At 64.7% G+C, this 115,343-nt stretch carries 94 protein-coding genes, 1 tRNA gene and 1 riboswitch (2 of these 96 only partly in view); of the genes, 57 read left to right on the forward strand and 38 right to left on the reverse strand.

The genetic code is table 11. From position 1 onward, the window contains the following. The 4 genes from fabD to fabG form a co-directional block, all read left to right on the forward strand. Positions 1–96, forward strand: partial view of an ACP S-malonyltransferase gene (gene fabD, locus AC0KVN_RS06045; RefSeq protein ID WP_026109186.1) — the 3' end only. The gene continues 840 nt to the left of window position 1, outside the view; the window shows 96 of its 936 coding nt (coding positions 841–936); its start codon lies off the left edge, out of view; it ends in the stop codon at positions 94–96. Further along, complete coding sequence (locus tag AC0KVN_RS06050; RefSeq protein ID WP_279728546.1) at positions 93–899, forward strand: crotonase/enoyl-CoA hydratase family protein; 807 nt, start codon at positions 93–95, stop codon at positions 897–899. Before fabD ends, AC0KVN_RS06050 begins: the two co-directional genes overlap by 4 nt. Before the next feature lie 64 nt (positions 900–963). Then, entirely contained in the window at positions 964–1,386 is a 423-nt protein-coding gene (locus tag AC0KVN_RS06055; protein WP_159366536.1) for a GxxExxY protein, read from the forward strand. Between the two features lie 10 nt (positions 1,387–1,396). Then, on the forward strand, positions 1,397–2,194 hold the full coding sequence (gene fabG / locus AC0KVN_RS06060; protein WP_161732318.1) for a 3-oxoacyl-[acyl-carrier-protein] reductase: 798 nt from the start codon (positions 1,397–1,399) through the stop codon (positions 2,192–2,194). 12 nt (positions 2,195–2,206) lie between these two features. On the opposite strand, the gene AC0KVN_RS06065 is transcribed toward fabG, so the two are convergent. Beyond that, positions 2,207–3,430 (reverse strand): glycosyltransferase family 87 protein, encoded by a 1,224-nt coding sequence (locus AC0KVN_RS06065; RefSeq protein ID WP_435566326.1) that lies wholly within the window; start codon positions 3,428–3,430, stop codon positions 2,207–2,209. Positions 3,431–3,637: 207 nt separating this feature from the next. On the opposite strand from AC0KVN_RS06065, the gene AC0KVN_RS06070 reads away from it, so the two are divergent. The 4 genes from AC0KVN_RS06070 to AC0KVN_RS06085 all read left to right on the forward strand — a co-directional run bounded on the left by AC0KVN_RS06070 (position 3,638) and on the right by AC0KVN_RS06085 (position 7,524). Beyond that, positions 3,638–3,871: an acyl carrier protein gene (locus AC0KVN_RS06070; RefSeq protein ID WP_004212096.1), complete on the forward strand. Its 234-nt coding sequence runs from the start codon at positions 3,638–3,640 to the stop codon at positions 3,869–3,871. A 177-nt stretch (positions 3,872–4,048) separates the two neighbouring features. Beyond that, the gene (fabF, locus tag AC0KVN_RS06075; RefSeq protein WP_004212097.1) at positions 4,049–5,308 is read left to right on the forward strand and encodes a beta-ketoacyl-ACP synthase II; all 1,260 of its coding nucleotides are present in this window, start codon (positions 4,049–4,051) and stop codon (positions 5,306–5,308) included. A gap of 109 nt (positions 5,309–5,417) precedes the next feature. Next, positions 5,418–6,389, forward strand: coding sequence for an endolytic transglycosylase MltG (gene mltG / locus AC0KVN_RS06080; protein WP_048937054.1), 972 nt, complete (start codon positions 5,418–5,420; stop codon positions 6,387–6,389). 60 nt (positions 6,390–6,449) lie between these two features. Further along, a riboswitch (SAM-I-IV-variant riboswitch) is annotated at positions 6,450–6,558 on the forward strand. A 39-nt stretch (positions 6,559–6,597) separates the two neighbouring features. After that, on the forward strand, positions 6,598–7,524 hold the full coding sequence (locus tag AC0KVN_RS06085) for a homoserine O-succinyltransferase (RefSeq protein ID WP_435566327.1): 927 nt from the start codon (positions 6,598–6,600) through the stop codon (positions 7,522–7,524). A 10-nt stretch (positions 7,525–7,534) separates the two neighbouring features. Here the strand turns inward: AC0KVN_RS06085 and AC0KVN_RS06090 are convergent, their stop codons facing one another. Then, positions 7,535–7,954, reverse strand: a complete 420-nt coding sequence (locus tag AC0KVN_RS06090) for a sugar transporter (protein WP_435566617.1) — start codon at positions 7,952–7,954, stop codon at positions 7,535–7,537. 107 nt (positions 7,955–8,061) lie between these two features. Here AC0KVN_RS06090 and AC0KVN_RS06095 point away from each other — a divergent pair, with 107 nt between their 5' ends. Then, a complete protein-coding gene (locus tag AC0KVN_RS06095; protein WP_069336290.1) occupies positions 8,062–8,565 on the forward strand; it encodes a 2'-5' RNA ligase family protein in 504 nt (167 codons plus the stop codon). A gap of 527 nt (positions 8,566–9,092) precedes the next feature. Here the strand turns inward: AC0KVN_RS06095 and AC0KVN_RS06100 are convergent. From AC0KVN_RS06100 to AC0KVN_RS06125, 6 genes are all read right to left on the reverse strand, one after another. Then, entirely contained in the window at positions 9,093–10,319 is a 1,227-nt protein-coding gene (locus AC0KVN_RS06100) for an NAD(P)/FAD-dependent oxidoreductase (protein WP_435566618.1), read from the reverse strand. Between the two features lie 123 nt (positions 10,320–10,442). Continuing rightward, a complete protein-coding gene (locus AC0KVN_RS06105; RefSeq protein WP_004212110.1) occupies positions 10,443–11,480 on the reverse strand; it encodes a rod shape-determining protein in 1,038 nt (345 codons plus the stop codon). Positions 11,481–11,624: 144 nt separating this feature from the next. Beyond that, entirely contained in the window at positions 11,625–12,668 is a 1,044-nt protein-coding gene (locus AC0KVN_RS06110; RefSeq protein WP_435566328.1) for a choice-of-anchor A family protein, read from the reverse strand. A gap of 221 nt (positions 12,669–12,889) precedes the next feature. Next, positions 12,890–13,279: a DUF4440 domain-containing protein gene (locus tag AC0KVN_RS06115; RefSeq protein ID WP_435566329.1), complete on the reverse strand. Its 390-nt coding sequence runs from the start codon at positions 13,277–13,279 to the stop codon at positions 12,890–12,892. Between the two features lie 142 nt (positions 13,280–13,421). Beyond that, positions 13,422–15,821, reverse strand: a complete 2,400-nt coding sequence (locus tag AC0KVN_RS06120; protein WP_435566330.1) for a TonB-dependent receptor — start codon at positions 15,819–15,821, stop codon at positions 13,422–13,424. A 231-nt stretch (positions 15,822–16,052) separates the two neighbouring features. After that, positions 16,053–16,775, reverse strand: coding sequence for a GntR family transcriptional regulator (locus AC0KVN_RS06125; protein WP_435566331.1), 723 nt, complete (start codon positions 16,773–16,775; stop codon positions 16,053–16,055). Positions 16,776–16,932: 157 nt separating this feature from the next. Here AC0KVN_RS06125 and AC0KVN_RS06130 point away from each other — a divergent pair, with 157 nt between their 5' ends. From AC0KVN_RS06130 to AC0KVN_RS06165, 8 genes are all read left to right on the forward strand, one after another. Beyond that, complete coding sequence (locus AC0KVN_RS06130; RefSeq protein WP_435566332.1) at positions 16,933–18,420, forward strand: aldehyde dehydrogenase family protein; 1,488 nt, start codon at positions 16,933–16,935, stop codon at positions 18,418–18,420. Next, positions 18,417–19,226, forward strand: a complete 810-nt coding sequence (locus AC0KVN_RS06135) for a carboxymuconolactone decarboxylase family protein (RefSeq protein WP_435566333.1) — start codon at positions 18,417–18,419, stop codon at positions 19,224–19,226. Before AC0KVN_RS06130 ends, AC0KVN_RS06135 begins: the two co-directional genes overlap by 4 nt. Further along, positions 19,223–19,978, forward strand: a complete 756-nt coding sequence (locus AC0KVN_RS06140) for an SDR family NAD(P)-dependent oxidoreductase (protein ID WP_483656007.1) — start codon at positions 19,223–19,225, stop codon at positions 19,976–19,978. The genes AC0KVN_RS06135 and AC0KVN_RS06140 overlap by 4 nt, the downstream gene beginning before the upstream one ends. Beyond that, positions 19,975–20,784 carry an NAD(P)-dependent oxidoreductase gene (locus AC0KVN_RS06145; protein ID WP_435566335.1) on the forward strand — a complete coding sequence of 270 codons (810 nt, stop codon included), beginning with the start codon at positions 19,975–19,977 and terminating at the stop codon, positions 20,782–20,784. Before AC0KVN_RS06140 ends, AC0KVN_RS06145 begins: the two co-directional genes overlap by 4 nt. 20 nt (positions 20,785–20,804) lie before the next feature. Continuing rightward, the gene (locus tag AC0KVN_RS06150) at positions 20,805–21,590 is read left to right on the forward strand and encodes an SDR family oxidoreductase (RefSeq protein ID WP_435566336.1); all 786 of its coding nucleotides are present in this window, start codon (positions 20,805–20,807) and stop codon (positions 21,588–21,590) included. Between the two features lie 238 nt (positions 21,591–21,828). Beyond that, positions 21,829–24,114 carry a TonB-dependent receptor gene (locus AC0KVN_RS06155; RefSeq protein WP_435566337.1) on the forward strand — a complete coding sequence of 762 codons (2,286 nt, stop codon included), beginning with the start codon at positions 21,829–21,831 and terminating at the stop codon, positions 24,112–24,114. Between the two features lie 83 nt (positions 24,115–24,197). Beyond that, positions 24,198–25,862, forward strand: a complete 1,665-nt coding sequence (locus AC0KVN_RS06160; RefSeq protein WP_435566338.1) for an amidohydrolase family protein — start codon at positions 24,198–24,200, stop codon at positions 25,860–25,862. 39 nt (positions 25,863–25,901) lie between these two features. Beyond that, entirely contained in the window at positions 25,902–27,593 is a 1,692-nt protein-coding gene (locus AC0KVN_RS06165; RefSeq protein ID WP_435566339.1) for an amidohydrolase family protein, read from the forward strand. 42 nt (positions 27,594–27,635) lie between these two features. Here the strand turns inward: AC0KVN_RS06165 and AC0KVN_RS06170 are convergent, their stop codons facing one another. Continuing rightward, complete coding sequence (locus AC0KVN_RS06170) at positions 27,636–28,094, reverse strand: Lrp/AsnC ligand binding domain-containing protein (protein ID WP_097382752.1); 459 nt, start codon at positions 28,092–28,094, stop codon at positions 27,636–27,638. Positions 28,095–28,398: 304 nt separating this feature from the next. On the opposite strand from AC0KVN_RS06170, the gene AC0KVN_RS06175 reads away from it, so the two are divergent. Together AC0KVN_RS06175 and AC0KVN_RS06180 are read left to right on the forward strand one after the other, a co-directional pair. Beyond that, positions 28,399–30,813, forward strand: coding sequence for a membrane-bound PQQ-dependent dehydrogenase, glucose/quinate/shikimate family (locus AC0KVN_RS06175; RefSeq protein ID WP_483656045.1), 2,415 nt, complete (start codon positions 28,399–28,401; stop codon positions 30,811–30,813). Positions 30,814–30,905: 92 nt separating this feature from the next. Beyond that, positions 30,906–32,204, forward strand: coding sequence for a carbohydrate porin (locus AC0KVN_RS06180; protein WP_435566340.1), 1,299 nt, complete (start codon positions 30,906–30,908; stop codon positions 32,202–32,204). A gap of 26 nt (positions 32,205–32,230) precedes the next feature. Here AC0KVN_RS06180 and AC0KVN_RS06185 read toward each other — a convergent pair whose 3' ends face one another. Then, positions 32,231–32,851, reverse strand: a complete 621-nt coding sequence (locus tag AC0KVN_RS06185) for a TetR/AcrR family transcriptional regulator (protein WP_161732344.1) — start codon at positions 32,849–32,851, stop codon at positions 32,231–32,233. A gap of 86 nt (positions 32,852–32,937) precedes the next feature. Here AC0KVN_RS06185 and AC0KVN_RS06190 point away from each other — a divergent pair, with 86 nt between their 5' ends. The 3 genes from AC0KVN_RS06190 to ligD all read left to right on the forward strand — a co-directional run bounded on the left by AC0KVN_RS06190 (position 32,938) and on the right by ligD (position 38,051). After that, entirely contained in the window at positions 32,938–34,263 is a 1,326-nt protein-coding gene (locus AC0KVN_RS06190; protein ID WP_435566341.1) for an NAD(P)/FAD-dependent oxidoreductase, read from the forward strand. Between the two features lie 392 nt (positions 34,264–34,655). Continuing rightward, the gene (ku, locus tag AC0KVN_RS06195) at positions 34,656–35,534 is read left to right on the forward strand and encodes a non-homologous end joining protein Ku (protein WP_483656008.1); all 879 of its coding nucleotides are present in this window, start codon (positions 34,656–34,658) and stop codon (positions 35,532–35,534) included. A gap of 3 nt (positions 35,535–35,537) precedes the next feature. Then, complete coding sequence (gene ligD / locus AC0KVN_RS06200) at positions 35,538–38,051, forward strand: DNA ligase D (RefSeq protein WP_483656009.1); 2,514 nt, start codon at positions 35,538–35,540, stop codon at positions 38,049–38,051. Positions 38,052–38,123: 72 nt separating this feature from the next. Here ligD and poxB read toward each other — a convergent pair whose 3' ends face one another. The 5 genes from poxB to AC0KVN_RS06225 all read right to left on the reverse strand — a co-directional run bounded on the left by poxB (position 38,124) and on the right by AC0KVN_RS06225 (position 46,823). Next, positions 38,124–39,869 carry a ubiquinone-dependent pyruvate dehydrogenase gene (gene poxB / locus AC0KVN_RS06205; protein WP_483656010.1) on the reverse strand — a complete coding sequence of 582 codons (1,746 nt, stop codon included), beginning with the start codon at positions 39,867–39,869 and terminating at the stop codon, positions 38,124–38,126. A 252-nt stretch (positions 39,870–40,121) separates the two neighbouring features. After that, complete coding sequence (locus AC0KVN_RS06210; RefSeq protein WP_483656011.1) at positions 40,122–40,964, reverse strand: formate/nitrite transporter family protein; 843 nt, start codon at positions 40,962–40,964, stop codon at positions 40,122–40,124. 49 nt (positions 40,965–41,013) lie between these two features. After that, the gene (locus AC0KVN_RS06215) at positions 41,014–41,454 is read right to left on the reverse strand and encodes a hypothetical protein (protein WP_483656012.1); all 441 of its coding nucleotides are present in this window, start codon (positions 41,452–41,454) and stop codon (positions 41,014–41,016) included. Next, positions 41,451–43,697 carry an acyl-CoA dehydrogenase gene (locus tag AC0KVN_RS06220; protein WP_483656013.1) on the reverse strand — a complete coding sequence of 749 codons (2,247 nt, stop codon included), beginning with the start codon at positions 43,695–43,697 and terminating at the stop codon, positions 41,451–41,453. The genes AC0KVN_RS06215 and AC0KVN_RS06220 overlap by 4 nt, the downstream gene beginning before the upstream one ends. Before the next feature lie 174 nt (positions 43,698–43,871). Next, positions 43,872–46,823, reverse strand: coding sequence for a PAS domain-containing protein (locus AC0KVN_RS06225; RefSeq protein WP_483656014.1), 2,952 nt, complete (start codon positions 46,821–46,823; stop codon positions 43,872–43,874). 817 nt (positions 46,824–47,640) lie between these two features. On the opposite strand from AC0KVN_RS06225, the gene AC0KVN_RS06230 reads away from it, so the two are divergent. The 3 genes from AC0KVN_RS06230 to AC0KVN_RS06240 are packed head-to-tail and all read left to right on the forward strand — an operon-like array spanning position 47,641 to position 50,974. Then, complete coding sequence (locus tag AC0KVN_RS06230) at positions 47,641–48,993, forward strand: LLM class flavin-dependent oxidoreductase (RefSeq protein WP_483656046.1); 1,353 nt, start codon at positions 47,641–47,643, stop codon at positions 48,991–48,993. Next, on the forward strand, positions 48,990–50,585 hold the full coding sequence (locus AC0KVN_RS06235) for an FAD-binding protein (protein WP_483656015.1): 1,596 nt from the start codon (positions 48,990–48,992) through the stop codon (positions 50,583–50,585). Before AC0KVN_RS06230 ends, AC0KVN_RS06235 begins: the two co-directional genes overlap by 4 nt. Next, complete coding sequence (locus tag AC0KVN_RS06240; RefSeq protein WP_483656016.1) at positions 50,582–50,974, forward strand: 4Fe-4S binding protein; 393 nt, start codon at positions 50,582–50,584, stop codon at positions 50,972–50,974. Before AC0KVN_RS06235 ends, AC0KVN_RS06240 begins: the two co-directional genes overlap by 4 nt. Here AC0KVN_RS06240 and AC0KVN_RS06245 read toward each other — a convergent pair. From AC0KVN_RS06245 to AC0KVN_RS06285, 9 genes are all read right to left on the reverse strand, one after another. Further along, positions 50,971–51,696 (reverse strand): SDR family oxidoreductase, encoded by a 726-nt coding sequence (locus tag AC0KVN_RS06245; RefSeq protein ID WP_483656017.1) that lies wholly within the window; start codon positions 51,694–51,696, stop codon positions 50,971–50,973. The two genes, AC0KVN_RS06240 and AC0KVN_RS06245, sit on opposite strands and share 4 nt — an antisense overlap. Then, positions 51,696–52,376, reverse strand: a complete 681-nt coding sequence (locus AC0KVN_RS06250; protein WP_483656018.1) for a DOPA 4,5-dioxygenase family protein — start codon at positions 52,374–52,376, stop codon at positions 51,696–51,698. The genes AC0KVN_RS06245 and AC0KVN_RS06250 overlap by 1 nt, the downstream gene beginning before the upstream one ends. A 41-nt stretch (positions 52,377–52,417) precedes the next feature. Next, positions 52,418–53,782 carry an LLM class flavin-dependent oxidoreductase gene (locus AC0KVN_RS06255; protein ID WP_483656019.1) on the reverse strand — a complete coding sequence of 455 codons (1,365 nt, stop codon included), beginning with the start codon at positions 53,780–53,782 and terminating at the stop codon, positions 52,418–52,420. A gap of 13 nt (positions 53,783–53,795) precedes the next feature. After that, positions 53,796–56,300: a TonB-dependent receptor plug domain-containing protein gene (locus AC0KVN_RS06260; RefSeq protein ID WP_483656020.1), complete on the reverse strand. Its 2,505-nt coding sequence runs from the start codon at positions 56,298–56,300 to the stop codon at positions 53,796–53,798. Between the two features lie 41 nt (positions 56,301–56,341). Then, positions 56,342–57,304 (reverse strand): ABC transporter substrate-binding protein, encoded by a 963-nt coding sequence (locus AC0KVN_RS06265; RefSeq protein ID WP_483656021.1) that lies wholly within the window; start codon positions 57,302–57,304, stop codon positions 56,342–56,344. Continuing rightward, the gene (locus AC0KVN_RS06270; RefSeq protein ID WP_483656022.1) at positions 57,304–58,149 is read right to left on the reverse strand and encodes a class II aldolase/adducin family protein; all 846 of its coding nucleotides are present in this window, start codon (positions 58,147–58,149) and stop codon (positions 57,304–57,306) included. The genes AC0KVN_RS06265 and AC0KVN_RS06270 overlap by 1 nt, the downstream gene beginning before the upstream one ends. Before the next feature lie 174 nt (positions 58,150–58,323). After that, positions 58,324–61,020 carry an exo-rhamnogalacturonan lyase family protein gene (locus AC0KVN_RS06275; protein ID WP_483656023.1) on the reverse strand — a complete coding sequence of 899 codons (2,697 nt, stop codon included), beginning with the start codon at positions 61,018–61,020 and terminating at the stop codon, positions 58,324–58,326. A gap of 14 nt (positions 61,021–61,034) precedes the next feature. Beyond that, positions 61,035–61,730 carry a DUF6250 domain-containing protein gene (locus tag AC0KVN_RS06280; RefSeq protein ID WP_483656024.1) on the reverse strand — a complete coding sequence of 232 codons (696 nt, stop codon included), beginning with the start codon at positions 61,728–61,730 and terminating at the stop codon, positions 61,035–61,037. Further along, positions 61,727–64,510: a TonB-dependent receptor gene (locus AC0KVN_RS06285; protein ID WP_483656025.1), complete on the reverse strand. Its 2,784-nt coding sequence runs from the start codon at positions 64,508–64,510 to the stop codon at positions 61,727–61,729. Before AC0KVN_RS06285 ends, AC0KVN_RS06280 begins: the two co-directional genes overlap by 4 nt. A 497-nt stretch (positions 64,511–65,007) precedes the next feature. Here AC0KVN_RS06285 and AC0KVN_RS06290 point away from each other — a divergent pair, with 497 nt between their 5' ends. The 3 genes from AC0KVN_RS06290 to AC0KVN_RS06300 are packed head-to-tail and all read left to right on the forward strand — an operon-like array spanning position 65,008 to position 68,211. Beyond that, positions 65,008–67,113 (forward strand): TonB-dependent siderophore receptor, encoded by a 2,106-nt coding sequence (locus AC0KVN_RS06290; protein ID WP_483656026.1) that lies wholly within the window; start codon positions 65,008–65,010, stop codon positions 67,111–67,113. 2 nt (positions 67,114–67,115) lie between these two features. Next, entirely contained in the window at positions 67,116–67,397 is a 282-nt protein-coding gene (locus AC0KVN_RS06295) for a PepSY domain-containing protein (protein WP_483656027.1), read from the forward strand. Continuing rightward, positions 67,375–68,211, forward strand: coding sequence for a PepSY-associated TM helix domain-containing protein (locus tag AC0KVN_RS06300; protein ID WP_483656047.1), 837 nt, complete (start codon positions 67,375–67,377; stop codon positions 68,209–68,211). The genes AC0KVN_RS06295 and AC0KVN_RS06300 overlap by 23 nt, the downstream gene beginning before the upstream one ends. Before the next feature lie 353 nt (positions 68,212–68,564). Here the strand turns inward: AC0KVN_RS06300 and AC0KVN_RS06305 are convergent, their stop codons facing one another. After that, positions 68,565–68,771 (reverse strand): hypothetical protein, encoded by a 207-nt coding sequence (locus tag AC0KVN_RS06305; protein ID WP_483656048.1) that lies wholly within the window; start codon positions 68,769–68,771, stop codon positions 68,565–68,567. Positions 68,772–69,096: 325 nt separating this feature from the next. Next, a tRNA-Met gene (locus AC0KVN_RS06310) sits at positions 69,097–69,173 on the reverse strand. A 296-nt stretch (positions 69,174–69,469) separates the two neighbouring features. Between AC0KVN_RS06310 and AC0KVN_RS06315 the strand changes: the two genes are divergently transcribed. From AC0KVN_RS06315 to AC0KVN_RS06330, 4 genes are all read left to right on the forward strand, one after another. Next, positions 69,470–70,879, forward strand: coding sequence for a circularly permuted type 2 ATP-grasp protein (locus AC0KVN_RS06315; protein WP_004212139.1), 1,410 nt, complete (start codon positions 69,470–69,472; stop codon positions 70,877–70,879). 91 nt (positions 70,880–70,970) lie between these two features. Further along, a complete protein-coding gene (locus AC0KVN_RS06320; protein ID WP_004212140.1) occupies positions 70,971–71,903 on the forward strand; it encodes an alpha-E domain-containing protein in 933 nt (310 codons plus the stop codon). A gap of 20 nt (positions 71,904–71,923) precedes the next feature. Continuing rightward, a complete protein-coding gene (locus AC0KVN_RS06325) occupies positions 71,924–72,790 on the forward strand; it encodes a transglutaminase family protein (RefSeq protein WP_435566415.1) in 867 nt (288 codons plus the stop codon). A gap of 27 nt (positions 72,791–72,817) precedes the next feature. Next, positions 72,818–73,555 (forward strand): proteasome-type protease, encoded by a 738-nt coding sequence (locus AC0KVN_RS06330; RefSeq protein ID WP_004212142.1) that lies wholly within the window; start codon positions 72,818–72,820, stop codon positions 73,553–73,555. 15 nt (positions 73,556–73,570) lie between these two features. Here AC0KVN_RS06330 and AC0KVN_RS06335 read toward each other — a convergent pair whose 3' ends face one another. After that, on the reverse strand, positions 73,571–74,287 hold the full coding sequence (locus AC0KVN_RS06335) for an alpha/beta hydrolase (protein ID WP_313229175.1): 717 nt from the start codon (positions 74,285–74,287) through the stop codon (positions 73,571–73,573). A 201-nt stretch (positions 74,288–74,488) separates the two neighbouring features. Here AC0KVN_RS06335 and trxB point away from each other — a divergent pair, with 201 nt between their 5' ends. Further along, positions 74,489–75,451, forward strand: coding sequence for a thioredoxin-disulfide reductase (trxB, locus tag AC0KVN_RS06340; protein WP_026108917.1), 963 nt, complete (start codon positions 74,489–74,491; stop codon positions 75,449–75,451). 57 nt (positions 75,452–75,508) lie between these two features. Here the strand turns inward: trxB and AC0KVN_RS06345 are convergent, their stop codons facing one another. Both AC0KVN_RS06345 and AC0KVN_RS06350 read right to left on the reverse strand, forming a co-directional pair. Next, on the reverse strand, positions 75,509–75,796 hold the full coding sequence (locus AC0KVN_RS06345) for an acyl carrier protein (RefSeq protein ID WP_435566416.1): 288 nt from the start codon (positions 75,794–75,796) through the stop codon (positions 75,509–75,511). Positions 75,797–75,823: 27 nt separating this feature from the next. Continuing rightward, on the reverse strand, positions 75,824–76,828 hold the full coding sequence (locus AC0KVN_RS06350; protein WP_483656028.1) for a GNAT family N-acetyltransferase: 1,005 nt from the start codon (positions 76,826–76,828) through the stop codon (positions 75,824–75,826). Positions 76,829–76,876: 48 nt separating this feature from the next. Between AC0KVN_RS06350 and AC0KVN_RS06355 the strand changes: the two genes are divergently transcribed. The 20 genes from AC0KVN_RS06355 (at position 76,877) to AC0KVN_RS06450 (ending at position 101,834) form a co-directional block, all read left to right on the forward strand. Then, a complete protein-coding gene (locus AC0KVN_RS06355) occupies positions 76,877–78,424 on the forward strand; it encodes an acyl-CoA ligase (AMP-forming), exosortase A system-associated (protein ID WP_435566417.1) in 1,548 nt (515 codons plus the stop codon). Continuing rightward, on the forward strand, positions 78,421–79,653 hold the full coding sequence (locus AC0KVN_RS06360) for a pyridoxal-dependent decarboxylase, exosortase A system-associated (RefSeq protein WP_435566418.1): 1,233 nt from the start codon (positions 78,421–78,423) through the stop codon (positions 79,651–79,653). The genes AC0KVN_RS06355 and AC0KVN_RS06360 overlap by 4 nt, the downstream gene beginning before the upstream one ends. Positions 79,654–79,783: 130 nt before the next feature. Continuing rightward, the gene (locus AC0KVN_RS06365) at positions 79,784–80,428 is read left to right on the forward strand and encodes an XrtA/PEP-CTERM system exopolysaccharide export protein (protein ID WP_004212151.1); all 645 of its coding nucleotides are present in this window, start codon (positions 79,784–79,786) and stop codon (positions 80,426–80,428) included. 2 nt (positions 80,429–80,430) lie between these two features. Then, complete coding sequence (locus tag AC0KVN_RS06370; RefSeq protein ID WP_004212152.1) at positions 80,431–81,951, forward strand: XrtA system polysaccharide chain length determinant; 1,521 nt, start codon at positions 80,431–80,433, stop codon at positions 81,949–81,951. Between the two features lie 14 nt (positions 81,952–81,965). Further along, positions 81,966–82,910, forward strand: a complete 945-nt coding sequence (locus tag AC0KVN_RS06375; protein WP_097382818.1) for an AAA family ATPase — start codon at positions 81,966–81,968, stop codon at positions 82,908–82,910. Next, positions 82,907–84,511, forward strand: coding sequence for a TonB-dependent receptor (locus tag AC0KVN_RS06380; RefSeq protein ID WP_159366513.1), 1,605 nt, complete (start codon positions 82,907–82,909; stop codon positions 84,509–84,511). The genes AC0KVN_RS06375 and AC0KVN_RS06380 overlap by 4 nt, the downstream gene beginning before the upstream one ends. A gap of 58 nt (positions 84,512–84,569) precedes the next feature. Next, positions 84,570–85,790, forward strand: a complete 1,221-nt coding sequence (locus AC0KVN_RS06385; protein ID WP_435566419.1) for an XrtA/PEP-CTERM system-associated ATPase — start codon at positions 84,570–84,572, stop codon at positions 85,788–85,790. A 32-nt stretch (positions 85,791–85,822) separates the two neighbouring features. Then, the gene (locus tag AC0KVN_RS06390) at positions 85,823–86,671 is read left to right on the forward strand and encodes an XrtA system polysaccharide deacetylase (protein ID WP_313333344.1); all 849 of its coding nucleotides are present in this window, start codon (positions 85,823–85,825) and stop codon (positions 86,669–86,671) included. After that, positions 86,668–87,738, forward strand: coding sequence for a FemAB family XrtA/PEP-CTERM system-associated protein (locus tag AC0KVN_RS06395; RefSeq protein WP_435566420.1), 1,071 nt, complete (start codon positions 86,668–86,670; stop codon positions 87,736–87,738). Before AC0KVN_RS06390 ends, AC0KVN_RS06395 begins: the two co-directional genes overlap by 4 nt. 60 nt (positions 87,739–87,798) lie before the next feature. After that, entirely contained in the window at positions 87,799–88,872 is a 1,074-nt protein-coding gene (locus tag AC0KVN_RS06400; protein WP_159366509.1) for a FemAB family XrtA/PEP-CTERM system-associated protein, read from the forward strand. Further along, entirely contained in the window at positions 88,869–90,098 is a 1,230-nt protein-coding gene (locus AC0KVN_RS06405; protein WP_435566421.1) for a TIGR03087 family PEP-CTERM/XrtA system glycosyltransferase, read from the forward strand. Before AC0KVN_RS06400 ends, AC0KVN_RS06405 begins: the two co-directional genes overlap by 4 nt. Continuing rightward, positions 90,095–91,630, forward strand: a complete 1,536-nt coding sequence (gene xrtA / locus AC0KVN_RS06410) for an exosortase A (RefSeq protein WP_435566422.1) — start codon at positions 90,095–90,097, stop codon at positions 91,628–91,630. Before AC0KVN_RS06405 ends, xrtA begins: the two co-directional genes overlap by 4 nt. 10 nt (positions 91,631–91,640) lie before the next feature. After that, positions 91,641–93,536 carry an XrtA/PEP-CTERM system amidotransferase gene (locus AC0KVN_RS06415; RefSeq protein WP_435566423.1) on the forward strand — a complete coding sequence of 632 codons (1,896 nt, stop codon included), beginning with the start codon at positions 91,641–91,643 and terminating at the stop codon, positions 93,534–93,536. A 43-nt stretch (positions 93,537–93,579) separates the two neighbouring features. Next, entirely contained in the window at positions 93,580–94,950 is a 1,371-nt protein-coding gene (locus AC0KVN_RS06420) for a sugar transferase (protein WP_435566424.1), read from the forward strand. Positions 94,951–94,952: 2 nt separating this feature from the next. Further along, on the forward strand, positions 94,953–96,086 hold the full coding sequence (locus tag AC0KVN_RS06425; protein ID WP_435566425.1) for a glycosyltransferase family 2 protein: 1,134 nt from the start codon (positions 94,953–94,955) through the stop codon (positions 96,084–96,086). Between the two features lie 76 nt (positions 96,087–96,162). After that, entirely contained in the window at positions 96,163–96,915 is a 753-nt protein-coding gene (locus AC0KVN_RS06430; RefSeq protein WP_125987169.1) for a class I SAM-dependent methyltransferase, read from the forward strand. A gap of 14 nt (positions 96,916–96,929) precedes the next feature. Further along, complete coding sequence (locus tag AC0KVN_RS06435) at positions 96,930–98,213, forward strand: MATE family efflux transporter (protein WP_435566621.1); 1,284 nt, start codon at positions 96,930–96,932, stop codon at positions 98,211–98,213. Continuing rightward, positions 98,210–99,349 (forward strand): glycosyltransferase family 4 protein, encoded by a 1,140-nt coding sequence (locus tag AC0KVN_RS06440; RefSeq protein ID WP_435566427.1) that lies wholly within the window; start codon positions 98,210–98,212, stop codon positions 99,347–99,349. Before AC0KVN_RS06435 ends, AC0KVN_RS06440 begins: the two co-directional genes overlap by 4 nt. Further along, entirely contained in the window at positions 99,346–100,092 is a 747-nt protein-coding gene (locus AC0KVN_RS06445; protein ID WP_483656029.1) for an FkbM family methyltransferase, read from the forward strand. The genes AC0KVN_RS06440 and AC0KVN_RS06445 overlap by 4 nt, the downstream gene beginning before the upstream one ends. After that, a complete protein-coding gene (locus AC0KVN_RS06450) occupies positions 100,092–101,834 on the forward strand; it encodes an MFS transporter (protein WP_435566429.1) in 1,743 nt (580 codons plus the stop codon). Before AC0KVN_RS06445 ends, AC0KVN_RS06450 begins: the two co-directional genes overlap by 1 nt. 9 nt (positions 101,835–101,843) lie before the next feature. Here the strand turns inward: AC0KVN_RS06450 and AC0KVN_RS06455 are convergent, their stop codons facing one another. Both AC0KVN_RS06455 and AC0KVN_RS06460 read right to left on the reverse strand, forming a co-directional pair. Continuing rightward, positions 101,844–103,532 (reverse strand): amidohydrolase, encoded by a 1,689-nt coding sequence (locus AC0KVN_RS06455; protein WP_435566622.1) that lies wholly within the window; start codon positions 103,530–103,532, stop codon positions 101,844–101,846. Positions 103,533–103,540: 8 nt separating this feature from the next. Beyond that, entirely contained in the window at positions 103,541–104,410 is an 870-nt protein-coding gene (locus AC0KVN_RS06460) for an NAD(P)-dependent oxidoreductase (protein WP_010339958.1), read from the reverse strand. Positions 104,411–104,507: 97 nt separating this feature from the next. Between AC0KVN_RS06460 and AC0KVN_RS06465 the strand changes: the two genes are divergently transcribed. From AC0KVN_RS06465 to AC0KVN_RS06475, 3 genes are all read left to right on the forward strand, one after another. Continuing rightward, entirely contained in the window at positions 104,508–105,755 is a 1,248-nt protein-coding gene (locus AC0KVN_RS06465) for a threonine ammonia-lyase (RefSeq protein WP_004212176.1), read from the forward strand. Positions 105,756–105,878: 123 nt separating this feature from the next. Next, entirely contained in the window at positions 105,879–106,697 is an 819-nt protein-coding gene (locus AC0KVN_RS06470) for an arginyltransferase (protein WP_004212177.1), read from the forward strand. A gap of 121 nt (positions 106,698–106,818) precedes the next feature. Then, positions 106,819–109,365, forward strand: a complete 2,547-nt coding sequence (locus tag AC0KVN_RS06475) for a sensor domain-containing protein (RefSeq protein ID WP_435566430.1) — start codon at positions 106,819–106,821, stop codon at positions 109,363–109,365. Here the strand turns inward: AC0KVN_RS06475 and AC0KVN_RS06480 are convergent. The 6 genes from AC0KVN_RS06480 to AC0KVN_RS06505 all read right to left on the reverse strand — a co-directional run bounded on the left by AC0KVN_RS06480 (position 109,346) and on the right by AC0KVN_RS06505 (position 113,719). Beyond that, complete coding sequence (locus tag AC0KVN_RS06480; RefSeq protein ID WP_099230728.1) at positions 109,346–109,723, reverse strand: VOC family protein; 378 nt, start codon at positions 109,721–109,723, stop codon at positions 109,346–109,348. The two genes, AC0KVN_RS06475 and AC0KVN_RS06480, sit on opposite strands and share 20 nt — an antisense overlap. 66 nt (positions 109,724–109,789) lie before the next feature. Further along, positions 109,790–110,635, reverse strand: a complete 846-nt coding sequence (locus tag AC0KVN_RS06485) for an RcnB family protein (protein ID WP_435566431.1) — start codon at positions 110,633–110,635, stop codon at positions 109,790–109,792. A 130-nt stretch (positions 110,636–110,765) separates the two neighbouring features. Beyond that, the gene (locus tag AC0KVN_RS06490) at positions 110,766–111,251 is read right to left on the reverse strand and encodes a GAF domain-containing protein (protein WP_435566432.1); all 486 of its coding nucleotides are present in this window, start codon (positions 111,249–111,251) and stop codon (positions 110,766–110,768) included. A gap of 40 nt (positions 111,252–111,291) precedes the next feature. Then, on the reverse strand, positions 111,292–112,509 hold the full coding sequence (locus AC0KVN_RS06495) for a glycosyltransferase family 87 protein (protein WP_435566433.1): 1,218 nt from the start codon (positions 112,507–112,509) through the stop codon (positions 111,292–111,294). Positions 112,510–112,596: 87 nt separating this feature from the next. Continuing rightward, positions 112,597–113,022 carry an alternative ribosome rescue aminoacyl-tRNA hydrolase ArfB gene (arfB, locus tag AC0KVN_RS06500; protein WP_048936954.1) on the reverse strand — a complete coding sequence of 142 codons (426 nt, stop codon included), beginning with the start codon at positions 113,020–113,022 and terminating at the stop codon, positions 112,597–112,599. 16 nt (positions 113,023–113,038) lie between these two features. Beyond that, positions 113,039–113,719, reverse strand: coding sequence for an RluA family pseudouridine synthase (locus AC0KVN_RS06505; protein ID WP_161732396.1), 681 nt, complete (start codon positions 113,717–113,719; stop codon positions 113,039–113,041). 86 nt (positions 113,720–113,805) lie between these two features. Here AC0KVN_RS06505 and AC0KVN_RS06510 point away from each other — a divergent pair, with 86 nt between their 5' ends. Beyond that, positions 113,806–114,765, forward strand: coding sequence for an acyltransferase family protein (locus AC0KVN_RS06510; RefSeq protein WP_483656030.1), 960 nt, complete (start codon positions 113,806–113,808; stop codon positions 114,763–114,765). Here the strand turns inward: AC0KVN_RS06510 and AC0KVN_RS06515 are convergent. After that, on the reverse strand, positions 114,762–115,343 hold the 3' portion of the coding sequence (locus AC0KVN_RS06515; protein ID WP_435566435.1) for a TetR/AcrR family transcriptional regulator. 105 nt of this gene lie beyond the right edge of the window; 582 of the gene's 687 nt are visible here — the last part of the coding sequence; its start codon lies off the right edge, out of view — the gene reads right to left on this strand; the stop codon is at positions 114,762–114,764. The genes AC0KVN_RS06510 and AC0KVN_RS06515 overlap by 4 nt on opposite strands.

Genomic DNA, 115,343 nt, shown 5'->3' on the forward strand with positions numbered 1-115,343 from the left:
GTGCTTGGCCCGATGGTCAAGCGCATCGCGCCCGACGCCACCGTGCGCAGCGTGGTGACGATGGACGATATCGAGGCGGTGCTGGGCGCGCTGTGAGCGAGAGCCCGGTCCTTAGCCACCGCGACGGGGCCGTCCTGACGGTCACGCTGAACCTGCCCGACCGGCGCAACCCCATCTCCGATCCGGCGATGGTGGATGCGCTGTGCGACGTGTTCGAGGCGGCGGACCGGGACGCGAGCATCCATGTCGCGATCCTGACCGGGGCGGGCAGTGCCTTCTCCTCGGGCGGCGATCTCAACGCGATGCGGCCCGATGCCGGCGGGCTGCGCGCCAGCCTGCCGGCGCAGACGCGGCGCAATTATCGCGCGGGCATCCAGCGCCTGCCTCTGCTGTTCCAGGCGATCGAGCTGCCGGTGATCGCGGCGGTCAATGGCCCTGCGATCGGCGCGGGGCTGGACCTGGCCTGCATGTGCGACCTGCGCATCGCGGGGCAAGGCGCGCGCTTTGCCGAAAGCTTCGTGAAGCTTGGCCTCGTCTCCGGCGATGGCGGGGCCTGGCTATTGCCGCGCATCATAGGCTTTTCCAAGGCGTCGCAACTCTCGCTGACCGGCGAGACGATCGACGCGGGCGAGGCACTGCGGATCGGGCTGGTCGGCGATGTCGTGCCCAACGCGGACCTTATGACGGTGGCGCGGGCGCAGGCTGATGCGATCGCCGCCAATCCGCCGCATGCGACGCGGATGACCAAACGGTTGCTGCGTGCGGCGCAGACGGCCGAACTTTCGCAAATTTTGGAAATGGCGGGCGCCATGCAGGCGCTGGCCCACGCGACCGCGGATCATGACGAGGCGATCACCGCCTTCTTCGACCGCCGGCCGCCACACTTCAAGGGAGACTGAAAGCCTGTCATAGGCTGGTGACTGGACAATTGTTCGCGCGGAGACGCGGAGACGCGGAGGGCTTTTGGTCGATATAGATCATGTCAGTGGCGACGTTTTGAACCTGGCCCTCCGCATGCACCGCGAGTTGGGGCCGGGGCTTCTTGAAAGCGTCTACGAGATGATCCTCGCCGCCAAGCTGGTCGAGATCGGCTATGCGGTCGAACGGCAGAAGTCCGTCGATATCGATTATGAAGGGCTGCATTTTGCCGCTGCATTCCGTATCGACCTGCTGGTTGCCGACTGTCTTCTGGTCGAGATCAAATCCACCGAGCGGTTGAATCCCGCCCATGCCAAGCAATTGCTGACCTATCTTCGCCTGACCAACCAGCCCGTAGGGCTGCTCATCAATTTCGGCGGCGCCACGCTCAAGGAAGGGGTGAAGCGCATAGTCAACGACTATGCCCCCTCCGCGTCTCCGCGCCTCCGCGTGAACCGAATGGAATAAGGAGACTGACATGTTCGATCTGACGGGAATGACCGCGCTGGTGACTGGCGCTTCGGGGGGCATCGGTTTTGAAATTGCGCGCGCTCTTATGCGGCAGGGCGCAAAAGTCGCACTTTCTGGCACTAGTGAAGAAAAGCTCTCTGCTGCGCGGGAACGGATGCAGGTGTTGCGCGATGGTGAGGCGGTCCGCTTTTCTGTTGAAGGGTTCGATGGAGGCTCGATCGAACATCCGATTCTGCCTTGCAACTTGTCCGACCCGGCCGCCGTCGACGCGCTGGTGCCGCAGGCGGTGGAAGCGCTGGGCGGCAAGATCGACATCCTGGTCAACAATGCCGGCATCACCCGCGACAACCTGATCCTGCGCATGAAGGACGAGGAATGGTCGCAGGTTATCGCGGTCAATCTGGAAGCCGCCTTCCGCCTGTGCCGCGCCGCCGCCAAGCCGATGATGAAGGCGCGCTTTGGCCGCATCATCTCGATCACCTCGGTCGTGGGCGTCACCGGCAATCCGGGCCAGTCCAACTATTGCGCGTCGAAGGCCGGCATCATCGGCATGTCCAAGTCGCTGGGCCAGGAACTGGCGAGCCGCGGCATCACCGTGAACTGCGTGGCGCCCGGCTTCATCCGGTCGGCCATGACCGATGCGCTGAACGATGCCCAGAAGGGCACGATCCTGGCCAAGATCCCGGCTGGCGACCTGGGCGATGGCGACGATATCGGCGCGGCAGTCGCCTATCTGGCGAGCAAGGAAGCTGGCTATGTCAACGGCCAGACCCTGCACGTCAACGGCGGCATGGCGATGATCTGATCGATCGCCCGGTCAGGCGATCTTCGTCCGGCCGGGCAGGCTATAAGCGAGCGCGCCGTCCAGCAGGATGGCGCGTCGCATCGCCAGCGCCAGCACCGCGATCGCGGCGATCAGGTTGACCGGCACATGGGTCCATTCCGACACGGCCCGGCCGAACAAAGGCGCTATCCAGGCATAGGCCAGCCAGCTTCGTTCCCAAGGCAGCGCGCCGCGCTTGCCCATGTCGGCGGCGACGAAGGCGATCGCCATCCCCAGCAGCACATAGTCATAATCGAGCACATAGGGTGTGCAGAGCAGGGCGGCGCTGAGCGCGGCGGCGCCCCGCACTTCCATCGTCCCACGGCGGGCGACCAGCGCAGCGATACCGATGGCGATGGCCGTCACCAGGCCCTGCACCACATAGGCGGCCGGAATGCTGCCGCCCCATTGGCGAATGGCGGCAAAGGGGCTCTGGATCTTTTCCCAGCCGGTGGCGCCATTTTCGATGATGATATGCTGTGTCAGCGGCAGAGAATCGATGAAGGCCTGCCACACCGGCCAGCCCCAGATCAGCAATGTCAGCAGGCACAGGCCGGCCGAGGTCAGGCCGGCGGCCAGGAAGGCGCGGGCATTGCCGCGTGCGATGATCAGCACCGGGATCAGCACCGCAAATTGCGGTTTGTAGACGAGCGCGCCCAGCAGCATGCCGGCGATCCAAGGGCGTCGGTCGAGCAGGGCCATGCCGCCGCCCAGCAGTGCGGCGGTCATGAACGCATTCTGGCCATGGCCCAGGCACACCATCACCACAGGTGCGCCGAGTGCGATGAGCAGCGCGTCGCGCTGACCCGGCAGGACATGATGAACGACCATCAATGCGCCGGCCAGCGTCAGTCCCTGCCACAGGATCAGGGCGGGGACGTAGGGGATTTGCGCCAGCAACGTGGCCAGGATCAGGAAGGGCGGGGGATAGTGCCAGCCATAGAAAGGGATGGCGGGATCATGATGGATCGCCTTCTGCACTTCATGATGGGCGGGCCAGTTCCATGCCTGGGCGGCCTGGCCATGGTCGGCCATCCAGCCTGCGGTCCAGACGTTGGAAAAGTCGGTGCCAAGCGGCCGACCAAGCGAATCTACCGTGCCATGGGCCGTCGCGAACAGGTAGGCGAGGCCGATCAGCGTTGCTGCCAGCATCAGCCAGGCGGTCATTCGGACCCGTTCGGGGGTGATGAACTGGTCGGGGCACAGGCGGCTTATCATGGCTATTTGCTGGCACAAGCGGCTGAAATTTTGGTAAACAACCCTTTGTTTCCGGGTTTTTTCCGGCTTTTTATTGCCGAAACGCTCCTGTCACTCCATCTAGGGGCTTGGCGGGCTTCCCTCTTGCCTCTATCGGGGCTTGGCACTAGGGCAATGCCTTAACGGTTATTCAGAACCACCAACGATACCCAGTAAGAAGGACCACTCATGAGTGAGACCGCGGATCGCGTAAAGAAAATCGTCGTCGAGCATCTGGGCGTCGAAGCCGAGAAGGTGACCGAGGACGCCAGCTTCATCGACGATCTGGGCGCAGACAGCCTGGACATCGTTGAACTGGTGATGGCGTTCGAAGAAGAATTCGGCGTCGAAATCCCGGACGATGCGGCTGAGAAGATCGCCACCGTCAAGGACGCGATCGACTATATCGACAGCAAGGCCTAAGGGCTTCGCGGCCTGCCCCAGTGGCGGGCCGCCCTCCTTGCACAAGGATTGGCTCCTCCTGTCCGGTGATCCCGGAGCTTGGGGAGCCTTTTCGTATCTGGCCTGCCGTTCACAAGTGCGTGTGGAACGCCTAGATGAGCGGCACGGAACCAAAAATTGGAATTTCGGAGCAAGCATATGCGTCGCGTCGTCGTAACCGGCCTTGGCATGGTAAGCCCGCTTGGCGGGGATGTCGAAACCACCTGGAAGAACATCATCGCGTCGAAATCCGGCGCGGCGACGATCACCCGCTTCGATGCCACCGATTACAAGTGCCGCATCGCCTGCGAAGTGAAGCCGGCGGATCATGAATATGGCTATGACGCCTCGCTGGACGTCGACCACAAGATCCAGCGCCAGGTTGATCCGTTCATCGTCTACGGCATTTCCGCCGCCAGCCAGGCGCTGCGCGACGCGGGCCTGGACAATATGTCGGAAGAAGAGCGCCTGCGCGCCGGCTGCTCGATCGGTTCGGGCATCGGTGGCCTGCCGGGCATCGAAAGCGAATCGCTGGTGCTGGCCAACAAGGGCCCCAACCGCGTTTCGCCGCACTTCGTCCATGGCCGCCTGATCAACCTGATCTCGGGCCAGGTCTCGATCAAGTACGGCCTGATGGGTCCGAACCATGCCGTCGTCACCGCCTGCTCGACCGGCGCCCACTCGATCGGCGACGCTGCGCGCATGATCGCGATGGACGATGCTGACGTGATGCTGGCGGGTGGCGCGGAAAGCGCGATCTGCCCGATCGGCATCGCCGGCTTCGCCCAGGCGCGTGCGCTCTCGACCGGCTTCAACGACACGCCGGAAAAGGCGTCGCGTCCCTATGACGTCAACCGTGACGGCTTCGTCATGGGCGAAGGCGCGGGCGTGGTCGTGCTGGAAGAATATGAGCGGGCCAAGGCGCGCGGCGCGAAAATCTATGCCGAAGTCATCGGCTATGGCCTGACCGGCGACGCCTATCATGTCACCGCGCCGCACCCGGAAGGCAATGGCGGTTTCCGTTCGATGCAGATGGCGCTCAAGCGCTCGGGCCTCAGCCTGGAAGATATCGACTATGTGAACGCGCATGGCACCTCGACCCCGCTGGGCGACGAACTGGAACTGGGCGCGGTCAAGCGTCTGTTCGGCGATCATCTGGGCAGCATGTCGATGTCGTCGACCAAGTCGGCGATCGGCCACCTGCTGGGCGGCGCGGGCGCGGTGGAGAGCATCTTCTGCATCCTCGCCATGCGCGACCAGATCGTGCCGCCGACGCTCAACCTCGACGAGCCGAGCGAAAGCTGCAAGGGCGTGGACCTGGTCCCGCACGTCGCCAAGGAACGCAAGGTGCGCGCGGTGCTGAACAACTCGTTCGGCTTCGGCGGCACCAACGCCTCGCTCATCATGAAGGCGATCTGATACGCCTGATCCTCCCCTGCAAAGGGGAGGATCATGTAAGCCATAGCCGGTTGGGCATTATTTGGGTCGGGCAGTTGGGATGATGGCAAGACGATCCGGCGCAAATCCGGTGCGGCGACTGGGCTGCATCATCCTTCTGATCGGCCTGGCCGTTGTCGCCTTTGTCGGTTTCCGCTTCGTCCATGGCTGGACCGAGACGGGGCCGGCCACCCAGAATATCAGCATCGTCGTGCCGGAGGGATCGACCCTGTCCGATGCCGCGGTGCTGCTGAAATCGGCTGGCGCAGTGCGTTCGGCCGATGCCTTCCTGACCCGCGCGAAGGTCTTTGGCGGCGCCAAGCCGATCAAGGCCGGCGAGTTCGTGGTGCCCAAGGGCGCCAGCAACCGCGAGATATTGTCGATCCTGCAGGGCGGCAAGACGCTGACCCGGCTGGTCACCATTCCCGAAGGCATGCCGTCGATCCTGGTGCAGGAACGGCTGATGGCCAATGACGAGCTGACCGGCGATGTCGCGGTGCCGCAGGAGGGCAGCGTGCTGCCCGACAGCTATGCCTTCGACAAGGGCGAGCCGCGCGCCGCCGTGCTGAAGCGGATGCAGGCGGCGATGGACAAGGCGCTGGCGAAGCTCTGGGCCGAACGCGCGCCCAATACGATCGCCAAGTCGCCCCAGGAGGCGATCATCCTCGCCTCGATCGTCGAGAAGGAGACCGCGATCGCCAAGGAGCGGCCGATGGTCGCGGGCGTCTACAGCAACCGTCTGCGCAAGAACATGATGCTGCAGGCCGATCCGACGATTATCTATCCGATCACCAGGGGCAAGCCGCTCGGCCGCCGGATCAAGAAGTCCGAGATCGCCGACGTCAACGACTACAACACCTATGCGATGACCGGCCTGCCCAAGGGGCCGATCGCCAATCCGGGCCGGCTGTCGATCCTGGCGGTGCTGCACCCGGCGGAGACGAATGCGCTCTATTTCGTCGCGGACGGGAAGGGCGGCCATATCTTTGCCGACACCTATCAGCAGCATAATGAGAATGTGCGGAAGTGGTTCGAGATCCGCCGCGCGCGGGGCGAGCTGTAAAGCCCGGCTTGGCCGATATATAGCCGGGCTTGCCACATGGTCCGGCGCGCGCTAGAGATAGTCCAGCATCAAGAGTTGGGGCGACGCCCAACGCCAACCTGCCGTTCCGGGCAAGGTGGCACTCCCGATCCGGGAGGATGTGGCCGATCCGGCAACAAAGCGGACCTCAGCCACCGATCGTCGCCCCGCCAGGAAGGACTGACGAGACGTGCCGATCAAGATTGCCGATGACCTGCCCGCCCGCCGCACGCTGGAAGCCGAGGGCGTCGCCGTGATGGGCGAGGCCGACGCGGTGCGGCAGGATATCCGCCCGCTGCGGATCGCGCTGCTGAACCTGATGCCCAACAAGATCGATACCGAGACGCAGCTTGCGCGGCTGCTTGGCGCCTCGCCGTTGCAGGTGGAACTGACGCTGGTGCGGATCAGCGACCATGTGTCGCGCAACACCTCCGCCGATCATATGCAGTCCTTCTACCGCGCCTGGACCGATGTGCGCGACGAGCGCTTCGACGGCTTCCTGATCACCGGCGCGCCGGTCGAGCATCTGCCGTTCGAGGAGGTGCGCTACTGGCAGGAACTGCGCGCGATCTTCGACTGGACCCAGACCCATGTGCATCGTTCGCTCAGCATCTGCTGGGCGGCGCAGGCCGCCCTTTATCATTTCCACGGGGTTCCGAAACACGCGCTGGAGCGCAAGGCGTTCGGCGTGTTCCGCCATCGCAACCATGCCCCGGCCTCGCCCTATCTGCGGGGCTTTTCGGACGATTTCTCGATCCCCGTGTCGCGCTGGTCGGAAGTGCGGCGGGAATCGCTGCCGCTCGATCGCGGGCTGCAACTGCTGGCCGACAGCGCGGAGACCGGGCCTTGCCTGGTGCATGATCCACGCCATGGCTTCCTGCACATGTTCAACCATGTCGAATATGACACGCGCACCCTGGGCGACGAATATGCGCGCGACGGCGGCCGCCAGATGCCGGCCCATTATTTCCCCGACGACGACCCGACCCGCCCGCCGGAAAATCGCTGGCGCAGCCATGCCCATCTGCTGTTCGGCAACTGGATCAACGACCTCTACCAGACCGCGCCGTTCGACGTGGACATGATCGGCCAGGAGATATTGCAGAGCGCGGCCTGATCGGCGCCGATCAGCGCAGCAGACCCTTGGCCGCCTGACTGCGGGCGTAGAGCCACTGGCCGATGCCGATCAGGACGATGACGGCCGGGAAGATCACCGCGCCCGCGCCCTTCACCGCCAGCAGGTCGGTGCCGAGGAACGTGTGTCCGAACTGGACGATCACCGCGAGCAGCGACAGCAGGAACAGCGGCACCGCGACGCGGCGGCGCAGCAGCAGGGCGATCGCGCCCAGCGTGCCGGCGCCCACCGCCACCGCATAGACGACCCAGGCCCAGCCGGGCATCTGGGCGAAGGCGCGGGCGGTGTCGGGATCGGTTCTGGCGAGTTCGCTGAGGTCGGCGCCATATTGCATGACGAAGGCAGCGACCCCCATCAGGTTCCATAACAGCAGGATGACGGCGATGATGACGAAGGATGCCGGTGCGCGCATGATGCTTCCCCTCCTGATCCACGCCTGCTTGCCGGGCGCGGCATCTGTCATCATATAGCCTGTCCCGGCCGGGCGAAAGTCCGCCATCGCGTTGCAGGGAGGCGGTTCTGGCTGATCCGATCATCGTCACCGCGCTGCTGGGCGCTGCCGATTTCGCCTGGGCGGATGGCTTGCGCCGCGCCCATTTTCCGCCCGAACGCAATCAGGTGCCAGCGCATGTCACCCTGTTCCATCATCTGCCGCCTTCGCTGCTGCCGGAACTCAGGACGCGGATGAAACAGATATGCGCCGGCCCGGCGCCACGGGCGCGGCTGGGCGATGTGTTGCTGCTGGGGCAGGGGGTCGCCTATCGCATCGACAGTCCCGATCTGGCGGCGTTGCGGGACGAATTGGCGGACGCCTTCACAGGCCTGCTGACGCCGCAGGACCAAGCCGGCTTTCGCCCGCATCTGACTGTGCAGAACAAGGTGGAGCCCAGGGTCGCGCGGGCGCTGGCCGACCGATTGCGCGCCGATTTCCATCCCCGCCCGATCGCAATCGCGGGCCTGGCCGCCTGGCACTATCGCGGCGGACCATGGGAACTGGCAAGCGAGACCCGGTTTCGGGGGTAGGGGATTTGGGTGGGAACAAGACATTCCTCCCCGGCACGGAGAGGGGGACCGCTCGCGTAGCGAGTGGTGGAGGGACACAGGCCGGATAGCGCAGCGCTAAGTGGCACCTGCCCCTCCGTCAGCGCTTCGCGCTGCCACCTCCCCGTTCCGGGGAGGAATGTCCACTTCTGGTCGTCAGCCGTCAAAAACCGATATCGTCATTGCTTCGCTACGCTTGCAATGGCGGGGTTCGCTCGCTTCCCGGCCGTCTTTCCTACTCGGCATTTTTCTGGTCCACCCTGTGGGATGGAATTGGCCGCTCCCATTGCCCCGATATCGACCTTGCTGCAGCGTCCTGCCGCAATAAGCCCGTCGCGTCCTGGTCGCCTGATCGTCGCTTCGCTGGCGCGTCGGTGTCGCTTCACAGGCGCGCGATTGTCGCGTCGCCGTCGCTTTCCGATGACCCTATGCCGGGAAAATGGCGCAAAACGGGGCGACGACACTGTGAACTTCGTAGGAAAATCCGATTGTCGCGTCGTCGCGACCGATCAGGCCAGGCCCACTTCCTTGAGCGGGATGCCGGCATCGGCCAGTTGCGCAGGATCGAGATGGGCGCCGGACAGCACATGGGCGCGGCCCTGGACATAGTCCTTGACCGCATTGACGCAGTCGAGCGCGATCAGCTTGCCGCCCTTCAGATAGATGACCGAGAAGCTGCGGGTGGCGGGATCGCCGCGCAGCACCGTCTGGTCGAAGCCGGTCGAGAGGCCCACGGTCTGGAGCTTGAGATCATATTGGTTCGACCAGAACCAGGGCACGGCGTCATAGGCCTCTTCCTTGCCGAGGATATGGGCCACGGCGGTCTTGGCCTGGTCATTGGCGTTCTGGACGGATTCGAGGCGCATCTGCGCGCCGCCGGCAAAACGGTTGGCGTGGGATGCGCAATCGCCCACGGCATAGATGTCGGGCAGCGAGGTGCGGCAATATTCGTCGACATCGACGCCATTGCCGCCGGCCGCGCCGGCCGCGATCAGCGGGCCGGTTTCGGGCACGATGCCGATGCCCACGATCACCATGTCGGTCTCGATCCGCTCGCCATCCTGCATCAGCACCGCAGTGGCCCGGCCATCCTCGACCGCGATACAGTCCATCTTCGCGCCGGTACGCAGATCAACGCCATGGGCGCGATGCTCCGCCTCGTAGAAGCGCGAGAGATCCTCGCCCGCGACGCGGGCTAGCACCCGGTCGAGCGCTTCGAGCAGGACGACGGTCTTGCCGAACTTCGAGAGCACGGCGGCCGCCTCCAGCCCGATATAGCCGCCGCCGATGATGGTGACATGGTTCACGCTGTCGATCTTCGCCATCATCGCGTCGACATCGTCGCGGCGACGCACGGCATGGACATTGGCGGCTTCGGCGCCGCTGCAGGTGAGCATCCGGGGGCTGCCGCCGGTACACCAGATCAGCTTGTCATAGCCGATTTCCGCGTCGCCGACGGTGACGAACTTGCCGACCGGATCGACGCTCTTGACCCGGCGCCCCAGCAACATGTCGATCTTGCGCTCGTCCCAGAAGGCGGCGGGGCGGATCAGGATACGGTCGAAGCTCTTGTCGCCGGCGAAATATTCCTTGGACAAAGGCGGGCGCTCATAGGGCGGATCCTTCTCGTCGCCGATCATGCCGACCGAGCCTTCGAAACCGTGTTGCCGCAGCGAGATCGCCGCCTGCGCGCCGGCATGGCCGGCTCCCACGATCAGAACGTCATAATAGCTCATCCGCCCGCTCATCCTCTTTTATCCGGGGCTTTGCTTGGCGGCATTTGGCGATGCTGGCAAGCGCGGATGTGGCGGGGCGGGCAACCGACGCCCGCCAACCATCGTCGGGGCGCTGCGTACCGATCAGGACATGGTCAGCACGCCTTCATAGGCGCGATCTTCCAGTGCCTTGCCGGCACCCATGGCGACGCACATCAAAGGCGTGTCGGCGATCCGCACGGGCAGGCCGGTGGCTTCCGACAGCGCCTCGTCCAGCCGGCGCAGCAGCGCGCCGCCGCCGGTCAGGGTGATGCCCTCGTCAATGATGTCGGACGACAGTTCCGGCGCGGTCTGTTCCAGCGCGGTCATCACCGCCATCACGATCTGGCCGACCGGTTCGGACAGGGCGTCGCAGATTTCCGCTTCGCTGATGGTCATTTCGGCCGGGCGACCATTCACCAGGTCGCGGCCCTTGACGATGATCCGCTCGCCCTCGCCATCGGGCGGGGTGGCGCAGCCGATCGCGCATTTGACCCGTTCGGCGGTGGCTTCGCCGATCATCAGATTATGGACGCGGCGGATGTGCGAGGCGATGGCGTCATCCAGCTTGTCGCCGCCGACGCGGGCCGAATTGCTGTAGGCGATGCCGTTGAGCGACAGCACGGCCACTTCGGTCGTGCCGCCGCCGATATCGACCACCATCGCGCCGCGCGGTTCGGTGACGGGCAGGCCGGCGCCGATCGCCGCGGCCATCGGCTCCTCGATCAACTGCACCCGCGCCGCGCCGGCGTTGGAGGCGGCATCGCGCAGCGCGCGCCGTTCGACCATGGTGGAGCCGGTCGGCACGCAGATCACCACATCATAGCGGCGGCCGAAACGTCCGCCGTCCTGCGCCTTCTCGACGAAATGCTTGATCATCTGTTCGGCGACATCGATGTCGGCGATCACGCCGTCGCGCAGCGGGCGGATCGCCTGGATATTGGCCGGGGTCTTGCCCATCATCAGCTTGGCTTCATTGCCCACCACCTTGACCTTGCGGATGCCACGAATGGTCTCGATCGCGATAACGGACGGTTCGTTCAGCACGATGCCCCGGTCGCGGGCGTGGATGACGGTATTCACGGTGCCAAGATCGATCGCCATGTCGCAGGCGGTCGAGGAGAAGAAGCGGGGCATTTTCATGGGAAAGCGGCGATCTGCAAAGATTGTGAAACAATGGCTCCCTGTGCCGTCGCCCGGCGGCGATCAGAAGGGCGCTGCGCCAGTCCGTCCGTTTCCCGCGTCTGGCCGAGGCTGAAGGGACGGAAAAGCACGGTAAAGGGCGGTTCAGGCGGTCTTGCGGATCAGTCGGCGACCCAGCAGCACGCCGGCAATGCCGAGCAGGAACAGGGGCCAGCCCGGCGCTTCGGGCACCGGCGTGCCGCCCGAGCTGCTGCCGGTCGGCGGATCGATCGGCGGCGTATAGGTTCCGGTATAGGTGCCCAGATGCATCTCGCCATTCTGGGTCAGGTTGCCGAACACGGCCGATCCCTGGATATAGTTGGCGGTGGTCGCATCGGCCCAGGGGGCCAGCAGCGATCCGCCCCAGCTATTGGTGAGGTCGAGCGACTGGGCGTCGCCGAAATTCCAGATGACATGTTCGCCCAGATTGGCGGTGCCGCCCAGGAAATTGTCGTTGAGGCTGACCGTGCTGCCGCTGACATTGACGATCGCGGTGTCGGCGCCGTTCAGGTTGAAGGCGATTTCGCCCACCTTGTCGAGATCGGCGGCGCTGATCGAGAAGACGGCCAGGCCGTTGGCGTCGGGGCTGGCGTTGAAGGTGGCGCGGTTGCCGCTGATGACCATGTCGCTGTTGGCGGCCAGGCCCGACAGGTTGGTCGACAATTGCTTCATGCTGCCGGCCAGCACCGTGCCCTGCGTCGCCAGGCTGGATGCGAAGCCGGGGTCCGATGTGGCCAGGCCGGACTGGACGCTATTCTGGTTGATATTGGTGTTGCTGATGGTGCCGCCGACCTTCACCGTCTGGGCCGCGCCATTGAGGTTGAAGCCGCTTTCGACATTGCCGCCGACCAGCGCGCCCGACCCGTTGTTCAAATTCTTGATGCCGCCGGTGACATTGCCGACCACGGTGAGGCCCGCCTGTCCGGTCGTGGACGTGGCGGGGGTGCTGATCTGGTAGCTGGAGGATGTGCCGGTGAGGTCGCCGCCAACGAAGGTGCGGCCCTCGACTTCGGAGGAGGAACTGAGGTCGCCCAGCACGATCAGATTCCATTCGCGCAGCGCGTCGGTGCCGGTGACGGGTGAGGCGTAAGCGGGGGCGGTGGCCAGCAGTGCCAGCGACGCCGAAACCATGAAACCGGTCTTTTTCATAATGGATAACGCCAAGTCTTCGCATGTCGTCACAATGGATCGCGTGACGCGTGGCGAAGTCCCCCCTTCCGCTCTCTGGATTGTCGGCCCCGACTCCGACGCCGGAGCGCCAAGGACAGGGTGGGGGCGCCATAGTCCTGTCGGGCCGGAGCAGCAATATTTTATTAACTATTGCACGAAGAGGGTGGCGGCTCGTCTTGGCGAGGGAAGACGCGGACTTTTCAGGCCAGGGTCAGGTAAAGTTCCGCCTCGATCAGCCACTCGCTGCCAAGCTGCCGCCATTTGGCGGTGTAGGCGCCCGCGGCGATGAGGATGCCGGACGATGCGGCAACGCCCTGCCACTGGCCATGTTCGAAAGCGATCGGTTCGACGGGCGAGACGAGGATCGTGTCGGGCGTGCGGGTGTAGATGCTGCGATCGGGTGCGGCAAATTCGCGCTTCCAGGCCATCAGCTGCTCCTTGCGCCCGGCGATGACGCCGCTGTCGGTGCCCGTCACCATCACGACATCCTGTGCCAGGATCGGGCCGATGGCGGCCAGGTCGGCATCGGCGAGCGCCCGGTTGAAGCTGGCGCGGCGCAGGCGGATGGCAAGATCGGCGGTGGCGGTCATGGCGCTTCCCTTAGCAGGCAGCGCTGCCATCGCCATGCCCGTCCAGCAAAAAAAGAACGCCCGCAGCGGGCTGCGGGCGTTCCGTTCGCCAGACCGGGCCATGTCGAGGAGGGCATGGCCGGCCCGGCGGGGAGAGAGGTTGTTAGAGCTTGTAGCCCAGGGTCAGCACCCAGGAGCGGCCTTCGCCCGGATTGGCCCAGCCATTGTTGCGGATGCTGGTATAATATTTTTCGTTGGTGAAGTTCTGGACGTTGAGCTGCGCCGTTAGCTTCTCGTCGAAGGTGTAGGACAGCATCGCGCGGTGAACGAGATAATCGTCCGAGTGATAGATCGGGACGATCGTCGTGCTGCCGGCCACCAGCGGCGTGACCAGGGCACGATTGTTGAGCGCGAAGCTGCCCTGGTAGGTCAGGCCATAGCCCAGTTGCAGCCCGAAGGGCAGGGTATAGGTGGTGAACAGGCTGCCCGAATGCTTGGGCGTATTGGTCATGTCCTGACCCTTCTGCACATCGGGGATCAGAACATTGTTGCCGCACGGGTTGGACGTAGCCGATCCGATCCCGGATGCAGTGCCCGTCCACGGGCTCGCAAGGCATGCATTGGACACGCTCTGGATGACCTTGCTTTCGAGATAGGTGTAGTTTGCGAAGATCGTCCAGGCTTCGGTGATGTTGCCGCTGGCGCCCAGGGTGACACCGTTCACGCGGTTGCGGCCATCATTGACGGGCAGCGTGCCGACAAACGGATCATTGCTGGTGACGCGATAATTTTTGCGCTCGTTGCGGAACAGGGCGGCGGTCAACTGAAGGCCGCCATCGAACAGGTCGATCTTGCCGCCGATCTCGTAATTGACTGCTTGTTCCGGATTGGCGTCGCAGGCGTCGTTGGAGCCATTGGTTCCGGTGATGATCAGGCCGCAGCCCGATCGCACCGTGGTGGCCGTCGGCGTCTTGCTGTTGGAATAGGCGACATAGAGGCTGGCATTGTCGGCCGGCTTGTAGACCAGGCCGATGCGGTAGGAGAAGAGATCGTCGCTCGCATTCTGCTGCGGGCCGGTGGTGTAGGCGCCCCCGGTGGCGGGGGTCGCGATCGTGTCGGAGCGGAAGCGGGCGCGGTTATGCTCCCAGCGGACGCCGCCATTCAGTTCGAGCCCATCGACGATCTTGGCCGCAGCAAAGGCATAGGTCGCGATGTTGAACAGGTCGCCCATCTGGTGGCCGGACCGGATCTTGTTGACCGGGCCGGTATAGATGCCGTTCGGATCGCTGATGCTGATCGGATCGAGCGTGGGGTTCGGCGTGGCGCCGTTGGCGTTGCGCAGGACGTTGCCATTGTCCAGCGTGTAATCTTCCTGCAGCATCGAGGTGCCGATGACCAGCGTATGGCCGCCCGGAATGTTGAAGGTCAGGTCGAGCTGATTGTAGAGCGTCTGGTTGACCGAGTCCCGGAAGCCGCCACGCGGGCCGCTGGGATAATACATGCCCGGCACCTGGCCGGCGGCGCAGGCCGCACCGGTCGGCAGTGTGCCGTTGGCGAGGCAATAGGCGCCCTGTGGCGGGTTGACGACCAGATTTTGCTCGACGCGCTGCCAGCGCGACAGGTTGCGGACCGACAGCAGGTCGCTGAAACGATGATCGAAGATCGCCGTCGCCTGGTCGATCGTCTGGTCCTGCTTGTCGAGATTCTTGTAGCCATAATAGCCGCTATAGGGGACGCCGGGCAGCGGCCCATCATAGATCGCATTCTTGTAATAGGGCACGCCGTAGAGCGGCGTATTCTCGTCTTCCTGATGGGTATAGAGCAGGGTCAGCGAGGTCGGCCCGTCCACGCCCAGCTTGACCGAGGGGGCCACGCCCCAGCGCTTGTAGCTGTCGACATCGCGCCGGGCGACGTCATTTTCATGATACATGGCGTTGAGGCGCACGGCGATTTGCTCGTTGACGCGGACATTGCTGTCGATGGTCGCGCGATAATAATCGGACGTGCCGATGCCGCCCTGCACCAGCGTTTCGCTGTCGGCCTTGGGGCGCTTGGTCACGAGGTTGATGTTGCCGCCGATCGCGCCCGAACCGCCATAGACGGAATTGGCGCCGTTGGTGACCTCGATCTGCTCCAGGTTGAACGGGTCGGTGCGGCTATATTGGGCGCTGTCGCGCACGCCATCGATGCTGATGTCGGTGTTGGCGCTCTGGCCACGCAGGTTGATGCTGTCGCCATAGCCGCCGCCGCCTTCGCCCGCGCCGAAGGTGATGCCCGGAACGGTGGACAGCACGTCGCGCAAGGTAAGGAGGTTCTGCTTCTGGATGGTCTGGTTGCCGATCACCGTGATGGTCTGCGGCGTGTCGAGCAGGGGGCGAACATATTTGGGCGATTCGGGCTTGTCCACCTTGATGGAATTGTCGTCGATCGCCGTGTCGGTGACCGTGACGCCACCCAGTGCCTGGCCCTGGCCATTATCCTGCGCATGCGCGCCGGATGCGAAGGCCATTGCGCCGACGCAGCTCAGTGCGAGGAAGGATGGAGTGTTTCCATATTTCGCCATTGTTTCAGAACCCCTTTCGATTGTTGCAGGGGCTGCTATTGCGACCTATTCGCATTGTCAATGCTATTGCGAGTGGATATCTGTTCGACGATGCTTTTTTGCTAAATGATGTAAAAGTCGCACAGTCGGCAAAGTGGCTAAATGACCGATGCATCGATCATGACGGTGCCATCAGCGGCGCGTGCCTGTGGCGGCACCCGAACGCATCGCTTTGTGGTGTGCGATGCTGCTTCACACGCGGTCGAATGCGCACAAGGCGGCCAAAACCTGCCGATTTTGGCGGTCGGCCTCGAAATGGGCGAGGGCAGGGTCGCGATCGGCGATCGCGTCGATGATGCGCAGACGACCGTGGCGCCATATGCTAAGGTCGAACATGTCGGCCCTGGCGCCCTCGCGCTCCACATCGCGCGCGCTCCCCAGCGCAACACGGGTCAACAGCTCGAACAGGGGCTGGCTGACCATTTTGAACAATATGTCCTGCAGCCGGCCTTCCAACTGGCCGAGCCCGTCCATGCTATCGCATGCATCGATCTGACTGCGCAGATCGAGTAATTCCCTGTGAAGGGCCTGGTCGTCGCATCGCGCGGCAGCGGCGCAGAGCCGGTTGAACAGCAGCGAGGTGATGTCGAGTATCTCGCGCCAGGAACCCGGTTCGCCGCACAGATAGGCTCCCAGCATCCGTTCCAGATCGGCCATTTGCGGTCGCCGGCCATAATAGCCGCCGCCTGGCCCGCGCCGGACCTCCAGCAAGCCCTCATGCTCCAGGATGCGTGCTGCCTGCTGGACCGTGACGATGCCGACCTCCAACTCGCGGGCAAGGGTTTGCAGCGAACCGATCTGCTCGCCGGCCGGTGCAGCGAGGATGCGCCGGCGCAGGGTGTCGGCGGTATGGCGGACGATCTGCCGCTTGCCGATCGCAGGTTCGGTCAGGTCATTTTGCTGGATGAGGCTCATATGAATTAATGTGCATGTTGATTGAAATTTCGCAAGGGCGATACCGAGTTTCATCGCCTTGATGATCTAATAATATACATATTAATGTCGATCCCAAGAGTCGCCGCCCGGTTTTGGAGCGGTGCCGCTGCGCTTACCGCGCCGGAAGGAGAGAGCCATGGCGTTCAGGGATCCCGTGATCGACGCATTGCCGCGTCACCCCATCATCATTGGCGGACAGCGCGAAGTGCCGACAGGTCCGGCGCGCCACGCCCATGTCTATCCCGGCACCGGCAAGGTGACGCAGGAACTGGCTCTGGCGGACGCCGAGGATGTCGACCGGGCCACAGCCGCCGCGCGCAGGGCTTGCCCGGCATGGCGTGCTATGCCCGGCGACAAGAGGCGCGACCTGATGTTCCGCATCGCCGCGCTGCTGGAGGCCAAGTCGGCGGATTTCGCGCCGAGCCTGATCGCCGAAAATGGATCGGTGGCGATGGTGGCGCCCTATATGGGTTATGATGCCGCCCAGAAGTTCCGCTATTTCGGTGGCTGGTGCGACAAGCTGCACGGGCGCACCATCCCGATGTGGGGCGCGCCGGCCCATGATTATGTCAGCTATGATCCCTATGGCGTGATCGGCATCATCGTGCCGTGGAACGGGCCGCTGTTCGCCGCGACCATGGTGCTGGCGCCGGTGCTGGCAGCGGGCAATTGCGTGGTCATCAAGGCACCGGAACTCGCGCCCTACAGCGTCATGCAACTGGTCGAACTGCTGCATGAGGCGGGCCTGCCCGATGGCGTCGTCAATCTGGTCACGGGCGGCGCCGATGTCGGCGCGGCGATGGTCAGCCATCCCGGCATCGACAAGATCGAATTCATCGGATCGGGCGCAACCGCGCGCCAGGTGCTGGCCAATGCGGCCCAGTCGCTCAAGCCGGTGGGCCTGGAACTGGGCGGCAAGTCGGCCGTGGTCGTGTTCGATGATGCCGACCTGATGCTCGCCGCGAAGAAGGGGCTGACCGGGGCGATTTCCTCCAACGGGCAAGGGTGCATCAATGGCACGCGGCTGCTGGTCCAGCGCGGCGTTTATGACCGCTATCTCGACCTGATCGGGGCGATGGCGGGCCATGTGCAATCAGGCGACCCGTTCGATCCCGCGACGGTGCTGGGGCCGGTGATCAGCCAGAATGCGCTCGACCGGATCAGCGGCATGGTGGCGCGCGGCGTCGCCGATGGCGGCCGCATCATCGCGGGTGGGCAGCGGCTGGACGGCGATTTTGCCGATGGCTTCTTCCTGCCGGTGACGATCCTGGCGGACGTGCCGGACCAGTGCGAGATCGCCCGGAATGAGGTGTTCGGCCCTGTCCTGGTCGTGACCCCGTTTGAGGATGAGGAAGAGGCGATCGCGCTCGCCAACGGCACCAACTATGGTCTGGGGGCCTATGTCCACACGCAGAATTTGCGCTGCGCCCATCATATGGCGCGCGAGCTGCAGGCGGGCATGATCCATGTGAACGGTTCGGGTGAGGCGATGCAGCCCAATTGCCCGTTCGGCGGCTTCAAGCAGAGCGGGCATGGCCGGCTCGGCGGGGTCGAGGGGCTGCATGAGTTCCTCCAGCCCAAGAATGTCTGGATGAGCATGGCCGCGCCGGAGCACGGGCAATGAGCCTGTGTGATCCCGCAGCGCGCAGCGCACTCGGCAGCCACCTGCAGGCCGAACTGACCGGGCGGGATGATCCCGCGCCGCAATCGCCGGTGGCGGACAGCTGGCGCGATTTCATCTATGCCGAAATCTGGTCTCGTCCGGGGCTGGATCGGCGTGCGCGCTTCCTGATCGCGCTGGCTTCGGCGGCCGGCGCCGATGCGCCCGCCGATCGGCTGGACGGCTATGTCCGTGGCGCACTGACGACCGGCGCGCTGGCCCAGGCCGAATTGCGCGAGGCGGCGCTGCACGTCGCAGTCTATTCCGGCTGGGACAAGGGCGGGGCGATCGACGCCGCGATTGATCGGGTCGAAGCGGAGCAGGAGCTGGCGCAGGTTCTTCTGGCGCCGATCCGGGCCGAACCCTGGGATGCGCAGCAGCGCATGGAGCAGGGCTTTGCCGAATTTCGTGCGGTGATGACCTTTGACGGCCCGCGCGTCGGTAATGGCCTGCCCTATCTACAGGATGGCATATTGAACTTCGTGTTCGGCGAAATGTGGTGCCGGCCGGGCCTCGACCAGCGGTCGCGCCGCTTCCTCACGCTGGTGGGCGTCGCGGATTCCGCTGCCACCGTGCCGATCGCCAGCCATTTCCATGCCGCCATGGCGAGCGGCAACTGCACCGCCGCCGAACTCAACGAATTCGTCCTCCAATATGCGGTCCATGCCGGCTGGCCCAAGGCGTCGGTGATCCAGGGCGTGGTGCTGGAAATGGCGGGGAAGGTCGCCAAGGGCCTGGCCTGGAACGAGACAGAGGGGGGCAAGCAATGAGCATCGTGATCGACATGACTGGCAAGGTGGCGCTGGTGACCGGGGCTGCTTCGGGCCTTGGCTGCGCGACGGCGGTGAAACTGGCACAGGCCGGCGCCAGGCTGTGGCTGGTAGACGTCAATGCGGAAGGGTTGGCCGAAACGCTGGGCCTGCTTCCTGAGGGTGAGCATCAGACGGCGGTTGTCGATCTGGCCGATCCTGACGCTTGCCGTGCCACCGTCGATGCGGCTGTCGCCCATTGCAGCCAGCTCGATGCGCTTTGCAATGTCGCTGGCCTCATCTATCTCGCCAATTCGCCCGACATGCCCCGGCTGCTTTGGGACAAGACGCTGGCGGTCAACCTTACCGCGCCCTTCCTGCTGTCACAGGCGGCAATCCCGCATCTGCTGAAGGTCAATGGCGCGATCGTGAATGTCGTCTCTTCGGCCGCGTTCATCGGCGAGGCCTATGCCGCCGCCTATTGCGCGTCGAAAGCCGGCCTTCTCAACCTCACCAAGGCCATGGCGATGGAGTATCAGAAGCAGCCGATCCGCATCAACGCCGTTGCGCCCGGTGGCATGATGACCAATATCGCCACCAATTTCCGGGCGCCCGCAGGTTGCGACTTCGAATTGCTCAAGCGTTTTTCCGGGATGCGCGGCACGGTCGAGGTCGATGATGTCGCCGACATGGTCGCGCTGCTCGCCTCGCCGGCCGGGCGTGGCTTCCACGGCAATTGCATCTCGATCGATGCCGGGATCACCGCAGGATGAGCGGGATGGAACGGATCGGCTTCATCGGCCTGGGTAGCCAGGGTGGTCCCATGGCTGAACGGATCGCTGCCGCTGGCTATCCGCTCATGCTCTGGGCCCGCCGCCCGGATGCGCTGGCGCCCTTTCTCGAAAAGGGCGCCACAGCAGCGCCGGACATCGCGACATTGGGGGCGTCCTGCGATCATGTCGGCATCTGTGTGGTCGATGACGCCGGCGTGGCCGATATCGTCGAGCAATTATTGCCCGCGATGCGACCGCGCAGCCGGATCGTCATTCATTCGACCATATTGCCCGAACATTGCGTGGCGCTGGCCGAACGGTGCGCGCAACGCGCCATCGATTTCCTGGATGCGCCGGTCAGTGGTGGCGGACCGGCTGCGACGGCAGGCGCATTGACCGTAATGTGCGGTGGAGCGGTCGATGTTTTCGAGGCCGCCCGGCCGGTGCTGGAAAGCTTTGGTGGCCTGATCGTGCGGATGGGCGAAGTCGGTGCCGGGCAGCGCGCCAAGATCGTCAACAATGCGCTGATGGCGGCCAATATGGGGCTGGCCCATGCCGCGATGGAGGCGGGCAGGGCGCTGGACCTGGATGGGGCAGCCCTGTGCGGCCTTATCAAGGCGAGCAGCGGCCGCAGCTTCGGTTTCGAGGTTTATGCCCGCCTGCCGACGCCCGGCGCCTTTGCCCATGGCGCGCCGCTGCTGCGCAAGGATGTCGGGCTGCTGATGACCAGCCTGCCCGATGATGCCGGTGCCGAAGCCCTGTCCCGCGCCGCGATGCCCTTCCTATCCGCCGCCTGCGGCGACTGACCTTTTCAGGAGATCCAATCATGTCCTTCACCCTCGACCAGTTCCGCCTCGACGGCAAAGTCGCGATCGTCACTGGTGCCGGCGGGCGCGGCAACTCCATCGGCCGGGCCTATGCGCTGGGGCTGGCGACGGCCGGTGCCGCAGTCGTCGTCGCTGACCTCAATGCGGAAGGCGCCCAGGCGGTGGCCGACGAGATTGTGGCCGTTGGTGGACGGGCCATCGCCGTCAAGGTCGATGTGGCTGATGAGGCATCTACGCTGGCCATGGCGACGGCGGCGAGTGATGCCTTTGGTGGTGTCGACATCCTCATCAACAATGCCGCGCTGATGGTCGACATCAGTTACGACAATATTGAGGCCGTCAGCCTCGACGCCTGGAACCGCGCCTTTGCTGTCAATCTCAATGGTGCGCTGCTCTGTGCCCGCGCCGTCATCCCTTCGATGCGGGCGCGCGGTGGCGGCCGGATCATCAACCAGACGTCGGGCGGTGCCTTTCCGGCGACGGGCCTCTACGGCATTTCCAAGCTGGCGCTGGTGGGGCTGACGACCACGCTCGCCAAGCAACTGGGCAAGGACAATATCACCAGCAATGCGATCGCGCCGGGCAATGTCACATCGGACGCCGGCAAGATGCTGGTGCCCGACGATTCTCCGTTCATTCAGTTCCTGCAGATGAGTTGCGCCCTGCGCCCGCGCGGCGAGCCGGATGAACTGGTCGGCACGGCGCTGCTGCTCTGCTCGGACGCGGGGCGCTGGATTACAGGCCAGACGATCCATGTCGATGGCGGATGGGTGTTGCGCCCTTGAGCGGGCGCGGGGCGTCATGGCACAAATCGCGATCAGGCCAGATGCCCGTTGCCGGATCGGCGTCCGCGATTCCCGTTCGCAAGATCATCGGCATTTTACCGTAATCACCGAATAATCTGCGGATTATTTCCAAAATCGTCAAATGTTACGAAACACATTCGGCTGCCCCCTTGATACCGTTTCCTCCAGAAAAGAACAGAAATGTGGCGAGGAAAACAAATAAAAACAGGGGGTTTTTATGTTGTCATCTCACAAGGGCCGCCTTCTCAAGCTGTTGCAGGCCGGCAGTGCATTATCCTGCATGGTCGCCATGGCTGGCGGCGTTGCACAGGCCCAGGAACAGGATCAGGGCGAAATCGTCGTTACCGCGCTCAAGCGCAACACCCGCGTTCAGGACACGCCGATCGCCATTACCGCAGTCACCGGCGCCAGCCTGGAAGCAGCCGGCACCAGCAGCTTTACCGAACTGACCCGCGATACGCCGAGCCTGCGCATCGTCGATGGCGGCCCCGGCAACCGCCGCGTCATCCTGCGCGGCGTCACGGCAGCCGGTGAACCGACGGTCGGCGTCTATTATGACGAAGCGCCGGTATCCGGCTCGGTCGGCACCACCAGCGACGCCGCCGGCGCCACGCCCGATTTCCGCATCTTCGACGTGGAGCGCGCCGAAGTGCTGCGCGGCCCCCAGGGCACGCTCTACGGTTCCGGTTCGATGGGCGGCACGCTGCGCATCATCTTCAACAAGCCCAAGACCGACAAGATCGAGGCGGCCTTTGCCAGCACCATGTCGGCGGTCGAGGGCGGATCGATGGGCGCCTCCTTCGACGGGATGCTGAACGTCCCGCTGATCGAGGACAAGCTGGCCATCCGCATCGTCGGCAACGCCACTCAGGTCGCGGGCTATGTCGACAACAGCTATTATGGCTACAAGAATATCAACGATCCCTACACCTATGGCGGCCGCATCATGCTGCGCTTCACGCCGACCGAGGCGCTGACGCTGGACCTGAGCGCCAATTACGAGAAGGCGGCCGGTGAATCGCCGCGCTGGTATGCCGAAACCGGCAAGCGCTGGACCACCGACGCGCGATCGGAATCGGGCAATTACGACACCAACCGCATCTATAATGCGACGCTCAACTATGATTTCGGCCCGGTCGCGCTGACCGCTATCACCACTTACACCGACCGCGACCGCATCGTCGTCGGCGATGTCAGCGATACGTTCAATGGTCGCGACACCGCCGCCCGCTGCCAGACCTATCGCGGCAATGGTGCGGCCTGCTCCGCCGATGTGCTGGCCGATTATCTGTCGGACACCCGCGCCCTGCTGTCGTCCAGCCTGTATCAGCCACAATCGGTCAAGAACTGGCTCAACGAAATCCGCCTGAGTTCGACCGGGGATGGCCCGCTCAACTGGACCGTCGGCCTGTTCAGCGAAGATCGCAAGACGGTGGTGCGCTCGACCCTGCTCAAGGCCGACCCGGACACCGGCTTCCTCTACGATCCCGATGATATCGCCAATCTCGCCTATGATCGCACCATCAACGACAAGCTGAAGCAGAAGGCGGTCTTCGCCGAAATCTCCTACAAGCTGTTCGACAAGCTGACGCTGACCGCTGGCGCGCGCTATTATGATTATAAGAAGACGGTCGGCGGCCGGATCGACATGGGCCAGGAACATTATGCCTCGGTCGTGACGCCCTATACCGAAGCCAAGTCGTCCGAGGACGGCGTGCTTACCAAGTTCAACATCTCCTATCAGGCGACCCCCGATGTGATGATCTATGCGCAGGCGGCGCAGGGCTTCCGGCCCGGCGGCGTCAACCAGGTGATCGGCCTGTCGGCGGCGCTGGCTGCCTACACATCGGACAGCCTGTGGAATTATGAGCTGGGCTTCAAGAGCAAGATCCTGCCGCGCACCTATCTCAACATGGCGACCTACCAGATCGACTGGAGCAACATGCAGGTGTCGGCCCGCACGGCGGGCACCGGCTCGGTCTTCGGCCTCATCTCCAACGTCGGCGCGGCCCGCATTCGCGGCGTCGAGGCGGAATTCTCCACCGAGATTGCCGGCATCAGCTTCAGCGCCAACGGTTCCTACACCGATGCCAAGCTGACCGAGGACCAGGTCAGCACCATCGTCGTGGCATCGGGCCGCAAGGGCGACCGGATCGCCAATGTGCCGAAATGGAATTTCGGCGGATCGGCCGAATATAAGCATATGCTGACCGATGCCATGGATGCCGTCATCCGCACCGATGTCACCTATAATGGCAGTTCCTACAGCACGATTAGCCCGACCGACACCTATCGGCGCCGGCTGGACGATTATACGCTGACAAACCTGCGCCTGGGCGTGCAGGCCAGCGACAACAACTGGGTCGCCCATTTCTTCGTGAACAATCTGTTCAATGAACTGGCGGTGGTCAGTTCCAGCTCCAGCAGCAACACTGGCGGCAAGACGGTGGTGTTTACCGCGCCGCCGCGCACCTACGGCATCAACCTCACCAAGAAGTTCTGATCGCCTGGCACGGGGGCGGCCTGTCGGTCGCCTCCCTTTTCGGGGGCCTTATGGCGGCCGCATGATCGACACAGGGGGATGATATGTTCAAGCGACACATGTGTTTCGCCGGCCTTTCACTGCTCGCGCTGGCTGCCGGAGGGGCGATCGCCCAGCCTGCCAAGGCGCCCGTGGAAGCGGTCAAGCCCCGCGCCGGCGCCAATCCCGCACCGGCGCGCGCTGCCGGCGAAGGCGCCGGTCCGTTCCGCAAGATGGTGATCCGCGGCGTCACCCTGATCGACGGCAGCGGCGCGCCGCCGCGCGGGCCGGTCGACATCGTGATCGAAAATGACGTCATCGCTGACATCCTGCCGGCCGGAACGCCCGGCCTGCCATTCAAGCAGGGACGCGCACCGACCGACGCCGATTATGAAATGGACGCGACCGGCATGTTCGCGACGCCCGGCTTCATCGACATGCATGTCCATGGCTCGACCGACGACAAGGCGCCGGACCTGTCCTATTCCTACAAGCTGTGGCTCGCCCATGGCGTCACCACGGTGCGCGGCGTCGACCTTGCCCCCATGGAAGTGTCCCTGAGCGAACGGGCACGCTCCGCCCGTAACGAGATCGTCGCGCCGCGCATCTTCGCCTATCAGCGGCCGGGTCAGGGCAAGGGCTGGACCGGCGGTCGCACCAATACGCCCGAAAAGGCCCGCGCCTGGGTGCAATGGGCGGCCAAGCAAGGGATCGACGGCATCAAGCTGCTGGATGATCCGGACCAGCCGCCCGAAGTGATGGCAGCCATCATGGACGAGGCGAAGAAGCTGAAACTGGGCACCACGGCGCACCTGTCCCAGATCGGCGTGGGGCGCATGAATGCCGAACAGGCCGGCGATGCGGGCCTTGGCACCGTCACCCATTTCTACGGCCATTTCGAATCCCTGCTGAAGAATGGCCCGGTCCAGAACTGGCCGGTCGACTATAATTATGCCGACGAGCAGGACCGGTTCGGCAATGTCGCCAATCTGGCGGAGGAAAGCGTCGAGCCGGGATCGGACCGCTGGTGGGCCTATCTGGAGCATCAGAAGGCCAATCATGTCACCTTCGATCCCACCATGACCATCTATGCCGCCGGCCGCGATCTGATGCTGGCGCGCAATGCCGACTGGCACGACAAATATACCATGCCGCAGCTGTGGAATTTCTACATGTCCTCACGCGAGAATCACGGCTCCTATTTCTATGACTGGACCACCGCGATCGAGGTGAAGTGGCGGAATTTCTATCACAAATATATGCGGCTTATTAACGACTACAAGAATATCGGCGGACGCGTGACCACCGGCTCGGACTCCGGCTTCATCTTCAAGCCCTATGGCTTTGGCTATATCCAGGAACTGGAGTTGCTGCAGGAAGCGGGCTTCAATCCGTCACAGGTGATCCAGTCGGCGACGCTGAACGGCGCGCTGACGCTCTATGATCCCAGGGGCGAAGTGCCGCCGATCGGCACGGTTCGCGTCGGCAAGCTGGCGGACCTCGTCATCCTCAAGGAAAATCCGCTGCAGAATTTCAAGACGCTCTACGGCACCGGCACGCTGCGCCTCAACGAGCAGACCCAGCGGCTCGAACGGGTGGGCGGCGTCAGCTACACGGTCAAGGACGGCATCGTCTATGACGCGAAGAAATTGCTGGCGGATGTCGCGGACATGGTCGTTGCCGAAAAGCGGCGCATGGGCATGCCGGAACAGGGGCTGCCCCATCCCTGACGGGGCGGGGCATCATAATTCAACAGGGACGGGAAAAGAATGAAGAACAAGATGCTGATCCGGTCGGGCCTTGCTGCGCTCGCCCTCATGACGGTCGCCAGCGCCTCTCATGCGCATGATCCGGACGAATGGTATGTCGGCGGCGCCGCCGGTATCGTCAACGGCAAGAAGCCGACCTTCGTGCCCGCGCCGGCGCGTGGCAGCGCTGACAATGTCGGCCCCTTCCGCAAACTCGTGATCCGTGGCGCGACCCTGATCGACGGCACCGGCGCGCCGCCGCGCGGCCCCTATGACATCGTGGTGGAAGGCAACAAGATCACCGCCATCACCCAGGCCGGCTGGCCCGGCCTGCCGCAGGCAAAGGGGCGTGCGCCGACCGACGCCGATTATGAGATCGACGCGACCGGCATGTATGTGATGCCCGGCTTCAACGACATGCATGTCCACACCCCCGCCAGCGACAAGGCGCCGGATATGAGCTATGCCTACAAGCTGTGGCTGGCCCATGGCGTGACCACGGTGCGCGGCGTGCCGCTGGCTGATCCGGTCGTCGCCAGTTCGGAAAAGAACCGCTCTGCCGCCAACGAGATCGCGGCGCCGCGCATCTTCAATTATCAGACGCTAGGGGCCGGCTGGGACGGTGGGCCGATCGACAGCCCGGACAAGGCGCGCGCCTGGGTCAAATGGGCTGCCGCGCACAATATCGACGGCATCAAATTCTTCAACCGGCCCGAGGAAACGCCACAGATCATCGCCGCCGCCATTGACGAGGCGCACAAGAACAGGATGGGCACCACGGCCCATCTGTCACAGACCGGCGTCGCCAATTTCAACGCCTATGACGCGGCCGAGGCGGGACTGGATACCGTCACCCATTATTATGGCCATTTCGAATCCCTGCTGAAGGATGGGACGATCCAGCGCTTTCCGTCCGACTATGACTATAATAATGAACAGCATCGCTTCGGCGAGGTGGCGGAAATCTGGAACCAGACGGTCGAGCCGGAATCCGAACGCTGGTGGGATTATCTGAAGCATCAGAAGGAGAAGCATGTCACCTTCGATCCGACGATGAACATCTATGCCGCATCCCGCGACCTCATGCGGGCGCGCAATGCCGACTGGCAAAATCTCTACACCACGCCGCAGCTCTGGGCCTATTTCCAGTCGACCCGCGACAATCACGGTTCCTATTTCTACGACTGGGGCACCGAGAACGAGTTTGCGTGGAAGAAATTCTACAACAACTATTTCAAGCTGGTGAACGACTATAAGAATATCGGAGGCCGGGTGACGGTCGGCACCGATTCCGGCTTCATCTACAAGGTCTATGGCTTCGCCTATATCGAGGAGTTGGAACTGCTGCGCGAAGCCGGCTTCTCGCCGCTGGAGATCATGCGCTCGGCCACCATGTGGGGTTCGCAGACCCTCTATGAGCCCAAGGGCATGGCGCCGCCGACCGGCGTGCTGCGCGTCGGCATGCTGGCCGACATGGTCATCACCAGGGAAAACCCGCTGGCCAATCTCAAGACCCTCTATGGCACCGGCCATTCGCGCCTGAACCCGGAAACCAACAAGCAGGAAATGGTCGGCGGCGTCAGCTACACGATCAAGGACGGCATCGTCTATGATGCCAAGAAGCTGCTGGCCGAAGTGGCCGAGATGGTGAAGGCAGAAAAGGCCCGCACCAGCCAGGCCGGCGCCGGCCCGGCCAATCCCAACGCCATGTAATGGATCGAAAGCGGCGCTCTGGGAAAGGGCGCCGCTTTCAAGTCATAGCGGCAGCGCCGTCGTCGACTTGACCTCTTCCAGCACCGCATAGGTCCGCGTCTCGCGCACACCCGGCATGTCGACCAGTTCCTCGGCCAGGAATTTCCGATAGGCCGCCATGTCCTTCATCCGGACCTTGATCAGATAGTCGAAGCCGCCGGCCACCATATGGCATTCCAATATGTCCCGCTGCCGCCGTGTCGCTTCGGCAAACTGGCGGAAGATGTCGCCGGTGGTGCGGTTGAGCAGCACTTCGATGAAGATCAGCAGCGGCCGCTGGTTGAGGTGCGGGTCGAGCAGCGCGACATAGGAAGAGATATAGCCATTGTCGCGCAGCTTGCGCGTCCGGTCGAAACAGGCCGATGGCGAGAGATTGCAATGCTTGGCCAGATCCTGGTTGGTTATGCGACCATCCACCTGAAGCTTGTTCAATATCTTCCGGTCAGTTTCGTCCAGGTTCATCGAAACCCCCAAAACGCTAGCAGTTGGCCAAACCTCAACGATATCTGTGCAAGTCGCGGAAAATGCTGGGCTGCGATCCCATGGGCTCATGCCGGGGATAACGTATCGCTGTGGGAAACCCTCAGCGGCATCGCACGTCCCTCGCGGGATTAGCGCCCAACTTGCCAGCGAGGCAGGAGTGTACTAAATGGTACACAATGTCGCAGCCGTCAGGGCTGGGCGACTCGATCGGCCTGTGGACCCGTGGGCACCGCTCTCCGACGACCATAAGAGATGAAGGAGGTGCCGCGTGTCAGGCACGAAAATGCACGGCCAGCCGCTCGTTCGCGGTTGGCTGCTTCTGTTGGGGGCGGTGATCCTTGCCGCTGGCCTCTTTTTCGCCATTGGCGGCGGCAAGCTCGTCAGCCTGGGCGGCAGTCCCTATTTCCTGATCGCCGGCATCGCGCTGGTTTTCGCGGGCGGCCTCATCGCCCTGCGCAAGACCGGTGGCGGCCTGCTCTTTGGCGCGACCTTCCTGCTGACTATCCTCTGGGCACTGTGGGAAGTGGGCTTCAGCTTCTGGCCGCTCATTTCCCGCCTGCTGGCGATGGGTGTCGGCGCGACCGTCGTTGCGCTCTCCTATCCGCTGCTGCGGCGCGGCGACGGTTCGTCGCCTGCCTGGCGGCCTGCATTGCTGATGGCAACGCTGGTCGGCCTCGGCTCGGCCGCCGGTGCGGCCGGCATGTTCATGGTCCATCCGACCGTGCCCTTTGCCGGGCAGATGGCTTCGCTGGTGCCGGTCGATCCGGCGCGCGAGCAGAAGGACTGGACCGCCTATGGCAACACGCCAGGCGGCAGCCGCTTCGTCGCGCTCGACCAGATCACCCGCGACAATGTGAACCAGCTCAAGGTCGCCTGGACCTATCGCACCGGCGACGTCGCGCAGAGCGATGGCAATGGCGCGGAGGACCAGAATACCCCGCTGCAGGTCGGCGACACGCTGTTCATCTGCACCCCACATAACAATGTCATCGCCCTCGACGCCGATACCGGGCGCGAGAAGTGGAAGACGCTGATCAATGCCAAGGCATCGGTCTGGATGCGCTGCCGGGGCCTCGCCTATTTCGACGCCCATGCGCCGATCCAGCAGCCCAGCCTGCCCGGCGCAACGCCGGTGACGGCAGCGACCGTGCCGGCCGGCGCCGCCTGCCAGCGCCGCATCCTGATGAACACCATCAATGCCGAACTGATTGCGCTAGATGCCGACACCGGCAAGTTCTGCGCCGATTTCGGCACCAATGGCCGGGTCGACCTGAAGGCCGGCCTCGGCAATGCGCCCGATCCCCAATATCAGCTGACCTCCGCGCCGACGCTGGCGGGCACGACGGTTGTGGTCGGTGGCCGCGTCGCCGACAATGTGCAGGTCGACATGCCCGGCGGCGTGATGCGCGGCTTCGATGTCATCACGGGCAAGCTGCGCTGGGCCTTCGATCCGGGCAATCCGGCCATCACCGGCACCCCGCCGGCGGGCAAGAGCTACACCCGCTCGACCCCCAATGTCTGGGCCGCCATGTCCTATGATCCGGCGTCGAACACCGTGTTCATGCCGGTGGGCAGTGCCTCGGTCGATCTCTATGGCGTCACCCGCAGCGCGCTCGATCATACATATGGCGCGTCGATGCTGGCGCTCGATGCCACCACCGGCCGTGAGAAATGGCATTTCCAGACCGTCCATAACGACCTTTGGGACTTCGACCTGCCGATGCAGCCGAGCTTCGTCGACTTCCCCATCGATGCCGCCCGCAAGGTGCCTGCGCTCGTCTTTGGCACCAAGGCAGGGCAGGTCTATGTGCTCGATCGCGCCACCGGCAAGCCGCTCACCGACGTGAAGGAAGTGCCGGTCAAGCCGGCGAACATTCCGGGCGAGCCTTATTCGCTGACCCAGCCCAAGTCGCTCGGCATGCCGCAGATCGGCGTCGGCCCGCTGACCGAGGCGGACATGTGGGGCGCCACTCCGTTCGACCAGCTGCTCTGCCGTATCGCCTTCAAGGGTATGCGCTATGAAGGGCTCTACACCGCGCCGGGCACCGACAAGTCGCTGAGCTTCCCCGGATCGCTGGGTGGCATGAACTGGGGCGGCATCTCGACCGATCCGACCAGCGGCACCATCTTCGTCAACGACATGCGCCTTGGCCTGTGGGTCCAGATGTTCCCGCAGACCGCGGCGCAAAAGGGGCAGTCGGGCAGCGCCGGCGAGGCGGTCAATACCGGCATGGGCAGCGTTCCGCTCAAGGGCACGCCCTATTCTGTGGTGAAGGACCGCTTCCTGTCGGCGCTGGGCATCCCCTGTCAGGCGCCGCCCTATGGCACGCTGACCGCGATCGACCTCAAGAGCCGCGCCATCAAGTGGCAGGTGCCGGTGGGCACGGTGCGCGACACCGGGCCGATGGGCATCCGCATGGGCTTGCCGATCCCGATCGGCATGCCGACGCTGGGTGGCACGCTGGCGACGCAGGGCGGCCTGGTCTTCATCGCCGGCACGCAGGACTTCTACCTGCGCGCCTTCAACGCGGCGACCGGGGCGGAAGTGTGGAAGGCCCGCCTGCCGGTCGGCAGCCAGGGCGGCCCGATGAGCTACAAGTCGCCCAAAAGCGGCAAGCAATATGTGGTCGTGACGGCGGGCGGCGCGCGCCAGTCGCCTGATCGGGGCGATTATGTGATCGCCTACACGCTGCGCTGAACCATGGGCGGGGCGGCCCGGCGCCGCTCCGCCTGTCTGTCGTCATCATTCATGTCACCGCGCGTTGATGTGCCGCGCGGAAGGGAGGGGCTTTGGCTCAACATCTTCACCTCCATGCCCGCCTGACCCTGGCGACGTTGCTGACCCTGCTGCCGGTTGCGGGCGCCCATGCGCAGGAGGTCGCGCCGGAAAAGCCGGTGACGGCCCCGCGCGAGACGCTGACCGGCGACTGGGGCGGGCTGCGCACGCGGCTGAAGCAGGCGGGCGTCACCGTGCGCGCGGACTATGTCGGCGAAGCCTTTGCCGCGGTCGATGGCGGCCAGCGGCAGGGCAGCGCCTATACCCAGCAATTACGCGCCAGCCTCGATTTCGACATGGACCGGATCGTCGGCCTCTCCGGGGGCATCGTGCATGTCACCATCAACGACCGGCGCGGCGTCGGCCTCTCTTCCGACATCGTCGGCAATCGCCTGCCGATCCAGGAGGCGGCCGGCGGCAATTATACTCGCCTGTCGGAGCTCAGCTACGAACAGAATATCGACAATGGCCGGCTCAATCTGCGCCTGGGCTATTTTGCCATGGGCAATGATCTGGGCGGGATGATCCTGGGCTGCAATTTCGTCAATGCGGCCTTCTGTGCCCATCCGCTGTCGGAATCGGGCAATAGCGGCTGGTATAATTATCCCAATGCCCGCTGGGGCGCGGCGGTGCGTTATCGCATCCGGCCGGATCTAGCGCTGCGCACCGGCGTCTATCAGGTCAATCCCCGCCTCAACGATCCCGACAATGCCTTCCGCCCCTTTGCCGGCGGCACGACCGGCGTGCTGCTGCCGCTGGAGCTGGAATATGATCCCGGCATCGCGCCGGGCAGTCATGTGTTGCCGGGCCATTACAAGATTGGCGCCTATTATGACACGTCACGCGCCGCCCGGCGTGGCGAGCAGGGCATGTTGCGTGGCCGATACGGCGTCTATGCGCTGGCCGACCAGATGATCCTGCGCGAAGGGACGGGCAATCGCGGCCTTTCCGTCTTCGCCCAGTTCACCGCCAATCCGGAGGCGTCGGCCCAGATCACCCACTGGTATGCCGCCGGCCTGGTCAAGACGGGCACTTTTGCCGGCCGGGACGCCGACAGCATCTCGATCGGCATCGTCCATGCGCAGGTCAATCCACGCCTGCGCCGTGCCGAGGCCGATGCGCAGGATATTCCCGGCGGCTATGCCGCGCTGCCGGTGGGCGAGACCGCGATCGAGATGAGCTATGGCATCCAGTTGCGGCGCTGGCTCAGCATCCGGCCGGACGTGCAATATATTCTCGATCCCGGCGCCTTTTCCTACCGCCGCACCAATGATGCGCTGGCGCTGGGCGGCCAGGTCAAGATGCAGTTCTGATCCGTCCCATGGTCTCGGCCCAGCCTTCAGGCGTCTGCCCGGCAATAGCGCAGCACATTGTCGATCACCTGCGCGCGCCGCCGCTCGGCTGCCGCTTCGCTGGTCATGTCGACGCCGAAGATCGCGTGGAAACTGTGGCGGTTGGACACGAAGTAGAAGGCGAGGGCGCTGATCGTCATATGCAGGTCGACGGCGTCCAGCCCGGCGCGGAAGCTGCCATCGGCAATGCCGCGATCGATCAGTGCCTGGGTCTTGGGCAGGACGATCTCATTATGCCCTTGCGAAATCTCGCCGACATGCGGGCCGCCCCGGATATTCTCGTCCATCACCAGCCGCACCAGTTCGGGATGGTTGAAATGATAGTCGAAGGTGAGGGCGGTCAGCCGCTCCAGCGCAGCGAGCGGCGGCAGGTCGCCCAGTTCGGCCTCCAGTTCGGCCGATCTGATGCCGCGATAGGCTTCGGTCAGGACCGCGCGATAGAGCCCGTCCTTGCTGCCGAAATGATAATAGATCATCCGCTTGGACGTCGCGGTCGCCGCCGCGATCTCGTCCACCCGCGCGCCGGCATAGCCTTTCTCCGCGAAATGCTGGGTAGCGATCGCGACGATGTCGCGCCGGTTGCGTTCGGTGAAATTCTGCTTGTCCACGCCTCGCTTTGCGACGCTGGGCGGCCTATTGCAATGCACAACCGGCGCGCCGGATCGCGATCCGCCGGTCTGCCGATCGAGGAGGAATGCGCTTGATCCCCGACAAGAAGACCCAGATCGTCATCGTCGGCGGCGGTGCCGCCGGCCTCGAACTCGCGCGCAAGCTCGGCGCCCGCTACGGCCGCAAGCGGCATGACATCATCCTGATCGATCGCAACCGCACCCATATCTGGAAACCGCTGTTGCACGAGGTCGCCACCGGATCGCTCGACGCCAGCCTGGACGAGGTCGGCTATCGCAGCCACTGCCATCGCTGGGGCTATCGCTATCTCTATGGCACGTTGCAGGGCATCGACCGGACCGCGCGGCGGGTCCATATCGCGCCGGTGTTCGACCCCAAGGGGCGCGAGGTGGTGAGCGCCCATTCGGTGCGTTACGACTATCTGGTGCTGGCCTATGGATCGGTCACCAATGATTTCGGGACGCCGGGCGTCGCCGACAATTGCCTGTTCCTCGATAGCCGCGCCCAGGCCGACAGCTTTCGCGACCAGTTGCTCGACCATTGCCTGCGCGTGTCGCGCGCCATGTCGGCCGATCCCGCATCGGATGCGCGGGTGCGGATCGCGATCGTCGGCGGCGGCGCGACCGGGGTCGAACTGGCGGCCGAACTCTATAACGCCGCCGATGCGCTGGGCTATTATGGGCTGGAGGTGTTCGATCGCCAGCGGCTCGACGTCACCCTGCTGGAGGCCGGGCCGCGTATCCTGCCGGCCTTGCCGGACCGGCTGGCCGACGCCGCGCGCGAGGAACTGGAGGTGCTGGGCGTCAAGGTCCGTGCCGGCGTCGCCGTCACCGCCTCCACGCCGCAGGGAATGGAGACAAAGGATGGCGGCTTCGTCCCCGCCGATCTTCAGGTCTGGGCTGCCGGGGTCAAGGCGGCGGCGATCCGCGATGGCCTGGATGGGCTGGAACTGTCCCGCGCCGGCCAGGTGATCGTGCGCCCGACGCTACAGAGCCAGGCCGACGACCGCGTCTTCGCGATGGGCGATTGCGCCTCCTACACGCCACAGGGCGCCGATCGGCCGATCCCGCCGCGCGCGCAGGCCGCGCATCAGATGGCCGACACGGTGTTCGCCAATCTCGGCCGGCTGATGGCCGATCGCCCGCTCAAGAGCTTCGTCTACAAGGATCATGGCTCGCTGGTGTCGCTCAGCCGCTATTCGACGGTCGGATCGCTGATGGGCAAGCTGGTCGGCGGGCGCATGGCGGTGGAAGGGCGGCTTGCCCGCTTCGTCTATATGTCGCTCTATCGCATGCATCTGCTCGCCGTTCACGGCAATATACGCGGTCCCGCGCTGATCCTGGTCAGTCATATCAACCGCTTCGTGCGCCCCCGCCTCAAGCTGCATTGAGGCGTCGGGCGGCTGCGGCGGCAAGCGACAGGGCATCGCCACAGAATTGCTGCGATCAAGTTGAGACGGGCGGCTGCCTGCGGCCTGGTCTCTCGCCTGAATGCGCCCCTAAGGGCTATTTTCGATGTCTTTGAAATGGTAGCGGAGGAGGGACTTGAACCCCGGACACGCGGATTATTATCTAGTGCTCTCAGAGATGTGAGCATGATACGTGGGTGTGCCTAAGTGTCAACGGCACAAGAAAATTGATCTGCAGTGTTAGAATGCTTCCCGGTTGGCGAGTTCACCGGCCAGTCATCAAGCGCGAAGACCGCGCAAGATGCGATCCCTCTTACATGCTCAGTGCCGGAACCATCTTTCTCGCCGCACGCTCTCGTGTCCGGAGGTCGAATATGCCCGCACGCGCTTTTTGGCAGGGCCAGATCAAGCTGGCACTGGTTTCCATTCCGGTCGAAATCTACCCCGCCACCAAATCCGGCGCTGCGGTCAGCTTCCGTCAGATCCATGAGCCCACGGGCAAGCCCATTCATTATGACAAGGTCGTCACGGGCGTCGGCCCGGTCGATCCTGAGGAGATACTCAAGGGCTTCGAGATATCGAAGGGCAATTATGTCCTGCTGGAGCAGGATGAGATCGAGGCGGTGAAGATCGAGAGTCGCAAGACGCTCGACCTCGTCCAGTTCGTGGAGGCCGATGCGATCGACGTCCTCTATTATGAGAAGCCCTATTTCGTGGTGCCCGCCGATGATCTGGCCGAGGAGGCCTATGCCGTGCTGCGCGACGCGCTGCGCCAGACCAGGAAGGTCGGGCTTGGCCAACTGTCCGTGCGCGGCCGCGAACAGCTTGTCTCGCTCAAGCCCTGCGGGCGCGGAATGGTGCTGGAAGTGCTGCGCTACGCCGACGAGGTGACGAAGGCGCAAACCTACTTCCGTGGCCTGCCCGATGACACCGCCGACGAGGACATGCTGGACCTGGCCGTCAGCATCATCGACAAACGCACGGCCCCCTTCAAGCCGGAGGAGTTTCACGACCGCTATGTCGATGCGCTCCATCGCCTGATCGACAAGAAGAAGAAGGCGAAGGGCAAGCGCATCATCGAGGAGGTCGATGACGAGCCTACGGGCCGCAAGGCGGGCAATGTCATCGACCTGATGGCCGCGCTCAAGAAATCGGCGGGTGAAGCCGGGCGCAAGGCACCGGCAAGGGGCAAGGCACCGGCAAAGGGCAAGGCACCAGCGAAGAAGGCCGCTCCCCGGCGCAAGAGCGCCTGATCCGTGGCGCCAGCCGATCCCCTTGCTCCCTATAATGCCAAGCGCGACTTCAGCCGGACGCGCGAACCCAGGGGCAAGGTCGCCAAGACCGGCGGCAGAAGCTTCGTCGTGCAGAAGCATGCGGCAACGCGCCTGCACTGGGATTTTCGGCTGGAGATCGACGGCGTCCTCAAAAGCTGGGCTGTCACCAGGGGGCCAAGCCTCGATCCGGCCGACAAGCGTCTGGCCGTGCGGACCGAGGATCATCCACTCGACTATGGCGCGTTCGAAGGGAACATCCCCAAGGGCGAATATGGCGGCGGCTCGGTCATGCTCTGGGACCGCGGTACCTGGGAACCGATCCCCGGCAAGCGTGCCGACGACCTGAAGGATGGTCATCTCCACTTCATCCTGCATGGCGAGCGGATGAAAGGGGAATGGCTGCTTGTGCGGATGAAGGGGCGCCCGGGCGAGAAGCGCGAGAACTGGCTGCTCCGCAAGGTAGAGGATAGCCATGCCAGCGACAGCGAAGATCTGGTCGGTCATGCACTGACCAGCGTGCTGACCGACCGCTCAATGGCCCAGATCCAGGCGGACAGCGGCGGCACGCAATCGCTCAAGGGCGCAAGGGGCAAGGCCTTCGCCGACAAGATGCAGGCCGCCAGCTCCCATAACGCCAGGATCAGGACCCGAGCGAAAAGCGGCAAGGGGGAGGGGGCATCGATCCCGCGCTTCGTCAAACCACAGTTCGCCACCCTTGTGGACGATGTGCCCACCGGCAACGACTGGCTGCACGAGATCAAATATGATGGCTATCGCGCCATGATTGCGGTCAAGGGCGGGGCGGTGAAGCTGTTCACCCGCAATGGCCTCGACTGGACCGACAAGTTCGGGCCGCTGGTGGAAGCGATCGCCGCGCTCGATCTGCCGCCTGCCTTGATCGACGGAGAGATCGTGGCCTTTGGCGAGGACGGCAATCCCAGCTTCTCGGCCCTCCAGTCCGTGCTGAAACGCGGCCATGGCGCGCAGCGGCTGGACACGCCCTTCCATCTTTTCGCCTTCGACCTGCTCTTTCTCGACGGCATCGATCTCAGGCCATTGACGACCATCGAACGCAAGGAGCGGCTGGAAGCCTTGCTGGCGGATGGGGCGCCCCCCATCCATGTCGCCGACCATCTGATCGGATCGGGTGAGGCGCTGTTGCAGTCGATGTGCGATGCTCGGCAGGAGGGCATCATCGCCAAGCGGTCGAGCGCGCCCTATCGCAGTGGTCGAACGCGCAGTTGGGTGAAGGTGAAATGCACCCGGCGACAGGAGTTTATCGTCATCGGCTGGACGAAGAGCAAGGCCAAGGGGCGCGCCTTCTCATCCTTGCTCCTCGCCCAGAATGAGGGACGCAAGCTCATCTACAAAGGCAAGGTCGGCACCGGGTTCGACGCGACCAGCATGGCGGATCTGGCCAAGGCGATGGCCTTGCTTGCCACCGACGCTGCACCAGCGCAGGTGCCCCAGGCGGAGGCGCGTGGTGCGCAGTGGATCAAACCCATATTGGTGGCCGAAGTCGCCTTTGCCGAATTTACTGACGAGGCGCGCGTGCGCCATGGCAGTTTCCTGGGCCTGCGCACTGACAAGCCGGCGAGGTCGGTGAAGCCGGAGAAGGTCGCGCCAGCGCCCCTCTCGGCCAGCCATATCAAGATCAGCAACTCTAATCGCGTCCTGTTTCCCGACAGTGGCCAGACCAAGGGCGACCTGGCTGATTATTATGCCAGCATTGCGCCCCTGATGCTGCCCTTCGCTGCAAACCGTCCGATCAGCCTCGTCCGTTGTCCGCAGGGACGGGCAAAGAAATGCTTCTTCCAGAAGCATGATAGTGGCGCTTTTGGCGAGCATGTCCGCCAGTTACCGATCCGGGAGAAGGGGGGCGGGGTGGAGGACTATATCTATGTCGAAGATAGCGATGGTCTGCTCACCTGCGTGCAGATGGGGACCATAGAATTTCATGGCTGGGCGTCACGTGCGGATGCGGTGGAAAAGCCGGACCGGATGATATTCGATCTGGACCCGGACGAGGGCATGGACTTCGCGAGGGTCCGGCAGGCGGCTTATGACATCCGCGATCATCTTGGCGACATCGGCCTCGTCTCCTTTGCCATGCTCTCTGGCGGCAAGGGCGTGCATGTCGTGGTGCCGCTGACCCCCGGCCATGATTGGGACACGCACAAGGATTTTGCCGCCCGCTTTGCCCAGGCGCTTAGCACGGCTGAGCCCGACCGCTTCGTCGCGACCATGAGCAAGGCGAAACGCAAGAACCGCATCTTCATCGACTGGCTACGCAACCAGCGCGGCAGCACGGCGATTCTGCCCTATTCTGCGCGCGCGCGGCCGGGTGCCGCGGTCGCAGTCCCGATCGACTGGGGCGAGCTTGCCGACATGAAGGACGCGCATCCCTTTGACATCGACGATGCTGTTATCCTCTTGAAGAGGGCGAAAGGCTTGAAGGGGTGGGGGTTCGCGGCACAGGGCCTCCCGGAAATATGACGGCGGTGGCTGCGAATGGCCAGCGGCGCCGCCTTCTGCCTTGGCGGCGTCGCCCAAATCTTCGCGCGCTACTCAGAATAGTTTTCGCAGCAGCCCGGCATTGGTCTTGCCAAGTTCGATGATGGCATCGCCGCGCCCGCTCATGATCGCCTTGGCCATATAGAGGGTGAAGCCCTTCATCTGTTCAAGCGTGACCTTGGGCGGGAGTGACAGTTCGGTTCGCGCGGTCACGGCATCCAGCAAGGCCGGGCCGGGATGGGACAAGACGTCCCGCATCGCGCTGTCCAGATCGCCGGGATCGCTCACCCTTACGCCATGGATGCCGATGCTGCGGGCCATGGCGGCAAAATCCGGATTGTCGAGCGCGACACCTGTCTCGACGAGACCGGCCGCCTTCATTTCCATCTCGACAAAGCCCAGGGTGCCGTTGTTGAAAAGGATGATCTTCACTGGAAGGTCGAGCTGCCGCAGGGTCAGTAACTCGCCCATCAGCATCGCCAGGCCGCCATCGCCCGACAAGGTGACGATCTGCCGATCGGGATAGGTAACTTGCGCGCCGATGGCCTGCGGCAGCGCATTGGCCATCGATCCATGGTTGAAGGAGCCAAGCAGCCGGCGACGGCCATTCATCTTGAGATAACGAGCCGCCCAGACCGTCGGCGTACCGACGTCGCAGGCAAAGACCGCGTCGTCGCTTGCCTGTTCGCTCAGAACCCGCGCGACATGCTGGGGATGCAGGATCCCGCCCGGCTTGCCATCGGCAAGCTCGTCCAGTCCCTCGCGCGCCCTGGCATAATTGTCCCTGGCTGAAGCAAGGAAGGCGGTGTCGCGATCGCCTTTCAGCAAGGGCAGAAGGGCTTCGATCGTCGCACCGACATCCCCCACCAGCCCCAGATCGATCGGTGTCCTGCGTCCCAGATTTTCAGGGCGCATGTCGATCTGCGCGACCTTCGCCTTCGTCGGATAGAATTGACGATAGGGAAAATCGGTGCCGAGCATCAGCAGGAGATCGCAGGCCATCATCGCTTCATAGCCCGACGAGAAGCCGATCAGGCCGGTCATGCCCACATCATAGGGATTGGCATGTTCGACCCATTCCTTGCCGCCCAGCGCGTGAACGATCGGGGCCTGGAGCGCGCCGGCAATTTGCAGCAATTGGGTATGGGCATCCCTGCAGCCTCGCCCGGCAAGGATCGTGACGCGCCCAGCCTCGTTGAGCAGGGTTGCCAGTTTCTCGATCTCGCGGGGCGCCGCGTGGATCAGGGGCCTGGCGGGCAGGAGCGCCTCGATTGATCGCGCGAGTTTTCCCTCGGCGGCCTGCAGCGCCACGTCGCCCGGAATCGATACGACCGCAACGCCACGATGCCCAACCGCAGCACGTATAGCTGTCTCGAGCGTCCGCGGCATCTGGTCAGGATCGGAAATGGTCTCGCAATAGACGCTGCAATCCCTGAATAGGGCTTCGGGCCTGGTTTCCTGAAAATAGTTGGAGCCTATCTCGGCACTGGGGATCTGGGCCGCGATGGCAAGGACGGGAACACGGGTGCGATGGCAATCATAGAGGCCGTTGATCAGATGCATGTTTCCTGGGCCACAGGACCCCGCGCAAACGGCCAGTTCGCCGGTCAGTTGCGCCTCCGCACCGGCAGCAAATGCGCCTGCCTCCTCGTTGCGAACATGGATCCAGTCGATCTTGCCCTGGCGCCGCAGGCTTTCGGTGATGCCATTGAGGCTATCGCCCACCACGCCATAAATGCGTTTTACCCCAGCCAGATGGAGCGTCTGGGTGAAGAGGTCGGAAACAGTCATTCTGGACATTGGCGAGCTCCGGGCAAGGTATCAGGATTTCGGGGCCTCTCCTGGCACGGACCGTTGCATTGGATGCCCCCGCCTCGCACCCGCGCCGTCCTTCCAACACATGAACCAGGCGATCGTTGCGTGGCTCGACGGGCGATGCGGCCATCATGTCGATCCAGGCTTCGAACGGGTGTCATTCCGCCCGCGGCAGGCGCCATCCGACCTTTTCTGCAGCACACCAACCGCCTTGGCGGCCATGCCGGCGTCGCGCGCTCATTCGGTCAGGTCGCTTCGCATCTGCCCATGGGCCAGGACCGCGAACAGGCCGCTACCACCGATGATGTTGCCGAGGAGCGCAGGCAGAGAGAAGCCGAACCAGGCCTGCTGGAAACTGACCTCGCCGCTCAGCCAGAGGAAGCTGATCTGGGACGAGCCGGTGACGACATGCGAAAAGCCGCCAAGGCCGATGACATAGGTCAGAAGGAAGATTACCCAAAATTCGCTGCCCCTGGCATTGGGCAGGGCCCAGGCAATCGCGGCCATGATGAAGCCCGCCGGAATGCCGAGCATCAGGGTTTTCGACCAGTCCTGCCATTCGAGCTTGGCGAGAATATCCAGCGCCACGATGCGCTGTTCATGCGTGATGATGACCTCACCGGCCATCAGCGCGCTCACGAGCGTGACGCCGACAAGGTTCCCCGCCAGCACGCAGCCCCACAGGCGCGCGAGCCGGCCCAGATTGCCAAGGCTCGGACGGGTCGCGACCGGCAGCACCGCTGTGACCGTGCTCTCGGTAAAGAGCTGCAGCCGCCCCATGATCACGATCAGATATCCGACCGGATAGCCTAGCAGATAGATGAGGGTCGCCCAGTCTGTGTCGGGCAGCCTTGCCCGCAGGAACAGTTCGCACATGAGCGACAGGGTGATCGCGAGGCCGGCGGCCAGGCCAGAAAGCAAGAGCGCGAGGATCGGTCGATCCAACTCCTCCTCGCCCTGGAGCCGCACGACCTCATGGACGACCTTTGCCGAACCCGTGCTACGCTCCTCGACATGCGCGGCCTCTTCTGCGTCAAGATCGGGGTGCGGGCTATCCTTGGCTTCATGCATCTGGACCATTCCCCTATCTGCCGAGATGACGCCTGCCCTGGTCGCCGCTTTCCTGTCCTTACTGTCCGGCACTGCGCAGGGCCCCCAGGATGAGCGCACGGTAGCTATGCTCCCTGACGCCATGGGGCGCATCCAGCCCCATGCGCTCGAGCGCGGCGAATTCCGCTTCGTCGGGCTGACCACCGCGCAGGCCGCGGGCAACCAGAGCGGCCAGCTGGGCGGGCCTTGCCGCATGGTCTGCCAGATATTGCATCACCCGCAGCAACTGCAGCTCGATCCGCGTAAAGTCCGTGCCGAACGGGAAGGGCGGAAATGTCGCGGTGGGCAGGACCGCGTCGATCCGCTCGGGCAGATTATCCCTGTGCACTTCGGGAATGTCCCAGTCGATCTCTATCTTGCCCCCGAACCGTGCCTTCAGATCGACAGGCGTGAAGGGAGCGCCGCGCGCTTTCGGAAAAGGCGTGCGGGTGCCATCGACAATATCGACCGCCCGGCTCATTCGGCGGCCTGCGCCAGATCCGATGCAGCGGGATTGCGCCGCAGATCCTCGGGCGCGAAATCATCCACGGCGATGACGTCCGCGACCGCGCGATCGGCTTCTTCAAGCTGCGCCAGTTCTGCGCTCGACAGCAGGCCGCGCTCGCGCGCCTTGGCCCAATCCTTGATCCGTGCCTTGCGCAGCCGGTCGTGGATCGGCTGGGTATCAACCATCAGGCGGAAGGCTTCGGTCAGGCGGCCGACAGGTTCTTCCGGGCCGCCGATGAAGACATTGTCGATCAGCCGTTCGCGCGCTGGGCAGGGTTCCAGGATGATCTGCGCGCACTGGCGGATGGTCCGGTCCGTCGGGCCATGACGACGGCGGCCGAACGGCAGGATGAACAGGCGCAGCATCCAGCCTACGGGCCGCGCGGGAAAATTCTCGATGATCTCGACGAATCTTTGTTCGATCGTGGCAAAGCCGCTGTCCATGCACCAGGCGAGCAGGGGAAGGTCATCATCCTGTCGCCCTTCATCCTCCCAGCGTTTGAGCGCACCTGAAAGAAGATAGAGTTCCGACAGTATGTCGCCCAGCCGGGCGGACAGGAGTTCGCGCCGCTTGAGCTCACCGCCCAGGGTCAGGAAGGCAATGTCGGATATGAACGCAAAGGCCGCGGCATAGCGGCTCATCTGGCGATAATAGCGGGTCGCGCGCCCGGCCTTGGGTACCGGTGCAAACAGGCCGCCGGTCCAGTTGCGCGCGAAGGCGCGGATCGCGGTCTTGAGCGCGTGGCCGACATGCTTCCACAGCACATCGTCGAACTGCGCCAGCGCCCGCCCGCGATTGGCATCTGCGACCGCGCGGATCTCCTTGAGCAGATAGGGATGGGAGCGGATTGCGCCCTGGCCGAACACCATCAGGCTGCGGGTGAGGATATTGGCGCCCTCGACCGTGATCCCGACCGGGATCGCGCGATACTGGTTGCCGAGATAATTATTGGGTCCGTCGATCACGCCCTTGCCGCCATGCACATCCATCGCGTCGTTGATGACGGTCCGCATGCGCTCGGTCGCATGCAGCTTGAGGATCGAGGAAATGACGGCGGGGTGGTTCCCCTGATCGAGCCCAGCGCAGGTGAGGCGGCGCGCGCCATCGAGTAGATAGGCATTGGCCGCGATCCGCGCCAGACGCTCCTGTATCCCCTCGAACTTGCCGATCGGCAGGTTGAACTGGGAGCGGACCCGCGCATAGGCGCCGGTCGTATGGGCCGCAAAGGCGCCGGCTGCTGCAGACAGGGAAGGCAGGGAAATGCCCCGGCCGGCCGCCAGCGCGCTCATCAGCATTTTCCAGCCCTGGCCGACGCGATCGGGGCCGCCAATGATGTTATCGAGCGGGATGAACACGTCATGGCCCTCATTGGGGCCGTTCTGGAAACTCTGCATCGAGGGGATATGCCTGCGCCCGATCGACACGCCGGGCAGGTCGGTGGGGACCAGCGCGACCGTGATCCCGATCTCTTCATGCCCGCCCAGCAGATGGTCGGGATCGCGCAGCTTGAAGGCGAGGCCCAGCAAGGTCGCAACCGGACCCAGGGTGATATAGCGCTTGCGCCAGTTGAGGCGCATGCCCACCACCTCCTCGCCATCCCACTGGCCTTTGCAGATGACGCCTTCGTCGACCATTGCGGCGGCATCGGAGCCGGCTTCCGGGCTGGTCAGGCCGAAAGCGGGAATTTCACGTCCGTCCGCCAGCCGCGGCAGCCAGTAGCGCTGCTGCTCCTTTGTCCCGAAGCGCAGGATGAGTTCGCCCGGCCCCAGGCTGTTGGGAACCATGGCGGTGACGGCCGCGGACACGGATCGGGTCGCGATCTTGCGGACAATCTCGCTATGGGCGAAATTGGAAAAGCCAAGGCCGCCATGTTCCTCGGGAATGATGATCCCGAAGAATTTTTCCTGCTTGAGATAGTCCCATGCTTCCTGCGACAGGTCGTGCGTTTCCCAGGTCATGCGCCAGTCGTCGATCATGCCGCACAGCTGTTCGACCGGCCCATTCATGAATGCCTGCTCCGCATCGGTTAGCCGGGCGGGCGGCACGGCAAGGAGCTGATCCCAGTCCGGATTACCGGTAAAAAGAGCGGCGTCCCACCAGCTGTTGCCAGCCTCGATCGCTTCGCTCTCCGTAGCGGAAAGGGCGGGCAAGGCTGCCTCGACGAGGGAGAAGATCGGGCGGGTCAGGATTTCACGGCGGGCATTGGCAAGCATCATCTCTGTCCTTTTTGCTTGCCCCATGAACGCGGAAGACCCCGCACATGATCCGTCGTCTGTGGAAGTCGTTGCTGGATGCTGGCCGCAAAATGGCAGTCGCCAGCCGGAGGCCGGCTAGCGCTGTTGGTGATGCTATCGACAGGTGCGTTGGCTGATTGGTCGTGGCCTGAAGGATCAGGGGAGCATGTCGCCAATTCTCTTGGCCAGCGCGTCCATTGCGAAGGGTTTGGTCACCAGCGCCATGTTCGGCGCCAATTGTCCGTTACCGATGACGGCATTTTCAGCATAGCCGGTAATGAACAGGATCTTGAGATCGGGCAGGAGGCTGAGCGCGGCATCGGCCACCTGGCGACCGTTCATGCCACCAGGTAGCCCGACATCCGTGATAAGCAGATCGAAGGCCGCACCATTTTGCAGCAGCCGCATGGCGCCTGGACCATCCATTGCCTCCTGCACATCATAGCCCAGTTCCTGCGCAATCTCGACGACGAGGAGGCGTACCGTGGGTTCATCATCGACCACCAGGATACTGCCCCGTTTCGTCGCCTTGTCGGCGGCCATCGCGGGCAGGAGAGGGGGAGGGGATGCGTCGTCAATCCCTTCGTCCTCCATGAAATGGCGGGGCAGATAGATGCACATGGTCGTGCCCGTGCCGATCTCGCTATAGATCCGGACGTGCCCGCCGGACTGGCGGGCAAAACCATAGATCATGGACAGGCCAAGGCCGGTGCCTTCGCCCAGGGGCTTGGTCGTGAAGAAGGGATCGAAGGCGCGGGAAATCACCTCGGGCGTCATGCCCGTGCCGGTGTCGGTCACGCAGATCGAGACATATTGGCCCGGTTCCAGATCGCGCTCGCGCGCGGCCGTGTCGTCCAGCCACTTGTTTGCAGTCTCGATCGTGATGCGTCCCCCGTCCGGCATCGCGTCGCGCGCATTGATGCAGAGGTTGAGCAGCGCATTTTCAAGCTGGTTGGGATCGACCAGGGTCGTCCAGATACCGGCCTTGCCGACAGTCTCGACCTCGATCTGTGGTCCCACCGTGCGCCGGATCAGCTCTTCCAGATCGAAGATCAGGCGGTTGGAATTGACCGGTTTGGGATCAAGCGTCTGCCGGCGGGAGAAGGCGAGCAGGCGGTGGGTGAGCGCCGCGGCGCGGCGGACGGCGCCCTGGGCTGCGACGGAATATTTGTCGATCTCGCCGACCCGGCCCTGCGCTATGCGTATCTGCATCATTTCCAGGGCGCCGGAAATGCCCGTCAGCAGATTGTTGAAATCATGGGCAAGGCCACCTGTCAGCTGGCCGACCGCTTCCATCTTCTGCGATTGGCGCAGGGCCTCTTCAGCCCTGTCGCGCTCGGCCGTCTTGGTCTCGACCTCCTCGGCAAGCCTGTGGCGATCCTCCTCGAGCTGCCGCTCGATCGCCTTGCGGGCGGACATGTCCTGCATCGCGCCGACCATGCGCAACGGTTCCCCGGCAGGACCGCGTAGGACATAGCCGCGATCGAGGACATCGGCATAGCCGCCGTCGCCGCGGGCGAAGCGATATTCGTCGGTCCAGTCGGTGCCTTCGCCATCGATCACCGCATGGATGCTGTCGTTGATCCGCTGTCGGTCATCCGGGTGGATATGGTCCAGCCACCATTCGCCGGTCGGTTCGACATTTTCGAGCCTGTGGCCATAGGCATGTTCAAGGGCGATGTTCCAGGTCACATGATCGTCACGGAAATTCCAGTCCCACACCGCATCATTGGTGGCCCGACCGGCGAGGCGCAGCCGCTCCTCCACTTCCCGCAAACTGGCCTGCGCCTGACGGTCGGCGGTGACGTCCTGCACGGTACCGATAAGGCGGATCGGGGCCTGGCCCTCGAACATCGCCAGGCCCTGGGCATGGATGTGCCGCTCGACGCCATCCTCGATCCCGATCGTGCGATACTCGGTGTCGAAAATGCCGGTGCCGGCCGGATCGAGCGCGGCGCGCACCGCTGCATCGGCCCCTTCCCGATCATCGGGGTGCAGGCCGGCCAGAAAGGCGGTTTCATAGCTGACGGGTGCGCCGGGATGCAGGCCGAAGAGGGCGCGACAGCGATCGTCCCATTCAAGCTGTCCGGTCTGCGGCCAATAGTCGAACTGCCCAAGGCGGGCGGCGCGCGTGGCGAGTTCCAGCTTCTCCCGGCTTGTGGCCAGGGCTTCGCTCGAAAGATGCGATGCGGTCACGTCGGTGGCCGTACCGAACCACTCAAGGATATTGCCGTCATCGTCAAGAATGGGCACGGCGCGCGACGCGGTCCAGCCGATGGTACCATCGGCCTGGCGAACCCGATGTTCGAGTACGAAGGGCATTCTGGTTTCGATGGCCCTTGCAACCGCATCCTGCACGATGGCCTGGTCATCGGGCGGGATATAAAGCTCAAGCCAGCGAACCGATGGCGCCTGCGTATCGATCAGGAAACCGCGGCCATCGAGCTGGCGCATTTCCTGCCAGTCGGCGCTCATCTGGTATATGGCGTCGGACGTCGCGCCGACCAGAGCGCTGAAGCGCGCCTCGCTTTTCTCCAGCCGGGACTGTTCTTCCGCGATCCTACGGGCATCGGCAAATTTCTGCGTGACGTCCACCGCGACGTCGAGAACCCCTGCAATCTCCCCCGCGTCGTTGCGCAGCGGGCTGTAGCAAAAGGTCCACCAGGTGTCCTCGGCATAGCCATTGCGGGTCATGACGAGATGCATGTCTTCGACCGAGACCGTCTCGCCGCCAAGCGCCCGGTCTATCAGGGGCGAAAGCTCATGCCAGATCTCGGGCCAGACATCGCGCATCGGCTGGCCAAGCGCCGATGGATGACGGGCTCCGAGGAAGGGCGCATAGGCATCATTGTAAAGGAAGATCTGTGTTTCACCCCAGGCAATGAACATCGGAAAATCCGATGCGAGCGCGAGTTCGACCGTGGTGCGCAGCGCAATTGGCCAGTTGGCCCTGGCGCCCAATGCCGTGTTCTCCCAGGGGAAGGAGGACAGCGTCGTCCTGAGCGATTCCGCGGGTGCAGGCGCTGGAGAAAAGATGGAAGCCGTGGCATCGGGGTAGGGCGACTTGGCTATGCGGTCATCGGGCACGATGGGTGTGCTTCCTTTCATTTCGCGCCCTTAACGTAATCGCGCCCGATTTGATCCATGGATTTAATCTTGTCGGACGGCGGATCATGCTATTTCCGAATGTGGGTTGGATGATGTCGAGATCAGCGCAGTCGTCGAATTGGCAGAAGGTCTCTATCACGACGGCTGCTGAAGCCTCTTTCGCATCCGCGCATCACTTTGTCAGTTCACGTCCTAGGCGGCGTGGACCCGAGCTAAGCGTCCGGCATTCTGGTTTGTTGACCGCGAGTTCGTCTGAATAATGGGTTTGCGGCAATGTGGCTGATTGGCGGAGCACTTTAGTAACGACCGCAGCGGTCGGTCCAGGATCGCACCATTCCGACCGCTCTGTCGCCGATGTCGCCCGCAGGAGCGGAAGATACCCGGCACGCGGAGCCGGAAGCGCTTGCAGGAAAATGTGGCGGCCGTGTTCTTTACGCTCGATCAGGCAGCGATGGCGGAACTGGAGCTATTAGCCCGAAGTTAGGGGAATTTCCGTCTGATCCAAATGTAGCCGAGATCTCGATCTGGGCGCTTGGCTAGCGAAGGTGACGACCCAAATCAGTCATTTGTTCGCGGATTTTCGGTTCCCTCAACCGGACCGGCTGCTTTCTCACACCATCGGCGCAAAGCGGCGCTCGAAGTTGCTGACATGCAAGCAGCATCATTTGGAGGTGATTTGCGGGTGATAAGCTTGGCCATTTCGTTACGTCCCTCTATCATAACCTGTCGATCAATCTTTCCCAACAGCCTATAAGAAGCTCTCGTTATTCCGGTGGGACCGGCACGGTTACGGTCGTCGCATTCAAGGGAGACGATGATGGCCGACCAACCGCACCGCCAACTGCATCTGGGCGCGATCCTGGAGGGGGTGGGCGCCAACCAGTCGAGTTGGCTCGATCCTGATCTGCCGGGCGACGCCAGCATCGATATCGGCTGGTATATCGATCAGGCGCGACTGGCCGAGGCGGCCGGCTTCGACCTCGTCTTCATCGTCGATTCCCCCTATATCACGCCCGATACGGCGCCGCATTTTCTCAACCGGCTGGAGCCACTGACCCTGCTGTCGGCGGTTGCCGCGTCGACGTCGCGCATCGGCCTCGTCGGCACGCTCACCACCTCCTATTGGGAACCCTATAATGTCGCGCGCCAGTTCGGCTCGCTCGATCATATCAGCCATGGCCGGGCCGGCTGGAACGTGGTCACCACGGGTCTTGAAGGGGCTGCTCGGAATTATGGCCGGGAAGAGCATTTCGACCATGGCGTGCGCTATGCGCGTGCCCGCGAGTTCGTCGATGTCGTGCAGGGACTGTGGGACAGTTATGAGGATGATGCCTTCCCGCGCGATCGGGCAAGCGGCATCTTTCTCGACAAGGCCAAGCAGCATCGGCTCGATCACAAAGGCGCGCATTTCTCGGTCGCAGGACCGCTGGCGCTCAGCCGTTCGCGTCAGGGGCAGCCCGTCATCTTCCAGGCCGGTGACAGCGATGAAGGCCGCAAGCTGGGCGCGCAGATCGCCGAGGGCATCTTCACTATCGGCGCGGATTTCGACAGCGCGCGCACCTATTATGCGGACCTCAAGGCGCGCGCCGCAGCGATCGGACGCAATCCCGACCATATCAAGATTCTCGCCGGTCTGACGCCGATCATTGCCGACAGTGATGAGGAGGCCCAGGCGATCGATGCCGCTGGTCGCGGCGCGCTCGATCTTGGCAAGCTGCTGGTGCAACTCGGCCGTGCGTTCAACTATCATGACTTCGCTCAATATGGTCTGGACGAACCATTCCCGGATCTGAGCGGTGTCACGCTCAACAGCTATAAGGGACAGGCCGAGCGGATCATCCGGACAGCGCGGGACGAGGGCCTGACGCTGCGCCAGGCGGCTTATCGCTTCGGCGACTGGAGATCCCAGTTCATCGGCTCGCCCGAAACGGTCGCGAACGAGATCGAGCGCTGGTTCAGGGAAGGGGCCGTCGACGGCTTCCTGCTACAGGTCACCCGGCCCGAACCGTTCCGCCGCTTCCGTGAAGAGGTGGTGCCGATCCTGCAAGCGCGGGGTCTGTTCCGCACCGAATATGCGCATGACACGCTGCGCGGCCATCTTGGCCTGCCGGTGCCGGAAAACCGCTACAGCGCGATTGTGCCTTCGCCCGCTGCTGTCGCTGCCGAATGAACGAAGCCGCGCCGATCACGCGCAGCGCCGATGTCCTGATCATCGGCGGCGGCATGGCCGCCTGCTGGGCGGCTATCATGGCGGCACAGGCGGGCGCCGACGTGCTGCTGGTGGATAAGGGTTTTGTCGGGACCAGCGGCGTCACGGCGACCGGCGGTCCCAATCATTGGTGGGTCGCGCCCGAGCCTGGCCGGCGCGAGGCCGCGATCGAGGAGCGTTACGGCCGCAGCTTTGGCCTGGCCGAACGGGCCTGGATGGCGCGCATCATCGATGAAACCTGGCGTGCCCTGCCGCAACTGGCGGGCTATTATCCCTTCGCCGGCGACGGCCGGGTCGGCACTTTCTACTCCGGTGTGCGCGGGCCGGAATATATGCGCGCCCTGCGCCGCTTTGCGCAGGATGCCGGTGTCACCATATTGGATCATCATCCTGCGCTGGAACTGCTGCTGCATGCCGATGGATCGGTGGCGGGGGCGGCTGGCTATGCGCGGCTGAAGCAACAGGCCTGGACAGTGCGGGCGGGTGCGGTCGTGATCGCGACCGGCGGCTGCGCCTTCCGATCCGGGCTGATCGGAAGCCATGGCAATAGCGGCGACGGATTGCTGATGGCGGCGGAGGCCGGCGCGGTGCTGTCGGGCATGGAATTTTCCGTATCCTATTCCCTCTCGCCGGCCTGGAATTCGACCCGGACGCTGCCCTATTTCGCAGCCCGCTTCTTCGATACCGAAGGCCGCGAACTGGATGTGCCGCCACCGATGAGCGGGGAGGCGGCGCATCTGCGTGCCCTGGCCCGCGCGCTGGAGGCTGGACCGGTACTGGCCGACCTGTCCGACGCGCCGGACGCTCTGAAACAAGGCCTGCGTCGTATCCAGCCCGCCTCGCTCGCGCCGTTCGAGCGCAAGGGGATCGATCTGTTCCGCGATCGCTTCCCGGTGCGACTATTCGGCGAAGGCACGGTCCGCGGCACCGGCGGGCTGCAGATCGTCGGCGACGGCTGCGAGACCAGCGTCGCCAATCTCTATGCGGCGGGTGACAGCGCCACGCGCGAACTGGTTGCCGGCGCCACCAGCGGTGGCGGCGCGCAAAATGCCGCCTGGGCGCTCACCTCCGGCCGGATCGCCGGCGCCGCTGCGGCGGCCCATGCACGTCGGACCGGACGACGAGGCGACACGCCGGTGCTGGCGGCCGGCACGGCAGGCCTGCGGCCCGCTTCCACCGCACGGCTTCCCGACGCCGGTGAGGGTCTGCCGATCATCCAGGCCGCCACCATCGGCTATGATGCGGCGCTCTGGCGCTGCGCGGACAAGCTTGTGCGGCACCGGGACGCGGTCGAGGCCGTCTGGCGCACGATCGCGGATCATGGCCGTGCGGAGGGGCTGGGGGCGGTGGCCTTGCGCGAACATGCGGCGATGGCGGCGTGTGCGCGCTGGGTCCTGGCGGCGGCGCTGGCGCGCGACGAAAGTCGCGGCATGCATATGCGCATCGATCGGCCGGGGACCGATCCGGCGCAGCAGAGCCGCTTGCTGGTCGCAGGGCTGGATCACGTCTGGACCCGTCCGGAACGGCCCGCAGCGCAGGGGATCGCCGCATGATCGCGCAGATATTCGAGGAGCGCTGCACCGGTTGCCAGAACTGCGTGACGGCCTGTCCCACCCATGTCTTCGATGCCGGAACTGACGGGGTGCCGCTGATCGCACGGCTGGACCAGTGCCAGACCTGTTTCATGTGTGAACTCTATTGCCCGGCCGATGCCCTCTATGTCGCGCCCGAGCAGGAGGGCGCACCAAGCCTGTCCGCCGCTGAGGCGCTGGCCATGGGGCATGTCGGGCGGCTATGCCATGATTATGGCTGGGATCGCGATGCACCGCCCGAGGCGCCGCATCTGCAGGACTTCTGGCAACTCGGCCCCTTGTTGCGCGAAGGGGCGGAGATTGCCGCCCGCCGTTATGCCGCGCGACGGGCGGACACGGACATCGCCTAGCGGAAACTATAGCCGCCATCGCAGAACAGGGTGGCGCCGGTCATGTTGCCATTGTCGAGCAGGAACAGGGCCGCCTGCGCCTGTTCCTCGACTTGGGCGGGGCGTCCGGTCAGGCAAAGTCCGTTCCAATGGGCGTAGGCGGTCTCACGCTGCGGCGCGGGGCGACGCCGCCACAGGTCGCTGTCGGTGGTGCCGGGAGACAGGCAATTGACCCGGATCGGGGACAATTCGAACGCGAGGCCGCGCGCCAATCCCTCCAGCGCTGCATTGCAGGCGGCATAGGCCGGCGCGCCGATCGGCCTGACCGAGGCCGCACCCGACATCAGCACGACCGATGCTGTCTGCCTTAACACCGGCAAGGCGGCGTGGACGGTCCAATATTGCCCCCAGAATTTGGCGTCGAACAGCGCCTGGCTTGTATCAACATCGCCGTCACGAAAGGCCCCGGTGCGATAGCTGGCGGCCGGGGTGAATAGTCCGTCGAGCGCCGGCACATCGGTGAAGAAGGCCGCGATCGACGCGCGATCGCCAGTGTCGATGGAGCGGGCAGAGGCCTGCTCCCCCAATGTCGCGATGGCGCTGGCCAGCCGGTCGGGCGATCGTCCGCCGATCAGCACTCTGTCGCCGCGCGCGACCAGCAATTTCGCCAGGGCAAGGCCGATGCCGCTGCTGCCGCCGACGATGGCATAATGCCGGCCCGCTTGTTCCGTCGCAGCGCCCATCAGCTACGCTCGATTGCGACCGTCGGCCGGGTATTGGGATAGATTTGTTCCACGGCCGGCTCGCCAGCCGCAAGGTCCGGCTTCTTCATGCCATAGGCGTTGACCGGCTGCGACCGGTTCACCCACAAGGCATAATGGAGATGGTCGGCGCGCGGATCGTCGGTATTGGGGTGGACGAGGATGGTCAGGCCCAGGCTGTTGAGCTGGAGCCAGGGCAGGATCAGCGGCTGCAGTTCGGTGCCGAAGCCGAAATAGAAGGATGGCGTGACATGCGGGCCGCGCGGCTCCGCATTCCAGTTGCCCAGTTCCACCGCAAAGCGTTCCGCCGTCCATTGCCGGATGCGGACCGCCTTCTCGTAACTATCCTCGTCGAAATAGATATGGGCATGATAGCTTTTGATATCGGTATAGGCGCGGGGCCGATCGGGCAGACCATGCTCCTCGCCGGGGCGCACCGCCAGGGGACGGGGCGTCGGTTCCGTGGCGGTGGCATAGCCCCAGGGGCTCTTGCCTATTTGGGCGGCGATGGCGGCGGGAGAGGGCGCTGGGGTAGCGGCAAAGGCCGGTGCGCCGATCAGGCCACCGGCAGCGGCAAGCCCGCCGGCGCGCAGCAATTGCCGGCGGCCGGGGGAGAGAAGATCGGCCCAATGCTGGTCGATCGGGTCATGGGTCTGGGACATGTCCGGTTCCTTGTTCTAAGATTTTGGAAATGAAGCGCCGCTCAGTTCCTGACAGCCGCCACTGGCGGGGGCCGGGTGAAGCGGTTGTCCGGGCGGTCGAGGCCCAGATTGTCGCGCAGCGTGGCGCCCTCATAGGCGGTGCGGAACAGGCCGCGCCGCTGCAGTTCGGGGACGACCTCCTCAACGAAACGATCGACCGATCCATGCAGGTCGGGGAACATGATGTTGAACCCGTCGGCCGCGCCGGCGCGGAACCAATGCTCAAAGTCATCGGCAATGTCGCGCGCGCTGCCAAACAGGATGCGGTGCCCGCCGGCGACCATCTTGCGCAGCAATTGCCGCACGGTCGGCTGTTCGCGGCGGATCAGGTCGATCACCAGTTGCTGGCGGCTCTTGTGCGTGTTGGTGACCGGGATCGCGGCGGGCAGTACGACCGGTTCGTCCAGCGGCAGAGTCCAAAGGTCGATGCCGATATTGACGAAGCGGGATATGCCCTTGAGCGCGGAAACCGGATCGAGCAGATCCTGAAGCGCTTCGTAGCGGGCACGGGCTTCCTCGGCATCCTGGCCGACATAGACCGATATGCCGGGCAGGATGCGCACGTCACTGCGCTTGCGGCCATAGCTGCCGAGGCGCGCAGTGATGTCCGCCCCGAAAGCCAGCGCCTCGTCGATCGTCTGGGCGGCGGTGAAGATGATCTCCGCCGTTCGTGCTGCCAGTTCGCGGCCGTCATCGGATGAACCGGCCTGGGCGATCACGGGGTAGCCCTGGACCGGGCGGGCTGCATTGAGCGGCCCCTGTACCGAAAAATGCGTGCCCTTGTGATCCAGCCGGTGGAGCTTGGCGGGGTCGGCCCAGATGCCGCTCTGCTTGTCCTGGATGAAGGCGTCATCTTCCCAGCTATCCCACAGCCCTGTGATGACGTCGAAAAACTCCTCCGCGCGCTGATAGCGCTGGGCATGCAGGACATGATCCTCCCGGTTGAAATTCTCGCCGCCGCCGAGCGATGTGACCAGGTTCCAGCCGGCTCGTCCCGCGCTCAGATGATCGAGCGAGGCGAGCCGGCGTGCCAGCGTATAAGGTTCGTTATAGGTGGTGTTGGCCGTGCTGATGAGGCCGATCCGGCTGGTGACCACGGCGAGCGCGGGTAGCAGCGTCAATGGATCCCAGCGCATGCCCTGCGCCGAGCGCGCCAGCGAATCCGTGTCGAGATCGGGAATGGCGACGCTGTCGTTGAGGAAGATCGCGTCGAACAGTCCCTGTTCCAGCTTCTGGGCGACGCGGGCATAGGGGGCGAAGCTGCGCGAGGCATCGACATCTGCCTCCGGCAGGCGCCAGCTCGCATTATGCGAGCCGTGCCCCGACAGGAAGGCGCCGAGCTTGAGCGTGCCGGAGGGGTGGGGCATGCCTGCGTCTCCATCAGAAGCTGAAGGACAGGCGGCCATAATAATAGCCGCCATAGAAGCCGAACGGGGACTGGGCCGGATAGGGCGGGAAGCCGTTGGTATCCGGCAGCGTATTCTTGTCGGGATAGGTATCGAAGAAATTGTTCGCGCCGATCGCGACGTTGATATTGCGGGTCGCCTGGAAGGACAGGTCGATGTCCGCGATCCACTTGGCGCCGTAGAACTGGTCGGTCGCCGCCGTCGTGCCGAGGAAGGCGACCTTGGCGTAGCGGGTCTCGCGCAGGTTGAGCTGGAGATTGCCGAGCTTGAGATCCTGTCCCAGGATCAGTTTGGATCGGGGCAGGTTGCCGGCGATATAGCCCTGCGCCTGGCGATCGAACAAGGTGAGGTTGAGCGCCGCCAGTTCCGGCGGGTTGTCGGCCACATGCGTGATCTTGGTCTTGTTATAATTATAGCCGAGCGTGAAGCGGATCGACTTGTCCTCGCCCAGCGGTTGGAGATAGTTGGCCACGGCTTCGACACCGCGGGTCCGGGTGTCGATCGCATTGGCGAAATAGCGCACCGAATAATTGGGGTCGAAGCCGTTCGCGACCAGGATCGCGCTGACGCCCGCGCCGGTCAGATAACCAGTCTGGGCGATGCGATCGTCCAGCTTGATCTGATAGGCGTCGACCGACAGGTTGAAGCGCGTGCCCAGCCTGTAGGTGAAGCCGGCGCTCAGGTTGAAGGATTTCTCCGGCGTCAGCGGCTTGGCGCCGAGCGCGTCGCCGATCGGCGTGCCGGGCCGCACCGACTTGGCAGTGATGAAGGTCTGGACGCCGTTGACGGTGGTATATTGGTTCGACGTCTGCGCAAAGGCGGACTGGGCCAGCGAGGGTGCGCGGAAGCCGTTGCTGATCGTGCCGCGGATCGCGAAATGATCGGTGAAGTCGTAGCGGGTGGTGAACTTGCCATTCAGCGTGTCGCCGGCGCTGTCGTCATAATGTTCGGCCCGACCAGCCAGCCCAATGAACCAGCGCGGCACCGGATTGATGCCCAGGTCGACATAGGCGGCATAGCTGTTGCGGGTCAGCTTGGCGGCATCCTCGGGCGTGAGCACGATCGCCCCCTGTGCGCCGATAGTGGCATAGCGGCCGGCCAGCGGCGTGCCGACGGGATATTGATAGAGGCCGTTGGCATAGGCTTCCGGGTCGCCGGCGATGGTCTGGAAGCGCTCATAGCGATGCTCGGCGCCGAAAGAGATTTTCAGCGGTTCGGCAAGGCCGATATCCACGCCCTTGGAAATATCGAGATTGTTGGTCCACTGGGCGAATTTTGCGGTGAAGGTCCAGAATTCGGTTGGACTTGCATCGCCCAAGGAGGCGTTGAGGCTCTCCGTAGAGCCGTTTTTCGACCGGTTCTCGCCATAGGTGCTGGACAGATCCCAGCTCCAGCCACCCGCTTCGCCCTTGATGCCGGCGAGGATCTGGAAATCATTCTCGTTCAGCGTGTAGTTGGGCGCATAGCCATCGGGATAGATGGACAGCACCGCATTGGTGGAATTGGGGCGGCGGAAATTCTGCCCGATGATCGCTTCGCGGGTCGACCAGGTCGAGGAGGAATAGAGGGTTGCGGCCGGCGAAAGCGGCAGTTCCGCATTATAGAGGATCGTCAGCGCGCGCAGGTCGGGCAGGCCGCCGGTGAACACCGTCTTGTCCCGGCTTTCGCGTGGATCGGGCTGGCCGTTGGCCAGCGGGTAATAGAAGGCGCCGGTCGCGGGAATGGCGCGGCGGGCATGATTATTGTCCTTGGCGCTGGCGGCGATGTTGACGAACCCGTCCGGCCCCAGCTTGAAGCCGATATTGCCACCTGCCTCGATATTGCGCCCATCGGAATTGCCGCGATAGCTGTAGCGCTTGCCGCCGTTCACGGTCAGCGTGCCGCCATGGTCGTCATCCTTGAGCACGATGTTGATGACGCCGGCGATCGCATCCGATCCATATTGGGCGGCGGCACCATCGCGCAGCACCTCAATCCGCTTGATGGCGGCCGCCGGGATCAGGTCGATATCGACCGAATTGGCGCCCTGGTCAACGCTACCGGTCGACAGGTTGAGCAGCGAGCTATTGTGGCGCCGCTTGCCGTTCACCAGCACCAGCACGTGCGACCCGCCCAGGCCGCGCAGGCCGGCTGGACGCGCTACGCTGTTCCAGGACGAGGAACTGACGGTCAGCGAGTTGAAGCTGGGCAGGAGCACGCCGAGTGCGTCGCGCAGCGAACTGTTGGCCCCCAACGTCGCCAACTGGCTTTCGTCGATCACATCGATCGGCACCGGGCTTTCCAGCGCGGTGGTAGCCCGGCTACGATTGCCGACGACAACGATCGTTCCCTCGGCATCGGCCGGGGCCGGGGCTGCAGCCGGGACAGGTTGTTCCTGCGCAAGTGCCGCCGAACCGATCCCGAGCGCGGTTAGCGTCGCGGTGGAAAGCCATAGCTTGCGCAGGACGCCAAAGGTCGACCGGCTGATATCATGTCGCATAAATTCCCCCTTTTTTAAGATGTTCGTGACGGTCGGCCCGATCAGATCAGGCCAAGTTCCCACAGCGCCGACAGATCGAAGCGATCCCGCACCAGTGCGAAGCGGGCGAGATCGTCGGCGACATGTTGCAGGCTTGCGATGGCGGTTTTGGCGGGCGGGACGATCAGGGCGGGTCGGCTTGCCTCGCGGGCCAGGCGCTGGAACAGGGCGGCGGGCTGGCTGCTGAGCGTTGCCGACAGTGCTGCCCAGCGTTCCGGGTTTCGCTCGATCCATTGCCAGGTCGCCTGTTCCCGGCGCAGATAGTCGCGGATCGCCGCCCGCTTAAGCGGATCGGCCAGCGCGGCCGGATGGGCAGAGATGCAGAAATTGCCCGAATAGAGACCAGCGACCGATCGGATGATCCAGCGCCCGCCGAGCAGGCTTTCGGTCAACAGGGCGGAAATGCCGCCGGTGACGATCGCCTCGACATGGCCACGGGTGAAGGCGGCATTGGCGTCGTTGGCGGGCAGACCGACGGCCTGCACGTCGGACAGGCGCAGATCATGCGCTTCGAGCAGCTTGAGCAGATAATAATGATTGTTGGTGTTGGGCGTGTAAGCGATCGTGCGTTCGCGCAGGTCAGGAAATTGCCGTGCGCTCGATCCCTTCACCACCAGCACGCCGCTATTGTTCACGTCGCCCTGGTGGGTCGCGATCAGCCTGAGCGGCGTGCCTGACTGCAGCGCGAAAGCCGGTGGAATTTCGCTCATATAGGCATAGTCGAGCGCACCGGCGGCATAGGCGTTGAGCACCAGCGGGCCGCCGGGCAGGTCGACATAGCGGACCTGGTAGGGCGTGTCGGCCTGTCCTGCCGCCGCCATGAAATTGCCGGCCGTCGTCTTGTAGCGCCAGACGCTCAGGGTCACGTCGGACAATGCCCGTTCCGTGGCCGCGCCGCATCCGGCCAGCGTCAGGGCACCGGCGCCGGCCAGCAGCGCCCGCCGGGAATAGAGCTGCGCAGGCATCAATCGAGCAGATCGGGCTGCGCGCGGACGATCTCGTCCCAATAAGGGAGAAAACTGAGCCATGCCCATCCTTCCCGTTGGTCGGGAGACGGAAGCTGCGACGGGGGATCAATGATCGGGGTTCCCGCGGCCCGTGCCGCCAGTTGCACGCGGGCCGCGCTTTCATAGGCGATGAAGCGCCAGGCCGCGCTTTCGACGCTGTTGCCGACGGTCCAATGACCATGATTGGCCCATAGGAGAATGTTGCGGTCACCCAGTGACCGGACGAACTGCTGCGCGACGGCGTCACGACCAGCGACGGTATCTGACAGGCGATCGGGCATGAAGACTACCTGATCCCCATGGAAGGCGGCGAGGTCGGCGATGATCGGCTCGATCGGCTGCCGGAAGGCGGACCAGGTCTTGGCATGGAAACTATGGGCATGGACGATCCCGACGACATCCGGCCGGGCGCGCTGGACGGCATGATGATAGGGGATGCCGGATATGTTGACCGGGCCGTCACCTTCGACGACCCGCCCGTCGCTGTCGATCCGCAGCAGGTCCGAAACCCGGATATGGGAAAAGGGGACGCCGACCGGATTGACCCAGAAATGGTCGACATGTTCAGGATCGCGGGCGCTCAAATGTCCGGCAAGACCAGGCTCGACGCCATGCTGGGCCAGCAGGCGCAGCGATGCGGCCAGTTGCTGTTTGCGGTGCAGCCGTTCGTCCCGAACTGTGCGCCGGGCCGCTTCCGCATGCAGCCGTGGCGCATCGCCATCGCGGGGGACATCATGGATACGAGGACGCAGTAGCGCCGGGTGCGAGAATTTGTCCGCGTGACTTTGCGATATTATCGTCATTCACCGCTCTCGTTGGCAAACGTGGCTGGTGATGTTTTTTAGATATGTCCCGTGATATGTATCAAATGACTATGGCGTCATTTTGAATTGTAAGATCGAATAGGTGAATATTATCTATTTATGATTTTTCCTTTTTTATCATTGTCGCAATTGATCGATCATTGATCGAGATGTTCAATCTGGCGGGACCAGGGCCAGATTCTGGATTGCTGCCAGCCCCCATTGGGCTGCGCCATTTGTCGACAGGCCGGGAATCTCCACGATGCCGTCGCCCGCCTGCATGGTCGTCAGGCCCGGTTTCAGTTCACCGTCCTGAAATTCGTTCCAGGCGCGCGCTGCCAGCGCCGTGTCCTGCAACGCGTGCGCGGCATAGGCGGTCAGGCGTGAATGGGCCTGGCGCAGATTATGGCCGCGCGGCGCTTCGCCAAAACGCTTTTCCCATTGGTCGGCGGGGGCGTTGTACCATTTGCAGTAATCGATCCAGGCCGCTTGATAGCCCGGCGCATCGACCAGCGGCAGAAGTTCGGCCATGATTTCGACAATGCCGAAGACCGCGTTGAGGTGGCTGACGCTGACATGATCGCCGCCGGACACGAAGCGGCCGCTGGCGAGATCGAAATTGGCGCCGCCAGCCCACCATTGGCGGGGCAGGGCGGCGATGCTGTCCATGCCGGCCAGGATGCGGTCGCGCCAGCGGCGCTCGCCGGTCCTTTCCCATTCGGTGAACCAGGCCGCGACCAGGCTGCCCCAGCTTGTACCGAAGGACAGTTGGATCACCCCTTCCGGCAATCCAGCGGGTTTGACGACGGCGCCGACCCCGCCGGGCGGCAGCGATTCCGGCGCCCGATCGGCAACCTTGCGGCCAATATCCACATGTTGCAGCACGCGGTCGGAATGGACCAGCGCCCGCATCAGGTCGCCGACCCGTTCGTCGCCGGTCAGATAATAGAAGATGCGGCGATAGGCAGCATTGGATACGCGCGGCTGCTTGCTGCTGTCGCTCCAGTGCTGGACGCCATGGCGCGTGCCAAGGCCGGCCCAGGGGCCGGAATGATAGACGTCGACCTCACCGGTGTGCTGGGTCATCGCTTCCGCCATGCGGAATATGTCTGCCCGGCCCGATCGCAAATAGCTGTACCAGAACCACAGGTCGGTCGACAATTCGCTATTGTCCCAGGCATAGCCGCCAATGTCGTAGCGCCATTGATGCCGGTCGCTGTCATAGCTGTGCATCACGTCGCCATGGTTCCAGAAACCATACCAGTGGCGCCGGTCGATCTCGTCGCGATAATGATCGATCAGCAGGTCATTCTGTCGCTCGATCGCCAGGCACAAGGCACCGCTGGTCGCGCGTGGCGCCCAATCGCCGAACACGCCGGCGGCATGAATGCGATCCGGCTGGACCTGCAACCGGGCGGGGCTGGCCACCTGGGCGGCATAGCTGTCCAGCGTTGCGGCATCGGGCGTCGCGGGCAGCGCCCAGAGCCATAATTCATTGGTTCGGGCGATGCCTTTGACCTGATCCCAGCCGGGTTCATAATCCTCATAGGTCATGTCCAGCCCGTCATTCTGGCGGGCATAGTCGGTCATCCCCAGCACATCGCGATAGGAGCGCATGTCCATGGCAGGCGCGTCTGGTGCGTGCAGCCAGGCGGTCAGGTCGGCCGCATCCCCCGCCGCCCCGTCAATGTCGAGCTGGACCGGATGGCGTTTCCAGAAATCGGCCATGCCGATCGCCGCGCCGCCCGAGGGCGTGCCGACATAGGCCAGCCCACGGGCGCGATCGCCTTCGAGCGACTGGATCGGCGCACGCCCCTTGCGGGTGCGCTTGGTCAGGGTGAAACCCTGGGCATTGCCCTGGAACAGCCGGAAATCGCCCCATGCCGGGATATTGTCGAGCAACTGGCGCAGCCGATCCGGCAGCGTGTCGACCGACGGGGTTGCACGTCCGTCAATCTGTGCCTGACGAAAGGCTTCGCCGACATCGCGGCGCAGGCCCGTGAGCGGCCGAACTGCTTCACTGAACAGGCCATGATCGGTGGCGATGCGGACATGTCGATCGTGCAAGGGCGCGGCCATCGGCACCTGCGCCCGGATGCCGAGACCGCGCAGGAAATCGCGATCGGCGTCGCCATCCCAAATGAAGCTGTGGACGATGCGGACGGCCGGACTGTCGGCGGTGAAATAGAGGCGCAGGCTGAAGGGCAGCCATTGGCGGCTGTTGTCGGCATGACTGCCCTCCACCTTGACGACGGCACGGACCGGACCGCTTTGTTCGACGGTCAGCGCGTCGATCCGGCTGGTGTAGCGCTGGATCGACAGATTTTCCGATTCCTCGTCAGACGCCGCATTCTGGACGCTGGCCAGCAGATGGACATTGCGCAGCAGGGTTTGGCCATCCCGTTCTGCCGCGGCGATGATGGCGCTGCCTGTGCGGGGCAGGCGCCAGGATGTCGCGCCAACATGCACCAGCACGGCACCGGCCTGCTCTTCGACCCGGACGGGATGCGCGGGAGCCAGATTGCGTCCGATGCCGATCGAGACATGGGAGGGGCCTCTGTCGATCATTGCCGGCAGCGCATGGCCGCTCCATTTGATCGATCCGTCCGGCCAATAGGCCAATGGCCAGCTTTGCAGCGGCAATATGGCACCATCTGCACCATGCACCTGAAGCCTGTCCGTCCCGCGCAGCGTGCCGCGGGGCCAGGGCGTGCCCCAACTTTGGCCGCCGTCCCAGGCGGGCGGGCTTCCGTCCAGCCAATGCACATTCGTTGCCGGCGGCGCCTTCGCGGCGCGCGCGGGTGTCGGCAGGGCGAGCACGGCGCCACTCAGCAGACTGGACTGGAGCAGGGCGCGGCGGGAGAGGGGCATGGGGTTTCCTTGGGTCAGCGAAGGGCCCGGACGGTGAAGTCGCGGATTTTCAGATGGCTGGCGGTGGTGCGCAGGGCGAAATGGCCATGGGTGTAGGGATGATCGTCCTGAAAGGCGAACAGTCGCCGGCCATCGCGCAAGAAGGCGATCTTGTCCCCGTCGGCAATCAGGACGATGTCCTGCCAGCGATTGGCGACCAGCATGTCTTCTGGCCCGCGCCGGTCATTTTCGGGCAATAGCGGCCGGTCGCCGGCGCGGCCGACATAGCGGCGAAAGCGGGTGGTGCTGTTGCCGTTGCCGCCCAGCCCGACATAATAGGTCTGCAGGCTGTCATACTCCTCGAACTTGCCGCTGCGCGGCCGGGCCAGGACATCGCCGTCTGGCACCGCAGGGTCATTGGCCATCCAGAAGCAATTGAGGTCGCTCAACCGGTCATGGGGACCGCCCTGCGCCACGGCGAGCGCCCGGTAGCGGATTTCGATCGGCCCCTTGAGCAGGGGGCGGAACCACAGGGTAAGCCCGGCGGGCGCCTCGATATCGAGCAGCCCGCCCTGCGCGCGCACGGTGGCGGACTTTTCGGCTTCGATCTGCCATTGGTCCAGGCCATGCCGGAAATCGTCCCGATGCAGCAGGCGGCCGGTAGCGGCACGGGCAAAGGCCGGCAGGAGCGAAGCCCCCGCCAGGCCTGCCAGCGTATCGCGCCGCGTCACAGCTTTGCCCGGACGCCGAAATAGATGCGGCGGCCATAGGTTTCGATGACATTGCGGCGATAGATGCTGTTGGCATTCTCGATCCGGGTGGAATCGGTCAGATTGACGCCCTCCAGGAACAGCGAGACATGCGGGTTGACGACATAGCTGGCTGATCCGTCCAACTGGCCGAACGCTTCGCCAAAGGACGGATTGTTGCCGCGATCGACCGCGTTGATCAGATAGCGGCTGCGCCAGTTATAGGATCCGCGAATGGCGAAGCGCCCATCATCATAGAAGAGCGAGGCATTATAGCTGTTCCGCGACACGCCAGGGAAGGGCAGGCTGGCATTGGTGAAATAGTCACGCCCTTCATAGCCCTTGTCCTTGTTGTAGGTATAGTTGGCGATCACCCCCAAATGGCTCAATATACCGGGCAGGAAATCGAGGCCCAACTGAACGCCGGCTTCGACGCCCTGGATGGTGACATGCTGAGTGCCGTTGACCGGCAGGCGGATGGTGTAGACTTGCCCGTCAATTTCCTCCTCACGGCTGTCGGTGTCGATGAAGGACTTAATGTCCTTGCGGAAAGCCGTGACGGAGAGATAGTTGGTGCGCGAGATATAATATTCGACGCCCAGATCATATTGCCAGGCCCGATAGGGCTTCAGCCCCGGATTGCCGCGCGATCCGGTCAGCCCAACGGGATCGAGCCGGACATTGGGCGCCATTTGCGAAGGGGCGGGGCGGGCTAGCACGTCAGACGCGGTGGCGCGCACCACCAGCCTGTTGGGGACGAGTTCGGCACGCAGGTTCGCGGATGGCAGCAGAACGGTATATTCGCCGGTGTAGCGGGCAGGGGTGATGACGCCGCCGCTGCTCTGGCTGCCGGTCGATATGGTGCGGGTGTGGACAAGGCGCGCGCCGAACACGCCGGACAGGTCGAAGCCCAGATCCGCCTTGAACGCGGCCTGACCATAGCCGGCGATGGTTTCTTCCTTCACCCGATAGGTGTCGAGCGGCGATATGCTGGTATAGGGATCGGGAATGCCGATCGCATTGGCGAGGTCATCGCCCAGGTTCCACCAGCGGTCGATGCCCGAAAAGCCAAGGTCGCCGGTCTTGAAGAAGCTGCCGTCGCCCATGCCGCCATAATTGCTGAGCAGGCTTTGGATCGTCGCGAGCTGGGCGGCGGGCGTCGTGGTCGCCAAAACCTGCGTGCCGCTGATGCCCGACCGGGTCAGGGTCGTCTGGCCGGTGATGCCGTTCAACGTGTAGACCGCGTTGCTGAACCGGCTGCTCGATACCAGCCTATTCTGTTCGATGCCGCCCTTCAGCGATGTCAGCAGGCCGTCATTGTCGGGGCGATATTCGGCGTCGAATTTGGCGCCTTGTTCTTGCTGGCGGTTGAGGCGCGGCCGTGCCTCGACGGACAGCGTGTTGATGCCCTGGGTCGTGGTGGTGTCGATCGGCAGGATGATGTTGGGCGCATGCTGCGGATTGTCATAGTCGATGGTGATCCAGGGCAGGGCGTCCTTGCCGGATACCGACGCGGTCACGTCGACCTCATCATTGAAGACGCGCGACGCGGCATAGGTGCCGCGGGCCGACAGCTTGACCTTGCCGACCTGCCATTCGGCACCGACGATGCCGTTGAAGGTGCGACGGCGCAGCCCGCCGATGACGCTGCGATAATTGACGCTGGGGCCGGTCCCGGCGGCGCTGTTGTTCACGAAGGTGACGGTCTGGGCTGTTTCATCGCGGATCACGACGCCGGTTGGGTCGATGCCGCCATTGGCCACCGACTGGGTGGTGGATAATTGCAGATACTGGTCGTCCGATCGCGTATTGCTCTTGGTGAAGGTGCCCTCGACATAGGCCTTGAAATTATCGTCCGGGCGCCATTCGACAATGCCATTGAGGGCATAGCGCTTGGTGGGCTCGGTCGCTGTGATATAGCGCGGAATGTCCGGGTAGAAATCGCCAAAGCCGCTGCCGTCCAGGTCGACGCAGCGGGCTTGGTTGCGGCCCGACAGGCAGTTCTGGCTGGCGGGCGTTGCCGGTTGCACCGTTTCCACCTGGCGCCAGCCGGTGGTGCGCGCCTGATCGTAGCGGATGGTGCGATCTTCATAGGTGCCCGACAGCAGCACGCCGATCGTGTCATGGGCGAACAGCTTGGAGCCGATCAGCGCGAATTTGGGATCCACCTTGTTCGCCAGTTCATTGTAGATACCCTGTGCCGACCCGGCCAGATAGCCTTCCTTCGCATCGAACGGGCGGCGCGTGATGATCCGTACTGTGCCGCCCAGGCCGCCTTCGGTCATGTCGGGCGTGGCGGACTTGAGCACTTCGAGGCGCGAGACGAATTCGGCGGGCAGGTCGCGAAAGTCGACCGCGCGGTTGCTGCCATTGCCGGCGGCGGCGGCGATCGAGGTCGACAGGGCCGACTGGCCGTTAATCTCGACCCGGTTGAGTGATGGATCGGCGCCGCGAATGGTGATCGCCTGGCCCTCACCGCCGCCGCGGGTGATCTGGACGCCGGTCACCCGCTGGAGCGCTTCACCGATATTCTTGTCGGGAAATTTGCCGACATCCTCGGCCGAGATGACGTCGACGACCTGTGCGGACTGGCGCTTCACTGCCAGCGCGTCGGCCAGGCTCTTGCGGATACCGGTCACGACGATGTCGGAGCGTTCCGTTGCCCCTTCCTGAGTGGCTTGCGGCGTGGATTGATCCTGCGCCTGGGCGAAGGTGGATGTCGTAGAGAGCAGCAGGAAGACGGCGCTGGTAAGACGATGCACGACAGAGGACCCCTTTTTGTCGGACTATTGGACGAGGGGCGGGCTAAAGATAACGGAATTGGTAGACAAAAAAGTTTTTCTACCCCGGCATGAAGGGACGGGCGGTGGCCGCTGCTTCTATTGGCAACGCTAAACGTTTGAAATTGGGACTTTGATGCTGGCGGGGATGACGACAAGGGGATTAGGCGTCGTCGGCGCGCATGAGCGCATCGGGCTCTGACACGACCTATGAGATATATTCATGGATCGACGACGGCGTATTTGCCTTGAACCGTCGTGCAGCGTTCCTGGCAGAATGATAGGCGTGTGTAAGTAGAGAGCTCACGACCCTTCTTTGCCATTAAGCCGCCTATATTTCGGCTCCAGGTGCGGCCGGTCCGCTTCCCATCTTGTTGGACGATCAATCGTGGCCGGAGTTGGGCATTGGCTTGCATCCCGGATCCAGAATGCGTAGCGCGAATAACTCTCATTAGCGAATCGAATAATAGGGGGTCGCTTTGTCCATCTTTCGTGCGGCGCTGCTGGCGTCTGTCTGCACTTGCGCGTCCGTCGCTTCGGCTCAGGAGGCGCCGGTTGCGGCGCCCGAAGCCGGCAATGCCGACCAGATCATCGTCACCGGACGCGCCCAGCGGCTCTATCGCACGGAAACCACGACTGTCGGCAAGACGACGGAAGATCCGCTCAACATCCCTCAAGCCGTGCAGGTCATCAACAAGGATCTGTTCGCCGATCAGGGCGCGCGCGACGCGACCGACATCTACCGCAACATTTCCGGCGTCAGCTTCTTCAGCTATGCTGGCGTCACCTTCCGCGGCTTCCGGCAGGACCAGTCATTCTATGACGGCATGCGTGGCAACCCGTTCATTGGCTTTTCCGTGCCGCAACTGTTCAACATCGAGCGGGTCGAAGTGTTGAAGGGGCCTGCAGGCCTGTTCTTCGGCCCCGGATCGCCCGGCGGCATCATCAACTATGTGTCGAAGACGCCGGAGGACAAGACCGGCATGCGGCTCGTCGCGACCGCCGGCAATTACGACCGTCGCGGTATCTCCGCCGAAGCAACCGGCCCGATCGACGATGCTGGCATCGTGACCTACCGCCTCGGCGGCTTCTACGAGGCGTCGAACCCCTATTGCATCAACACGAAGAATGTCTCCCTGATCGGGGACGGTGCCGTTGCGATCAAGACCAATGAGGGCGGCAAGCTGACGCTTCAGGCGACGATCTACGATAACGACCTGCAAGCCAACCGGCTGCGCGGCGTACTGACCGACAATGACGGTAATTTTCTGGGCAATATCCGCTGGAATGCAAACGAACCGACCGACTTCCTGCACCTCAAATCGCAGGCCTATCAGGCGCGCTATGCCACGGCGATCGGCGATCGGGTGACGTTCGATGCGGGCGTGCGCTATTTCAAGGCGACCGAAACCCAGCAATATCACGAACCGCGCGGCTTCGTCGCTGGCAGCACGGACCTTGTCGCCCGCGAGTTTCGCGACCAGATCCGCGACGTCGATGGCCTGTCTTTCTCCACTAACCTGACCGCACGTGTTGACCTGCTGGGCATGGAACACAAGCTGCAAACCGGCGCGGACTGGTATGACGAGACGAGCGTGCTCAATAGCCGCATTCTGCGCGCGGGCGTCACCCCGCTCAGCCTCAGCAATCCCGTCTACACCAACAGCGCGCGCGACGTGGCACGGGCCGCCCTGCTGCCTTTCACCGTCACTGACACGCGCACGAAGCGCAAGGGCGCCTATCTGCAGGACCAGATCAGCCTCACCGATGCCTTCATGCTCGTGGGCGGCGTTCGCTATGACAGGTTCGAGGACGGGGTGGTCGGCAACCGCTTTTACACCGATGATGATGTGACCTTCCGCACCGGTGCAATCTTCAAACCGCGCCACGACGTATCCGTCTATCTCAGCTGGTCGCAAAGCTTCGAGCCGCAGAGTGCTTCCAGCCAGACGATCGATGCCGGCGGTCCCTTCGCCCCCGTGACCGGCGACCAGTTCGAGGGTGGGGTCAAGACCGATCTGTTCGACGGCCGGTTGCAAGCCAATTTCGCTGCCTATCGCATCGTGCGCAAGAACATCCTTCAGGCCGATACCAGCCTGCCTCCAATTAATGGCCAGGATCAGTTGCGTCCGATCGGCGAAGTGACAGCCAAGGGCTTCGAGATCGACCTGTCGACCGACATCACGCCCAACTGGGTGGCGCTCATCAATTACGGCTATAACGACACGAAGATCACCGGCACGATCGCGGGACAGGCGATCACCAATGCCGTGGGCAACCGCTTCGCCAACGCACCCAAACACAAGCTCGGCTTCTGGACCCGCTATCAGCTGCCCGCGATCGACACCGCCATCGCCTTTGGCGGAGAATATGTATCGCGGCGTATCAGCCTGTCGGGACAGGGGGTGAAGCCCTACACCATATTCGACGCCTCGCTGACGAAGGGGCTCGGCTTTGCCGAACTGATGCTGCGTGTCGACAATATCTTCGACAAGGTCTACGCCGCATCCGGCTTCTCGGCGCAGAGCGGCCATTTTCCCGGCGAACCGCGCACCTTCCTCGCTGAACTGCGCTTCAACTTCTGACCATGGCAAAGGCGCAGGGCAAGAAGGGGCGTTCGCTCTGGTGGGTGGTGCACAGCTGGATCGGCCTCAAATTGTCGATCTTCCTGACTTTCATTCTGGCGACCGGCACGCTGGCAGTCTTCGCGCATGAGTTCGACTGGCTCGTTACGCCTGCCATGCGCGTTGCACCACGGGCCGAACCGGTCGCGTCCTGGGGGGGCGTGGGCGGATGCCGCCGCTCGCGCAGCCCCCGATGCGCGCCTCCAGACACTCTATGCGCCGATCGATCCCTGGTTCACCGTTGAAGCCTGGATTGATCATGGCAAGGGTGCGCCCGAGCGCATCTATGTCGATCCCTGGACCGCGCAGGTGACGGGCCGGCATGACTGGGCCAATGTCCACCGTTTCCTGCGACAGGTGCATCGCCATCTGATGCTGCCTACGAAGATCGGCATTCCGCTCGTCTGTTCGCTCGCGCTGTTACTGGCCGTATCGCTTGTGTCGGGCGTGGTCACTTACAAGAAATGGTGGCGCGGCTTCTTCCGCATGCCACGCGGCGGGGATGGTCGTCGCCTGACCGGAGACCTTCATCGACTGCTTGGCCTCTGGAGCCTGTGGTTCGTGGCCCTAATCGCGCTGACGGGCATCTGGTATCTGGTGGAGACGCTGGGCGGTAATGCGGCCGTGCCAAGGCTGCCCGAAATCGCCGCCGGCCCGACACCGACCGGACAGAGGCTGGATCGACTGGTTGCCATTGCGCGACGGACCGATCCGGCGCTCGACATCCGTGAAATCCGGTTCATGAAGGACAATGGCGTTGTTCTTCTGGGCCAGTCCTCCGCCTGGCTGGTGCGGGATCGCGCAAATGCTCTCGCCATCGATCCAGCAACCGGCAAGGTCATCACCAGACTCGACGGCCGCAACCTCGACGTGCATCAGCGGATCTCGGAAATGGCCGATCCGCTGCATTTCGGCACATTCGGCGGCATCTGGACCAAGGCCCTCTGGTTCCTGTTCGGAGCAGCATTGACGGCCATGGCCGTGACCGGGACAATGATATACGCCATGAGGCTTGCAAAAGCCTCGCGCGCGCAAGGTAGCACGATGGGGCTCGCCTAGCGGGGCATGGGTATATGGGCCTATATCGGCCTTGCCCTCATCCTGCTCGCTTTGGCACTGACGCCGGGAGCAATAGGCGGCGCCAGTTAAAGCGATTCTTCCGGGTTGTTCAGCGGTTGTTCGTGCCTTTCGAATTGCCGACCGTCGGCTTGGCGCTCAACAGTCGAGGATGGGTGGTCAGGGTGTGTGCGGGCTAACCGATGAGCGACGTTCGTCAGGAGCCTTGCTGAAAGCGTCTGCCCGTTTTGCTTGGTATCAAAATCCTGTGCTACTTTCCGGGGTAGCCCATCTGCCAGGCGATCGTAGATGCCCTGCTTGTCACTGATCGTGTGGGGCCTCAATTTCTTGCGATCCTAGCGCCTGATGGCGGCGATATAGGCTTGATGCGCCTTGTCGAGCGTCATCGCTGCGCGTGCCGCTTCGGCGCGCTGGATCGCCAGAGGATTTTCGCCTCGCTGCGTGGCTTCATTGAGTTCCACTGCCCATTGGCGGGCCGCCGCTATGGAAAAGGCAGGAAATGCGCCCAACTGCTTGGTTATGATCGTTTTTGCGCGCGCGATACGGCGTCGGTACCATCAGGTGCGCCGTCCCTTGTCGTCCACTTTTAGACACAGGCCGGGCACGGCAAGATCGGAATAGCGGCCTTGTCCCAGCATTTCGATCTGCGCTGGAGCCAATGTTTTCGGGTTTTCCATGATGACCTCGATCGTCTCGAGGAGAAGAAAAGCATGACACAAATTCTGACACAATTCCTGTCAAACCGGGGCCAAATCAGGCCAATCCAGTCCATCCGGGGCATTTGCGGGAAAATTCGACATCATGCTCAGCATCGCCTGTAAGTCGCTGAAAAGCGACGGTTTTGCGATCATTTCGATGTCTTGGAAATGGTAGCGGAGGAGGGACTTGAACCCCCGACACGCGGATTATGATTCCGCTGCTCTAACCAGCTGAGCTACTCCGCCCCATGGGCTTCGCAGGGGGTGTTTCCCTGCGGTGAGGCGGCGCTATACGCAGGGGATGGACGGTGGTCAACGGGGCGATTGCAAAAATCTGCATTCTTTTTTGAGCGCCCCGCCAGAGCCCCCGTCGCGCGCTCGTTTGCGCGCGTAGAAACGATCGGCGCGACCTATTTCCGCAATCCTGGCATCGCCGAAGGAACGCTTTTTCCGCTCCGCCATTTTTGTCTTGCAATCGCAACGATGCGGCGCACTATTGTTGCAATGCACAACCGGCCGAGGGCCGAGGGAGGAACGACAACTTGCCCTTCCATGAAATGTTTGAGCCTGATGGTTCGCTGCGCCCCTGTTACGACGAAGTGCAGAAATGGGTGGAGCGGACAGGCATAGCCGGGCTCAATCGTCGCATGGATGAGGCGGAAGCGATCTTCCGGCGCATCGGCATCACTTTCGCCGTCTATGGCGAGGGCGGCGACCCGGAACGACTGATCCCCTTCGACCTGCTGCCCCGCATCTTCACCGCGAACGAATGGCGCATCCTCGACAAGGGCATCCGCCAGCGCGCCCGCGCCCTCAATGCCTTCCTGCACGACGTCTATCATCGTGGCGAAATCGTGAAGGCGGGTATCATGCCGGCCGACATCATCTATCGCAACAGCGCCTATCTGGCCGAAATGGCCGACTTCACCCCGCCGGGGAAAGTCTACAGCCATATCGTCGGCATCGATATCGTGCGCACCGGGCCGGGCAGTTTCGAGGTGCTGGAGGATAATTGCCGCACCCCCTCGGGCGTCTCCTACATGCTCGAAAATCGCGAGATCATGACGCGCATGTTCCCCGAGTTGTTCGCGCAGGGCATGGTCGCGCCGGTCGACGATTATCCCGCCGAACTGCTCAAGAGCCTGAAGGAAGTCGCGCCGCCCGCCTGCAAGGGCGATCCGGTGGTGGTGGTGCTGACGCCCGGCTCGCTCAACAGCGCCTATTATGAGCATAGCTTCCTCGCCGACCTGATGGGCGTGGAACTGGTCGAGCCGGCCGATCTGTTCGTCGACAATGACCGGGTCTGGATGAAGACGACGCTCGGCCCCAAGGCGGTTGATGTCATCTACCGCCGCATCGACGACGAATATATCGACCCGCTGGTCTTCCGGCCCGACAGCCTGCTCGGCGTCCCCGGCATCTTCAGCGTCTATCGCAATGGCGGCGTGACGCTGGCGTCGGCGCCCGGATCGGGCATCGCCGACGACAAGGCGGTCTATATCTATGTGCCCGAGATGATCCGCTTCTATCTGGGTGAGGAGCCGATCCTCGACAATATCCAGACCTGGCAATGCTCCAAGCCCGACGAAATGGCCTATGTGCTGGAACATCTGCACGAACTGGTGGCCAAGGAAGTCCATGGTTCGGGCGGCTATGGCATGCTGATCGGCCCCAAGGCGAGCAAGGCGGAAGTCGAGGCCTATGCCGAGCGGATCAAGGCCAATCCCGGCGAATTCATCGCCCAGCCGACGCTCGACCTTTCGACCGTGCCGACCCTGGGGCCGGCCAGCGTGGTCGGCCGCCACGCCGATTTCCGCCCCTATTGCCTGGTCGGCAAGCAATTGCGGCTGGTCCCCGGCGGCCTGACCCGCGTGGCGCTGACCGAAGGGTCGCTGGTGGTCAATTCCAGTCAGGGCGGCGGGGTCAAGGATACCTGGGTGTTGCAGGATTGATGGGCGCGGCCGCTTCTCTCCTTTCGATTGCCCCTGATGATGCCGGGCCGGGCGCAACGACGCCGGCCCCCACGGTGAAAAGAGCCAAGACATGCTGAGCCGGACCGCCGAAAATCTCTTCTGGATGGCGCGCTATATGGAGCGCGCCGAAGCCACCGCCCGGCTGCTGTCGATGGGGCAGCGCATGGCGATCCTGCCGGGCGCGCATCATCGCGACGAATGGCGATCGGTCGTGCGCGCGACCGGGGCCGGGCATCAGTTTCCCGATGGCGTGCCGGTGACGGAAAGCGATGTCGTGTCCTTCCTGATGCTGGACGCCGACAATCCCAGCTCGATCCGCTCCTGCCTGCTCAAGGCCCGCGCCAATGCCAAGTCGGCGCGCACCATGCTGACCCAGGACATGTGGGAGGCGCTGAACGACGGCTGGCGCAAGCTCGACAGCTATGACGTGGCCGAGGCCAAGGCGCAGCTGCCGGCCCTGATCGACTGGGTGAAGACTCGTGTCATGACCTTCCGCGGCGCCGCCCATTCGGGCCAGCTGCGCAATGAGGGCCATGATTTCCTGCGCTGCGGGTCGGCGCTGGAGCGGGCGCAGATGACGCTGCGGCTGCTCGATGTGAAATATTATGTGCTGCTGCCCGAGACCGAGGTGATCGGCGGCAATCGCGACCATTATCAATGGACGTCGGTGCTCTATGCCCTGTCTGGTGCGCGCGCCTATCATCATGTCTATGGCGGCACCTATACGCCCTGGCAGATCACCGACTTCCTGATGCTCAACCGGCTGTTTCCGCGCAGCGTCGCCTATTGTTGCGATCAACTCGCCTATCGGCTCAACCGGCTGGCCGGCTGGCACAATGCGCGCGGCACCTGTCATGACACGGTGAAGCAACTGGTGAGCGAGCTGGAGGAACTGGACGCCGGCGAGATTTTCCGTCGCGGCCTGCATGAAACGGTGCAGTACAGCCTGATGATGAGCAACCGGCTCGGCGTCGAAATCGCCGAAACCTATCATTTCGGCTGAAGGGGGAGGGGAAGCGCGCCATGAAATTGCTCGTCCGTCACCAGACCGTCTATGGCTATCCCGCCTCCGCCGGCCGCGTCGCCATGCGGCTGAAGCTGGTGCCGGTCGATACGCCGGGCCAGAAGGTCCATGACTGGCAGGTCAGCATCAATGGCGAGGCGCTGACCAATTTTCGTCCCAACAGCTATGGCGAGATGGAGGCGGTGTGGGTCCGCCATGATAGCCTGAACGAGGCGGTGATCGTTGCCGAGGGGCTGGTCGAGACGCGCGAGACCCATGGTATTGGCGGTCTGCCGCAATGCCGGGTCGATGCCCGCTATTTCCTGCGCGACACGGCGCTGACCAGGGCGTCCGATGCGATCCGCGCCATGGTTGCCGCCCTGCCGGAAGGAGACGGGCCGCTGGCGCAACTCCATGCCCTGTCTGCCACGATCAGCGATGCCGTTCAGTATCGGCCGGGCGTGACCGGCGCCGACACGACCGCGGCGCAGGCCTTCGCGCTGGGTGCTGGCGTGTGCCAGGATCATGCCCAGATATTCCTTGCCGGTGCGCGCCTGCTGGGCGTCCCGGCCCGCTATGTCTCGGGCTATCTGCTCGCGGCCGAGGGCGATCTGCTGCACGAAACCCATGGCTGGGCCGAAGCGCTGGTGCCGGGGCTGGGCTGGGTCGGATTCGATCCGTCCAACCGCGTCTGCGTCACCGAACGCTATCTGCGCCTGGCCAGTGGCCTGGATGCCGACGAAGCTGCCCCGATACGGGGCTCCGTTACGGTCGCGGGCGATATCAGCATTGACGCCGATGTCCGGATCGCGCAGGCGGAAGACGGAGTCGAGGAACGGCAATTGCAACGCCAGCAACAGCAGAGCACGCCCACGCCCCGCTCCTAGGGTAGAGATAAGCAGGACTTCGGGGCGATGACCTATTGTGTGGCGGTACGCGTGGACCAGGGGCTGGTCATGCTGTCGGACACCCGGACCAATGCGGGCATGGACAATATTGCCCGCTTCCGGAAAAGCTTCACCTATCATGTCGAGGGGGAACGGGCGATCACCTTGCTCTGTTCGGGCAATCTGTCGATCACCCAGGGGGTGAAGACGATGCTGTCGCGCGCGATCCGCGAGGCAGAGAGCGATCCCGAGGTGGAGACCATCCTCAATTGCGACACGATGCACCGCGCGGCGCAGCTGGTGGGCGATGCGATGCGCACCATGCAGGGCCGCTACCGCGAGAGCATTGCGATGGACGGGTCGGCCGCCAGCGCCTCGATCATGATCGCGGGCCAGCGCAAGGGCGGCAAGCCGCGCCTCTATCTCATCTATTCGGCCGGCAATTTCATCGAGGCGACCGAGGACACGCCCTTCTTCCAGATCGGCGAGCATAAATATGGCAAGCCGATCCTCGACCGCATCATCCAGCGCGAGACAAGCCTGGAGGATGCGACCAAGGCGGTGCTGGTGTCGATGGATTCGACCCTGCGCTCCAACCTGTCGGTCGGCATGCCGCTCGACCTCACCGTGATCGAGACCGACACGTTCGACTTCCGCGTCCGCACCCGGATCGAGGCGGACAATGAGGAATTCGCCATGATTTCGCAGGGCTGGTCCGCCGCCCTGCGCAAGGGGTTCGAGGATCTGCCCAACGTCCTCGACTAAGGGTAAGGTGAGGCTCTAACCCGCCACCTCCATCAACATGGTCGCGACCGCCTCCGGCTCGGTGATCATCAGGTCATGGCCGGTATCGATCTCGAAATTGCGATGGCCTTCGAGCTGGCGGGCGCGTGCCGCGTCCGGGCTGTTCTGCAGCGCATGGGTGCAATTGATATTGGTGCGCGGCAGGCGAAACGCCGCGTCGCCATTTTCCAGCCGTAGCGGCTGGCCGAAGCATTTCCACGGATGCGGCGTCAGCCGCGCCTCGGTCCAGGCGACATCGGCCGGATCGGTGATGCCGAAGAACCCCGCCATGCCGGGGAAAGGCCACATCACCAGTTCGATCCCGTCGACGGTGCGGCCCATGGCACGGGTCGGCTCCATCTGCGCCGGTGCCACTATTTCCAGCGATTCCCCGTCCCTGGGATGGGCGGCGTCCAGATAGACCAGCTCGCGGATGCGCTCGGCCGCACGATCGGCGACACCGGTGATCACCATCCCGCCATAGCTGTGCCCGACCAGGATGACATCCTCCAGCCCCTCGAACGTCATCAGCGCCACCACATCCTGGATATGCGTGTCGAGATCGATGTCGGCGTTGAGCAGATGGGCGCGCTCGCCAAGGCCCGTCAGCGTCGGGCAATGGACCTCATGCCCCGCCGCGCGCAGCCGCCGGGCGACCTGCTGATAGCACCAGCCGCCATGTCCCCCGCCATGTACCAGCACGAATGTCGCCATGCTCCGTCTCTCCCATTATCTATCGATCCGTCATTTGTGATATATTGTGGATCATAAGGCAACGCGGCTTGTGCAACGCCTCGGCGATGCTGCGCCTCAACCTTTGGCCGTCCCAAGCAAATCTCCTGCCCAACTCCTGCTTGCGCGGGGGCTGGCAGGGCCTATCTCTGGCGGCCACACGAATCGCAGCTGGAATTATCGATGACCGCCACCCACTCCACCCGCATGCTCATTCTCGGTTCCGGCCCCGCCGGCCTGTCCGCCGCCATTTATGGCGCGCGCGCGGGTCTGGCGCCGATCGTGGTGCAGGGTATGCAGCCGGGCGGCCAGCTGACCATCACCACCGACGTCGAAAATTATCCGGGCTTCAAGGATGTGATCCAGGGCCCCTGGCTGATGGAACAGATGCAGGCCCAGGCCGAACATGTCGGCGCGCAGATGATGTATGACCAGATTGTCGACGTCGACCTGTCCGAACGCCCCTTCAAGCTGAAGGGCGACAGCGGCACCCTCTATGTCGCCGACACGCTGGTCATCTGCACCGGTGCTCAGGCCAAGTGGCTGGGCGTCGAGGGCGAGGAGCATCTGCAGGGCAAGGGCGTCAGCGCCTGCGCCACCTGTGACGGCTTCTTCTATCGCGGCAAGAAGGTCGTGGTCATCGGCGGCGGCAACACCGCGGTCGAGGAGGCGCTCTACCTCACCAATCACAGTCATGACGTGACCCTGATCCACCGCCGCGACTCGCTGCGCGCGGAAAAGATCCTGCAGCAGCGCCTGCACGCCCATCCCAACATCAAGGTGCTGTGGAACAAGGCGGTCGACAAGTTCGTCGGCGGCGGCACGCCCGAAGGTCTGGTCGGCGTCGATCTGATCGACACCGTCACCGGCGAGAAGTCGCACGTGCCGACCGATGGCGGCTTCGTCGCGATCGGTCACCACCCCGCGACCGAATTGTTCGACGGCAAGCTGCCGCTCGATGAAGGCTATATCGTGGTGGAGAAGGGCACGACCCACACCGCCATTCCCGGCGTCTTCGCCGCCGGCGACGTCACCGACAAGATCTACCGCCAGGCGGTGACCGCAGCCGGCATGGGCTGCATGGCCGCGCTCGACGTCGAACGCTTCCTGGCCGAAGCCGACTTCGAGCAACTGGTCGACGCGTAAGAAAAAGGGCTGGGCCGAGAACGGCTCAGCCTTAATTTTTTGGGGGAAAGGCGGCTTTCAGCCCAGCTTGGCGCGCAGGAAGGCGACCAGCGTGCCGAAGGTCTCGAACGTGTCGCCGTCGATATCCTCATCCTCGATCAGGATGTCGAAGCGATCTTCCATTTCGGTGAGCAGGCCGGCAACAGCCATCGAGTCCAGCTCGGGCAGGGCGCCGAACAGCGGCGTGTCGGCCTCGAACGCATCGGCCCGTTCCTGCGACAGGCCGAGTACGTCGCGCAGCAGCGCCCGCACCAGGGTTTCGATATCGTCTGTCCGGTCGACCGGCTGAGTGGTTTGCGCCCGCATGATGGCGGCTATCTAATGGCTCGCCGCCTATCCGACAAGCGCGGAAATGCAGGTGCGCGCGGCGGGAATCCAGCTGGATGCGCGGCGCGGATTGAACAGGTCGATCTGATGGAGCGGAATGCGCTCGTCCATCCACTCGCGCTTATAGTCATTGTCACCGGTGCCATAATCGATCGTCGCGACCTGATCCTGGTCGATGGCATGGGCGAACATCGCATGGCTCAGCAAGGTGCCGGGCGATCCTTCGTCCTGGGCGCTGTCATGGGCCAGCTTGTGGATCAGCGCCGTGCCATGTTCCACCGTCCATAATTGGGTCGCCACGGCGCGACCGTCCAACCGGGCAAAGCCCAGCCGCAAAGTGCCGGCATCGCTTTCCCGCTGCGCCAGGACGCGCAGGAAGTTGAGGCCAGGCTCGGGTGCCTTCCAGCTATGCGCCTGGACATCGACATAATCCTGCCACAGCGCGTCGGTCAGCTTGTTGTGGATGCTGAGGTCGTAACGGCCCTGCCGGGCCTTGCGCCGCACCTGGTTGCGCAGCCGGCCGGGGCGCTGCGCCCAATAGCTGGCGAAATCCCGGCCATCGACATGCAGCAGATATCGGCCGCCCATCGGCCGCTGCACCGCGAACCAGCCGGCGCGGCGAAAGGCGCCGATCAGTGGGCCGGGCAGGGCGATCGGATAGAGGTTGATCTGTGCCTGTTCGCGCAGCAGATGGCGGGCGATATTTTCCAGCAGCCGGGCCTGTTGCCGCGCGTCCGGCTCCCCGAGAAAAATGGGGCTCCAGGCGAAACTATACCAATTGGCAAGGGCAGTTAGGCGACGAGCCGAGGGCGCGAGAAGGAACAACCAGGCCTCGCAGGCGTCCTCTGTCTGTTGGAACACCCTGAGCGGGGTGTCGCCAAGGCAAAGGGGGTGCAATGTTTCAAACCAGTCCAGCCGGTCGAACAGGCTGTCGATATGGGCGCGGTCCATCCGGCCGCCGATCGCCGACCGCACTTCCGACAGCGTCCGATATTCCCTTGGGACCAGCAACCTATTATCTCCCGGCACCTTAGCTGCCCTTAGGACCTAATTCTGGACATGACGTTAAGCGACCCCCTGTTGGCTTCCAAGGCGCCAATCGACGATGCCGATGTGCAGCCGATAGACCATCTGCTGCTGCGTGGCGATCCGGAACGGCCGGCGCTCGCAGGGCGATCGGGCGCGCAGGATTATGCCGAACTGGAACAGGCGCTTGGTCGTCTCGCCGGATGGTTGGCGGGCTTTGGCCTCGCGCCCGGCGCGCGGGTGGCGAGCTGGGTCGCCAAGGGGCCGGTCGCGGCGCTGATGCCGCTCGCCGCGCCGCGCGCGGGGCTTGTCCATGTCCCCATCAATCCGCTGCTCAAACATGCGCAGGTCGCCCATATCCTGGCCGATAGCGGCGCGGCGCTGCTGATCGGCACGGCCAGCCGCCTGTCGACGCTGGCACCAGCTGATGTCCCGGCCTACTGCCATCTTCATCGCGAGGATGATGCGGCCGCGGGGATGAGCGGCGGCGCGGCGCTGCCGCCGTCCGATGCCGCGCCCGATGCTCTGGCCGCCATCCTCTATACCAGCGGATCGACCGGCCGGCCCAAGGGGGTGATGCTCAGCCACGCCAATCTCTGGCTCGGCGCGGTGTCGGTGGCCCATTATCTGGAGATGGGGCCGGAGGACCGGACGCTGTGCGTGCTGCCCTTCAGCTTCGACTATGGCCAGAACCAGCTGCTTTCCACCTGGTATGCGGGCGGTTGCGCCTATCCGCTCGATTATCTGACCCCGCGCGACGTGGTGAAGGCGGTCGATCGCTGGGACATCACCACCCTGGCCGGGGTGCCGCCGCTCTGGGTACAACTCACCGAACTGGACTGGCCGACGGAGATCGCAGCCAAGCTCCGGCGCCTGACCAATAGCGGCGGGGCGCTGACCCGGCCGCTGGTCGCGCGGCTGCGTGCGCTGTTCCCGCAGGCCGATCTCTATCCCATGTATGGCCTGACCGAAGCCTTTCGTTCCACCTATTTGTCGCCCGCGCTGGTTGACAGTCACCCGGATTCGATGGGCGCGGCCATTCCCTTTGCCGAGATATTGGTGGTCCGCCCCGACGGCACGCTGGCCGAGGATGACGAGCCGGGCGAACTGGTCCATGCCGGCCCGCTGGTGGCGCAGGGCTATTGGCAGGATGCGGCGCGCACCGCCGAGCGCTTCAAGCCGGCGCCATCCGCCTCGCGCCATGGCGGCACGGCCGTATGGTCCGGCGACACCGTCCGCCGCGACGCGGATGGGCTGCTCTATTTCGTCGGCCGCGACGACGCGATGATCAAGTCGGCCGGCAATCGCATCAGCCCGACCGAGATCGAGGAGGCGGCCGTTGCCGTCGCCGGCGTGGCGGAGGCTGTCGCCCTCGGTGTCAAGGATGAGCGGCTGGGACAGGCAGTGCTGCTGCTGCTGCGCGCCGCCGACCCCGATATATCCGCGGCTGTTGCCGCCCATCTGAAGGCCGAACTGCCCAATTTCATGCAGCCGCGCGAGACGCTAGTGCTTGCACAGTTCCCGCGTAACCCCAATGGCAAGATCGATCGAGTCGCGCTGGCCAAGGAGTATGCGTCATGAAGCCCATGGGCCCCATTCCCGCCTGGTTCGCCGAGGAAGAAGGCATGTTGCTGATCGGCGGCTGCGGTGCGGCGAGCCTGGTCGACGAAGCGGGCGACACGCCGCTGTTTGTCTATGACATGGGGATCATCGAGGCGCAGGTGCGTCGTTTCCGCGAGGCGATCCCCAAGCGGATCGACCTTCATTATGCGATCAAGGCCAATCCCTACGCGCCGCTGCTGGCACGCATGGCGGGGCTGGTCGACGGTTTCGACATCGCCTCGGGCGGCGAACTGGCGATGGCGCTGGAGGCCGGCATGGACCCAGCGCGGATCAGCTTTGCCGGGCCGGGCAAGCGCAATGACGAACTGGAAGCCGCCATCCATGCCGGCATCACCATCAATCTGGAGTCCGAGGGGGAGGGCGCGCGCGCGCTGACCGTGGCGGAGCGCCTGGGGAAGGTGCCGCGCCTCGCCGTGCGGGTGAACCCGGATTTCGATCTCAAAGGGTCCGGCATGCGCATGGGCGGCGGCGCCAAGCCCTTCGGCGTCGATGCCGATCGCGCGGCCGCACTGGCGCGTGCGATGATCGATGGCGGCGCGGACTGGCGCGGCTGGCACATCTTCGCCGGCAGCCAGGCGCTCGATCCGATGGCGATCATCGAAACCCAGGCGGCGACCATCGACCTTGCCGCGCGCCTGTCCGATGCCGTCGGTGCCGCGCCGCCTCTGGTCAATCTGGGCGGCGGTTTCGGCATCCCTTATTTTCCCGGTGACGAGCGGCTGGATATCCGGCCGATCGGCGTCGCGCTCGACACTGCGCTCAAGGCGCTGCCCGACATATTGAAGGATAGCGAATTCGCGATCGAACTGGGCCGCTGGCTGGTCGGCGAGGCTGGCATCTATCTGACCCGTGTGGTCGATGTGAAGCAGAGCCAGGGTGAAACCTTTGTCGTCGTGGATGGCGGCCTGCATCATCAACTGGCGGCCAGCGGCAATTTCGGCACGGTCGTGCGGCGCAACTATCCGATTGCGGTGGCCAACCGCTTCGGGCGCGAGCCGACCACCCAGCCGGTCAATGTCGTGGGCTGCCTTTGCACGCCGATCGACCGGCTGGGCGAAAAGGTGGCGCTGCCGCCAGTCGATGTCGGCGATTTCATCGCGATCTTCCTTGCCGGTGCCTATGGTGCGTCGGCAAGTCCCGCGGCCTTTCTTGGCCACCCAAGTCCTCGTGAACTATTACTTGGCTAATCCATGTCCGACAGCAGGCCTAACCCTATCTTTACCCTTTTCCGGCATGACGAGGATGAAGCCATGGGCCTGCACGCGATCATTTTTTCCGGTCGCGCGTCGGCTATGATGGTATGAAGGGGTGAATTTTATGCGTTTCCAGCGGATTTCCAGGCTCCTGATCGGTGCATCGCTGCCTGCGGTGGCTCTGTCGGGCTGCGCTTCGACCGGCTCCGCGCCGCAGCTTCCCCCCGCATCCTTCGTCGCGACCCAGGAAGGGCCGGGCGAGGAATATATCATCGGCCCGCTCGATAACCTGACCATCTTTGTCTGGCGCAACCCGGAACTGGGAGCCAAGGTGCAGGTGCGTCCCGATGGCCGCATCACCACGCCGCTGATCACCGACATGCCGGCCGTCGGCAAGACGCCCAAGATGCTGTCGGACGATATCAAGCTGGCGCTGAGCCAATATATCGAAAATCCGCTGGTATCGGTGATAGTCGACAATTTCTCCGGCACCTACAGCCAGCAGGTGCGGATCGTCGGCGCGACCGAAAAGCCGGCTTCCATCCCCTATCGCGCGAACATGACGCTGCTTGACGCCATGATCTCGGTCGGTGGCCTCAGCGAATATGCGTCCGGCAATCGCGCCCGGCTGGTCCGCTTCGACAAGGCGAGCGGCAAGCAGAAGGAATATCAGGTCCGCATCGGCGACCTGCTCAAGAAGGGCGACACCAAGGCCAATGTCATGCTGGCGCCTGGCGACGTCATCATCATTCCGGAAAGCATGTTCTGATCATGGCGGGTCTGTACGACGAGCTGCTGGTCCTCCTCCACGGCATATGGAGCCGGCGCTGGATCGCGCTGGCCGTGGCCTGGGGCGTGTGCATGCTGGGCTGGCTGGGCGTATCGCTCATCCCCAATGGCTATGAATCCAAGGCGCGGGTCTATGTGAACACCCAGTCGCTGCTGGAGGACAAGATCGGCATCACCCAGGTCCAGTCCCAGCAGGATCTGGACCGGGTGCGCCAGACGCTGCTGAGCGCGGAAAATCTGGAAAAGGTCGTGCGCGGCACGGATCTCGCCCAGACCATTTCCGGGCCGCGCGACGTGGCGGGCAAGATCACCACCTTGCGTGAGCATATCACCGTGCTGGCCCAGGCGGACCCCAGCATGATCGACATCAGCGCGACCTCGGCCGACAGCGGCCTGTCGGATGGCGCCAATGCCCGCATCGCCCAGCAGGTGGTGCAGAAGCTGATCGACATCTTCCAGGAAGAAAATCTGACCGGCGGCCGCACCGAAACCCGCCAGAGCCTGGCCTTCCTCGACCAGCAGATCGCCGGTCGCGGCAAGCAGCTTGAGGCCGCGGACAAGCGGCGCGTCGAATTTGCCCAGCGCTATGCCGGCGTGCTGCCGGGCGCCGGCACGATCAGCCAGCGCATGGATGCGGCCCGTCTGGAGATCAACAATATCGATGCCCAGCTGGTGCAGGCGCAGAGCGCGCTGAGCGCAATGAACGGCCAGCTCGCCGGCACCCCGGCGACCCTGCCGGGCGTGGCGGTCGGTGGCGGTGCATCCCCGCTGGCCCAGGCCCAGGCCGAACTCGCCGGCATGCGCGCACGCGGCTGGACCGCCAGCCATCCCGACGTGATCGCCGCCCAGCGGCAGGTCGATAATCTGCGTCGCCAGGGCGGCGCCAGTGGCGCGGCCGCTGCCGGCACGCCCAATCCCGCCTATCTGTCGATCAAGTCGATGCAGGCCGAACGGGCCGCCACCGTGCAGGCGCTGTCGACCCGCAAGGCGCAGCTTCAGGCCGATCTCAACACCATGACCGCGCATCAGATCGATGAGCCGGGCGTGGCGTCCGAACAGGAAAAGCTGGATCGCGATTATGCCGCGCTTCAGACCCAATATGACAAGCTGCTCGCTGACCGCGAGGAAATCCGCCTGCGTGGCGACGTGAAGACCGAAACCGGCGCGGTGCAGTTCAGCGTGCTTCAGCCCGCCAGCCTGCCGACGGCGCCGGCCGCACCCAACCGGCCGCTGCTGCTGCTGGGCGTGCTGATCCTCGGCATCGGGGCAGGCATTGGCGTCGCTTTCGCGATCGGCCAGCTCAAGGGCACCTTCCCGACGGCCGCCCGTCTGGAACGGGCCGTGGGCATTCCGGTCGCCGGGTCGATCACCCAGGTCGCCAGCACGGCCCAGGTCGCTCTCGACAAGCAGCGGATGAAATGGTTTGCGGGCGCCAGCGGCGGCCTGGCTGCCCTGTGTCTGTTGTTGATCGTCGTCGAATTCATTCAGCGCGGTACGGCGTGAAGGAGCCTGATCCCATGAACCAGCATAGCCCCATCAAGGGCCGCGGCTCGCTGATCGAACGCGCCACCGAGATTTTCGATTTCCAGGCGGCCCTGCGTGGTCGTGCGGCCCCGGCGGTCGACGTGCCGGCCGATGCGCCGCCACCGCCGCCCATGTTCGATCCCGCGCCGCCGGCGCCGGCTCCGGCCCCGGTCATGTCCGACGAAGCGCCGATCTTCCGTGCCCAGGCCTGGACCAGTCCGGCCCAGCCGGTCGATCGCGACCGACTGACCGAAGCCGGTTTCCTGGTGCCCGGCGCGCCGGTCACCGCGATGAGCGAGGAGTTCCGCCTGCTCAAGCGCGGGCTGCTGACCCATCTTCAGGACAATCCGCGCGGCAACCGCATCCTCCTCTGTTCGCCCCATAGCGGCGAGGGGAAGACCTTCTGCGCGATCAACCTGGCGCTCAGCTTGGCGGCCGAACAGGATCGCGAGATTTTGCTGGTCGATGCCGATTTCGGCAATCCGGGCATCCCCGAAACGCTGGGCCTGCAGGCTGGGCCGGGGCTGATGGATGCGCTCGCCGATCCGCTGGTCGCGATCGAGGATTGCGTGCTGCGCACCGACATTCCCTCGCTGTCGGTCCTGCCGGCGGGGCAGCGCAGCCATGCTGACACCGAATATCTCGCCTCGGCGCGCACCGAGATGCTGCTGCAACGGCTGACCGAGGGGCGGCCCGATCGCATCATCGTGTTCGATTCGCCGCCCTTGCTCGCGGCCTCGCCCGCCGCCGTGCTGGCCAGCCATGTCGCGGTCGCGCTGCTGGTGGTGCGCGCCGACAAGACATCGGAAAGCGCGCTGCGGGAGGCGGCCGCGCTGCTCAAGGGCGGGGCGCAGGTCCAGTTGCTGCTCAACGCCGTTCGCTACACCGGCGGCGCTCGCCGCTTCGGTTCCTATTATGGCAAGGGCGAGGCGGGATGATTGCGCGCGCTCTGATCGCCGGCACCTCGCTGCTGGTGCTTGCCAGTGTCAGCGCCCCGGCGCTGGCGCAAGGCACGCCCGTGTCGACCAAGAAGGTCGATGTCACGCCTTATCTGGGCATCGATCAGGTGGTGATGGTGCCGCTCAAGGGCGACGGCGACGTCGTGACCTATACCAATCTCACCGCCGGCGTGACGGTGGAAGTCCAGACCCGCCGGCTCAATGCCGCGGCGGACGTCCAGTATATGCACAGTTTCGGCTGGGGCCACGCGACCGATTCCGACGTGCTGAGTGGGATCGCGAATGCCGGCTACAAGCTGACCCCCGAACTCACCCTGCAGGCCGGCGGCATCGCCTCGCGCGTGCGGACCGACGGTTATTCGGGCGCTGCGGCGATCGACAACCGTTTTACCAGCCAGATCTGGGGCGGCTATATCGGGCCCAGTTACGCCACGAAGGTCGGCGATCTCGACATCAAGGCTTCCTATCGGCTGGGCTATGCCCGCGTCGATGATGATGTTGATGTGAATGTCCCCGGCGCCGCGATCGCCAATGGCTCCTTCGCGCAAAGTTGGTCGCATGACCTGAATGGCTCCGTCGGCTTCGCGCCGGGCACAATATTGCCGGTCGGCCTGACCGCCAGTGCCGGCTACAGCCGCGAGGATGCCAGCCAGCTCGACCAGCGGTTCGAGGATGTCTGGGGCCGGGTCGATGCGATCATGCCGGTTTCGCCCACGGTCGCGCTGCTCGGCGGCATCGGCTATGAGGATATCGAGATCAGCCAGCGCGCGCCCTTGCTGGACGAGGATGGCGTGCCGATCATCCGCAACGGCCGCTATGTCACCGACAAGAGTTCGCCGCGCGAACTTTATTATGATTTCGGCGACCTGATCTGGGATGTGGGCGTGCTGTGGCGGCCCAATCGCCGTACCTCCTTGAAGGCAACGGTGGGCGAACGCTATGGCGGCATGTCCTATCAGGGCCAGTTCACCTGGCAGGGGCGCAACAGCAGCATCGGCATCGCCGTGTTCGACGGCATTGAAAGCTTCGGCCGGATGATCACCGCGGACGCTGCGGCCTTTACCGGCACCAACCTGATCGTGCCGCGCAATCCCTTCACCGGCGATCTCACCGGCTGCGCCTTCTCGCCGACCGGCGGTGGCGAATGCTTCAACGATGCGCTCGCCGGCATCACCGGCGCCAATTTCCGCTACCGCGGCGTCGCCGGCCAATATTCCACCCGGCGCGGCCCCTGGGGCTTTGGCCTGGGCGGCGGCTATTCCAACCGCAAATTCATCACGCCGACCACCCAGAGCGTGCTGATCAGCGGCACCCGCGACCAGAATTGGTATGGCAATGGCACCGTCACCTACGCGTTCAACGACCGCGATTCCCTGGATACGGCGGTCTACATCAATTATTTCGATGCCAGCGGCGCGCGCGCGGACGTCTTGAACTATGGTGCCTTCACAAGCTATTTCAGGGGCTTGACCAGGAAACTTACGGCATCGGCTTCGCTCGGCGTCGATGCGGCGAAGGCGGATGATTTTGACACGCTGATCAACGCGATGGGCCAGGTCGGCCTGCGTTACAGCTTTTAAGGAAATTCGGGCTATAACGGCGTCTGTACGACGCCGGTCGGCCGGATGGAGACGACAGATGTACGATCAGTTCTATGGATTGCAGGGACGCCCGTTCCAGCTGACGCCGGACCCGCATTTCTATTTCGAGAGCACGACGCATCGCAAAGCGCTGTCCTATCTGGGCTATGGCCTGGCGCAGGGCGAGGGCTTCATCGTCATCACCGGCGACATCGGCGCCGGCAAGACGACGCTGGTCGGCCATCTGATGAGCACGATCGACCCGGCGCGCCTGACCGCGACCAAGATCGTGTCGACCCAGGTCGAGGGCGACGACATGCTGCGCCTTGCCGCGCAGAGCTTCGGCTTGGCCACCGACGGCGTCGCCAAGGCGCAGATATTGCGCCAGATCGAGGCCTATTTGCAGGGGCAGGCCCGTGCCGGCCGCCGCTCGCTGCTGATCGTGGACGAGGCGCAGAACCTGCCGGTCTCGGCGATCGAGGAACTGCGCATGCTGTCCAACTTCCAGTTGGGCGGCCAGTCGCTGCTGCAGATTTTCCTGCTCGGCCAGCCCGAATTTCGTGACCTTGTCCGCTCGCCCGAACTGGAGCAACTGCGCCAGCGCGTGATCGCGACCCATCATCTCGACCCGATGCTGCCGCAGGAGGTCGAACCCTATATCAGCCATCGCCTGACCTTGGTCGGCTGGACCGGCAATCCCTATTTCACCGACGATGCGCTCGACGCCATCTATGCCGCCACCGGCGGCGTGCCGCGCCGCATCAACGCGCTGGTCAGCCGCGTGCTGCTGCTGGGCGCGCTGGAGCAATTGACCGAGATTGATGGTCAGGCGGTCCAGGCAGTGATCGAGGATATGGGCGTGGACGAGGATGTCAGCGCCGAACCGATCGCGCCGTCCGTGCTGGATACCGCCGGCGAAACCGCGCCGGAGCCGATCGCACCGGCCGAACCGGTCGCCGCTGCCCCCGCGCCGCAGGCGGTCGCTTGGCAGGCGCCGGCGCAGCCCGATCTCGTGTCGCCCGCCGTGCATGAGGAGATTGAGGCGCTGCGTGCCGAGATCGCCGCCCTGCGCGCAATGCAGAACCATGCCTCCTACGCCGCGCCAACGGTCGATCCCGAAGCGCTCAAGGGCTGTTTCTCCCTGATCGAGGAGCGCCTGTCGGGCCTCGAATTCCGCGTCGAGGAACAGGATGCGGCGCTGCGTCGCGTGCTGACCCTGCTGGTCGACTGGGTCGAGCGCGACGAACGCGCCGCCGATCCGGAGCGTAACGCCGCCTGATCGCGCCCGCGCGGCAACACCGAGACAAGATCATGATGCACAATGCCCTGTCCGTCGATGTCGAGGACTGGTTCCAGGTCGGCGCCTTCGAGCGGACGATCGACCGTTCCGACTGGGAGGGGCTGACGCATCGCGTCGAACGCAACACCGATGCGGTGCTGGACCTGTTCGCGCAGGCCGGCGTCACCGCGACCTTCTTCACGCTGGGCTGGGTCGCCGAACGCTATCCCGCGCTGATGCGCCGCATTGCCGAAGCCGGGCATGAAGTCGCCAGCCATGGCTATGACCATGCCCGCGTCTTCACCTTCACCCCCGAACAGTTCCGCGCCGACCTGCGCAAATCCCGCGCGATCCTGGAGGATGCGAGCGGGCAGAAGGTGTCGGGCTATCGCGCGCCCAGCTTCTCGATCGATCCGCGCACGCCCTGGGCGCATCCGATCCTGGCGGAGGAAGGCTATGCCTATTCCAGCAGCGTCGCGCCGATCCGGCATGACCATTATGGCTGGCCCGATTCGCCCCGCTTTGCCTGGAAGCCGGTGGCCGGATCGGAGCTGCTCGAACTGCCCGTCACCACGGCAAAGCTTGGCCAGCGCACGCTGGCGGCCGGGGGCGGGGGTTTTTTCCGCCTGCTGCCCTATGGCTTTTCGCGCTGGGCGATCCGCCAGGTGAACGGGCAGGCGCAGCGGCCCGCCATCATCTATTTCCACCCCTGGGAAATCGACCCGGATCAGCCGCGCGTCGCGGGCGCGCCGCTGCGCTCGCGGGTGCGCCACTATACCAATCTGTCCGTCATGGCCGCCAAGCTGCGCCGCCTGACCCAGGATTTCGCCTGGACCCGCGTCGATGCGCTGGTCGCGCAGGAAGCGGCGCGCGCCGCATGATCGCGGGCAATCGGGCCGATCTGGCGATCACCACGCTGGACCTTGCCGATCCGGCGCAGGCGCAGGCGGCCGATGCCTATGTGCTGGCCAATTGCGCCAGCACGCCCTTTCATCGCCCGGCTTGGCTGATCGCGATCGAGCGGGCGACCGCGAACCGGGCGCTGATGCTCGCGGCGGTCGCGCCATCGGGCCAGATTTGCGGCCTGCTGCCGCTCCAGCATGTGCGCAGCCGCCTGTTCGGCCAGGCGCTGGTATCCGCCGCCTTTGCCGTCGATGGTGGCATATTGGCTGATGATCCAGCCGTGATCGCCGCCCTGGCTGCTGCCGCCCGGAATGAGGCGCGGGCGCGCGGCGATGTGCCGGTCGAACTGCGCGGCGGTGTCGCACCGGGGGAGGGGTGGCGTGTCTGCGAGGGCGAGCATGTCGCCTTCGTCCGCCCGCTCGCTACCGATGACGAGGCCGAACTGCTCGCCATCCCGCGCAAGCATCGTGCCGAACTGCGCAAGGCGCTCGCCAATCCGGCGCTTAGCGTCGATCATGGCCGATCCCCGGCGCATCTGCGCGACCATTATCGCATCTATGCCGAATGCGTCCGCAACCTCGGCACCCCGGTCTTCCCCGCGCGCCTCTTCCGCGAGGTGATCGCCGCCTTTGGCGCGGACGCCGACATCAGCATCGTGCGCGATGGCGATCGCCCGGTCTCGGCCGTGCTGACCCTCTATCATGGCGACCGGGTCATGCCCTTCTGGGGTGGGGGCGGCGCCGATGCCCGCCGGCTGCGCTCCAACGAACTCATGTATTACCGCCTGATGGCCCATGGCCGCGCCCGCGGTGCGGGCCGGTTCGACTTTGGCCGGTCCAAGGTCGGCAGCGGGCAGGCCGCGTGGAAGAAGAGCTTCGGCTTCGATTCGCAGCCGCTCGTCTATTATGACTGGTCGCCCACCGGCCAGTTGCGCGACGTCAGCCCGACCAGTGCAAAATACCAGCGGCGGATCGAACTGTGGAAGAAATTGCCGCTGCCGGTCGCCAATCTGCTGGGGCCGATGATCAGTCGGGGTCTTGGCTGATTACCATATATTCAGCCCTTTGGGCCTATGTCGGTGCCAGGGTACTGAGGGAATGACCAGATGAATGCGATTGTCGATCTGAGCGTCATCGTCGGAGAGGCGCGCCTGTCCGATCCGGCTGTCGTGGCGGAAATCGATGCCTGGGTCTGCGCCCAGCCGGGCTCGACGCCCTTTCATCGACCGGCCTGGATCATGGGTGTGGAGGCCGGCACCGGCCAGAAGGCGATCATGCTGGTCGCCCGCACGCCCTCGGGCGAGATCAACGGCGTGCTGCCGCTCACCCATATCCGTTCGGCGCTGTTCGGCAAGGCGCTGGTCGGCAGCGGCTTCGCGGTCGATGGCGGCATCCTCGCAACCCATCGCAAGGCGATCGCCAAGCTGGCCGATGCCGCCTGGTATCAGGCGGAAAGACTGGGTTGTGACACGCTGGAACTGCGCGGCGGTGAAGCGCCCGGCGGCGCCTCATGGCAGAACAAGGCCGACGCCTATCTCGGTTTCTCCCGCGCGCTTGCCGCCGATGACGAGGCGGAACTGAAGGCGATCCCCAAGCGCCACCGCGCGGAAATCCGCAAGGGCCTCGGCAACGACCTCCAGTTCGAGACCGGGCACGACCAGCGGCTGCGCGACATCCATTATCGCCTCTACTGCCAGAGCGTCCATAACCTCGGCACGCCGGTCTTTCCGCGCGCGCTGTTCGATGCCATCCTCGACCGGTTCGGGGCGGATGCGGACATCGCCATGGTATCGAAGGACGGCAAGCCCCTGTCGGCGGTTATCAGCCTCTATCATGGCGGCGCCTGCATGCCCTATTGGCATGGCGCCGGGTTGGAGGCACGGGCGATGCGCTCCAACGAAGTCCTTTATTTCACCCTGATGCGCCAGGCTCGCGAGCGCGGCCTCACCCATTTCGACTTCGGCCGGTCGAAAGTCGGCACCGGCCCCGCGGCCTGGAAGAAGACCTGGGGTTTCGAGGGCGATCCGCTCGGCTATCATCTGCGCACCGCGCCGGGCAAGGAGACGCGTGACGTCAACCCGCTCTCGCCGCAATATCGGCGCAAGGTGGAATTGTGGAAGAAGCTGCCGCTGCCCGTCGCCAACCTCATCGGTCCGCATATCGCGCGGGGCCTTGGATGACGGGCGAGCTTCTTTTCCTCTGCCATCGCATCCCGTTCCCGCCCGACCGGGGCGACAAGATCCGGTCCTATCATCTGCTTCAGCGGCTGGCGCAGATGGCGCCGGTCCATGTCGGCTGCTTTGCCGATGATGATCGCGACATGGGTTTTGCCCCGGACATGGCGCAACTGACGGCCAGCCAGTGCGTGCTGATGCGCGACCGTTCGCGCATCGTCGCCGGCTTCACCGGCCTGGCGCGCGGCCAGTCGCTGCTGGTGTCGCTGTTCGATCATCCGGGCCTGCATCGCTGGGTCGCGCAGGTCATGGCGGAACGGCCGATCCGCGCCGTCATTGCCTATTCGGCGCAGATGGCGCATTTCGTGCCCATGCTGCCGGCGGGGGTGCGGTTCCTGATGGATTTCGTCGATTTCGATTCGGCCAAATATGCCGCCTATGGCGCGCAGGGTTCCGGCCCGATGGGCTGGATCAACCGGCGCGAGGGCCGAGTGCTGCTCGATTTCGAGCGGCAGGTCGCGACCCGCGCCGATATCTGCAGCTTCGTCAGCGAGGCCGAAGCGGCCTTGTTTCGCGATGCCTGCGGCCTTGGCGCCGACCGGATCGTCGCGCTCGAAAATGGCGTGGCGCTCGACTATTTCGATCCGGCTGCCGATTTCCCGGCGGTGGAGAAAGGGGCAGGGCCGCTGATCGTCTTCACCGGTCAGATGGATTATCGCCCCAATGTCGAGGCGGTCGAGAGTTTCGCGCGCCAGACGCTGCCCGCCATCCAGTCCGCGCGCCCGGACGCGCGCTTCGCCATTGTCGGCCGCAATCCGTCGAAGCCGGTGCAGGCGCTTGCCGATCTGCCGGGCGTCATCGTGACCGGCGGCGTGCCCGACGTGCGCGGCTGGCTGGCCGCCGCCGATCTGGTGGTGGCGCCGCTACGCATCGCGCGCGGCATCCAGAACAAGGTGCTCGAAGCGATGGCGATGGCCCGCCCGGTCGTTGCCTCGTCGCAGGCGGCCGAAGGCATTGATGCGGTTGATGCCCGCGATTTACTGGTCGCGGATGACCCGACGGCCGAAGCCCAGGCGGTCCTGTGGCTGCTCGCCGATCCGGCGCGAGGAACGCAGCTTGGCCTCGCCGCCCGCCGCCGCGTCGAGGATCGCTATCGCTGGTCGGCGACGCTGGGCGGTCTGCCCGACCTGCTGCTCGGCGCGCCGGGCAAGGCCGATCCGCAGGCAGCATGACTGATCGCGCCCGTTCCCTTGCCGACATGCCGCGCATCGGCCTTGCCGGCTGGCGTGGCCATCTGACCGCGCTGGGCGTGGTGGCCGCGGCCATCCTGACGCTGTTCTTCGACGATCTCTATTCGATGGTCTCGATCTGGTGGAACGCCTCCACCTTCGGCCATTGCCTCTTCATCCCGATCCTCATCGCCTGGCTGGTGCAGCAGCGTCTGCCCGGCTTGCGCCAGCTGGAGCCGGTCGCCTGGCCGCCGGGCCTGATCTGGCTGGGCCTTGGTGCCTTCGCCTGGCTGCTCGGCGCGGCGGCCGGCGTCGCGATGGTCCGCCATGGCGCGCTGGTCCTGATGCTCCAGGGCGCGGTGATCGCGCTGCTCGGGCCGATGGTGGCGCGCGCCTTGCTCTTCCCGCTCTTCTACGCCTTCTTCATGGTCCCCTTCGGCGAGGAGATCGTGCCGCATCTTCAGTTGGTGACGGCGCACCTGTCGATGATGTTCCTGACGCTGGCCGGCGTGCCCGCCCATATGGAAGGCATCTTCATCACCACCCCGACCGGCTATTTCGAGGTGGCGGAGGCCTGTTCGGGCGCCAAGTTCCTGATCGCCATGACCGCCTATGGCGCGCTGGTCTGCAATGTCTGCTTCCAGAGCTGGCCGCGCCGCATCCTGTTCATGGCCGGGGCGCTCACCTTGTCGGTGCTGGCCAATGGCGTGCGCGCCTTCGCCACCATATTGGTCGCCCATCTGACCACGGTCGATGCCGCCGTTGGCTTCGACCATGTCGTCTATGGCTGGGTCTTCTTCGCGATCATCATGATCATCGTGATGGCGACCGCCTGGCCCTTCTTCGATCGCAAGCCCGGCGACCCCTGGTTCGATCCCGCGCCGCTGCAGCGCCCCATCCGGCGGCAGGCGCCGGCCGGCATGATGGCGGCCATCGCGCTCGGCATCATCGTTGCCGCGCCGCTCTGGCTGGCGGCCACCGCCGCCACTGCCCGTCCGCTGCCATCGCGCATCGATCTGCCGGCGGTGCCGGGCTGGACCCGCACCAGTGCCGCCCAGACCTATCCCTGGAAACCGCGCTTCGATGGCGCCGATCATTTCATCTCTGGCCGCTATGCCAATGCGCAGGGACAGGTCGTGGACCTCGTCGTCGCCGCCTTTGACCGGCAGGAGGACAAGCGCGAACTGGTCGGTTTCGGCCAGGGCGCGGTCGACCCCGACAAGGAATGGACCTGGTCCTCGCCCGCACCGGCCCCCGCCGACGCACGCGGCGAGCAGATCACCGGCCCCGGCCCGCTGGTCCGTCATGTCGTCAGCTTCTATGTGGTGGGGCAGGGCGCACCGACCGGCAGCAAGCCGGAGGTGAAGATCCAGACCATGCTCGCTCGCCTGCTGGGCCGCGATCCGCGCTCGGTCGCGATCCTCGTTTCCGCCGAAGAACATCCCGGCCATCCCTCCGATGCGGCGATCGCCGCCTTCCTGCACGATCTGGGCAATGTGAAGGAATTGGCTGACCGCAGCGCGGGCATAGGCTAGGACCGTAACAATGTGCGGAATTGCGGGCATCTTCCATCTCGAAACGGCCAAGCCGGTCGATCCTGCGCGGGTGCGCGCCATGCTGGACGTGATGCCGCATCGCGGCCCGGACGGCAGCGGCATCTGGACCGCGCCGGGCGTGGGGCTCGGCCATCTGCGCCTGTCGATCATCGACCTTGGCGGTGGCGCCCAGCCGATGCTGACCGAGGATGAAAGCCTGGTCGTCACCTTCAACGGCGAAATCTACAATTTCGCCGAGGTCCGCGCCGAACTGGAGGCAAAGGGCCATGTCTTCCGCACCGACAGCGATACCGAAGTCATCCTGCACGGCTATCGCCAGTGGGGCGAGGAATGCGTCAGCCGCTTCAACGGCATGTTCGCCTTCGCCCTGTTCGACGCGCGCGCGCAGTCGCTCTGGCTGGCGCGCGACCGGCTGGGGGTGAAGCCGCTCCATTATGCCCTGCTGTCGGATGGCAGCCTGATCTTCGGATCGGAACTGAAGAGCCTGCTTGCCCATCCGCTGCTCCGCCGCGCGCCGGACCTGAGCGCGGTCGAGGATTATCTCGCCTATGGCTATGTCCCTGACGATGCCTGCATGGTCGCGGGCGTGCGCAAGCTGGGCGCGGGCGAGACGCTGCGGCTGGTGCGCGGCCGTTCGCTGCCCCATCCGCAACGCTATTGGGACATCAGCTTTGCCGATCGCAGCAAGGCCAGGCCCGAGGCGCTGGAGGAGGAACTGGTCGCGCTGATGCGTCAGGCGGTGCGCTCGCGCATGGTGTCCGACGTGCCGCTCGGCGCCTTCCTCTCCGGCGGCGTCGACAGCAGCAGCGTGGTCGCGCTGATGGCGGAGGCGTCGAACCAGGCGGTCAAGACCTGCACCATCGGCTTCGACGTCGCCAGCCTCGACGAAACGGCCTATGCCGACCGGATCGCGCGGCGCTTCGCCACTGATCACCGCACGCGCATCGTATCACCCGATGATTATGGGTTGGCCGACACGCTGGCCTTCCATTTCGACGAACCCTTTGCCGATGCCTCCGCGCTGCCGACCTATCGGGTGTGCGAACTGGCGCGCGAACAGGTGACGGTGGCTCTGTCCGGCGACGGCGCGGACGAGGCGTTCGCCGGCTATCGCCGCCACCGTTTCCAGATGCAGGGGGAAAGGCTGCGTGGCCTGATCCCCGCTTCGGTGCGCGAACCCTTGTTCGGTACGCTTGGCCGCTATTATCCCAAGGCCGACTGGGCGCCGCGCCTGCTGCGCGCCAAATCGACCTTCCTCGAACTGGCCGGCGACGGCGGAGAGGCCTATGCCGCCTCGGTCGGGGTCACGCCCCATGCGCTGCGCCAGCGCCTCTTCAGCCAGGACATGAAAAGCCGGCTGGGCGCCTATCGCGCCGAGGACCGCTATATCAAGGCGATGGCCAATGCCCCGGCGCGCGACCCGCTCGACCGCGCCCAATATGCCGATATCCGCATCTGGCTGCCCGGCGACATCCTGACCAAGAGCGACCGGATGAGCATGGCCGTCAGCCTGGAGGCGCGCGAGCCGCTGCTCGACCATCGGCTGGTCGAATTTGCCGCGCGTCTGCCGGTCACCCAGCGTATTCGCGGCAATAGCGGCAAGTACCTCATGAAGAAGGCGATGGAGCCGTTCCTGCCACAGGATATTCTCTATCGCCCGAAAATGGGCTTCGTGACGCCGATCAGCGCCTGGTTCCGCGGCGCGCTGGCGGGCGAGGCGACTGCCGTCGCGGGCGGCTCTGCGCTGGCCCGCACTGGCTGGTTCGACACGAAGATCCTGGCCAAGGTCGCGGCCGACCACAAGGCCGGCGTGGCCGACCACGGCCGGCTGCTCTGGCAAATGGTGATGCTCGACAAGGCGCTCGGCCGGCTGTTCGGCGCGTGATCCCCTTGCAACCGGCTCCGCCCGGTGCCAACGGGACAGCATAATGATCATGCAGGGCGCCTCATTGACTGTCTCGAAGGAAATTGTGCGGCTGCGCCTTTATGCGCTGTGCCTGGCCGGCGACATGGCGGGGCTGTTCATCGCCTTCCTGCTCGCCAACTGGCTGGTCGTCGGCGCCTTCCTGGGCGAGCCGGGCAAGCCCCATGGTCTGGTGATGTTCTCGATGGTCGCGCCGCTCTATGCGATCCTCGCGGTGCAGGGTGGAGCCTATGGCATCAACACGCTGGATCGCGTGCGCCGCGGCATCTTCCGCGCCCTGCTGGCGCTGGCGCAGGCGGCGCTGCTGATGCTGCTGATCGTCTATCTGGGCAAGATCGCCGAACAACTGTCCCGTCTGACCTTCCTCACCGGCCTGCTGCTCGGTGCGGCGACGCTGGCGCTGGTGCGTCTGGCTGTCGCGCGCCTGGCGGTTCGCCTGCTGGGCGATGTCCCGCACCTCACCGCCGTCATCATGGACGGGGTCGCGATCGAGACCGGCGCCCATATGGAGGTGATCCAGGCGGACGCCGCCAATCTCCATCCCGAACGCCATGATGCCGACATGGCCGCACGCCTGGCCGCTGCCGTCGGCATGGCGGAGCGGGTGATCGTCGCCTGTCCGCTCGAACGGATGGACGACTGGTCCGCGGCGCTCAAGTCGCTCTCGGCGCGGGGCGAGATCGTCGTCCCCGAACTGCTGCGCTTCGCCCCCGCGCGGGTCGACGAGTTTGACGGCCAGCCGACGATCATCGTCGCCGGCGGCCCGCTGCAATTCCGTGATCGCCTGATCAAGCGGCTGTTCGACATCCTCGTCGCCACCATCGCCACCATCGCGCTGTCGCCGGTCCTGATCGGCGCCGCGCTGGCGGTAAAGCTGACCAGCCCCGGCCCGGTCCTGTTCCGCCAGCCGCGCATCGGCAAGGACGGACGGCCCTTTTCCATCTACAAGTTCCGCTCGATGCGGACCGAGGCGAGCGACCACAAGGCCGCAACGCTGACCAGGCGCGACGATGATCGCGTGACCCGCGTCGGCGCCTTCCTGCGCAAGACCAGCATCGATGAACTGCCCCAGCTCTTCAACGTGCTGAACGGCGACATGAGCGTCGTCGGACCGCGCCCCCATGCCGCCGCCGCCAAGGCGGGCGACAGCCTCTATTGGGAGGTCGACGCCCGCTATTGGGAACGGCATTGCATTAAGCCGGGCATGACCGGCCTTGCCCAGGTGCGCGGCCATCGCGGCGCGACCGACCATCATCAAGATCTGATCGACCGGCTCCAGTCGGATCTGGAATATGTCAGCGACTGGTCGATCTGGCGCGATCTGCGCATCATCGTCGCGACGCTGGGTGTTCTGGTGCATCACAAGGCCTATTGATCATGATCGACCTTCTGCTTGTCCTTGTCCTGCTGCTTTCGCTTGTCGCGGTCGCCTGGCCTTTCTTCTTCTATCCGCTGATCCTGCGCCTGTTGCCGACCCGTGCGGAAGCGCCGGCCGATGGCCCGCTGCCCAGCGCCTCGCTGCTTTTCTGCGCCTATAATGAGGCTGCCTCGATGCCGGACAAGCTCGCCAATCTGGCGATGCTGAAGGATCGGCATCCTACCCTCGAAATCCTGGCCTTCGATGATGGATCGTCCGACGGCACCGCCGGGTTGATCGCTGCGCAGGGGGGCGGCGGACTTATCACCCTGTTGCAGGGCCCCGGACGCAGCGGCAAGGCGCATGGCATGAAATTGCTTGCTGCCCGTGCGCGCGGCGATGTGCTGATCTTCACCGACGCCAATGTGCTGCTGGATGCCGACGCGATCGACAATCTGCTCGCTCGCTATGCCGATCCCGATATTGGTGGCGTGCTCGGATCGCTCCATTATCTGGGCGAGGGGGACAGCGCGACCGCGGCCGTCGGTTCGCTCTACTGGCGGATCGAGGAGAAGCTGAAGGACGAGGAGTCGCGCACCGGCAATGTGCTGGGCGCCGACGGTTCGATCTTCTCGATCCGTCGCTCCCTCTATCCGGAATTTCCCGATAGCGTGCTCGACGACCTCACCGTCTCCATGGCGGTGGTCTTTGCCGGCAAGCGGCTGGTGAAGGCGAAGGATGTGATCGCGCGCGAGCGGCTGGTGACGGGGCGCAAGGACGAATATCGGCGCAAGGTGCGGATCGCTGCCCGCGCCTGGCACACGCACAGCCATTTGCGCCCGCAACTGCGCCGCATGGCGGCGATCGACCGGTTCAAATATGCCTCGCGCAAGATCGTCCGTTGGTTCGGCGGCCTGTTCATCCTGATCGGTGCGCTCGCTGTGCTGGTGCTGGCGTTGCGCTTGTCGATCCTGCTCGCCATGCTGGGGGTGATCGCGGTGACGGCCCTTTTCCGCATCGGCGGACGGGCCCGCAGCGGCCCGCTGGCAACACTGATGGATATATTGATTGCCTATGCCGCAACCCTGAAGGGCGTGGTCAAGGCCATGCGGGGCCGCACCGTCACGATCTGGAATCCGGCCCAGTCGCGATAATCTTTCGCGCTGATCCCCCTCGCCAAAGCCGCGCCATATTGTATAGGCCGGAAGCTGATACCGAGCGGAGAATGGCGTGATTACTGTCCAGCGGGTGGCCAAGGCCGCCGGCAAGCATCTGACCAAATTGGGTCTCGACCTGCGCAAGGCACTGGGCGCGCGCGCCAATCGTGGCTGCCCGGCCTGCGGCACGACGGTCGTCGGCTTCTTCCGCTATGGCGACAATGGCGAATGGGGCTGCCCCAATTGCAACGCCTCGCCGCGCGAGCGGCTGATGAACTATCTTCTCATGAAGGGCGTGTTGACCGTGCCGACCGACGGCGCGATCCTGCACATGGCCCCCAATGAGGGCAGCCTGGTCAAGCGCTTCTCTGAGGCGGCCGACTATGTCCCGGCCGATCTTGATCCCGCGCGCTATACCGTGCCCGGCATGCACAAGGTCGACCTGATGGCGCTGTCCGACACCGATCGCTACGACCTCTTCTATGCCAGCCATGTGATGGAGCATGTGCCCGACGACATGGCCGTGCTGCGCAATATCCTGCGCGCGCTCAAGCCCGGCGGCGAAGCCTGGCTGATCGTGCCGCTGTGGGACAAGCCGACCGAGGATGGCAGTTTCGATATCCCCCCGCGCGAGCGCGAGCGCCGCTTCGGCCAGTGGGACCATGTCCGCCAATATGGCCTCGACTTTGCCGATCGCATCCGGGCTGCCGGCTTCGAGCTGGAGGAGATCGACGCGCGCGACATCGACGCTGACACGCGCCATTTCTATGCGCTCGACGACCGCCTGTTCCGCGCGCGCAAGCCGCTGGGAACTGCGACGCAGTGAGCATGCTCGCGCGGATGGAGGCATCCGCCCGCATCCTCGCGCTGGTCAAGCTCGCCAATGTCGGGCTGGTGATGATCTGGGGCTTCGCCGTCACCTTCGTCTTCGTGCGGGTGCTGCCGCTGGCGGAGTTTCAGGCCTTCCTGCTGCTCGTCGCCTTCGGCAATTTCACCATCTCGGCGGAATTCGGTCTCACCAGCATCATCTATGCGCGCCTGCGCCGCTTCTGGCTGGGCAATGATGAGGGGGCGGCCGATGGCGGCTTCCGGCTGGAGGAAATGGGTGTCCTCTTCCTCTTTCTCGGGCTGCTGATTGCCGGCGCGGTCGTCATCCTGCTCGGCGCGCTGGCGCTGGGCGGGCTGCATACGGCGATGCCGATGCTGTTCCTGCTCTTCTTCCTCACCGCCTGCCTCAACCTGCCGGCTTTGCTCGCCAAGCGGGCGCTTGCGGCGATCGACGGCAATTTCCTGTGGGAAGGGCTCGATTGCGCCCGCCGCCTGGTGACGATCGGCCTGCTCGCGGCGATCCTGTTCGGGCTCGATCCTCGCCTGTCGGTCGCGCTGCAACTGGCGATCAGCGTTCTGGTGATCGGCTACGCCATCGTCCATGTCCACCGCCGCCTCAATATGCGCCACAGCCACTGGTTCGCCTTCCGCGTCGGCGGCGGCCATGTGCGCCGCCATTATCTGCGCGATATCGGCGCCTCGGCGGCCTTCACCGTGTCGGACATCGTCGCCTATAATGCGCCCTATTTCACCATCGCTATGGCCACCAGCGACGCCCGGCCGATGCTGCTGTTCGACTTCTTCTTCAAGATGTCGCGCTCGCTCTCCATGTTGGTGCGCGCGATGGTGGAGGCGGCCCTGCCGCGCATCACCCGCGCCTATCATGCCGGCGAAAGCGCGCGGGTGCGCCAGCTCCTGTTCCGAGCACTCGGCGCCGCGCTTTTCTTCGCGCTCGCCGGTTCGGCGTTGCTGATGCTGATCGGCGGCTGGCTGTTCGACAAGCTCTTCGACGGCCGCGCCGCGATCGACCAGGCCGATCTTGGCCTCACCGCGCTGGCGCTGGTCGCGCTCTCGGTCATCTGCGTCTCGGTTTATGTCCAGGCCGCGCTCGGCCGCTTCGCCCATCTGCTCCAGCGCTCGCTGCCCTTCCTCGTCGGTTCGCTCCTCAGCGTGCCGCTCGCCGGCGTGTTCTGGCCCGACCGTTTCGACCTCGGCTTCCTCGGTCTCTATGCCCTGACCCTGACGCTGGCGGCTGGCCTCCATCTCGCCTCGCTGCGCCGGCTGGTGCGCGCATGAAGATTGCCATGCTCGATCCGTCGCTCTTCACCGGGCGCTATGATGACGGGCTGTGCGCCGGCCTGGCGCAGGCGGGGGCGGACGTCACCCTGCTCGGCCGGCCGATGCGCGCCACCGATGCGATCTTGCCGCAGGGCTATCGCTACGCGCCGCGCTTCTTCCGCCGCAGCGAGGCCCTGCGCGATCGGCTGGGGGAGGGGCGCGCCTTCCGTCTCGCCAAGGCGGCCGAATATGGCCTGACCTGCGCGCTCGGCAATCTTGATGCGATGACCGGCGCGGACGTGACCCATGTCCAGTGGCTGCCGCTGGCGCCGGCCGACCGGTTGATGCTCGATCGGCTCAAGGGCCGCACCGCGCTCGTCCACACCGTCCATAATGCCGATGCCTATCATGCCGACAGCGGCCTGCAGGGGCGCGGCTATCGCGCGCTGCTCGATCGCTTCGATGCGCTGATCGTCCATGGCGACACGACGCGCGGGGCGCTGGTCGGGCAGGGCGTCGATCCCGCCCGCATCCATGTGACGCCACACCCGCCGATGCGCCTCGCGCCCGCCACCCCGGCGGACCTTGCGGCCATTCCCGATCCCGCCGCGCCCCGCATCCTCTTCTTCGGCACGATCCGCCCCTATAAGGGCGTCGACCTGCTGGTGGAGGCCTGCCTGTCGCTCTGGCGCGCGGGACACCCCTTCGAACTGGTGCTGGCCGGCAAGCCCTTCATGGATGTCGCGCCGATCCTTGATCCGGTCCATGCCGCCGGCTTTGGCGACCGCCTCACCACCGATTTCGGCTTCCTCACCGAACCCCGGCTCGATGCGCATATGATGAAGGCCGACCTGATGGTCTTTCCCTATCGCCATATCGATTCGAGCGGCGCTTTCCTGTCGGCGTTGCACCATGGCAAGGCGATGGTCACCTCCGACGCCGGCATGTTCGGCACCTTGCCGGACGGCGTCACCACGCGGGTTCCGGCCGGAAATGCGGTGGCGCTTGGCCAAGCCCTCTTGCCGCTGATCGAAAGCGCGGCCATCAGGCAGGCAGCGGGTGCGCGGGCGCGCGCCTATGGAGACATTATGGGCAATTGGAAGGACATGGCCTTGGCGACGATGGATATTTACCGCCAGGTGCTGCGCGCATGAGCCGCTATGTCCGCGAATTGTCCGACCGTGCATTGGCCCTGCGCCTGGCGCTGGCCGGCCGCGTCCACCAATATCCCGAGATCCAGGCGCTCAAGCGCTTCCTGTCCGCCTTCGCCATCGACTGCCTGTTCGACGTCGGCGCCAATCGCGGCCAATATGCGACCATGGCGCGCAAGGAGGCGGGCTTTGCCGGCACCATCCTCTCCTTCGAGCCGAACCCGGACGTCTTTGCCGAACTGAGCAAGGCCGCCGCGTCCGACCGCAACTGGCATGTCTTCAACATGGCCCTGTCCGATTTCGACGGCACCGCCAGCTTCAACATCATGGCCGCCGACCAGTTCAGTTCGCTGAAGGCCCCCTCGGACGCGCAGGATGCGATCTTCGCCGATCGCAACAAGGTGACGAAGACGGTGGAGATGCAGTGCCGCCGGCTCGACAGCCTGCTGCCCGAACTGCGCGCCACCCATGGCTTTGCCCGGCCCTTCCTCAAGATGGATACGCAGGGTCATGACCTGTCGGTCTGCGAAGGGGCGGGGAGCGTCATCGCCGACATGGCCGGCATCCAGACCGAACTGGGCGTGCGTCCCATCTATGAAGGCGGCACCGGCTATCGCGCGATGATCGACTGGCTGGAGGCGCGCGCCTTCGTCCCCTCCGCCTTCTTCGCCAACAACAAGGGCCATTTCCCGTTGCTGGTCGAAATGGACGGCATTTTCGTCAACAAGGCGCTGCTGGACATCTGATGCCGGGGGGAATGCCCTTCGTCAGCGCGCGGCGCCTGTTCCTCGCCGGGGCGATCGGCCTCGCTTTGTGGCTGGGCGCGACCTTCCTGTGGCATGTGACCTGGCGTCAGGGTGTCAGCCTCGCCGTCATCCTGTTCCTGGATCAGGATTTTCCAGCGCTGATGATCGGCCTGTTCCTGCTGGCGCTGGCCGCGCCCTTTGCGGAAGGGATGGGCTTTCGCCTGCCGCAACCGCGCGCGCGCATCATCGTGCCGATCATCGTCTTGCTGGGGCTGGCCGCCTGGGCGGGCCATTATGCCCTGTTCCAGGATTATTCGGTCTCCCGCGATGAAGAGGTCGCGCGCTTTGCCGCCGCCTATATGCGCGAAGGCCTGTTCGCCCGGCCGATCCCGGTCGAATGGGAGCCCTATCGCCGGGCGATCATGCCCGAATTTTTCTCGCCCTTCGGCGCCGCCGACTATTGGACCGCTGCCTATCTGCCGGTGAACAGCGCGATCCAGGCCCTGTTCTGGCAGATGGGCGATCCCAATCTGGCCGGCCCGGTCTTGCTGGTGCTCGGCCTCTTCTCGCTATGGCGGGTGGCGCTGCATCTCTTCCCTGACCGGCCCGATGCCGTATGGGTGACGATGCTGCTCGGCCTCTCCTCGGCCCAGCTCTGGGTCACGGCGATGACCCCCTATGCCATGACCGGCCATTTCGCATTGAACATGGTCTGGCTGGCGTTGGTATTGCGCGGCGGCATTGCCGGCCATCTGTCGGCCGGCGTGGTCGCGCTGATCGCGGCGGGGCTGCACCAATGGCATTTCCCGCCCATCTTCATCGCTCCCTTCATCCTCTGGATGCTGCTGGCGCGGCGCTGGACGGTGGCCGCCTTCCACGCGCTGACCCTGGTCGCGATCGTCATCGTCTGGGCCAAGATCTGGCCCGGATTCCTGCTTCATGCGCTGGGCGCGCCGACCGATGTGCGTCCCTCCGCCGGCGTCGCGGACAAGGTGGGCAGCCTGTTCCAGCGTCTGGGCGATCGCTGGCAACCACTGGTCAATCTCAGCCGCTATGCCGCCTGGAACAATATATTGATGGTGCCGCTCGCGGGCCTGGGCGTGCTGGCGATGCGCTGGCGCGATGCGATCCGCGGCCGTGAGATCGCCCTGCCGCTGGCGCTCGGATGCCTTGCTGGTTGCCTGCTGGCGCTGGCGCAGGGCTATGGCTGGGGCTTCCGCTACGCCCATGGCTTCATCGGCCCCTTCTGCCTGTTGGGCGGCCTTGGCTGGGCGCGCTTCCGGCCACAGGGCGCGATGCGGCCGATCTTCATCGGCTTTGCGGTGACGCTGCTGACCGCCGGCTTCCTGGTCTGGCGCACCCATGTTTTCGTCGAGCCCTATGCCGCCAGCCACCGGATGATCGACGCCTCGCGTGCCGATGTCGTGCTGGTCGATCCGCGCGGCGGCCTTTACGTCACCGATCTGGTGCGTGGCCGCAACGGCGTGCCGGGCAAGCCGATGGTGATGAACCTTGGCATGCTGACGCTCGATCAGGTGGATGAGCTGTGCAAGACCTATGTGGTCGAGCTGTTCGACCGCGCCGAATTCCGCCCGCTCGGCGTGCCGCTGGCGCGCTGGAACCTTGGGCGCATGGACACGCTGCGCGCCCATATGAAGCTGGCCGGTTGCGATCGCCCGGTCCAGCCGCCGTTGCCCGAGACGATCGACGACGCCATGAACGCCGCCGACAACGCGATGTGAGCGAAGGGGCTACTGCCCCTTCACATAGACCCGCTTGCCGTTGATCCAGGTTTCCAGCACCTGCGTGCCGCGAATGTCGGTCGGGCTGGCCGTATCGATATTGCGGTCGATCAGCAGGAAGTCCGCCCGCTGCCCCGGCACCAGGCTGCCGAATTTCTTCTCGGCAAAGCCAGCAAAGGCCGCCTGCCGGGTAAAGCCGTCCAGCGCTGCCTCGAAGCTCACCTTCTGCTCGGGCATCCAGCCGCCGGCCGGCTCGCCCCTGGCGTCCTGTCGCGACATGGCGGCGGCAATGCCGGGGAAGGGATTGGGGCTTTCGACCGGCACGTCCGAACCGAATGCCAGCGGCACCTTATTGTCCAGCATCGCCTTCCAGGCATAGGCGCCCTTCAGCCGTGCCTCGCCCAGCCGTGCCGTCGCCATGCGCCAGTCCGACGTTTCATGCACCGGCTGCATCGACGCGATCGTGCCATAGCGCGCAAAGCGCGGCAGGTCGGCCGGATCGATGATCTGGGCATGTTCGACGCGCCAGCGCCGGTCGCCGCTATAGGTGTCCGACATTTCCTGGATCGCGTCGAGTATCTCGCCATTGGCGGCGTCGCCGATCGCGTGGACCGCGACCTGGAAATTGTCCATCGCCGCGCGGCTCATGATATTGCGCAACTGGGTCGACGGAATCATAGGCAGGCCGCGCTGGCCCGGCGCGTCGCTATAGTCCGCCTTCAGCCAGGCGCCGCGCGATCCCAGCGCGCCGTCCAGCAGCAGCTTGATCCCGCCCATGCGCAGATGATCGTCATACAGCCAGGGCGTGGGTTCCGGCCCGGCGATCAGCACCATATTGTCGAGGCCATAGGCATAGGACATGATCCGCACGCGCAGCGCGCCGCGATCGGCCGACCGGCGGAAGGCCTGCCAATCCTCGATGCTGGTGCCCATGTCGGCAATGCCGGTGATGCCCACCGCCAGCAGCGCGCGCTGCGCCTTTTCCAGCGCATTGTCGCGATCCTTGGGGGCAGGGGCGGGCACCACCTTCTGGATCAGGTCCATCGCCTTGTCGACGAAGACGCCTGCCGGCTTGCCCGCCGCCATCTCGATCCGCCCGCCAGTCGGTGCCTTGGTCGTGGCGCTGACGCCGGCCGCGCGGATCGCCGCACTGTTGGCCCAGCCGGCATGGCCGTCGATCCGCTCCAGCCAGACCGGAATGTCGCCCACGGCCGCATCCAGTTCGGCGGCGGTCGGGAACCGGCCCAGCCCCCATGTCTCCTGGTTCCAGCCGGTGCCGATGATCCATTTGCGGCCGGTATTTTCCTGCGCATAGGCGCGGATCTTCGCCTGTGCCTCGGCCAGCGATTTCGTGTCGGACAGGTCCAGCGTGATCAGCGACAGGCCAAGCCCCATGACATGGCCATGCGCGTCGATCAGGCCGGGGATCAGCGTCTTGCCGCCTGCGTCCAGCTTGAAGCTCGGGCCTTTCGGTCGCTCGGGCCAGGGCTGGCCGCGCTTGGGCTTCTTGGGCTTGTACTCGGGCTCCTGATAGCGGCCCTGGATCAGCTTCTCGACCTTGCCCTCATCGTCGATCATCAGCGCGCCGAAATGGACGATCTTGCCATCCGGTCCGATGGCGATGCCGTTCACATTGTCGATCACGCCCGATGCATAAGCGGGCATGGGCAGTGCAAGCGCGGCGATCGCCGCCAGCATCATCTTCCTCATGCGCGGGTGATCCGCCGCACAAGCGCGCTGGTGTCTTGCCGATGGCCGCCCATCGCCTGCACGTCGGCATAATATTGATCGACCATCGCCGTCACCGGCAGGGTCGCGCCATTGGCCCGCGCTTCCTCCAGTGCCAGTCCCAGATCCTTGCGCATCCAGTCCACCGCAAATCCGAAATCGAAACTGTCCTGCGCCATCGTCTTCCATCTATTGTCCATCTGCCAGCTTTGCGCTGCGCCCCCCGAAATCGCCTCGAACACCTTGTCCAGGTCCAGTTCCGCTGCCTGGGCAAAGCGCATTGCTTCGGCCAGGCCCTGCAGAACGCCGCCGATGCAGATCTGGTTCACCATCTTCGTCGTCTGGCCCGCGCCGGCCTTGCCGACATGGACGATGCGCGCGGCATAGGCCTGCATCACGATCGTCGCGGCCGCCACCGCCGGGGCGGACCCGCCGCACATGATCGACAGCCGGCCATTTTCGGCGCCTGCCTGCCCGCCCGACACTGGCGCATCGACGCAGTGCAGGCCCAGGCTCTCGCCCTCGACGGACAATTGCCGCGCGATCCGCGCCGACACGGTCGTATGGTCGATGAACAGGCCGCCCGGCTTCATCGTGCGGAACGCGCCCTCGCGCCCCAGCGTGATCTGGCTCAGGTCATCGTCGGTGCCGACGCAGCTGATGACGATGTCGGCCTCCTCGGCGGCCTTGGCCGGACTGATCGCGACTTCGCCGCCATAGGCCTCGGCCCAGCTCTTGGCCTTGCCGATCGATCGATTATAGACGGTCAGATGATGCCCCGCCTTGGCCAGATGCCCCGCGATCGGGCCGCCCATGACCCCCAGGCCGATAAACGCGATATTAGCCATAAGCCTCGTACATTTCGTGCGTGCAACCAAGCCATAGGGCCAGTTTTCGGCAAGTGCCAGTTTCTTCACCGGCAATTTTGCGTTAGGGCGCTGCGCCATGAACACGCTGAGCAAGATAGAGGGCGCCCTGCCGCTGCCCGTCACCGTCGATGACATCCTTGCGGCCCGGACACGCATTTCCGGGTCGATCGTCAAGACGCCGACGCTCATTAGCCAGACCTTCTCGCAAATGCTTGGCTGCAACGTCTATCTGAAGTTCGAAAATCTCCAGTTCACTGCCGCCTACAAGGAACGCGGCGCGCTCAATCGTCTGCTGCAACTCGATGAAGCGGCCAAGGCCAAGGGCGTGATCGGCGCCTCTGCCGGCAACCATGCGCAGGGTCTTGCCTATCATGGCAAGCGCCTTGGCGTGCCCGTTACCATCGTCATGCCCACCACCACGCCGATCGTGAAGGTCACCCAGACCCAGGGCCATGGCGCCACCGTCGTCCAATATGGCGAGAAATTCGATGACGCCTATGCCCATGCCCGCAAGCTGGAGGTGGAGCAGGGGCTGACCTTCATCCATCCGTTCGACGAGCCCGACATCATCGCCGGTCAGGGCACGGTCGGTCTGGAAATGCTGGAGGATGCGCCGCAGATCGACACGCTGATCATACCGATCGGCGGCGGCGGCCTCTTCTCGGGCATCGCCACCGCGGCGCGCGCGATGAAGCCCGACATACGCCTGATCGGCGTCCAGGCGGAGCTGTATCCGTCGATGTATGATTTCATCAAGGGCGCGGACCTCGCCTGCGACGGCGACACGCTGGCCGAGGGTATTGCGGTGAAGCAGCCGGGCGAACTCACCCGCCGCTTCGTCGAGCGTCTGGCCGACGATGTGCTGCTGGTCACCGAACGCCGGCTGGAGGAGGCGGTCAGCCTGCTGCTCCAGATAGAGAAGACGGTGGTGGAGGGCGCCGGCGCGGCCGGCCTCGCCGCACTGCTCAGCTATCGCGAGCAGTTTGCCGGTCGCAATGTCGGCCTGATCCTGACCGGCGGCAATATCGACACCCGCCTGCTCGCCAATGTGCTGCTGCGCGATCTCGCCCGTTCGGGACGTCTCGCCCGCCTGCGCATCATCCTGCAGGATCGGCCCGGCGCGCTGTTCCATGTCGCCCGCATCTTCGACCAGGAAGCGGTCAACATCCTGGAGCTGTCGCACCAGCGCATCTTCACCAATCTGCCGGCCAAGGGGCTCAGCCTCGACGTCGAGTGCGAGACCCGCGATGGCGCCCATCTCCAGCGGCTGATCACGGCGCTGGGCGCGGCGGGTTATGAGGTCGCGCCGATCGAGGTTGCCTGATTTTGGGACATGCTTAACCATCGGTAAAAATTTCGTGGTAAATGACCTTTTCATGGTTGGGCCGGGACGGCATAGTCCGACCATGAAAAGGCACATTCGCATGACTGAATCGGGGGGAGAGGCATGAGCGCACCATTCCGCTTTCCGCGTTTCTTCGTGACGAACCCCAGCCCTTGCCCCTATCTGCCGGGCAAGAGCGAGAGGAAGGTCTTCACCGAACTCAACGGCGACAATGCCTCGGAACTCAATGATGCGCTCGGCCGCATCGGCTTCCGCCGCAGCCAGAATGTCGCCTATCGCCCCAGCTGCGCCGATTGCTCGGCCTGCGTGTCGGTCCGCGTCGTCGCGCAGGAATTCAAGCCCAACGCGACCCAGCGCAAGCTGATCCGCCGCAACAGCGACCTCGTCGTCACCGCCTGCAAGCCCTGGTCGACCGAGGAGCAGTTCGAATTGCTCCAGCGCTATCTGCGCGCGCGGCATCCCGGCGGCGGCATGACCGAAATGGACGAGATGGACTTTGCCGACATGGTCGAACAGACCCCGGTTGAAAGCCATGTCGTCGAATATCGCCTGCCCGGCGAGGATGGCCGCCCCGGCAAGCTGGTCGGCGCCTGCCTGACCGATCGCCAGGGCGACGGCCTGTCGATGATCTACAGCTTCTTCGACACCGAACTGGAAGATCGCCCCGGCCTCGGCAACTTCATCATCATGGATCATATCCAGCGCGCTGCCCGCGCGGGCCTGGCCTACGTGTATCTCGGCTATTGGGTCGATGGCTCGCAGCGGATGCAGTACAAGATCCGCTATCGCCCGCTCGAAAAGCTCAGCCGTGCCGGCTGGGTCCGCTTCGATCCGGAGGAGCAGGCGCAGGCGATCCGGGTCGTCATGCCACGCGATGAGCCGCCGCTGCCGGTCGAACTGGCCGCCATCCTGCGCCGCTGACGGGGCAATTTCTGTAAATTACAGATTCTCGATCATTCCGGTTACATGCAGGCTTGTTTAAGCTTTTCCTGCATCATCGCTGCCATGACGAACAGGGCGGCACGGCAATCGGGGATGGGCGATGGATCGCTTTGCTGATCGGCGCTTTGCCGATGGCGCCCGCGAACTTGGCGGGCCTGCGGCCCATATGCCGTCCGGCGCCCATGTCGCGCACAGGGCATTGTCGTCCAAGATCAAGCATGTACGCCCGCCCGTCATTCACTGGTTCGCGGATTATCGCGGTCGCCTGCTGACCTACTGGGTCGAGGGCGAGGTGCGGGGCGGGGGGCTTCGCATGGGGCTGATGCGCCATGGCTGGCGCAAGGGCTTTGATTCGGTCGATATCGGGATCATCATACGGGCCGCCGCCGCGTCGTCGCAGCCGGAACCGCTGGTCGTTCGCCTGCGTTGCGCAGATGGCGCAAGCCGCTGGTGCCTGCTCCGCATGACGCGGCAGGCAATGCCCGCAGGGGCATGGCGCTGGTATGGAACGGTCGAGGATATGCATGATCGTCGCGACAAACAGGCTGAATTGCTGGAAACCGCGCTGGCGGAAAGTCGCGAACATCATCGCTGGTCGGTAGAACTCAGCCCCCAGGTACCCTGGACCGCCACCCCCGATGGCGCGATCGAGGAGGTCGGGCCGCGCTGGCGCGATCTGACCGGCAGCTCGCCCGAACAGGCGATGGGGGCCGGCTGGATCAACGCCCTGCATCCTGACGATATGGACCGGACGCTGGCGCTATGGCGCGAACGGCTCCAGTCGGGCGATCCGGTCGATGTCGATTATCGTCTGCGCCTGCGCGACGGCAGCTATCGCTGGATGCGCGCCCGCGCGGCCGCCCGGCGCGATGGCAAGGGCGCGATCATCCGCTGGTATGGCACGCTGGAGGATATTCATAATCAGAAGCTGGCGCAGCAGGCGGTGGCCGAGAGCGAGGAGCATTTCCGCCTCGCGGTGCAATCGGCGCGGCTCGGCATCTGGGACTATGACGCCCGTTCGGGCCAGCGCAGCTGGTCGGCGGAATTCCGGGCCATGCTGGGCCTGTCGGCGGATGCGCCGGCGACCACCGAACTGGCCCTGTCGCTTGTGCATCCCGATGATCGGCACAAGCTCAAGGCGATGATGGACGGCGTCGCCGCCAATGTCCTGCCGCCCCATTTCGAGGCGACCCTGCGCGTCCATCGCGCCGACAATGGCGCGCTGCGCTGGATCCGCAGCACCGGCTGGGCGACGCGCACGGAAGTCGGCCAGTTGCGTCGGATCATCGTGACCTTCCTCGACGTCACCGAACAGCGCGATGCGGAAGAACGTATCCGCTGGGCTGCCACCCACGATCCGATGACGCGGCTGCCCAACCGGACATTGTGGCAGGGCGTGCTGGAGGAACTGGCGGATCAGGCACGCCCGACCGGCGCGGGCTTCGGCCTGATGCTGTTCGACATCGATGACCTCAAGCGGATCAACGATTCGCTTGGCCATGACGCGGGCGACGCGCTGCTCTGCGGCTTTGCCGAAAGGCTGGCCGCGGCGGCACCGGCCGATGCTGTGGTCGGGCGCCTGGGCGGCGACGAATTCGGCCTGATCGCCGCCTCTTTGGTGGACAGTGCCTCCGTTCAGGCCTGCAGCCAGGCGATATTGGACAAGATGCGGGTGCCCTTCGCCTATCAGGGGCAGTTGCTCGAAGCCGGGGTCAGCGTCGGTGGCGCCGTGTTCGGCGAGCATGGTGACGATGCGCATGAACTGTTCAAGGCGGCCGACCTGGCGCTTTATGCGTCGAAGGCGAGCGGCCGCAGCCGGCTCACCATGTTCCATTCCCAGTTGCGCGCCGACGCGCAGCAGCGCAGTTCGATGATCCACATGGCGCGCCAGGTGATCGCCGAGCGGCTGGTTGAGCCCTATTATCAGCCCAAGGTCGACATGCGCAGCGGGCAGGTGCTGGGCTATGAGGCGTTGCTGCGCTGGCAGCATCCCCGGCTTGGGGTGCAGGCGCCCGCCACCATCGCCGCCGCCTTCGAGCATGGCGAACTGGCCATCCGCCTGACCGACCTCATGCTCGACGCGGTGCTGCACGACATGGCGGCCTGGCTCGGGATGGGCTTCGATCCCGGCCGGGTGGCGGTCAATGCCTCGGCGGCGGATCTGCTCCAGGCCGATTTCGCCGATCATGTCCTGGCCCGGCTGGATCAGCATGGCGTGCCGGCACAGAATTTCGAGATCGAAGTGACCGAGTCGGTCTTCCTCGGCCGCGGCGCCGATCAGGTCGCGCGCGCGCTTGACCGGTTCGCGCGCGGCGGGGTGCGCATCGCCCTCGACGATTTCGGCACTGGCTTCGCCTCGCTCAGCCACCTCAAACAATATCCGGTCAATGTGCTGAAGATCGACCGCAGCTTCGTCAGCCATGTCGACAGCGATGCCGGCGACGCCGCCATTGTCGACGCCGTCATCAAGCTGGGCAGCAGTTTCCGGATGGAGGTGGTGGCCGAAGGCGTAGAGACCGCCGAACAGGCCGCTTTGCTGCTCCAGCACGGCTGCCATATCGCGCAGGGCTATCATTATGGCCGGCCGCAGCCCGCCGGATCGGTCCTCGCCGCGCGCGGCGCGGCGCCTATCGCGCCGAAAAAGTGACCGCTTCTATCTTGTTGCCGTCGGGGTCGCGCACGAACGCACCATAATAATGCTCGTCATATTGCGGCCGCACGCCCGGCGGCCCGGCATCGCTGCCGCCCAGCTCCAGCGCCAGCCGATGAAATCCGTCGACTGCGCCGCGATCGGCGGCGACGAAGCAGATATGGATGCCGTTGCCGGCGCTCGCGGGCGCGCCATCGACCGGGGTCTCGACGCTGAACACCACGTCGGTCACGCCATAGTCGAGCGAATGGGGATGGTCGCGCAGGCTGCGATAGCCCAGCAGCGCCATCAGCGGGTCGTAGAAGGCCCGCGCCCGCGCCACATCATTGGTGCCCACCGATACATGATGCAGCATAGCGCCACTCCCGTCGCCTGATCCCGCCCGTCAACGCACCAACCCATGGTCGCGGTTCCGGACGGCTCAGCGCGGCGCGGCCTCGGTCGCGTAGCGGGTGGTCGCCTGGGTCGTGCCGTCGGGATTGATGATGATGGTCGTCACCAGCGGCGGCGGATAATAGAAGCCGCCCGAAATATAGCCGCCCGGCGGCAGGCCGGGCACCGGCGGCGCGGCCGACACGACGGTCGTGGTCGCCGGCTGGTTCGACCAGTGCGTGCCGCTCGTCGCCGCCACCGGTGCGGTCGGAGGCATCGGAGCCGCCGCAACAGTCTCCACCGTCGGCGCGCTCGGGCTGACGGCGCTGCTGGCATAGGCCGGCGCATCATAATCCACGCCGGGGCGGCTGGACGGGGCGGGCTGCGCCGCGGGGCTATAGGTCACCATGTCGTCGGGCGCACTATAGCCGGCCTCGCCACCGGAACTGGCGATGACGGCCGGCTGCGCCGCACCCTCTTCATAGCCACCCTCATAGCGCGACCAGTCGATGCCGCTGCGCACGTCGCGCACCCGGCCATATTGGTCGGTCATTACCGCATCGTCATAATAGCGCGACCAGCCATAGCCGGTGGTCGGGGCCGGCAGGCCGTAGACGCCATAATTGGCGATGAAGAAGCGCGGATGGACCCAATAGGCGGGCAGGGCAAAGCCCACGCGCGGCCGCTGATAGCTTTGCCAGCCACCCGGCGCGGCCCAGCCCGCATACCAGCGCCCGTCATAGCGCGGCCCCCAGCGATGGGCGGTGGCGGTCGTGCTGGCCGCAGACATGCTGGTGCCGGATGCGGCCGGTGCCTGCGCGGCAACCGGCCCCGCCAGGCTGGCGATCAGCGCCATGGCGCTGCTGGCGAAGAAAAAGCGCGCGGCCATCATCATGCTCCCTGTTCCTGCAGGGGCGTCAGGCCGCCCGCACGGTCATCATGCTAACGCGGAAATTAGCATGACGATCCGTGCAACGCCATGTTCGGCTTATGAAATCCTGTCCCGGAACGGGGCAGGGCGGCGATCAGCCGATGCGGCCGGCGATCCGCGCGACCAGTTCTTCCAGCCCCTGCTGGTCGGCACTGTCGAACCGGGCGGGGCGGGGGCTGTCGAGGTCCAGCACGCCGATCAGCCGGCCGTCATGCACTACCGGCACGACGATCTCGGACGCGCTCGCCGCGTCGCAGGCGATATGGCCGGGAAAGGCATGGACATCGGCCACCAACTGCGTCTCGCGCGTCTGCGCCGCCGTGCCGCACACGCCGCGGCCCAGCGGGATGCGGATGCAGGCCGCCTTGCCCTGGAAAGGCCCCAGCACCAGATCGTCCTCGACCATGCGATAGAATCCCGCCCAGTTGAGGTCGGGCAGGAACTGCCAGATCAGCGCCGACAGGTTGGCCATGTTGGCGACCGCATCGGGCTCGTCACGGGTTAGCGCGTCGGCAGCGGACAGAAGATCGGCGTAAAGCGTCGCCTTGTCGGCGTCGGCAGCGGGGGCGAAATCATACATGGGCACGCATATAGGATGGCCCGCACCGCTCGGCCAGAGGTTAGGATGTAGGGACGGGATTATCGATCAATCGCCGCTTGAGAGGGGCCGGCAACAGCAGATCTGCATAGGATATGCCCGTGTAGCAGCGTATCTGGACGACAAGGCCGGCAAGCAGGGCGATCGGCGCAATGAGGTTCCACGCCATCACCAGCAAGGGCGCGGCAAAGGCCATCCACAGGATGATCTGCTCGTTGCGATGAAGCGCGTGCCATTGGCCATAAAGCAGGATCGCGAAGCCAAGGCAGCAAACCGTCAGGTCATAATTGAAGATATAAGGGGTGATCAGGGCCGTCGCGGTGGCCGTGATGAAGGCCAGTTGATGGACGGAGCAGTCGCGCGCGCGCCAGGCCAGGTAGAGCGCGCTGCCCGCGAACAGGGTCTGGGCCATCAGCGGCAGCCAATAAGGCCCCTCGCGCAGCGCGACATAGGCCGATGTCATCATGAAGAAATAGAATTTCTCGCCCTCTGCGGTCATGATCCGGGTCTGGAGGGCAGAGGTGTCCGTCAGCCAGGTGGGCCAGAGATCGAAGCCGAACGCCAAGCCGCTCAGCCCGATCAGCCCCAGGGTAACGGCAAATGCCGCGCCTATCGCCCGGAAGGCCCTGCGATGGACCAGCGTCAGGGCAATCAGCAGGCCCAGATGGGGCTTGAGCGTCAGCAGCCCGGCGACAAGGCCGGCGCGGACCGGCGCATGGCGCAACTGGGCGAAGAACAGCAGCCACAGGCCGCCAATGACGAACCCATAATGGCCGACCCAGATATTGACGATCGCCGCCGGCGTCAGCAGCGCAAGCCAGGGGGACAGGCCGGCCGGTATGTAGGGACGGGCCGCCCAGGCAAAGAAGATGGCGCCAAGGCCCGTCCACAGGGCGAGCGCAACCGGATAGGGAAACAGCGCAAAGGGTATCGCCAGGAACAGGCTATGCGGAGGATAGGAGTAGTTCAGCATCTCCAGCGGGCCGAAAAGCCCGGCCTGCCAGTCCATATAGGACTGAAAATCATAGAGACGCTCAAGCTGGCCGGTCAGTGCGAGCGTTCCGCCGGACCAGACATTCAGGAAGTCGCGGCCGATCAGAAGTCGGGCTTCGGGCAGGTGCAGGCCGTCAAGCTGGCGCAAATCCGAGAGGATCAGGAAGACGCCCAGGAAGGTGGCGGCAACCCACATGAACCAGTTCCAGGGGCGCGGTGGCAGAAGAATAGGGCGTTCGGCCGGCATGGCATCCTCGGGAAGCTGGGAACGCAGTCCTGCGCTCTGCCCTTCCTAGCAAGGCAATGATGGTTAATTCGTAAATGGCCGCTAGATTCAGTCCATCCTGACCCGGCCGCGTCCCTGTTTCACGGCTGCGCGTTTGACCTTGCCGTCGACGCGGCGCTTCTGCGATGCCTTGGTCGGCTTGGTCGGGCGCCGCTTCTTGGGCACGATCGTCGCCTCGCGGATCAGCGCGAACAGCCGCTCGCGCACCTCCTGCCGGTTGAGCAACTGCGACCGCGCGCCTTCGCTGCGCAGGATCAGTACGCCCTCGCGGGTCATGCGCGATCCGGCCAGATCCGCCAGCCGCTGCTTCACTACATCGGGCAGGCCGGGCGAAGCGGCGACGTCGAAGCGCAGCATCACTGCGCTGTCGGTGGTGTTCACATGCTGGCCGCCCGGCCCCGACGCGCGCGCGAAGCTCTCGACGATCTCGTCGCTGTCGATCGCGATGGAGCGGGTGACGGGGATGGCGACCATGGCGCGGGGCCGGGGCTTACAGCCCGGCTTCCTCCAATATCTCGGGGCCGAAACCCGCATCGACGAAGCTCTGCGGCAGCGGCGCGGTCGCCTGCGCGGGCGGTTTGTTGTCGCCGCGCGGCACGCTCAGGAAGCGGCTGTGCAGCAGCATCGCGCCCTGTCCGTCGCCATAGACCGGGTCGCCGACGATGCCGAAGCCCAGCCCATGCTGGGCATGGACGCGGATCTGGTGGGTGCGGCCGGTTTCGGGCGTGAAGGCGATCAGCGCGCGGCCGTCCTTCACTGCCAGCTTGCGCCAGTGGGTGACGGCTGGCTTGCCCGCCTTGGCCGCAATCATGCGCCAGCCCTGGCTCGGCGTGCTCACCTTCTTGAGCGACAGGGCGATCGTGCCTTCGTCCGCCTCGGGCACGCCCTCCAGCACCGCGACATAGCGCTTCTCGACCGTGCCGGCCTCGAACGCGGCGGCAAAGCGCTTGTGCGCCTTGGGATTGCGCGCGAGCAGCAGGCAGCCGCTGGTGTCGCGGTCCAGCCGGTGGACCGCCAGCGGCCAGCGCTGAAAGCCGAAGGTCAGCGAGGCGAGGTGGTTTTCGAGGGCAATCGATCCGTCGCGCGGCGCGTCGACCGGCAGGCCGGCCGGCTTGTCGAGGATGATGGCCTCGCCATCGATGAACAGCACTTTGTCGCTAAGCAGGGTCAAATATCAATCCGATCGGGAAATCTGGCGTCCGGGTAATCTGGCTGGGCGATTGACGCCCACGCCGCATCCTATAGGGCGTGGAACCGATGGAGAATAGGGGCCTTGCCTATCAACATGCGCCGCAGCGGCTCGACTGGGTCGATGTCGCGCGCGGCATCGGCATCATCGCCGTGGTGGTCGGCCATGTCTGGACGCGCGGACCCTTGCGCGACGCCATGTACAGCTTCCACATGCCGCTCTTCTTCCTGCTGTCGGGGATGCTATCGCGGCCGCATCCCGCCGGCCTGCTCGCCCGGCGCCAGTTGCTCGGCCAGATGCGCCCCTATGCGATCTTCCTCGCGCTGCTGATCCTGGCCGATCAGATCATCGAACCGGCCAAGGGCAATCTGCCGATCTTCCACCAATGGCCGCGCGATCTGCTGCCGATCCTGCTCGGCGGCTATTGGCTGCGCGGCCCCTATACCATCTTCTGGTTCGTGCCCTGCCTGATGCTGGCGCGCATCCTGTTCAACCTCGCGCTCAACCGCTGGCCCGATCCGCGCGACCGGCGCTGGCTGATCCTGATGCCGGGACTGCTGGTGCTGGCGGAGGGGCTGGGCTGGATGACGCAGGCCTCGCCGCTCGGCTTGCTGAGCGTGCCGATGGCGATGATCCTGCTCTGGGTCGGCGCGCTCTGGCCCCGGCTGCACTGGCGCAATCTCTGGATCGTGCCGCTTGGCCTGCTCGCGCTGGCGGGCCTTGCCGGCTGGCTGCCAACGCTCAACATGAAGGCGGCAGACTATGGCTGGCCGCTGTTCTCTATCGCGTCCGGCATCGCGACATCGTTGCTGCTTTTCCGCCTCTCGGCGCGGCTCGCGCCAGTCGCCGCCCCGCTCGCCGCGCTTGGCCGGGCGTCACTGGTCATCATGTATCTGCACGTCGCGATCATTCATTATGGCACGCCCTATCTGGCCAGGCCCTGGCTGCTCGCGCTCGCTCTGCTGGCGCCCTTCGCCCTGTGGCACCTCATTCGCCTGTACCCGCGCCTCAGCCGCTGGATGCTCTAGGACAAGGACGGCGCCGACGCTGGCCAGGATCGCCAGCCGGCCAGGAAAAAGGCGATGGCCGCCATGGCGCGCGCATGCGTCCGGTCTGAAACGCCAGCCGGCTCGATCCCTTGCGCCGCCCGGTCCAGCGCTTCGCTGGCGACCAGCCGCACGAACATGTCCGCGCCCATCCTGACCGTCTCTGCCGGCCGGGCGCCATCCTCGGCCAGGATGGCGGCAATCGCCGTGCTGGCGCGCTGGAACGGGCCATCGACGCTGAGTGCCAGCCCCGGCTGCCGCGCCGCCTCCGCCACGATCATGCGATACAGCGCGATCGCATGGGGATTGAGCAGCCAGCCGAGCAATATCTCGCCCGCCGCCCGCAAGCGCTGTTCCAGCGGGCCGGCCTCGACCCGCGCCAGATTGGGCATGCCCGATTGGCGGGCCAGGCGCTCGACCACCTCGACGAACAGGTCCGACTTGGTCCGGGCGCGGCGATAGAGGGTGCGCTTGGTCACCCCGGCGCGGCGGGCGATTGCTTCCATGCTCGCCCCCTGGAAACCGGCCTCGATGAAGATCGCCAATGCCGCATCCAGCAT

The organism is Sphingobium sp. SG1, from assembly GCF_057063145.1.

Coding starts and splice junctions, on each gene's coding strand:
- AC0KVN_RS06245 (WP_483656017.1), bottom strand. CDS start 51,696: ATGGGCGCTGCGACGGAACAAGCGGGCCGGCATTATGCCATCGTCGGC.
- AC0KVN_RS06335 (WP_313229175.1), bottom strand. CDS start 74,287: ATGGCGACATTCGTGCTGGTACATGGCGGGGGACATGGCGGCTGGTGC.
- AC0KVN_RS06380 (WP_159366513.1), top strand. CDS start 82,907: ATGATTGCGCGCGCTCTGATCGCCGGCACCTCGCTGCTGGTGCTTGCC.
- AC0KVN_RS06345 (WP_435566416.1), bottom strand. CDS start 75,796: ATGCGGGCGCAAACCACTCAGCCGGTCGACCGGACAGACGATATCGAA.
- AC0KVN_RS06400 (WP_159366509.1), top strand. CDS start 87,799: ATGAATGCGATTGTCGATCTGAGCGTCATCGTCGGAGAGGCGCGCCTG.
- AC0KVN_RS06175 (WP_483656045.1), top strand. CDS start 28,399: ATGCACGGCCAGCCGCTCGTTCGCGGTTGGCTGCTTCTGTTGGGGGCG.
- AC0KVN_RS06225 (WP_483656014.1), bottom strand. CDS start 46,823: ATGAAAGGAAGCACACCCATCGTGCCCGATGACCGCATAGCCAAGTCG.
- AC0KVN_RS06385 (WP_435566419.1), top strand. CDS start 84,570: ATGTACGATCAGTTCTATGGATTGCAGGGACGCCCGTTCCAGCTGACG.
- AC0KVN_RS06170 (WP_097382752.1), bottom strand. CDS start 28,094: ATGAACCTGGACGAAACTGACCGGAAGATATTGAACAAGCTTCAGGTG.
- AC0KVN_RS06405 (WP_435566421.1), top strand. CDS start 88,869: ATGACGGGCGAGCTTCTTTTCCTCTGCCATCGCATCCCGTTCCCGCCC.
- AC0KVN_RS06215 (WP_483656012.1), bottom strand. CDS start 41,454: ATGAGCCGGGCGGTCGATATTGTCGATGGCACCCGCACGCCTTTTCCG.
- AC0KVN_RS06510 (WP_483656030.1), top strand. CDS start 113,806: ATGGAGAATAGGGGCCTTGCCTATCAACATGCGCCGCAGCGGCTCGAC.
- AC0KVN_RS06365 (WP_004212151.1), top strand. CDS start 79,784: ATGCGTTTCCAGCGGATTTCCAGGCTCCTGATCGGTGCATCGCTGCCT.
- AC0KVN_RS06390 (WP_313333344.1), top strand. CDS start 85,823: ATGATGCACAATGCCCTGTCCGTCGATGTCGAGGACTGGTTCCAGGTC.
- AC0KVN_RS06270 (WP_483656022.1), bottom strand. CDS start 58,149: ATGACGATAATATCGCAAAGTCACGCGGACAAATTCTCGCACCCGGCG.
- AC0KVN_RS06360 (WP_435566418.1), top strand. CDS start 78,421: ATGAAGCCCATGGGCCCCATTCCCGCCTGGTTCGCCGAGGAAGAAGGC.
- AC0KVN_RS06265 (WP_483656021.1), bottom strand. CDS start 57,304: ATGCCTGCGCAGCTCTATTCCCGGCGGGCGCTGCTGGCCGGCGCCGGT.
- AC0KVN_RS06420 (WP_435566424.1), top strand. CDS start 93,580: ATGATCATGCAGGGCGCCTCATTGACTGTCTCGAAGGAAATTGTGCGG.
- AC0KVN_RS06100 (WP_435566618.1), bottom strand. CDS start 10,319: ATGAGCTATTATGACGTTCTGATCGTGGGAGCCGGCCATGCCGGCGCG.
- AC0KVN_RS06160 (WP_435566338.1), top strand. CDS start 24,198: ATGTTCAAGCGACACATGTGTTTCGCCGGCCTTTCACTGCTCGCGCTG.
- AC0KVN_RS06480 (WP_099230728.1), bottom strand. CDS start 109,723: ATGCTGCATCATGTATCGGTGGGCACCAATGATGTGGCGCGGGCGCGG.
- AC0KVN_RS06470 (WP_004212177.1), top strand. CDS start 105,879: ATGAGCGCACCATTCCGCTTTCCGCGTTTCTTCGTGACGAACCCCAGC.
- AC0KVN_RS06445 (WP_483656029.1), top strand. CDS start 99,346: ATGAGCCGCTATGTCCGCGAATTGTCCGACCGTGCATTGGCCCTGCGC.
- AC0KVN_RS06490 (WP_435566432.1), bottom strand. CDS start 111,251: ATGTATGATTTCGCCCCCGCTGCCGACGCCGACAAGGCGACGCTTTAC.
- AC0KVN_RS06425 (WP_435566425.1), top strand. CDS start 94,953: ATGATCGACCTTCTGCTTGTCCTTGTCCTGCTGCTTTCGCTTGTCGCG.
- AC0KVN_RS06295 (WP_483656027.1), top strand. CDS start 67,116: ATGGCAAAGGCGCAGGGCAAGAAGGGGCGTTCGCTCTGGTGGGTGGTG.
- AC0KVN_RS06065 (WP_435566326.1), bottom strand. CDS start 3,430: ATGATAAGCCGCCTGTGCCCCGACCAGTTCATCACCCCCGAACGGGTC.
- AC0KVN_RS06105 (WP_004212110.1), bottom strand. CDS start 11,480: ATGAAAATGCCCCGCTTCTTCTCCTCGACCGCCTGCGACATGGCGATC.
- AC0KVN_RS06210 (WP_483656011.1), bottom strand. CDS start 40,964: ATGGTCCAGATGCATGAAGCCAAGGATAGCCCGCACCCCGATCTTGAC.
- AC0KVN_RS06115 (WP_435566329.1), bottom strand. CDS start 13,279: ATGACCGCCACCGCCGATCTTGCCATCCGCCTGCGCCGCGCCAGCTTC.
- AC0KVN_RS06155 (WP_435566337.1), top strand. CDS start 21,829: ATGTTGTCATCTCACAAGGGCCGCCTTCTCAAGCTGTTGCAGGCCGGC.
- AC0KVN_RS06320 (WP_004212140.1), top strand. CDS start 70,971: ATGCTGAGCCGGACCGCCGAAAATCTCTTCTGGATGGCGCGCTATATG.
- AC0KVN_RS06235 (WP_483656015.1), top strand. CDS start 48,990: ATGAACGAAGCCGCGCCGATCACGCGCAGCGCCGATGTCCTGATCATC.
- AC0KVN_RS06495 (WP_435566433.1), bottom strand. CDS start 112,509: ATGCCGGCCGAACGCCCTATTCTTCTGCCACCGCGCCCCTGGAACTGG.
- AC0KVN_RS06395 (WP_435566420.1), top strand. CDS start 86,668: ATGATCGCGGGCAATCGGGCCGATCTGGCGATCACCACGCTGGACCTT.
- AC0KVN_RS06135 (WP_435566333.1), top strand. CDS start 18,417: ATGAGCCTGTGTGATCCCGCAGCGCGCAGCGCACTCGGCAGCCACCTG.
- AC0KVN_RS06450 (WP_435566429.1), top strand. CDS start 100,092: ATGCCGGGGGGAATGCCCTTCGTCAGCGCGCGGCGCCTGTTCCTCGCC.
- AC0KVN_RS06145 (WP_435566335.1), top strand. CDS start 19,975: ATGAGCGGGATGGAACGGATCGGCTTCATCGGCCTGGGTAGCCAGGGT.
- AC0KVN_RS06070 (WP_004212096.1), top strand. CDS start 3,638: ATGAGTGAGACCGCGGATCGCGTAAAGAAAATCGTCGTCGAGCATCTG.
- AC0KVN_RS06250 (WP_483656018.1), bottom strand. CDS start 52,376: ATGTCCCAGACCCATGACCCGATCGACCAGCATTGGGCCGATCTTCTC.
- AC0KVN_RS06455 (WP_435566622.1), bottom strand. CDS start 103,532: ATGCTGGCGGCGATCGCCGCGCTTGCACTGCCCATGCCCGCTTATGCA.
- fabG (WP_161732318.1), top strand. CDS start 1,397: ATGTTCGATCTGACGGGAATGACCGCGCTGGTGACTGGCGCTTCGGGG.
- AC0KVN_RS06485 (WP_435566431.1), bottom strand. CDS start 110,635: ATGATGATGGCCGCGCGCTTTTTCTTCGCCAGCAGCGCCATGGCGCTG.
- AC0KVN_RS06110 (WP_435566328.1), bottom strand. CDS start 12,668: ATGAAAAAGACCGGTTTCATGGTTTCGGCGTCGCTGGCACTGCTGGCC.
- trxB (WP_026108917.1), top strand. CDS start 74,489: ATGACCGCCACCCACTCCACCCGCATGCTCATTCTCGGTTCCGGCCCC.
- AC0KVN_RS06230 (WP_483656046.1), top strand. CDS start 47,641: ATGGCCGACCAACCGCACCGCCAACTGCATCTGGGCGCGATCCTGGAG.
- xrtA (WP_435566422.1), top strand. CDS start 90,095: ATGACTGATCGCGCCCGTTCCCTTGCCGACATGCCGCGCATCGGCCTT.
- AC0KVN_RS06165 (WP_435566339.1), top strand. CDS start 25,902: ATGAAGAACAAGATGCTGATCCGGTCGGGCCTTGCTGCGCTCGCCCTC.
- AC0KVN_RS06275 (WP_483656023.1), bottom strand. CDS start 61,020: ATGCCCCTCTCCCGCCGCGCCCTGCTCCAGTCCAGTCTGCTGAGTGGC.
- AC0KVN_RS06120 (WP_435566330.1), bottom strand. CDS start 15,821: ATGGCGAAATATGGAAACACTCCATCCTTCCTCGCACTGAGCTGCGTC.
- poxB (WP_483656010.1), bottom strand. CDS start 39,869: ATGTCCAGAATGACTGTTTCCGACCTCTTCACCCAGACGCTCCATCTG.
- AC0KVN_RS06370 (WP_004212152.1), top strand. CDS start 80,431: ATGGCGGGTCTGTACGACGAGCTGCTGGTCCTCCTCCACGGCATATGG.
- AC0KVN_RS06325 (WP_435566415.1), top strand. CDS start 71,924: ATGAAATTGCTCGTCCGTCACCAGACCGTCTATGGCTATCCCGCCTCC.
- AC0KVN_RS06435 (WP_435566621.1), top strand. CDS start 96,930: ATGGAGGCATCCGCCCGCATCCTCGCGCTGGTCAAGCTCGCCAATGTC.
- AC0KVN_RS06140 (WP_483656007.1), top strand. CDS start 19,223: ATGAGCATCGTGATCGACATGACTGGCAAGGTGGCGCTGGTGACCGGG.
- AC0KVN_RS06440 (WP_435566427.1), top strand. CDS start 98,210: ATGAAGATTGCCATGCTCGATCCGTCGCTCTTCACCGGGCGCTATGAT.
- AC0KVN_RS06330 (WP_004212142.1), top strand. CDS start 72,818: ATGACCTATTGTGTGGCGGTACGCGTGGACCAGGGGCTGGTCATGCTG.
- AC0KVN_RS06260 (WP_483656020.1), bottom strand. CDS start 56,300: ATGCGACATGATATCAGCCGGTCGACCTTTGGCGTCCTGCGCAAGCTA.
- AC0KVN_RS06130 (WP_435566332.1), top strand. CDS start 16,933: ATGGCGTTCAGGGATCCCGTGATCGACGCATTGCCGCGTCACCCCATC.
- AC0KVN_RS06465 (WP_004212176.1), top strand. CDS start 104,508: ATGAACACGCTGAGCAAGATAGAGGGCGCCCTGCCGCTGCCCGTCACC.
- fabF (WP_004212097.1), top strand. CDS start 4,049: ATGCGTCGCGTCGTCGTAACCGGCCTTGGCATGGTAAGCCCGCTTGGC.
- AC0KVN_RS06240 (WP_483656016.1), top strand. CDS start 50,582: ATGATCGCGCAGATATTCGAGGAGCGCTGCACCGGTTGCCAGAACTGC.
- AC0KVN_RS06255 (WP_483656019.1), bottom strand. CDS start 53,782: ATGCCCCACCCCTCCGGCACGCTCAAGCTCGGCGCCTTCCTGTCGGGG.
- AC0KVN_RS06375 (WP_097382818.1), top strand. CDS start 81,966: ATGAACCAGCATAGCCCCATCAAGGGCCGCGGCTCGCTGATCGAACGC.
- AC0KVN_RS06190 (WP_435566341.1), top strand. CDS start 32,938: ATGCGCTTGATCCCCGACAAGAAGACCCAGATCGTCATCGTCGGCGGC.
- AC0KVN_RS06415 (WP_435566423.1), top strand. CDS start 91,641: ATGTGCGGAATTGCGGGCATCTTCCATCTCGAAACGGCCAAGCCGGTC.
- AC0KVN_RS06355 (WP_435566417.1), top strand. CDS start 76,877: ATGACGTTAAGCGACCCCCTGTTGGCTTCCAAGGCGCCAATCGACGAT.
- arfB (WP_048936954.1), bottom strand. CDS start 113,022: ATGGTCGCCATCCCCGTCACCCGCTCCATCGCGATCGACAGCGACGAG.
- AC0KVN_RS06090 (WP_435566617.1), bottom strand. CDS start 7,954: ATGCGCGCACCGGCATCCTTCGTCATCATCGCCGTCATCCTGCTGTTA.
- AC0KVN_RS06220 (WP_483656013.1), bottom strand. CDS start 43,697: ATGATGCTTGCCAATGCCCGCCGTGAAATCCTGACCCGCCCGATCTTC.
- AC0KVN_RS06125 (WP_435566331.1), bottom strand. CDS start 16,775: ATGAGCCTCATCCAGCAAAATGACCTGACCGAACCTGCGATCGGCAAG.
- AC0KVN_RS06150 (WP_435566336.1), top strand. CDS start 20,805: ATGTCCTTCACCCTCGACCAGTTCCGCCTCGACGGCAAAGTCGCGATC.
- ku (WP_483656008.1), top strand. CDS start 34,656: ATGCCCGCACGCGCTTTTTGGCAGGGCCAGATCAAGCTGGCACTGGTT.
- AC0KVN_RS06475 (WP_435566430.1), top strand. CDS start 106,819: ATGGATCGCTTTGCTGATCGGCGCTTTGCCGATGGCGCCCGCGAACTT.
- AC0KVN_RS06460 (WP_010339958.1), bottom strand. CDS start 104,410: ATGGCTAATATCGCGTTTATCGGCCTGGGGGTCATGGGCGGCCCGATC.